Here is a 115,343-nt window from a genome sequence, read left to right on the forward strand (position 1 = left end):
GTTTGTTTTGTTCGTGTTGTGGGGGGGGGGGGGTTCCGTCCCATGTGGCGGGGGGTTTGTTTGGGGGTTGTCCACCCCCCCGGGGGGGGGGGGGCCCCCCCCCCCCCCGCGGGGGGGGGGGCCCCCGCCGCCGGCTGTCGCCCCCTTCCGCGCGCATGACACCGGAAGGCGGCGCCCGCCCGGATGCGACCCGGCCGAGGGAGCCGAACACCCGCCCGGCCGAGGCCCCGGGGCGCCCCTGCCCACTCCCCACGCCGCCCCTCCGCAGGCGCGGGTTGACTTCGGCGCCTAGTGCAGATTCACTAGAGCGACGCTGATGTCCATGCACTACGAGAAAGTGCTGTGGCAGTTGACAACAGGGGCTTCTCCACCGGGAGGGCCTCAGGAGCGCGCCGCACGGGTGCGCGCCGCACGTGAGGACGAAGAGGGCGGGACATCGTGACCTTTCACCCGTTCACGTCGCATGTCGTGGTTCATTCGGGCGTCGGGCGTGTGGCCCTCGTCGGCGAACTCGACCTGGATACCGCCCCCCAGGTCCGGGAGGCGGTGACGGCTTGCCTGGCGAAGCAGCCGACGAGCCTCTGCCTCGATCTGACCGACGTCACCTTCTGCGACTGCGCCGGCCTGAGCGCCTTGCTCAGGGCACGGTCGACCGTTCTCCGGGCAGGCGTCGGCCTGGTCGTGGAAGGGGTCGGACCGCAGTTGGCACGACTGCTCTCCCTGATCGGGGCCGAGGGCATCCTCACCGGGACGGGCACGCCCGCGGACACGGAACCGGCTCGCTGCGTTCCGGACGCGGTCACAGCTCACGGCGGCGCGGAAGCAGTGGCTACGGCAGGGCGGCCGTTTTGAGACCTTCTGGCATGATCGTAAGGTCCGCCACCTGCAAGGATGCACAGATGCCCTCTTCTCCCCCGCACAGCCGGCCGGTCAGGATCCTGCTGGTCGAGGACCACGACATGGTGGCCGAGGCGATCCGCCTCGCCCTGGAGCGCTCATCCGACCTGCAGGTGGTGGGGCGTGCGGCGTCGGTGGCTTCGGCATTGGCCGACGCGAAGCGGTGTGAGCCGGACGTCGTCCTGATGGACCGGCGGCTGCCGGACGGCGACGGGGTCACCGCCATCACCGATCTGCTGGCACTCGTGCCGGAAGCGCGCGTCCTCATCCTGGCGGGCGAGGGCGGCGGGTCGGTCGCCGCGCGCGTCGCGGAGGCCGGCGGAGGCGGCCTGATCCTGAAGGCCCGCGGTCTGGGCGAACTGGAGGACGCCGTGCGCAGAGTGGCGGCGGGTGAAATGGTGTTCAGCCAGGACCTCCTGGGCGACGTGCTGGGACGGCTGACCGGCAGGGCGCCCGGTCCCGGCGCGAACCTGACGCCGCGGGAGCGGGAAGCTCTCCACCTGCTGGGGGAAGGTCACACCACCGCGGAGATCAGCGATCAGCTGGGGGTCGCTCTCAACACGGGGCGCAACCATGTCCAGCGGGTGCTGGAGAAACTGGGCGCGCGTTCGCAGCTGGAAGCCGTGACGATCGCACGACGTGAAGGGCTCCTCAAATGACGCCGGAGCCACGGTCACAGCCGCAGAGGCTGGAGCGGAAGCAGGCGGCCCCGCTGTCGGAAACGGCCTTCACACTGCTGGTCCAGGGGGTGCTGGACTACGGCATCTTCATGCTCGACCCGCAGGGCTACATCATCAGCTGGAACGCGGGGGCGGAGCGGATCAAGGGATACAAGTCCACGGACATCCTGGGACAGCACTTCTCGGTCTTCTACCCGCCCGAGGATCAGACGGCGGGCAAGCCGCAGTGGGAACTGGAGACCGCCGTGGCCGAAGGCAGACTGGAGGACGAGGGCTGGCGGGTCCGCCAGGACGGCTCCCGGTTCTGGGCGAACGTGGTCATCACCGCACTGTGGGACGAAAAAGGCGTGCTGCAGGGATTCGGCAAGGTCACCCGCGACATGTCCGAACGACGGGCGGCGCAGCAGGCCCTCAGTGAGCGACGGCGGCTGTTCGATCACCTGGTCCAGGCGCAGGAGACGGAACGACGCCGCATCGCGTGGGACGTCCACGACGACTCCATCCAGGCCATGGTGGCGGTCGGGATGCGGCTGGAGCTGATGGCGGAGCGGGTGCCGGAGGCGCACGCCGCGGAACTGCGGCGCCTGGACACGACGGTGCGCGAGGCGATCGCACGGCTTCGGAGTCTGACCTTCCGGCTGCATCCGCCCGGGATCGACAGACACGGTCTGGTCGAAGGGCTTTCGAGTCACCTGGACGACGTCGTGCGCTCCTCGTGGGGGATGGCCTGCTCGTTCGAACACCAGCTGGAACGCGAACCCACGGCCGAGACGGCCATCACCATCTTCCGTGTCGTCCAGGAAGCGTTGCTGAACGTGAACAAGCACGCGCGGGCGAGCAGAGTCGACGTCCGCATCACGTCGGCCGACGGGGGCCTGCTGACGCGTGTCATCGACGACGGAACCGGCGAGCCCCGGTCGGAGGACGGCACCCGCGAACATTTCGGCGTCATCGAGATGCGGGAGAGAGCCGAGACGGCAGGAGGATGGTGGTCCATGTACAGCCGCCCCGGTACAGGGACGACGGTCGAGTTCTGGGTGCCGAACCCGCTTCCGGTGCCGGCACCGGCACCGACGGACGAGGCCTCGTGAACATGACCACGCCGGACGGCCCGCCCGGCTCACCGTTCAGCGTCATCCTGTGTGATGACAACGCGTTGCTCCTGGAGACGCTGAGCGAGGTCGTCCAGGCCCAGCACGATCTGGAGGTCGTGGGCACCGCGCGCAACGGTGAGCAGGCGCTTCGGCTCACGGAGCAGCATCGACCGGATCTCGTGATCCTGGACGTCCGCTTTCCCGGCGGCGGCCCCAACGTCGCCAGGGACATCGCGCGGTGTTCACCGGCGAGCCGGATCGTGGCGTTCTCCGCGTACGACGACAAGGGCTCCGTCGAACAGATGACGAGCGCCGGCGTCGCCGAGTACGTACTCAAAGGCGCGAGCAACCGGGAGCTCCTCATGGCTCTGCGCCGGGTGGCCGAAGCCCGGTGAAGGCAGCCGGACCAGGGCGTCCCGTCCCGGGGCAGCCGCCCCGGCTCACTCCAGTCTCATGTGGAGACGCAGCACCAGTCCCTGCGCCGCCGCCCTGATCTCGACCAGGTCGCACACCTGATGCATGATCCACACCCCCCGGCCTCCGGTCGTCGCCCGGGGGTCGGGCCGGCGGCGGCCCGTGAGGGGGTCGGCCAGCAGGCCCTCGTCGCGGATCTCGGCGACGAGCTCACCGTCGGCACGCCACATGCGCAGGGTCCCGCGGCCGCCTCCGTGCCGCACCGAATTGCTGGTCGCCTCACCGATGGCGAGGAGCCAGTCCGTGCGGGAGGCCGGTGGCAGGCCGGCGTCCGCCGCCCAGCGGTCGGCCCGGTCGCGTACGAGCGCCAGGCCCTGCGCGCCGAACGGGACGACCACGGCGTCCTGCGGTTCGGGCAGCGGGGTGTCGCAGTCACGACAGACCTCGTGGGGGTCGGTGTAGCGGGAGCTGGCCCGGTAGGCGCCCGGATCACCGACCACCGGGTGGGTGCGGTAGGCCTGTGCCAGCACGTCCTCGGGCAATGCCGTGTCGTAGGGACAGAGGATGCTGACCGGACGCCCGGTGAAAGCGAGGTTGATCAGTGCTTCGTGCCGTGTCGCCTCCCGTGCCTCCGCCGGCGTACGGCCGACCCAGATCGGCTCCCCCACGATCGACACCTGGGCGTGCTCCCCCGCGTGGTCGGCGAACTCCTGGAGCATCGACAGGATGCGCCCCGGGTTCCGTCCCGCCTGGTACATGTCCACCCACCGGACGTGCTCGCCGCCCCCGACGAAGTCCCGCAGCAGCGGGAGGTGCGGGCCGGGCACGGCCACCAGCACGGAATGCTCCTGGGAGACGGCGTCCCGGACGAACGTCCCGACTCCGTCGAGGTACTCGTCCTCGGTGCCGTAGAACAGTGCCGGGTGGTAGAAGGCGGCCTGCCGGCCGGGGCCGGCCGAGGTAGACCCGTAAGTTGTCATCGGTCCACGACCTCCACCACGGAGTCCAGCTCCGGGAACAGTTGCAGTAGTCGCCGCACGGGCGAAGGGGCCTGTCGGACCTTCAGTGGCGGGCCACCGCTCCGCCCGGCCGCGGCGTCGGCCAGCAGGGCCAGTGAAGCCGCGTCGATGTGGCGCAGGGCCGCCAGGTCCAGCTCCGTCCGCGGGTCCGCCGCGCCCGAGACGGCGGCAGCCGCGGCAGCGACCGCGTCCCGTGTGTCGTATCCGGCCGACCCGGACATCTGCAGCCCCGGCCGGCCCACCAGCGGAGCCACCCGCAGAGCGGGGCCGGGGTGCGGCTCCCCCCTGTGCGTCAGGTGGGCGCTCGCCAGGACACCCACGTACTCGTCACGCATCAGGCGCCGGTCGTAGAAGCACCACGCCGTCAGGGGCAGACGGGCGGAGACCTCCTCGTGCATGCGCAGCTCGTACTCGAGCAGCCTGTCGGCACCGGGGATGTCCCTCGCCCCCCAGGACATCTCGCCGATCGCCCGCAGTCCTCGGTACCCCGAGGCGGAGGCCGCCCGGACCGCGTCGAACCACAGTCCGATCATCTCGTCGGGATCGAAGCCGGAACCGGCGAGATACGTCTGCGCGGCGGCCGACACGGACAGCTGCCCGCGCGTCACGGCTCCCTCCGCGTCGATGCCCGCGTCGGTGAGCGCCCGCAGCACCCGCTCGGGCGCGGTGGTGTCCGCGAAGTACAGGACCTGCTCGCCCTTCTCCAGCCCCCTGCGGACGAAGGCGCCGAGGTGCTCCGCCCACTGCCGGTCGTCGGAGAAGACCACGCTGGTGTGACATCCCTCGGGCGACTCCTCCCCAGGGGGCGCCGCCGTTCTTCGCGCCGTCCGCATACCGCGCCCCTTATTCCCGCCCGATGCAGCTTTCCCGACCATGGAAACACACGAATGCACCGCACCCGGTGGCCACGGTGCACCCGTCCCGCCCGGGGCACGTCGGCGCGCGGGCGGGCAGCGGATCGAGCCACATGGCGGCGGAGCCGCGAGGGCGGTGATCCCGGTCACCGGGACGGCTCAGGACATGAGCTCCCCAGGTGACGGTCCCACCTTACGACGAGGCACCGACAGCGGAGCCCGAGGGCAGATCACCCGCCACGGCCCCCTTCGGAGCGGGCAGGAAGCCCGTGTCCTGGAAATAGGTCAGGTAGCGGGTCAGGATGTCGTCGGTCAGGAGCGGCAGAGGGACGCCCAGGGCCGCTGTCGCCTCGGCCGTCCGGCTGGAGTCGAAGCTCCGCCGGTCCGTCGCCTCGTGCCGGGGCCGCCCCTCGTCCCCGAGGAACAGCTGCGCCGCGTTGTCGTGCTGCGCCGCGACACGCTCCTGCCAGTGCGGCGCCGGGACGGTGCGCAGCTCGTGGCCCAGACGGGCGGCCGCCTCGAAGACGCGGTCCAGCCCCGGTGCGTCCGGGTTGGTGAGGTGATAGGTCTCGTCACCGGTCCGGCCGGACAGGGCGAGCGCCACCACCGCCGCGCTGACGTGGTCCACGGGCACCCAGTCGGTCGATCCGTACGGCAGGTCCGGTACCGCGCCGGCCTGGAGGCACCCCTTGATCAGCTGCCACAGCAGGTCCCGGTCCTGGCAGGCGCCGGTGGTGGTGTCGCCGCTGATACGGCCGGGCCGGTGGACGGTCACCGGCAGGCCGCGTTCACGGGCCAGGCCGACGAGCTGCTCGGCGACCCACTTGCTCTGCGCGTATCCGTCGGGCAGAGCGGACGCCGGGCCCGTCGGGGTCGACTCCGTGACGGTGAGGGGCCCGGAACCGGACACCGGGGCGTAGACGCTCGTGGTCGAGATGTAGTGCATCCCGGGTGAGGCGGATTCCGCGAGCAGCCGCAGGAGCTCCTCGGTACCGGCCACGTTGGGGGCGCGCAGGTCGCCGTACCCGGCGGCGAAGTTGACGCGTGCGCCGTTGTGGACGACGGGGCCGAGGCTGCGGACCAGGGCGGTCCGGTCCTCGGGTGACAGACCGAGGCCGGGGGCGGCGAGGTCCCCGGGGACGGGGCGGATCAGGTCCGCGTACCGGGGGCGCCACAGCCTGTAGCGCTCCAGGTTGGCGCGCAGCCGGTGCGCACCGCGCTGCTCGTCCCCGGCCCGTACGAGGCAGTCGACCGGCCCCTCGGTGGTCTCGATGAGGTCGCGCAGGAGGAAGGCGCCGAGGAAGCCGGAGGCGCCGGTGAGAAGGGGCCGGGCGGAAGGGCGCGACGGCCTGCGGGCGGGGGCGGGCACCTGGGCCGCGCCGGTCCTGCCCGCACCCGTGATGTCCGCCGCCAGGCGGACCTCGGCGGCGAGGTCCGGTGTGGCGGTGTCCTCCTGGTCCCCCTCCCCCGCCTCGCTCTCCAGGAGACGGGCGAGGCCCTCCACGGTGGGCGCCGCGAACAGGGCGCGCAGGGAGGGGCGCCGGCCGCAGCGTTCCCCGATGCGCTGGGCGAGGGTCACGGCGAGCAGGGAGTGGCCGCCCAGGGCGAAGAAGTCGTCCGTGACGCCGATCCCGGGTACGCCGAGCGTCTGCGCGAAGGCCTCGCACAGGGCGTGTTCGAGAGGGGTGCCCGGGGCCCGGCCTCCGGCCGGTGCGGCCCGGCCGGGTGCGGGAAGGGCGCGCCGGTCGGTCTTGCCGTTGGGGGTGACGGGCAGGGCGTCGAGCCGTACGTGGGCGGCGGGGACCATGTGGTCGGGCAGGACCGCGGCGAGGTGCGCGCGCACCTCGGCGTCGTCCGGGCCCGCCGCGCCGTCCGCGGGCACGGTGTAGGCGACCAGACGCCGGTCGCCGGGCCGGTCCTCGCGGACGACGACGCAGGCCGCGGCGACACCGGGCAGGGTGGTGAGCACGGCCTCGATCTCACCGGGTTCGATACGGAAACCGCGGAGTTTGACCTGGTCGTCGGCCCGGGAGACGTAGACGAGTTCTCCGTCGGCCGTCCAGCGCACCAGGTCACCGGTGCGGTACATCCGGCCCCCCGCCCGGTCGAACGGGTCGGCCACGAAACGGGACGCGGTCAGGGCGGCCCGGCCGTGGTAGCCCCGGGCCAGTCCCTCGCCGGAGACGTACAGTTCGCCGACGACACCGGGCGGCACGGGAGCCAGCCGGCCGTCCAGGACATGCACGCGGGTGCCGTTGACGGGGACGCCGATCGGCACGGTGCGGCCGGGGGCGAGCGGCCCGTCCGCGTGCTGGAAGGTGCTCATGGTCGCGCAGACGGTGGTCTCCGTCGGTCCGTAGGCGTTGACGAGGAACCGGTCTCGCGCCCAGGTGTGCACGAGGGCGGGCGGGCACGCCTCGCCGGCGAGGACCATCGTGGTCCCCGCGGGCAGTGAGCCGGGCCGCATCACCGCGAGGGCGGCGGGCGGCAGGGTGAGGTGGGTGATGCCCCGCTCACGGACCAGGGCGGCGAGGGCGGGGCCGGGCAGCAGCGCTTCGCGTTCGTCGATCTCCAGGCAGGCCCCGGAGAGCAGTCCCATGCACAGCTCCCAGAACGCGGCGTCGAAACTGACGGACGCCATGTGCAGCACCCGGCTGCCGGGGGCGACGCGCAGCCGCTCGCCCTGGGTCCTGGCCATGGCACCGGCGCCCCGGTGGGTGACCACGACGCCCTTGGGACGGCCCGTGGAGCCGGAGGTGTAGATGACGTACGCGGGGTGCGCCGGCAGCAGGGCCGCCGCCGGGCGGTCCGTGCGGGCGCCGCCGGACGCTGCCGGCGCGGCGCCCTCCCCGAGGTCGTCGGTGTACAGGTACGGCACCGGGGAGCCGGGGAGTCCGCGCCGGACGGCGGGTGTGGTGAGGAGCAGGCGCGGCCGGGCGTCGTCGAGCATGTAGGACAGGCGCCGGGCCGGGTAGTCCGGGTCGAGCGGCAGGTACGCCGCCCCGGCCTTGAGGATTCCGAGGAGGGCCACGACGAGGTCGTGGGTGCGGGGCAGTGCGACGGCCACCCGGTCCTCGGGGCCGATGCCCCGCGCCGTGAGGTGCCGGGCGAGGGCATCGGCGCGGGCGTCGAGCTCCGCGTAGGTGAGGGTGGTGCGGGCGTCGCGGACCGCGGGGGCGTCCGGGGTGAGGCGGACCCGCTGTTCGAAGAGGGCGGGGACGGTCGACTCCGGCACGTCCTCGACGGGCCCGGTCCCCCAGGCGGCGAGGCGGGCGTGTTCCGCGGCGGTGAGCACGTCGTACGTGCTCAGCGGGCGGTCGGGCTCCGCGGTCACGGTGTCGATCAGCAGGACGAGCCGTTCGGCGAGGTCGCGGACCGTGGACGCGTCGAAGAGCTCCGTCGCGTAGTCGACGGTGGCCCGCATACCGCCGGTCCTGCCGCCGCCGTCGTACGTCTCGGTGAAGGTGAACGACAGGTCGAACTTGCTCACTCCGGGATCGACCGGCACACCGCCGGTGGTGAGGCCCGGCAGGTCCACGGGCGCGGCGGGGGTGTGGTTCTGGAGGATGAGCATGGTCTGGAAGAGCGGGTGGTGGTTCTGCGAGCGCGCGGGGTTGAGCAGTTCCACCAGGCGCTCGAAGGGCACGTCCTGGTGCGCGTACGCGGAGAGGTCGAACTCCTTCACGCGGTCGAGGAGTTCGAGGAACGTGGGGTCGCCTGTCAGGTCCGTGCGCAGCACGAGCGTGTTGACGAAGAAGCCGACGAGGTCCGAGGCCGCCTCGTCGGTGCGGCCTGCGACGGCTGTGCCCAGCGGGATGTCGTCGCCCGCGCCGTGCCGGGAGAGGACGGCCGACAGGGCGGCCTGGAGCACCATGAAGACGCTGCATCCGGTGGTGCGGGCGAGCTCCACGACTCCTCGGGCGGTGGTGGGGCCGAGGGTGAAGTCATGGGTGGCGCCGGTGTGCCGGGGTACGGCGGGGCGCGGCCGGTCCCAGGGCAGTTCGATCATCTCCGGCAGCCCGGCCAACGCGTCCTTCCAGTGGGTCAGCTGTCGTGAGACGAGGCTTTCGGGGTCGTGTTCGTCGCCGAGCAGACGGCGCTGCCAGAGGGTGTGGTCGGCGTAGTCGACGGGGAGTGGTGTCCATGCCGGCGCCTCGGCACGCGTGCGGGCGCGGTAGGCGGCACCGAGGTCACGGGTGAGGGGCGCCAGGGACGAGCCGTCGGCGGCGATGTGGTGGATCACGAGGACCAGGACGTGCGAGTCGTCGGCCGGGCGCAGCAGGGTCGCCCTGAGCGGGAGACGGTGCTCGATGTCGATCGGTGCGGCCGCGGCGGCCGCGATCCGGCCGGCGAGGTCCTCCTCGTCGACGGTGTCGACGGAGAACGGGAGGCGGACGTCGTCCGGGGCGGTGATGTGCTGACGCGGCCGGCCGTCGTGCTCGGGGAAGACCGTCCGCAACGCGGCGTGCCGGATGATGACGTCGCGGAGGGCCTGGCGCAGGGCTTCCACGTCGAGCGGCCCGTCGATGCGCAGGGCGAAGGGGATGTTGTAGGTGGCCGAGGGGCCTTCGAGGCGGTGGAGGAACCACAGGCGCTGCTGGGCGTAGGACAGCGGGAGCACGGCGGGCCGCTCCTGCGGCACGAGAGCGGGACGGGCGGGACGGTCCGCCTCCTGCAGGGCCCTGGCGAGCGTGGCGACGGTGGGGTTCTCGAAGAGGGTGCGGATCTCGGTCTCCGTGCCCAGGGCGGTGCGGACGCGGCCGACCAGGCGGGTGGCGAGCAGGGAGTGACCGCCCAGGGCGAAGAAGCTGTCGTCGATGCCGACGCGGGCCACACCCAGCACGTCGGCGAACAGCCCGGCGAGGATCTCCTCGTGGGCGCTGCGCGGTGGCCCGCCCCCTTCGCCGCGCAGGGTGGCGGGCGCGGGCAGGGCCGCCCGGTCGAGCTTGCCGTGGGGAGTCAGCGGCAGCGCGTCGAGCGGCTGGACGGCGGCCGGCACCATGTAGGCGGGCAGTTGCCGGCCGACCAGGGTCGCGAGCAGGTCCGGGTCGGCGGTGCGTCCGGGGGCCGGGACGACGTAGGCGGTCAGGGTACGGTCCCCGGGCAGGTCCTCGCGGACGAGGACGCAGGCGGCCCGCACGGACGGGTCGGCGCAGAGGACCGCCTCGATCTCGGCGGGCTCGATGCGGTGGCCGCGGAGTTTGATCTGCTGGTCGGCCCGGGCGACGTAGTGCAGGATGCCGTCGGCGTCCCGGCGCACGAGGTCACCGGTGCGGTACATCCGCGTCCCGGTGCCGGTGAACGGATCGGCGACGAACCGGGTGGCGGTGAGGCCGGCGCGCCCCAGGTAGCCGCGCGCGACACCGGCGCCCGCGACGTACAGTTCGCCCTCGGCGCCGGGCGGCACGGGGCGCAGCGCCGCGTCGAGGACGTAGGCGCGCATCCCGTCGAGCGGCCGGCCGATCGGGGGCACGCCGCCGGGGGCGTCGCCGGGGCGGACGCGGTGGAGGGTGGCGAAGGTGGTCGTCTCGGTGGGCCCGTAGACGTTCAGGAAGGCGGTACCGGGATGGGCCGCGGCCAGGCCCTGGAGGACGCCGGGCGCCGCGGCCTCACCTCCGGAGGCGGCCAGGCGCAGCAGGCCGAGGGACTCGGGGTCGGTCTCGGCGATGACGTTGAACAGGGCCGTCGTCAGGAACGCCGCCGTCACGCCGTCCCGGGTGACGAGATCGCGCAGCACCGCGGGCTGGAGGGTGCCCTCGGGGGCCACGACGACACGGCCCCCGTTGAGGAGGGGCGCCCAGATCTCGAAGGTGGAGGCGTCGAAGACGTACGCCGAGTGCATCAGGACCGCGTCGGCCGCGCCGTTGCCCCAGGTCCGGTCGGATGCGAGGGCGGTGATGTCGGCGTGGGTGATCCCGACGCCCTTGGGCAGGCCGGTGGAACCGGAGGTGAACATGACGTACGCGAGCCGGGCTCCGCCCGTGACGGCGGGGAGGGGGCCCGGAACCGCTGGGCCGCCCTGCCGGACGCGGCCCGCGGCGTCGACGGTCACCACGTGTACGCCGGGTCCGAGCCGGCGCACCCAGGGGTGTGTGCGGGTGGTCTCGTCGACGACCAGGGCGCGCAGGGCCGACACCTCGGCGACGCGGGTGAGCCGTTCGGCGGGCCACCGCGGGTCGAGCGGCACGTAGGCCGCGCCGGCGCGCAGGGCCGCCAGGGACGCGGTGACCAGGGCCGTGGAGCGGCCCATGAGGACGCCGACCCCGTCCTCCGCGCCGATGCCGAGTCCTGCCAGGGCGCCTGCCGACTCCGCGGCCAGGGCGTCGAGCCGCCGGTAGGTCAGCTGCTCGCCCGCCCCGGACACGGCCACCGCGTCCGGGTGCCGGGCCGCACGCCGGGCGACGGCGGCGGGAATGCTCTCGTCCAGGGTGCTGCACAGGAGTTCGGCGCCGTTCCCCTGGGAGAGCAGCGACTCACGCTCCCCCTCGAGGAGGACGGGGACGGTGTCGACGCGGCGGTCGAGCCCTTCGGCCATCGTGGTCAGCAGACGGCGCGTGCGGGCGACCGTACGCGCCACCTCGTCGCGTGCGAGGACCGCGGCCCGGTAGCCGAAGGTGATTCTCAGGGCGTCGCCCGGAGCGATGGTGAGGGTGAGCGGGTAGTGGGCCGCGTCCGAGCCGCTGAAACCGGTCACGGCGAGGCCGGGCAGCCCCTGCTGTGCGGTGCGCAGGGCTTCGGCGTCCATGGGGTAGTTCTCGAACACGGCCAGGGTGTCGAACAGTTCGTCCAGCTCCGTGACGCCGCGTATCTCGGTCAGGCCCACGTACTGGTGGCCGAGGAGGCGGCCCTGCTCCTCCTGGAGCCTGGTCAGGAGCGCGGCCAGGGTTTCGCCGGGTGCCGGGCGGAGCCGTACCGGCACGGTGTTGATGAAGAGGCCGATCATCGACTCGACGCCCGGGATCTCCGGCGGACGGCCGGAGACGGTGGTGCCGAACACGACGTCGGGGCGCCCGGTGAGGTGTGCGAGCAGCAGTCCCCAGGCGCCCTGGACGAGGGTGTTGAGAGTGAGCCGGTGGGTGCGGGCCACCTCACGCAGCCGGTGGGTCGTGGCCGTGTCCAGATCGAGGACGAGGGTCTCGGGCAGGTCGCGCGCGCCCGGTACGGCCGCCCCGCCGCGCCCGGCGAGCAGGGTCGGCGCCTCGATGCCGGCCAGGGCGGTGCGCCAGGCCTCCAGGGTCGCTGAGCGGTCCTGCTGGGCCAGCCAGGCGAGGTAGGTGCGGTAGGGGACGACACGCGGCAGGCCACTGTCGTCACCCCGCCGTGCGTACAGCTCGAACAGTTCCCGCACGAGCAGGGGCATCGACCAGCCGTCGAGCAGGATGTGGTGGCTCGTCATGACGAGCCGGTGGGTCCGCGGCCCTGTGCGCACGAGGGTGAACCGCATCAGCGGCGGGGTGGTGAGGTCGAAGCGGCGGGTGCGGTCGGCGGTGAGGAACGCGGCGAGACGTTCCCGCGTCGCACTCGCGCCGTCCGCACCGGTCAGGTCCAGTTCCTCCAGTGGTACGGGCACCTCGGCGGCCACGGCCTGCACGGGCTCGTCCAGGTCCTCGTGGAGGAAGCCGACCCGCAGGTTGGCGTGCCGCCGCAGCAGGCCGCCGACGGCGTCGTGCAGAGCGGGGAAGCTGACAGGGCCTTCGAGGTCGAAGACGAACTGTGCGGTGTAGACGTCCACGTCGCGCGAGTCGTACAGCGCGTGGAAGAGCATGCCTGCCTGCAACGGCGTCAGCGGCAGTACGTCTTCCAGTCTGAACCCGGTCACTTGCGTCCACCCCACTTGTTCTGCAGTCGGTCGATCTGGGCCTGGCCGAGTGAGACCAGGGGAAGGTCGGACGGGGTCCAGCCGCCCGCGTCGGGTCGTTCGGCGTGTTCCGCGACAGCGCGCAGGGCACGGGTGAAGGCCTCGGCCAGGGTCTCCATGTCCTCCTCCTTGAGAAGGTCGCTGGGCCAGGTCCAGCGGGTCACCAGGCGCGGGCCGTCCGGCAGGTCCTCGACGTGCGCGTTGATGTCGAGGACGTGGTGGACGGGCATGTCGGGGTCCTGGCTGCGCGGCCCGCCGCCGTCGAGCAGTACCTCCCAGTCGGCCCCGGCGGCGCCTGCGTCCGCCGTCCCGGGAGAAGCGGCGTACCTGCCCAGGTAGTTGAAACCGATCTGGGGGTGGGGCGCCGTGGCCAGCAGAGGGCGGGTGGCCGGGTCGAGGTGGCGCAGCATTCCGTAGCCGACACCGTGGTCGGGAATGGTTCTCAGTTGCTCCTTGACCCGCTTGAGGGCCCGCTCGACGAGATCGGCGTCGAGGCGTCCGGGATCACGGGTGCCGGCCGGCCCGGGATCGAGCCGGACCGGGTAGAGGCTGGTGAACCAGCCGACCGTGCGGGACAGGTCGAGGTGGTCGGCGATCTGCTCGCGGCCATGGCCCTCCAGGTCCAGGAGGACGGCGGTGCCGCTCGGCCGGGACCCGCCGAGGGCGACGGCACGCTCCGCACGCCAGGAGCAGACGGCGAGAGCGAGGCCCGTGAGCAGGACGTCGTCCACCCCTGCGTGGAAGGCGGCCGGGACGGTGGTGAGCAGGGGCTTCGTCCAGGTGGCGGGCAGGTGGGTGACCAGGGTGCGCGTCCGGTCGGCGGTGTCCAGGAAGGGGTCGAGCGGCCGGTACCCCAGCTGCGGGTCGGGTGTCCGCAACACGTCCTGCCACAAAGGCAGTTCCGCTCGGCGCACGGGCTCCCGCGCCTGTGAGGAAAGGAGTTGCGCCCAGTACCGGTAGGGCGTGGTGACCGGGGGCAGTGCCGCGGGCCGTCCGCCGGCTGTCACGCCCTCGGTCACCGACTGCCAGGCGTCGGCCACGTCGGTGGCGAGGATGCGCCAGGAGACCGCGTCGACGGCCAGGTGGTGCACGACGAGCAGCAGTCGTCCGCGCCGGTGGGGGCCGGCGTCGCACCAGACCGCCTCGATCACCTCGCCGTGGGCGGGTCGCAGTCGTCTGCGCGCCCGTTCGCCCGCCTCGGCGAGTGCGGCACGGACGGCGTCGGCGTCGAGCCCGGCGACGTCGACCCGGGTGAAGTGCTGCCGGGCCGGGACGGCGCCGGCCGGCAGGGCCTCGAGGAGGGGCGAGCCGTCGGACGCCCGGGCGGTCCGCAGCCGGAGCATGTCGTGGTGGTCGATGAGGAGTTGGAGAGTGGCGACGAGGGTCTCCTCGTCGGCGTCCGCGGGCGTGCGCAGCACCCCCGACTGGTTGTAGCCGTCCGTGGTGCCGGGCCGTTCCAGGAACCAGGCGGCGATGGGGGTCGGCGGCATCTCTCCGGTGCCCTGCCCGGCCGGCGTGGCGGTGTCCTGGCCGAGCTCGGTGGCGACGGCCGCGATGGCCTCCGGCGTGCGGTGGACGAAGACATCGCGGGGGGTGACACCGAGGCCGGCCCCGCGGACGCGGCTGACGAGCTGGATGGAGAGGATGCTGTCACCGCCGAGCGCGAAGAAGTCGTCGTCGGTACGGACGGCGGGAGCGCCCAGGACGGAGGCGAACACCTCGCACAGGACGCGTTCCTGTGCGGTGCGCGGCTCTCCGCCCGGCGCGGTGGCGGCAGGACGCTCCGGGACGGGCAGGGCACGCCGGTCGGTCTTGCCGTTGGGCAGCAGCGGCAGCGCGTCGAGGGGCACCAGGACGGCGGGCACCATGTACGGCGGCAGGACCGACACCAGCCGGGCACGCAGCTCACCGTCGGTGAGGGGCGTCGCGCCGCCGCGCTCGTCGGTGACGGTGTAGGCGACCAGCCGCCGCTCTCCCGGGCGGTCCTCGCGGACGAGGGCGCAGGCGGCGGCGACCCCGTCGAGCGCGGTGAGAGCGGCCTCGATCTCGCCGAGTTCGATGCGGAAGCCGTGCAGCTTGACCTGGTCGTCGGCGCGGGACACATAGGTGAGCAGGCCGTCGGCGTCACGTCGGACGAGGTCACCCGTACGGTACATGCGGCTGCCGCCGGGGCCGTACGGATCGGCGACGAACCGCGCGGCGGTCAGGCCGGGGCGCCCCAGGTAGCCGCGGGCGAGGCCCCCGCCCGCGACGTAGAGCTCGCCGGTGACACCGGGGGGCACCGGCTGGAGGCCGGTGTCCAGAACGTAGGCCCGGGTGTTGTCGACGGGGCGGCCGAGCGGGACGGTCCCCTCCCCCGCGGCGGCGCCGGCCTCACCCCCCCGGTAGTGGTGGGCGGCGGCGTCGATGGTCGTCTCGGTGGGCCCGTAGAGGTTGTGCACCTCGGCCGACCAGGCCGATCGGACCTGATCCGCCAGGTTCCGCGGCAGGGGTTCACCGCCGCACAGGACGGCGCGCAGTGCCGGGGGCGCCTCGCCGGGAGCCGTCTCGGTGAGGACGACCGAGAGGTGCGAGGGCACGAACTGGGCGAGGGTCGTGCCCGCCTCGCGCATGCGGGCCAGCAGGCCCGCGGGGTCGTGGTTGACGGCGGGCGGCACGGGGCAGGTGGCACCGCCGTGCAGGAGGGGCAGCCAGGTCTCCCAGACCGAGGCGTCGAAGCTCGGCGAGGTACGGGCGAGGACCCGGTCGTCGCCGGTGAGGCCGAGGTGACCCGCCATCCACGCCATGTGGTTGGTCAGGGAGGCGTGGGTGACGACGACACCCTTGGGGCGGCCGGTGGAGCCGGAGGTGTAGATGACGTACGCCGCGTCGCGCGGATCCGGCGCGGCGGCCGGCGGAACCGCGCGTCCGGTGGACCAGGCGGCCCGGTCGTCGAGGGCGAGGCGGGGTACGGACGCTCCGTACCGCGCGGCACGGGCGGTGCCGTGGGTGAGGAGCAGCGCCGGGCGGGCGTCGTCGAGCATGTGGGTGATGCGCGCCTCGGGGTACTCCAGGTCGACCGGCAGGTACGCCGCCCCGGCCTTGGCCACCGCCAGCATCGCGACGACCTGGTCGGCCGTGCCTTCCAGGGCGAGGGCGACGAGGTCGCCACGGCCGATGTTCCGGCTGTACAGGTGGTATGCCAAGTCGTCGGAGAGCGCGTCGAGTTCGCTGAAGGTGAGGCGGTGCGCACCGGTCAGCACGGCGATCGCCGCGGGGGTCCGGGCGCACTGGGCGCGGAAGGCTTCGGGCGCGGTGCTCGCCGCTCCGGGCCGGTCCGGGCCGTGCGCGGCGCGTTCGAGGCCGCGCCGCTCGGCCTCGTCCAGGACCTCGACGGTGTGGACGCGGCGGCCGGGGTCGGCGGCGAGTGAGGCGAGCAGGCGGGTCAGCCGGCGGGCCAGGGCGCGGGCGGTGGCGTGGGTGAAGAGTTCGGTGGAGAACTCCAGGACGCCGTCGAGGCCGGCGGGCCGGCCCGCGCCGTCCCGTGTCTCGGTGAAGGTGAAGGTCATGTCGAACTTGCTGATGCCGGTGCGCACGGGCTGTTCCGTCACCGTGAGGCCGGGCAGGTCGACGACCGCGTCCGCCTGGTTCTGGAGGACGAGCATGGTCTGGAACAGCGGGTGGTGGTTCTGGGCCCGGACGGGGCTGAGGGAGTCCACCAGCCGCTCGAACGGCACGTCCTGGTGGGCGTACGCGGCCAGGTCGAACTCCCGGACCCGGTCGAGCACGTCGCAGAAGGTGGGATCGCCGCTCAGGTCGGTGCGCAGGACGAGGGTGCTGACGAAGAAGCCGACCAGGTCGTCCAGGGCTTCGTCGGTGCGTCCGGCGACGGCGGTGCCGAGCGGGATGTCCTGCCCGGCACCGTGCCGGGAGAGCAGCACCGACAGGGCCGCCTGGAGCACCATGAAGAGGCTGCACCCGCGGGCCCGGGCGAGTTCCGCCAGTGCCCCGTGGGTGTCCGCGTCGACGGGGAAGGTGAACGCGTCGCCGCGGTGGGCCGTGACGGCGGGCCGGGGCCGGTCGTACGGCAGGTCGAGCAGGTCGGGTGCGCCGGCGAGAGCGGTGTGCCAGAACTCCAGCTGACGGGCGGCCTGGCTGGACGGGTCGTCCTCGTCGCCGAGCAGCGCGCGCTGCCACAGGGTGTAGTCGGCGTACTGCACGCCGAGTTCCGTCCAGGGAGGCTCGACATCCTCGGTACGTGCCCGGTACGCCTCGCCCAGGTCGCGGGCGAGCGGGGCGAGGGACCAGCCGTCGCCGGCGATGTGGTGGACGACCAGCACGAGGACGTGGTGCTCGTCACCGAGCCGCAGCAGCCGGGCCCGGACCGGGGGTTCGGCACTCACGTCGAACGCGTGCGACACCTCTGCGTGCAGGACCTCGTCGAGACGGGCGGGGTCCGTGTCACGGGGAGTCAGGTCGAGGCCGGCGCCGCCGGCGTCGAGGACGAGCTGACGCGCCACACCGTCGGTGTCGGGAAAGACGGTGCGCAGGCTCTCGTGGCGTTCGACGACGTCCCCGAGGGCGCTCTCCAGGGCGTCCGCGTCGAGCGGGCCGTCCAGACGGAGCACGAGCGGAACGTTGTACGTGGCGCTGGGCCCCTCGAACCGGTTGAGGAACCACAGGCGCTGCTGCGCGAAGGACAGCGGCAGCGGATCGGGACGGTGCCGGGCGCGCTCCAGAGGGTGCCTGGCCTCTTCGGCGCTGTCCAGCGCTGCGGCGAGCGCGATCGGCGTGGGGTGCTCGAAGAGGGCCTTGACCTGGACCTCCACGCCCAGCGCGGTGCGGATGCGTGCGACGAGGCGGGTGGCGAGCAGGGAGTGGCCGCCCAGGGCGAAGAAGTCGTCGTCGGCTCCCGCGCCGGCCACGCCGAGCACGTCGGCGAAGAGGCCGCACAGGATCTCCTCGCGGACGGTGCGGGGGGCGCGCCCCCCGCCGGGACCCTGGTGCTCGGGGGCGGGCAGCGCGCGCCGGTCCACCTTGCCGTTGACGGTCAGCGGCAGCGCGTCGAGCAGGACGAACGCGGAGGGCACCATGTAGGCGGGCAGGGACCGGCCGACGGCCCGTGCGAGGTCGCCGTGTTCGGGGCGTACGCCGTCGGCGGGCACCACGTACGCGACCAGCCGCCGGTCGCCCGGGGTGTCCTCGCGGACCACGGCGAAGGAGTCGGCGACGCCCTCGCAGCGGGCGAGCACACCCTCGATCTCACCGAGTTCGATGCGGTGGCCGCGCAGTTTCACCTGTCCGTCGGCACGGTTGACGTAGGCGATCTGGCCGTCGCCGGTCCACCGGACGAGGTCGCCGGTGCGGTACATGCGCCCGCCCGCCGGGTCGAACGGGTCGGCCACGAAGCGCGCGGCGGTCAGGCCGGGGAGCCCGGTGTACCCGCGTGCCACGCCCCGTCCGGCGAGGTACAGCTCGCCCACGACGCCCGGCGGGACCAGGCCCAGCGAACCGTCGAGCACGTACAGGCGCATGCCGTCCAGGGCTCGCCCGATGGGCGGCGGTCCGGACGCCAGGCCGGCCGCGACCTCGTAGCGGGTGGCGAACGTCGTGGTCTCCGTGGGCCCGTACACGTGCAGGACACGCACGCCGGGCGCGGCGCCCGCGACCCGCTGCATCGCGTCCGGGGAGGCCAGCTCCCCGCCCGCGCAGACGAGCCGGAGGCCGGCGAACGCGCCCGGGCCGGTCTCCGCGATCACATTGAACAGGGCCGTCGTCAGGAAGACGGCGCTCACGTGGTGCTGGTGGACGGCGTCCCCGAGGACGCGGGCCTCCAGGACGCCCTCCGGCGCGACGACCACCCGGCCGCCGCGCAGGAGCGGCACCCAGATCTCGAACGTGGAGGCGTCGAAGACGTACGCCGAGTGCATCAGGACCGCGTCGGCGGCGCCGTCGTCCCAGGCGGAGTCGGCCGTGAGCGCGGCCACGTCGGCGTGCGTGACGCCGACGCCCTTGGGCAGGCCCGTGGAACCGGAGGTGAACATCACGTAGGCGAGCGCGCCGGCATCCGGCACGGCGGCCGGGCGGCCCGGGTGCCCGGGCGCACCCCGCAGGACCCGCCCGAGCCGGTCCACGACCACGACCGGTATCCGGCGGGCCGTAGCCGCCACCCAGGGGGAGGCGTGGGCGTCCTCGTCGACGACGAGGACCCGCACGGCCGCCACTTCGGCGACCTGTTCGAGCCGCTCCCCGGGCCACCGGGCGTCCAGCGGGACATAGGCGCCGGCTGCCCGGACCACGCCGAGCGAGACGGACACCACGGCCGGCGACCGGGTCAGCAGCACGCCCACCCCGGATTCGGGGCCGACGCCGAGGCCCGCGAGGACGCCGGCGAGGCCGGCGGAGATCCCGTCGAGTCCGGCGTACGTGAGGGTGAGGTCGTCACCGGTCACGGCAACCGCGTCCGGGGTGCGGTGCGCCTGGGCCGCGAAGAGGGCGGGCAGGGTGGCTTCGGCCGTGCCCGCGGGCAGGTCGCGGCCGGTGCCCCGGCGCGTGACACGGATGCGCTCGTCCGGCGTCATGAGGTCGTAGTCCGTCAGGGGCAGGCCGGGGTCGGCGGCCACCTGCTCCAGGAGACGGACCAGGCGGACCGTGAGGGTTTCGACGGTGGTCCGGTCGAAGAGGGCGGTGGCGTACTCGACCCCTGCGGTGAGGCCTCCCTCGCCCCGTTCCTCGGTGAAGGCGAAGGTGAGGTCGAACTTGCTCAGGCCGTTGTGGACGAGCCGGTCCTCGACGGCCAGGTCCTGCAGGTCGGGACGTGCGGTCTCCTGGTTCTGCAGGACCAGCATGGTCTGGAACAGCGGGTGGTGGTTGTGCGCCCGGGCGGGATTGAGGCTTTCGACGAGCCGCTCGAAGGGCACGTCCTGGTTCATATAGGCACCCAGGTCGAACTCCCTCACGCGCACCAGCAGTTCCTGGAAGGTCGGACGGCCGGACAGGTCCGTGCGCAGGACGAGCGTGTTGACGAAGAAACCGACCAGATCCTCCAGTGCCTCGTCCGTGCGGCCGGCGACGGGTGAACCGAACGGGATGTCGTCACCCGCGCCGTGGCGGTGCAGCAAGGTGGCCACCGCCGCCTGGAGCACCATGAACAGGCTGCTTCCCGACTCACGCGCCAGACGCAGGAGCTGCGCGTGGAGGGGAGCCGGCACGTCGAAGGTGTGGACCGCTCCCCGCGGATCGGTGACGGTCGGGCGCGGCCGGTCGAGCGGCAGGTCGATCAGACCGGGCAGGCCCGCGAGAGCGGTGTGCCAGTGGTCGAGCTGCTGCCGCAGCACGCTCCCCGGCGCGACGCCGTCGCCCAGAGCGGTGTGCTGCCAGAGGGTGTAGTCGGCGTACTGGAGCGGGGTCCCGGCCGTGGGCCCGGGTCTTTGGCCCGTGAGACGGGCACGGTAGGCGTCGCCGAGATGGCGGGCGAGCGGGGCGAGGGACCAGCCGTCACCCGCGATGTGGTGCAGGACGAGTACGAGCACGTGGTGACCGGGGGCGGAGCGCAGCAGCCGGGCGCGCAGCGGCAGGTCCGTCACGACGTCGAACGGCTCGCGCACGGCGGCCAGGACGGCCCCTTCCAGCTCGGCGGGGGCCAGTGCCTCGACAGGCAGCAGGGGTGCGGCCGTCTCCGCCGCGGAGACGGGAAGGATCAACTGGTGGGGTACTCCGTCCCGCTCCGGGAACAGGGTGCGTAGCGCCTCGTGGCGCTCCACGACGTCCCCCAGTGCGGCGCGCAGGGCGTCGGTGTCCAGGGCGCCGTGGAGTTCGAGGACGAGCGGGATGTTGTAGGCGGCGCTGGGGCCTTCGAGCCGGTTGAGGAACCACAGGCGCTGCTGCGCGTAGGACAGCGGCAGCGGGTCGGGCCGCTGCTGTGCGGGCACCACCGGCGGGCGGGCCCGGCCCCGCGTGTCGAGGACGCGGGCGAGATCTGCGACGGTCGGGTGCTCGAAGAGGGTGCGGACGTCGATCTCGGCGCCCAGGACGGCGCGGACACGGCTGATGACGCGCATGGCGAGGAGCGAGTGCCCTCCGAGCTCGAAGAAGCTGTCGTGCGGGCCCACGAGGGGCCGGTCCAGGACATCGGCGAAGATCCCGGCGAGCAGATCCTCCTGGAGGGTGCTGTGCCCCGGTCCGCCCGGGGCGTCCGTGCCCGGATCGGGCTCGGGCAGGGCCCGCCGGTCCACCTTGCCGTTGGGCAGCAGGGGCAGGTCGTCCAGTACGACGACGGCGCCGGGCACCATGTAGTGGGGAAGGGTCTCGGCGAGGGCGTCGCGCAGGCCGGCGGGACGCGGGGCCGGACCGGAGGTGACGGCGTAGGCCACGAGCCGGCGCCGGCCGGGTGTGTCCTCACGGATCACGGCGCAGGCGGCGACGACGCCGGGCCGCGCCAGGAGCGCGGCTTCGACCTCGCCCAGCTCGATGCGGAAACCGCGGAGCTTGACCTGGTCGTCGGTGCGGGCCACGTATTCGAGCAGGCCGTGCCGGTTCCACCGTACGAGGTCACCCGTCCGGTACATACGGGCGCCGGTGGCGTCGAACGGGTCCGCCACGAACCGTGCGGCGGTCAGGCCCTGCCGGCCCAGGTAGCCGCGGGCGAGGTTGGGTCCCGACAGGTACAGCTCGCCGGTGACGCCGGGCGGCACGGGCCGCAGCCGGGCGTCGAGGACGTAGGCGCGCATGGTGTCGACGGGGAGGCCGATCGGCACGGTCTCGGACGGCGTGCCGTCCTCCGCCCCGCCTCCGGGCCCCGGTGCGCCGACGCGGTGGGCGGTGGCGTCGATGGTGGCCTCGGTCGGCCCGTAGAGGTTGTGCACCTCGGCCCGCCACAGCTCGGCGATGTCACCGGCGAGGGTGCGCGGCAGCGGTTCGCCGCCGCACAGGACGGCACGCAGGGCGGGCAGCGGTGCGGCGTGCGCCGCCTCGGTGAGGACGAGGGCCAGGTGCGAGGGCACGAACTGGGCGACGGTGACGCCGAACCGGCTCATCCAGGAGACGAGGGCGCGGGGTTCCCGGTTGGCGTCGTGCGGCAGCACACAGACACCGGCGCCGTGCGTCAGCGGGAGCCACAGTTCCCATACGGAGGCGTCGAAGCTGGTGGAGGTGCGGGCGAGGACCCGGTCGCCCGGGGTGACGGCCAGGTACCGCGCCATCCAGTCCATGTGGTTGGCCAGCGCTTCGTGCGTCACGACCACGCCCTTGGGGCGGCCGGTGGAGCCCGAGGTGTGGATCACGTACGCGGGGTCCGCGGCCCGGGGTGCCTCCGCACCGGCCGCGACGGAGCCCCCGGGCCGGGCGGCCGGGCCGTCGAGGGCGAGCCACGGTACGCCGCAGTCGGGCAGGTCCGCATGGGCGTCCGTGGTGGTCAGCAGCAGGACAGGCCGGGCGTCGTCGAGCATGTGCCGGATGCGGGCGGGCGGATACTGCGGGTCGACGGGCAGGTAGGCGGCACCGGACCCCAGGACGGCCAGCATGGCGACGACGGTGTCCACGGACGGTGGCGCGGCGAGGGCCACCCTTTCCTCGGGGCCCGCACCCCGCTCGCGCAGGACCTGGGACAGGGCGTCGGCCCGGGCGACGAGTTCGGCGTAGGTGAGGCTGGTGTGCGCGTCACGCACGGCGACCGCGTGGGGGGTGCGCGCCGCCCACTCCCGGACCGCCCCGGGGACGGTGCGCGTGGGCAGCGGGCGCTCCGCGCCACGCCCCTGGGCGAGGAGCCGGTCCCGCTCGGCCGGCGTGACCGGGTCGAGGTCGCCGATGGCGCGATCGGGTTCGGCCACCGCGAGGATGAGGACACGGGCGAAGCGGGCGCACAGGGCGCGGGCGGTGGAGGCGTCGAAGAGGCCGGTGGCGTATTCCAGGTAGCCGCCGATGCCGCCTGCGCCGGAAGGGGCGTCCGCGGGCGTGCGCCCGGCCGGACCGGAGTGTCCGGTGAACCCGTCGGCCCTCGCGGTTCCGGCGCCCGTGGCATCGGTGCGCGCGGCGGGGTCGGTGACTTCGGTGACTTCGGTGACTTCGGTGACTTCGGTGAGCGAGAACGTCAGGTCGAACTTGCTGACTCCGGTGTGCCGGGTCCGGTCGTGGACCGTGATGCCGGGGAGGTCGAGCGCCGCCCGGTCCTGGCTCTGGAGGACCAGCATGGTCTGGAAGAGCGGGTGGTGGTCGCCGGACCGTTCAGGGTTGAGCGCCTCCACGACCCGCTCGAAGGGCATGTCGCCGTGGCTGAAGGCGGCGATGTCGAACTCCTTGACCCGCTGGAGCAGTTCGCGGAAGGTCGGGTCGCCGGACAGGTCCGCGCGCAGGACGACGGTGTTGACGAAGAACCCCACCAGGTCGTCGAGGGCCTCGTCCGTGCGTCCGGCCACCGCGGTGCCCAGCGGGATGTCGGTGCCGGCGCCGTGGGCGTGCAGCGTCACGGCCAGGGCGGCCTGGAGCACCATGAAGGGCGTGCAGCCGGCGGCGCGGGCGAGCCGGATGAGCGCGGCGTGCGCGGGGGCGGGCAGCTCGAAGGGAACCGCGTCGCCCCGGTGGCCGGCCACCGCCTGGCGGGGCCGGTCGACAGGCAGGTCGAGCAGGTCGGGGGCACCGCGCAGTGCCTCCTGCCAGAAGGCGAGCTGGCGGGCGGCCGGACTGTCCGGGTCTCCGTCGTCGCCGAGCAGCCGGCGCTGCCAGAGGGTGTAGTCGGCGTACTGCACACGCAGCGCCGGCCAGTCGGGGGTGCCCGTGCCCGAGGTCCTGGCACGGTAGGCGGCGCCCAGGTCACGGCTGAGCGGGGCGAGGGACCACCCGTCGGCGACGACGTGGTGCAGGACGAGGACCAGGACGTGGTGGGCGGGGCCCTGACGGAGCAGATGGGCACGGACGCCGACGTCGCCGGTGAGGTCGAAGGGTACGGCGGACAGGCGGCGCGCCGTCTCCTCGGCCCAGACGTCGGCACGCTCCCCCGCCGGGGGCAGCTCGACGGCGAGGGGGACGAGCGCGGCGGCGGCGGACGCGTCGAGGACCACCTGGCGGGCCACACCGTCGTGCTCGGCGAAGACGGTGCGCAGGCTCTCGTGCCGGGCGACCACGTCGGCGAGTGCGCCGCGCAGGGCCTCCGTGTCCAAGGGGCCTTCGAGTCCGAGCACGAGCGGGATGGTGTAGGTGTCGCTGGGCCCCTCGGCACGGTTGAGGAACCAGAGGCGCTGCTGCGCGAAGGACAGCGGCACCGCTTCAGGCCGTTGCTGCGGGGTGAGGGCCGGCCGGGCCGCTCCGGTGGTGTCGAGGGCGGCGGCGAGGGAGGCGACCGTGGGGTGGTCGAAGAGGGTGCGTATGCCGACTTCGGCGCCCAGGGCGGCCCGCACGCGGCCGGTGAGACGGGTGGCGAGCAGGGAGTGGCCGCCCAGGGAGAAGAAGTCGTCGTCGGTGCCGACGGCGTCGACCCCCAGCACGTCGGCGAACAGGCCGGCCAGGACCTCCTCGTAGGCCGTGCGCGGGGCGCGGCTCCCGGCGGCGGCGACGCGGGGGGCGGGGAGAGCGCGGCGGTCGATCTTGCCGTTGGGGTTGAGGGGCAGCGCGTCCAGGGGGACGAACACGGACGGCACCATGTACGCGGGCAGGGCGCGCCCCACGCGCCGGGCCAGGGCGGTGTCGTCCGGCCGGGCGCCGGGTGCTCCCACGACGTAGGCGACGAGCCTCCGGTCACCGGGTGTGTCCTCGCGGACCAGGACGCAGGCGGAGCGCACATCCGGGTCGGTGAGCAGGGTGTTCTCGATCTCGGCGGGCTCGATGCGGAACCCGCGGAGTTTGACCTGCCCGTCCGCGCGTCCGACGTACTCGATGTCGCCGCGCGCGGTCCAGCGCACGAGGTCGCCGGTCCGGTACATCCGGCCGCCACGGGCCTCGTACGGGTCGGCGACGAACCGGGTGGCGGTCAGCGCCGCGCGGCCCTGGTAACCGCGGGCGACACCGTGGCCCCCCACGTACAGCTCCCCCACGACGCCGGGCGGCACCATCGCGAGGGTTCCGTCGAGCACGTACAGGCGCATCCCGTCGAGGGCCCGGCCGATGGGCGGCACGTCCGGTGTGCCGGCGGCGACCCGGTGGCGGGTGGCGAAGGTGGTGGTCTCCGTGGGCCCGTACACGTGCAGCACCTGTGTGGCGGGCGCGGCCGCGGCCACCTTCTGCATCAGGTCCGGGGTGGCGGCCTCTCCGCCCGCGGCGACGAGGCGCAGCCCGGCGAACGCCGAGGGGTCGTTCTCGGCCACCACGTTGAACAGGGCCGTCGTCAGGAACAGTGCGCTCACTGCGTACCGGTCCACCAGGTCCTTGAGGACCGGCGCCTCCAGGACGCCTTCGGGTGCGACGACCACACGGCCGCCGTTGAGGAGCGGCACCCAGATCTCGAACGTGGAGGCGTCGAACACGTAGGCCGAGTGCAGCAGCACCGCGTCGCAGGCGCCGTTCGTCCAGGCGGTGTCGGCGGCCAGCGCGAGCACGTCGGCGTGGGTGACACCGACGCCCTTGGGCAGCCCGGTGGAGCCGGAGGTGAACATCACGTAGGCGAGCTGCTCGGCCCGGTCCACCCCGGGCAGGGGCCCGGTCCGCGGCGGAGCACCGCGCACGACCTCGCCGAGGCCGTCGACGACGATCACCGGCAGGGTGGCGGCCGTCTCCTCGACCCAGGACCGGGTGGCGGTGCTCTCGTCGACCACCAGGGCGCGGACGCGGGCCACGTCGGCGACGCGGCCGAGCCGCTCGGCCGGCCACGCCGCGTCCATCGGTACGTACGCGGCCCCCGCGCCGACCGTGCCGAGCGTGGCGGTCACCACGGCTGCCGACCGGCCCACGAGGACACCGACGCCGTCCTCGGCACCGATGCCCCAGCCGGCCAGGGCGCCGGAGAGGGCTTCCGCCGCGCGCGTCAGTTCCCGGTAGGAGAGTGTGACGGCGCCGTCCACCACTGCGGGGGCGTCGGGGGTCAGGCGGGCCTGCGTGCCGAACGCCTCCGGCAGGGCCGACGCCGTCGTCGCGGGCAGGCCGGTGCCGCGCCCCTGGGCGAGCAGCGCCTCGGCCGCGGTGTCGTCGAGGAACGGCAGGTCCCGCAGGGGTGTGTCGGCGTGTGCGCGGGCCAGGGCCGACAGGAAGGGGACGAGCGCCTGCTGGAGGAGCCGCACGTCCTCGGTGTGGTACAGCTCCGCGTCGGCGTCGAAGCCGATCAGCGGCCCCTTGCCCTCCGCCCGTTCGGACACGAAGAGGGAGACGTCGTCGACCGGGCCGAGGGACAGGAGGCGGGAGGGGGCGGGGCTGCCCGCGAAGTCGAGGTCGTAGTCGTAGCCCATGATGTTGACGACCACGTCGGTCAGACGCGCCGCACCGTCCCTCATGTTGAGTTCTCGGGCGAGCTGTTCGCGGGAGAAGCGACGGTGGCGCAGGGCGCCCCCCATTTCGGCCGCGACGGTGCGCACGAGGGCGCCGACCGTCATGTCGGCGGTGACGGCCAGACGGAGCGGCAGGATGTTGGAGGTCATGCCGACGATGTGCCGCAGCCCGCCGTGCCGGCCGTTGGAGGCGAGGCCCACGGTGATGTCCTGCGTTCCGGTGACCCGGGCGACATAGGCGGCGATCGCGCTCACGAGGACGACGGACCACCTGGTGCGGTGGCCGGCGGCGAGTGAGCGCAGGTCCTCGAGGACGGTGACGGGCAGGGTCTCGCCGGTGTGCATCCGGACGTCCGCTCCGGCGGGTCCTTCCGGCGCCGGGGCGCCGGTGCGCCGGCGGATGAGCGCCCTGCCCCCGCGCGCATGCGCGTCGGCCCCCTCACCGGCCGTTCCCGCGGCACCGCGGCCCGCCAGGTCGGCGAACTTCCCGGTCCAGTAGGCGCGGTCCGCCTCGAAGCGGGCCGAGTCGCGGTACGCCGCCTCGTCGGCCACGAGCTCGCGCAGGGGCGCGGGGGGCAGTTCGGCCGTGGCGAGGTCCTCGCCACGTGCGGCACGCCCGTAGAGGTCGGCCACGGTGCGGCCGAAGACGGCTCCGCCGAGGCCGTCGACGGCGATGTGGTGGAACCGGACGTACCAGTAGTGCAGCCGGGCACCGAGGCGCAGCAGTGCGAAGTGGTGGTGCGGTGCGTCGAGCCGGTCGACGGTGGACATGTCGTCGGCCATGTAGCGCTCGGCGGTGGCGGCGGGGTCTTCGGCGGCGGTCAGATCGACCAGGCGGAGCCGGCCCGGGTCGGTCGCGGGACGGGGGGCGACACGCTGACGCACCGTCTCGCCCTGGGTGACCAGCTCGAGGTTGAGGCTGTCGCACAGGGCGACGGCTCGGCCGAAGGCCGCGGCGAACAATTCCTCGTCGAGATCACCGTGGATCTCGAAGCATTCCCCCACGTTGTATTTCGGACTGTCCGGATCGACGAGTTGCCCGTACCAGACACCCTGCTGGGCCATGGTCAGTTCGAGGAGGTCCTCGGGGTCCGCGGTTATCGGAAGAGAGCGGTTTTCCTGCATGCCGGTCCACACCTTTGGGGAGAGATTTCGGGGACGGTGAAGAGGGGCCGGGTGAAACCGGCCACGCAGCGCACCGATCATCGACGCCGGAGCAGGCGTGAGCGAGGAGGAACGTCACCGCACCTTCGGCATCAGGCACGGCCGGGATCGCATACCGGGCGCGACAGCCCGACAGGAGAGGGCGTCGTCCTCCCACACCGAGGGCGGCCTCGATGTGACTCATCGATGTTTTATGAATGCCATGAACGCCGTAGAGAGACGACATGAGCATGTAGGTGCGAGAAGTGACGGCCATCCGTTCCAAGTTGATCAATTTTGATCAAAAAAGAATGAAATTGATCAGGTCGGAGTACGGAGATGCCGTTCACCCTGGGGACGCACCCTCGACGGCCCGGCCGTCGGCCTACTGCGCGTCGGCGCTCGTCGCCCGCACCAGACCGGCGGGCCGCATGTCGGTCCAGGCACCTTCGATCGCGTCCAGGCATTCCTGCCGCGACCCCTCCGGCCCACAGGCGCGCCAGCCGCCCGGAATCCCGACATGTGTGGGCCACAGCGAATACTGGCCCTCATCGTTCACCAGCGCCACGAACCGTCCCGATTCGTCATCGAAAGGATTGGTCACAGCCGTCCCCCACCCGTTCTCGCTCTTTCCACGACATGTTCGTCAGTTACGCGCGGGCATGCCGTTCCGGCCACTTCTCCGCAGCATGTCATCGAGCCCCCAACCCCGCGGCACGATCCCGGTCAGACGGTTTGCGGAGGTGCGCCGCACCTCCGTACACCACAAGGAAACCCGTGACCGAACCGGGGGTAACCCGAGTTCACCCGCACGCCAATCACATTAGAGGACCCGGGACAACGAACGACGCATATTCGCCTGATTACTCGCGAGTACTGAATCTTCGGATCCGAGAGGCACACGCCCTGGGTATATGCCAGCTGACTTCGGGGAGAAATATCCAGCCACTCGATGTCCTAATAGTGTAGGTAGAACTTGATTTGGGCCATGCCTTTTCGGATAGCCGCCCGCGTACGCCCGCGTACTCCTGTTACGCACGGAGATCACCCCAAGCTCCCATGCGCCGGGTATGCGCCCCCACCCGACCGGCCACCGGACGAGCCGGCCGGGCGCGGGCGGATCGGTGCGCCGGGAGTTGTCAGGGGCGCGGGAAGCGTGCGCGCATCGCGGTCCCGGACGGCGTACAGGTCCTCCAGGGACCACGAACTACTTGTCCGCGTAGGCGTCGTCCGCTCCGGTCATCGGGTGGTCCCCGTTGACCTCACGGAAGCGCTCGGCGAGGTCCCGTTCCAGCTCTCTCCCCGGCATGGGCCGTCCTCGCTGTTCCTCCGCGCAGGTGTCCCGCGCGGTGCGCTCGGGACGCTGTCCAGCCGGTCGTTCGGCTCCCGCCGAAGTGTCCGCGCGGACGGGGACAGCCGCACGCGTACGGACATGAACAGCGACGGCCCCTGCCGGGACGGTCAAGGGTGCCCTCCCGGCGGGGCGACGGCCCGCGCACCGCACCGGCGGCACGCGCGGGCCGTCGCCCCCGTCCGTCAGGCTCCCGCCAGCAGTGCCTCCAGTGCCACCGCCGTCTCCGGGTGGCGGCCGACGAGCATCGCGCCGGCCGGTCCCGGCGCCCCCGTCTCCCACACGCCCTCACAGCCCAGCAGTTCCGCCAGGCTGTCGCACGTCTCCGGGTGGGCGGCGAGCAGTGCCGCACGGCGAGCCGTGCCGCCGCCGGTCACCGCAGGGGCAGCCGGCTGTTCCGGGGCGGCCCGCCACGGCGGGACCCAGGTGTCCAGCGCCGCGAGGCGGCCGGGAAAGACGCGTCCGGCCTCGCGGATCAGCAGGGGTGCCAGGTCGGCTCCCTCGGACCGCAGGGTGGTGATCAGCTTCGGCAGCCAGGGCAGCAGTACCGGGTCGGGCAGCCGGGCGAACGCGTTCGAGACAGCCTCCACGACGAAGCCGGCCAACTGCGGCACCGGTTCCAGTGCGTGCAGGAACCCGCTGAGGTAGCGCGGGTAGGCGGGTACCACCAGCGGGTTGTCCAGCAGTTCGTCGCACCGCTCCCTCAGCTCGGTCCGGGAGAGCCGGCCGAGCTGCACCTGGGCCGCCCAGAGCAGCGCGACCCTGGACGGCTCCTGCGGGTGCGACTGCGCGAAGGCCAGATCCAGCTGGGCCCGGTCGCAGCCGAGCGACAGGGCCAGGCTCTCCATGCTGAACAGGAACCCCAGCATCGCGGCGACCTGTCGGACGGTCGCGTCCTCGTCGGTGAACGCCGTCGGAAGGAGCGTGCAGTAGTGCGCGTATCCCGTTTTGGCGAACGACTCGATCCACGTCGGCAGCACCGGCCGGCTGATCCGGTAGTAGGCCAGGAGCCGGCGCACCCTGCGCAGCACCTCCGGTGCTCCGTCGACGCTGCGCTCGGTGGCCAGCACCTCCAGGGCGCGGGTGCCCAGCTCGTCGGCGAGACGACCGCTGCGCAGATGCAGCACGGCGTCCTCGACGGCTCCGAGGACCTGCGCCGTGGTGGCGCCCGGGGCGTACGCGACGCGGCGCAGGCGCTGTTCCAGGACCTGTTCGATGCTGACGCCCTCGTAACCGAGCTCGACGAGCGCCCGCTGGTGGGTGCCCAGCGCCAGGTCCCAGGACTCCTGGACCGACTGCTTCCCGAGCTCCCGCTCGCCCATGATCGGCCGCGCCGCGCCGTGGGGCATCAGGTGGCGCAGCATCCACAGCACGTCGGAGCACTGCCGCAGTTCCGGCCGGGCGGTCATGTCCAGCAGGGCTCGCTGCACCCCGCGCTGCTGGAGCTTGAGGTTCAGCGGGGCGAGGCGGTCGTGCACGTCGCGGGCCAGCGGCGGCAGTGCGTCGTAGCCGACCTGGCCGATCCGGTCGCCGCCCATCAGGATCTCCACGAGCCGGCGGACGTCGCGCCTGCCCGGCACGGCTTCCTTCTCGATACAGGTGACGGCCGCGTCCTGGAAGTCGTACGGGGTGGGCCTGGCGCGGTCCCGCATCCCGGCCAGCAGGATCGACGTCTCGAACACCGCGATGGCGTCGGCGGTGGAGGCGAGGTAGCCGTTGCGGCGGGCGGAGCGCACGATCTCCACGGACCAGCCGAGGAGTTCGGCCTCGTCCAGCCGGTCCAGGGCGGGCGGGCTCTGCAGGAAGCCCGAGAGCTTGTCGGAGGGGACGTCCGGCGCCACGGGGCCGGCCGGCGCGGCGGCCCTCCTCGGTTTCGCCGTCTTCTTGACGCCCGCCTGTCCCGCGAGCCGGAACGGCTGCACCCGGGTACGCCTGAGGTTCTTCGCCCACTGGGTGGCGGCTATCGACACGGATCCGGCGGCGAGGCCGAACTGCGCCTCGATCGCCGCGTGGCTGGACGGGATCAGGCCGTACTGCCAGGTGCTCCCGCTCGGCGGAGTGATCTCGAAGGTGTCGCTGCCGTGGACGCCGAACTCCGCGACCCTGCTGGACGCGTGGAAGGCGCCACAGACGTAGAGGCAGTCCTCGGGGTCCGTACCGGTCGCGGCGAGGTGCTCGCGCATCCGGGTCCACATGTGACGCTCACGGTCCTCGTCCACCCGGACCCGGTCCGTGTCCCCGGGGGCCAGCCTGCGGAAGAGGCTGCCGATCAGGAGCATGACCTGGCGGTAGGTGTCGTGGTCGCTGTCGCCGAGCGGCAGTTCGACGTACTGGTGCCACCACTCCGACCAGTGCCGCACGCGACCGTGGTGCAGGAGGTGCTCCTCCAGTTCGGCGAAGCGGGGCCGCAGGTCTCCGATCTCCACCCCTACGGCATCGCCGTGCAGCGCCGCCTCCTCCTCGGCGGGCGGCACGTCGGGGCCCGAGGGCTCCGGTGCGCCGGCCTGCCACTGGAACACGTGGTCCGAGGAGCGGTCGACGAGGACCAGCTCGACGCCCGGGGTGTCCAGGGCGTAGGCGATGGCCTGGTACTCGGCCGACGCCTCGGTGATCGGAGCGACGACCGAGAGCGGTGCCCATTCCGCGGGGAAGCCCTCGACCTCGCTCGCGAACGCCTGGACGGCCACCGGCAGCCGGCAGTTGCGCAGCTCCGGCAGAAGGGGCGCCATGTCCTCGCACAGCTCCAGATAGACCACCTTGGGCTGCTTCTCCCGCAGACGCCGTGCCATCGCGACCGCCGACGCGGGCGAGTGGTGGCAGACGGGGAAGATCTCCAGGGGCTCACGCACAGCCCGGTCGACGTCGTCGACGATGCCGAGGAGTATGCCTTGCAGAGCGTCCGGCCCATCGGCGAACTCCGTTGCTGCTTCCTGGAGTTGTCCTCGCAACGCTTCGAAGGGCGTCCCTTCGCCCGGGGCGCTCACGACAGGGTGGCGATCGCGTCGCGGCCGCCCTCCAGGAACTCCGGCCAGGAGCCGCCCTCCTCCTTGCTGCGCGGCTCGACGACGCCGTGCAGGTACTTGTTGAGGATGGCCAGGTCCTCCGGCTCGCGCCGTGCGAGCGACCCGACGAGCGAGGAGGCGAGGGTGCGGGCGGTCAGCGCGCTCTCGCCGAAGAAGTTGCTGTGCAGGATCGCGTCCTCCAGTACGCCGATCTGCTCGGCGCTCGACAGCGCGGACTCCAGCTTCTCGTCGTCGCTGCCGGCCGCGGCGGCGGAGGCCCGCAGATCGGCGAAACTCTGCAGCAGCACGTCCAGCAGCGTCGGCGGCACGTCCAGCTCTATCTGATGGCGGCGCAGCAGTTCCTCGGTGCGGAAGCGGACGATCTCCGCCTCGCTCTTCTTGTTCGTCACCACCGGGATGCGCACGAAGTTGAAGCGGCGCTTGAGTGCGGAGGAGAGGTCGTTGACGCCGCGGTCGCGGCTGTTGGCGGTGGCGATGACGGAGAAGCCCGGCTTGGCGAAGACGATGTTGTCGCTGTCCATCTCCGGTACCGAGATGTACTTCTCCGACAGGATCGAGATCAGCGCGTCCTGGACATCGCTGGTGGAGCGTGTGAGCTCCTCGAAACGGCCGATCGCCCCCGTCTCCATCGCGGTCATGATCGGTGAGGGGATCATCGACTCCCGCGACTGTCCCTTGGAGATCACCATGGACACGTTCCAGGAGTACTTGATGTGGTCCTCGGTGGTGCCGGCCGTGCCCTGGACCACGAGGGTGGAGTTACGGGAGATGGCGGCGGACAGCAGCTCGGCCAGCCAGCTCTTGCCCGTACCCGGGTCGCCGATCAGCAGCAGCCCCCGGTCGGAGGCCAGCGTGACGATGGAGCGTTCGACGAAGCTGCGGTCGCCGTACCACTTCTGGGAGATCTCCCGGTCGAGGCCGTCGGAGCGCTCGGATCCCAGGATGAACAGGCGGACCATCTTCGGCGACAGGCGCCAGGAGAACGGCTTGGGGCCGTCGTCGACCGACTCCAGCCAGTCGAGCTCCTCGGCGTACTTGATCTCGGCAGGGGCACGCAACAGGTCGGACATGTCTGTAAGCCTTTCTGGTGTTTCGGGTTCGGCTGCACCGGGGCGTCGGGCCCCAGGCCGTGGGGTTCCAGGCCGTGGGGCCTCAGGCGCCGGGCCTCAGGTGAGGAAGGTCTTGAGCTCGTGGACGAGCTTGCGGATGTGGCCGGAGAGCACCGGGGTCCCCTGGTCCTTGAAGCGCTCCCGGAACCACGGGTTGACGCTGGCGCGGCCGGAGCTGGTCACGGAGCCGACCGGGATGAACTTCGCCCCGGAGCGGTGGATGGCGGCCATGCTCTCGAACAGTGGTTCGGTCTGCCATTCGTAGAAGTCCGAGATCCACACCACGACGGTGTTGCGGGGTTCCGCGATCTTCGGCTGGGCCAGTGCCATGGCGACCGTGCCGTCGGTGCCTCCCCCGAGGTTGGTCCGCAGCAGGGTCTCGAACGGGTCGTGCACCCACGGGGTGAGGTCGAGCGCCTGGGTGTCGTACGCGATGAGATGGACGTCCACCTTGGGCAGGCCCGCGAAGATCGAGGCCAGGATGGTGCAGTTGACCATCGAGTCGACCATCGAACCCGACTGGTCCACGACCACGATCAGCCGCTGGGGTGTCGTCCTGCGCGCGGTGTGGCGGTAGAAGAGCCGGTCGACGTAGAGCCGTTCCTCTTCGGGGCTCCAGTTGGTGAGGTTCTTCCAGATCGTGCGGTCGAGATCCAGGTTGCGGAAGACCCGCTTGGGCGGGACCGAACGGTCCAGGGCACCGACGGTCGACTTCTCCACCTGTGTGCGCAGCACCTCGGCGACCTCGTCGACGAAGCGGCGGATGAGGGCCTTGGCGTTGGCCAGGGCGACACCGGACAGGTTGTCCTTGTCGCGCAGCAGCTGTTCGATCAGCGACATGCTGGGCGTGAGCTGCCCGGCGAGCTGCGGGTCGGCGAGCACTTCGCGCAGTCGCATCCGCTTGACGAGTCCGGCCTCGATGGAGCCGAGCTCGGGGCCGATCTCCGGGATGAGCCGGCTCAGGTCCGGGGTCCTGCCGCCGCCGCCCGTACCGCCCGGGCTGACGCCCGCCCCTCCGGCTCGTCCGCCGCGCAGCTCCCCGGGTCCACAGCCGAGGGCGCGCTCGAGCCAGCCCGCGTCGGACTGCCACCGGGACAGCTGACCGGCGGTGACGGTACCGGGAGGCGAGTGGAAGACGTTCAGCAGCACCTTCGACACGAGTGCGGCGCGCCGCACCTCGGCGGCCCGGTCACGGATGTCGCCGGCTGTCCCTTCTTCCGCCTCACCGTCGTCGGTGTCCGCCGACGCCTCCGGCACCATCAGGCCGTCGAACTCGGCGGCCAGCCCGGGGTGCCGCTGCACCACGGAGTCGACCGACGCCTGCGGGTCCAGCAGGGCGGCCGGCAGCCCGATGTCCTCCACCACGGCGAGGCTCGCCGACTCCAGGGCCGCCTGCTCCTCGTGGTCGAAGAGCCGGGCCAGGAGGCGCCAGTACATGACCTGGCGGCGGTTGTCGTGCGAGGTGTCGCCGACCGTCCTGGAATTCTGCTGTCCGGTCATTTACGCAGCAGCCTTCCCGCGCGCTCGCTCAGCACCTTCGCGGCGTCGGTGGCGGCCTTCTCCGCCCTGACCCCGGCCTTGTCCGCCGTCCCCCCGGCCCACGCCCCCGCGTGCACCGCCGTCACCTTCTTCCGCACCGTGGTCTCCACCGCGAGCGGCTGCAGGCCGAACGCCCCGGCGTCCCAGCGGACCAGCGCGATGCACGCACCGGACCTGGCGACGGCCTCGGGGGTGAGCGGCCCGGCGGCCGGGATGCGGTCGGTGTCGACGACCAGGTCGAACCCCGCGACGGTGAAGGTCAGTACACCGTCGTCGTCCGTGCGAGCGGTGTAGCCCTCCAGGAAGACGGGTACGGCGATGCCCGCCGGATGCCGGTCCAGGGGCGCGGTCACCGCCGTGGTCGCGGCGGGCAGTGCCACGCGGGCCGTGGCGAACGCCCCGGCCGGCTCACCGGGGCGTGCGTGCTCGTCGTTCCAGACGAGGTCGCCCCCGGCGGTGACCGGCATACCGGTGAGGTTCATCGAGCGGCCCTCGCCCGCAGCCGCGAGGAGCGACATGTGCGGGCGCAGCAACTGCCAGATCCCGGCTCCGACGACCGTGTCGGGCTTCGGCACCGACACACCGGCACGCACGAGGCGGGGCCCGGAGCCGTCCGCGGGCTCGAACACCGCGTGCACCTGCGCCTGCGCGGCGGTCGCGTGCTCCTGTAGGTCGACGCCGAGGGGCAGCAGGCGTCCGTCGACGGTCCCGGCGACGGACGTGCCGGACGCGCCGGGCACCGTCAGCAGCATCCCCCGCGACCAGAGGTCGGCCCAGCGGCGTACCGGGAAGCGTTCGGCCGAGGCACCGGGGCAGGACGCGGCGAGCTCGGCGGCGAAGCCGTCGAGGAGGGTCGCGAGGCGGCGCAGCGACGGCTCGGGAAGCATCGCGGAGACGACCTCCGCCGCCCCGGAGACCACCTCGTGGTCGATGCCCTGCCATCCGCAGCGCGCCAGGTCGCAGAGCCAGGCACGGGCGGCCGTCAGCAGATTCGCCGCCGGCTGCCCGCCGGCCGGGGGTACGGCCGTCACACCGCGCGAACGGCCGGCCGCCTCCTCGACACGGGCCAGCAGCGCGTCGTGGACGGAGCCGAGCAGCGCGGTCCGCGCGGCGGCCAGGGCCACGAAGTGGTCCTCGTCCGCTGCTCCGGCCGCCGCTTTCGCGGCGGCCTCGGCGGCCCTGGCTGCCAGCGGGGTCCCCGTCACCGCGTCGGCGAGCCGTGCCGGGCCGGCGGCCCCGGTGGGCTGGGACCGGAGCAGCCCCGCGACGAGTGCCTGGTCGAAGGCGTCGACGGCCTCCAGTGCCTCGTCCAGTCCGTCGACGGGTCCCGCGAGGAGGTCGGCGCGCATCACGCCACCGCCCTGGTCGGCGGGAAGAACTGCATCTCGGGCAGCGGCGTGGTGACCGGGGGGTGTTCGAGGTAGGCGAGGTGACGCAGGAAGCGGCTGAAGACGGAGGCGGCGGCCTTCGTCCCGTCCGCCTGCGGACGGGTGCTCCTCATGGCCGAGGCGAGGCCGGCCCCGTCCGTCGTTCCTTCCGGGACCTCGGCCTTGAGGTACCGGGCGACGCGCTCGGCGCCGTACTGCAGGACCGACTCGTTGATCAGGGCGCCGATGTGGTTGCAGAACGATCCGCGCGCACCGCCGCAGGGCCGGTTGTTGTTGGTGCTGCAGGCGAACGCGTAGGTCCCCGCCGCGACGGACGACACGTAGACCCGCCCGATGTCCGAACCGCTGGACACCACGCCCTGCAGACGTCCGTCGGCCAGCTCGACGAACGGAACCTTGGCCAGTTTGCGCGGCCGCGCGGGTGGTGTCACCCGTGCCGTGCTCGACCTCTCCCAATCCGACAACGCGCCATCTCCAATGCACAGCTAAGGGGTCGTCCCCGCCGGACCGGCGGAACACGACTGAACTTACTGGCGCCCACTGACAATGCCGTGACCGGCCGTGAAGAGAGCCCGTGAGGCTCGAAGAGGGCAGGCGAAGGCGCCCTCCCGCCCGTGGGCCCGGGCGCTCCCGGAGTGGCCCGGACCGGCGTGGGCGGCGCGCCGGGAGGGGCGTGCACACACCGCGGCAATGACCCGTGCGGTACCCCGCACGCCCTGCCGACGGTCGTGTGCCGCAGCGAGGATGAGCGGACCACACGTGCTCCGGAGAACTCCGCGTTCCTGCCCGCCGGCAGGCGCCCGTACGGTGAAAGGAACCCACGTTGCTGCTCCTCGTCTCCCCGGACGGCGTCCAGGAAGCCCTCGACTGCGCGAAGGCGGCCGAACACCTCGACATCGTCGATGTCAAAAAGCCCGACGAGGGCTCGCTCGGCGCGAACTTCCCCTGGGTCATCAGGGACATCCGCGCTGCGGTCCCCGCGGACAAACCCGTCTCCGCCACCGTGGGGGACGTTCCGTACAAGCCCGGAACAGTGGCCCAGGCCGCCCTCGGCGCAGCTGTCTCCGGAGCCACGTACATCAAGGTCGGCCTCTACGGATGCACGACGCCGGAGCAGGCCGTCGAGGTCATGCGGGGGGTCGTCCGGGCGGTGAAGGACTACCGGCCGGACGCGTTCGTCGTCGCCTCGGGTTACGCCGACGCCCACCGGATCGGGTGCGTCAACCCGCTCGCGCTGCCCGACATCGCCCACCGCTCCGGCTCCGACGCGGCCATGCTCGACACGGCCGTCAAGGACGGGACACGGCTGTTCGACCACGTACCGCCCGACGTCTGCGCGCAGTTCGTCCGGCTGGCCCACGAGGCGGGGCTGCTCGCCGCCCTCGCGGGCAGTGTCAAGGCGGCGGACCTCGGCGTGCTGACCCGTATCGGCACGGACATCGTGGGAGTGCGCGGGGCGGTCTGCGAGGGGGGTGACCGCGATGCGGGAAGAATCCAGCCGCATCTGGTGGCCGCCTTCCGCGCGGAGATGGACCGGCACGCCGGGGAACACGCGGCGGCCGTGGCCGCCGCGAGCTGACCGCCAGGCATGCCGGCATCCCAGCTCAGCCGCGAGGCCGGGTCCCGCGGCGAGTTCGTCCCCGTGCTCGATCCGGCGACGGGTGAGGCCTTCGACGAGGCTCCCGGCCTGCGGCCGGACGACCTGGACGCCGTCGTCGACCGGGCCCACGAAGCCTGGCGCGGCTGGCGGGCCGATCCCGCCGCCCGCACCGGAGCTCTGCTCGCGGCAGCCGACGCCGTCGAGGCGGCCGGGGGTGATCTCGCTCCGCTGCTCACCCGTGAGCAGGGCAAACCCCTGTCCGAGTCGTACGCGGAGATCGCCCGCACGGCGGCCCGGCTGCGCTACTTCGCCGAACTGGCCCCGGAATCCCTGCCGATCACGGACGGCCGGCCGGTGCACAGCGAGATCCGCTGGCGCCCGCTCGGGCCCGTCGCCGCGATCGTCCCGTGGAACTTCCCCCTCCAACTCGCGTCGGCGAAGTTCGCGCCCGCTCTGGCCGCCGGCAACACGATGGTGCTCAAGCCTTCCCCGTTCACACCTCTCGCCACAAGGCTGCTGGGGGCCGTCATGTCCGCCGCCCTCCCGGACGGCGTACTGACGATCGTCACCGGTCGCGAACCGCTCGGTGCCCGCCTGGCATCCCATCCGGGGTTCCGCCACGTGACGTTCACCGGCTCGGTTCCCACCGGGCGGGCCGTCGCGAAGGGCGCGGCGGCCTCGCTCGCCCGGGTCACCCTGGAACTGGGCGGGAACGACGCCGCCATCCTGCTGGAGGACGTGGACGTGGAACGCATCGCCGACCGGCTTTTCTGGGCGGCGTTCCGCAACTGCGGGCAGGTCTGCATGGCGGTCAAGCGCGTCTACGCCCCGGCACGGCTCCACTCCCAGGTGGTCGAAGCCCTCGCCCACCGCGCGAGGACCGCGGTCGTCGGACCCGGGCTCGACCCGGGCTCCGAGCTGGGGCCGGTCAGCAACGCCCCCCAGCTGGCCCGGGTCGAGCGCTGCACGGCCCGGGCCATGGCGGCCGGCGCCCGGGCGGTGGCCGGCGGCCACCGGCTGGACCGGCCGGGCTACTTCTTCGCCCCCACGGTCCTGGTGGATGTCCCGCCCCACAGCCCGGTGGTGACGGAGGAGCAATTCGGCCCCGTCCTGCCGGTGCTGCCGTACGGGAACCTCGACGAAGCCGTCGCGGCGGCCAACGGCACCGCTTTCGGGCTGGGCGGTTCCGTGTGGGGGACCGACCTCGACCGGGCGGAGGCGGTCGCCGGCCGGCTGGAGTGCGGTACGGCCTGGATCAACCACCACGCCGAACTCTCCCTCGCCCAGCCCTTCGCGGGCGTCAAGGAAAGCGGTGTCGGCGTCGCGGGCGGCCCGTGGGGGTTCTACGGGAACCTCAGGCCTTTCGTGGTGCACCGTCCGAAGGAGGTGTGACGATGAGGTTCGGTGCGGCGGTGCTGCGCTCGTACGAGAACCGGTTCGCCGTCGAGGAGGTCGTCCTGGACGCGGGGCCCGCCGACGGGGAGATCCTCGTCAGGATCGCGGGCTGCGGGATGTGCCGGACCGATCTCGCGGTGCGGCGTTCGGCGGGCCGCACACCGCTCCCGGCGGTGCTCGGCCACGAGGGCGCCGGACTCGTCGTGGACACGGGCGGCCCGCACACCGGCCTGCGAGCCGGTGACCATGTCGTGCTGAGCTTCGACTCCTGCGGGCACTGCCGGAGCTGCATGAGCGCGGCCCCCGCCTACTGCGACTCCTTCGCCTCGCTCAACCTCTTCGGAGGTCGCGAGGAGAACGCGGCACGGTTCACCGACGCGGCCGGGGGCACCCTGGCCCCCCGCTGGTTCGGTCAGTCCTCGTTCGCCGAGTACGCGATGGTCCCGGCCCGTAACGCCGTCCGGGTCGATCCCTCATTGCCCGTCGAGTTGCTCGGGCCCCTCGGGTGCGGCTTCCTCACCGGTGCCGGAGCGGTCTTCAACTCCTTCCGCGCCGGTCCCGGCGACACCCTCGCCGTCTTCGGCGCGGGGGCGGTCGGCCTGGCCGCGGTGATGGCGGCCACCGCCGCCGGCGCGGTGACCGTGGCCGTCGACCGGCACCCCGAACGGCTCGCCCTCGCCGAGCGGTTCCGTGCGATCCCGCTGGACGCGGCATCGGGCGGCCTGCCCCACCGCATCCGGCAGCTGACCGACGGCGGCGCACAGTACGCGCTGGACACCACGGGCTCCGCCGAGCTGATCGACGACGCGCTCCGGTCCCTCCGTCCGACCGGCCACCTCGGCCTGGTCGCACGGCTCCGCACCACGCTCCCGCTTCAGCCGGGGGCGCTGGACCGGGGCCGGAGGATCTCTCACATCTGCGAGGGGGACGCGGTGCCGGGACTGCTGATCCCGCGGCTGACCGCACTGTGGCAGGCGGGGCGTTTCCCCTTCGACCAGCTGATCCGCAGATACCCGCTGGCCGACATCAACGAGGCCGAACGCGACTGCGAAGCGGGCGTCGTGGTCAAACCCGTCCTGATCCCGGGGGGATGAGGCCGGGCGGGGAGCCCGGCTCCGCTCCCGCCCGTCCGGCCGCGACGGCACATCGAGCACGCTCATGGTCCTTACTCGCACCGAGGAGTGCACATGGCCGACACAGCACATCGGAACACCGGCGTGGGAGGCCTGGAAGAAGGGGGTGTCGGTCTGACCGCTCTCCTGGTCGCCGCAGCACGGGCCATCGAGACCCACCGCCCCGACAGTCTGGCGCAGGACCCCTTCGCCGAGCACTTCGTGCTCGCCGCCCCGGCGTCCGCGGGCTGGCCGGTCCGCATACAACAGGTCCCGGACGGGAACGCGAACCCGCTGTGGGGGCGTTTCGCGCGCTACTTCGGTCTGCGGACCCGGGTCCTGGACGACTTCGTCCTCGAGTCGGTGCACACGGGCGGAGCCCGCCAGGTCGTCCTGTTCGGGGCGGGGCTGGATTCACGGGCGTACCGGCTCGACTGGCCTCCCGGCTGTGTGATCTTCGAGATCGACAGGGAAGGCGTGCTGGCCTTCAAGCACAGGGTGCTCGGCAGCCGGTCCGCCGGCCCGAAGGCGGCGCGTGTGGCGATCCCCGCCGATCTGCGCGCCGACTGGACCGGAGCGCTGACCGACGCCGGCTTCGACCCGGCCGCACCGAGTGTCTGGCTGGCCGAGGGACTGCTGTTCTATCTGCCTGCCGCCGCCGAGACCCGCCTCATCGGCACCGTGGACCGGCTGAGCGCGGGCGGGAGCGCGCTGGCGTTCGAGGTGAAGCTGGAGAAGGACCTGCTGGAATACCGGGACAGCCCGCTCTACACCTCGACGAAACAACAGCTCGGCATCGACCTGCTCGACCTGTTCGACGGGGAGCCACGCCCTGACTCCGCAGGCGACCTGGCGGACAAGGGCTGGTCCACCTCGGTCCACACCCCCTTCGACTTCACCCGTCGGCTCGGGCGCGGCCCGCTGCCCGAGCGGAACGACGCGCTCGCGGGCAACCGGTGGGTGTTCGCGAACAAGCCCCGGCGTCCCGGCCGGTGAGCGGCTCCGGCCCGGTCCGGCGGACCAGGGTGACCGCCGGGCCGGGCAGGGAGCGGAGCACCGGGGGCGGCGGGTGGGCGACGGCGCCCTGACGGGGCCGGTCGGCGCCCAGGTGCGGCGGGAGGCCGAGCCGCTGGTCCGCAGGGCCGTCTCCGGCGTCCGGCGCCATGGACAGCCGGACGCCGGCCCGAGCGGGCCCGTACGGCGACGGGCCGTGGAGGACGCGGCGGTCAGGCCGTCCGGTGCCGGGTCTCCAGGTCCAGGAGCTTCTGCTTGCGGTCGAGGCCGCCCGAGTAACCGGTCAGGGCGCCACCGGCGCCGATCACGCGGTGGCAGGGGCGTACGACCAGCAGCGGGTTGGCGCCGATCGCGGTGCCGACCGAGCGCACCGCCGCGCGCGGGGCGCCGATCCGCGCGGCGATCTCGCCGTAGGTGAGCGTGGTGCCGTAGGGGATGTCCTCCAGGGCCTGCCATACGCGCCGCTGGAAGTCGGTGCCCCGGCGGGGGGCGTACTCGATGCCGAAGCCCGTGCGGCTGCCCTCGAAGTACGCGCGCAGTTCGGCGGCGATCACGGAGAAGGCCTCTGCGTTCTCCGTCCAGCCCTCCTGGACCGCCGCGCCGCCCTTCTGGCCCGGTACGGAGAGCGAGGCGAGGGCGGTACCGCCCTGGGCGGTGGCCGACTCCTCGCCCACCAGCAGCAGTTCACCGAGCGGGCTGTCGATCGTGGTGCAGAGTGTCATGGTCGGGTCCTTCCGGGTTCATCGGTCGTACACGTTCATCGTGCGGGGTCCACGGCGACGCGACCGGCGGGATTCGGACGTCGTGCTGCCGTGACGCGCTGCCGGTCCACGGCCGTGTTCCAGAGGTGGTGCATGGCGTACGTGCGCCAGGGACGCCAGGTCCCGGAGTCCGCCGCCTCGGCTCCGGTCCGCCGCATGCCGGCCCGTACGGCCACGTCGTCCGTCAGCAGCACGTCGGGGTCGCCGAGCGCCCGCATACGGATGTAGCCGGCCGTCCAGGGACCGACACCGCGCAGGCTCAGGAGCTCCTTCTCGGCCCGGTCCCGGTCGGCGCCGGGGTCGAGAGCGATCCGGCCGTCGGCCAGGGCGGCGGCCACGGCCCGCAGCGTGGCGCGCCGTGAACCGGGCGTCCTGAGCTCCTCCAGCCCTGCTTCGGCCAGGTCCCCGGGGTCCGGGAAGGTGCGGGTGAGGGCGCCGTCGGGCACCTGGAGGGGTGCGCCGTAGGCCGACACCAGCGCGCTGCCGAGACGGCGCGCGGCGGCCACGGACACCTGTCGGCCGAGGACGGCACGGACGGCCAGTTCGTGGACGTCGGCGGTGCCGGGGGCCCGCAGGCCGGGTGTACGGGCGACGAGCGGGGCCAGTGCGGGGACGGCGCCGAGGCGCTCGGCGACCGCCAGGGGGTCGGCGTCCAGGTCGAAGAGACGGCGCATCCTCTGGGTGGCTGCCGTCAGGTCGCGCAGGTCACCGAGGTGCAGCCGGCATTCCAGCCAGCCGTCCCCGGTCCTCTCGCGGACCTCGGCGATTCCGGTGCCGTGCGGCAGGCGCAGGGTGCGCCGGTAGGTCCGGTCGCCCCGCTCCCCGGTCATCTCCTCGATGCCGGTGAGGGCACGGACCGCGAGGTGGTCGAAGATTTCGGCCGCGGCGTACGGTCCCCGGTGGGCGAGCCGCAGCGGCACTCCGCCGGCGGTTCCGGCGGTGCCGACGGAGCCGAAGCGGGAGGAGCGGCCCGGCCGGGCGGTGCGCAGCTCTCCGGGGGTGAGCGCGTAGACCTCCCGGACCGTGTCGTTGAACTGCCGCACACTGGCGAAACCGGAGGCGAACGCGATCTCGGCGGCCTGCAGGGTGGTGGTCTGCAGCAGGATCCGCGCGGTGTGGGCCCGCTGGGCGCGGGCCAGCGCGATGGGCCCCGCGCCGACCTCGGCGTTCAGCTGGCGCTGCACCTGGCGGGCGCTGTAGCCGAGGCGCGCGGCCAGACCGGCCACGCCCTCACGGTCCACGACCCCGTCGCTGATCAGCCGCATCGCCCGGCCCACCAGATCGGCACGCGCGTTCCAGTCCGCGGAGCCCGGCACAGCGTCCGGGCGACAGCGCCGGCAGGCGCGGAAGCCGCTGCCCTGGGCAGCGGCAGCGGTGGGGAAGAACGTGACGTTCCGGCGTTTGGGCGTGGTGGCCGGACAGCTCGGACGGCAGTAGATCCCGGTCGTGGACACGGCGAAGAAGAACTCACCGTCGAACCGGGCGTCGCGGCTGGTCACCGCCTCGTACCTGCTGTCGTCACCGGTCATGCCCCAAGGGTGCGGCATCGCACGCCCCGGCGCTGGCGGAAATCGGACGTCGCACTCCCTTCACCCCTCCGCGGGGTCCGCACCGGCCTGCGTCACCCGTCCGCACCCACGCGCACCTCAGCCGTCCGACCGGACCAGGACTAGTTTCATTCTTATATTGGAATCGTTCCAGAAAAGTGGTTGACTGCGTGCGTGTTCGAAACCGAGGCCAGGGCCCTCCCGCGCGGAGCGTCATCACGAGTGACCCGTCCCGGGGCCGCCGTGCTCCCGGCGGTCCACGAGGCCCCGCCCTCCGGTGTCGTTACCCTCTTCACCCTGGTACGCACACCTGTCGGCACGGTCTCGGCCCGAGCCCTCCAGGACGTCCTCAGGACGCTCGTCGACGCCGGCCCGGCGCGGCGGACCGCCCTGCCGGATTTCCGGTGCGGCACGAGGGGCGGTCCGGGGACGACCATCAGCACGTGGTCCGCCGCTCGTGCGGCACGGCCGTCGACGCCGAGGGCCCGCAGGACTCCCCGCGCCTCGAGGCGCCCCAGGATCACGGGTTCACCATCGACCACGCGGAGGTCGCGCACCGGGCCCTGTGCCCTGGATGCCGGACCGCGCGGTCAGCGGGATCCGAGTCGGTGAACTGAAGTTCTCACACGAGGAGCAGGAAAATTTCTGACAACACGAAGCCGCTGACCACTGCCGCCGGTGCACCGGTCGCGAACAACGAGAACGCCGTCACCGCCGGTCCGCGCGGCCCGATGCTGCTCCAGGACGTCTGGTTCCTGGAGAAACTGGCCCACTTCAGCCGTGAGGTCATCCCCGAGCGCCGCATGCACGCCAAGGGATCGGGCGCCTTCGGCACCTTCACGGTGACCCAGGACATCACCCGCTACTCCAGGGCCGCGCTCTTCTCCGAGGTCGGCAAGCAGACGGAGCTCTTCGCCCGGTTCTCGACGGTCGCCGGTGAGCGCGGCGCCGCCGACGCGGAGCGCGACATCCGTGGTTTCGCCGTCCGCTTCTACACGGAGGAGGGCAACTGGGACGTCGTCGGCAACAACACGCCGGTCTTCTTCCACCGCGACCCCCACCACTTCCCCGACCTCAACCGTGCGGTGAAGCGCGACCCGCGCACCAACCTGCGCTCGCCGGAGAACAACTGGGACTTCTGGACGAGCCTCCCCGAGGCCCTGCACCAGATCACCATCGTGATGTCGGACCGCGGCATCCCCGACGGCTACCGCCACATGCACGGCTTCGGCTCCCACACCTACTCGTTCATCAACGAGAGCAACGAGCGCTTCTGGGTGAAGTTCCACTTCCGCACGCAGCAGGGCATCAAGAACCTGACCGACGCGGAGGCCGCCGCCGTCGTGGCCGAGGACCGCGAGTCCTCGCAGGCCGACCTGTTCGACGCCATCGAGCGCGGCGACCACCCGAAGTGGACCTTCTACATCCAGGTCATGCCGGAGGCGGACGCCGCGACGTACCGCTACCACCCGTTCGACCTCACCAAGGTCTGGTCCAAGAAGGACTACCCGCTCATCGAGGTCGGCGAACTCGAGCTCAACCGCAACCCGGAGAACTACTTCGCCGACGTGGAGCAGGCCGCCTTCACCCCGGCCAACCTGGTTCCCGGCGTGGGCCCCTCGCCCGACCGCATGCTGCAGGGCCGGCTGTTCTCGTACGGTGACGCCGCCCGCTACCGCGTCGGCGTCAACCACCACCAGATCCCGGTGAACCAGCCCCGCGGCGCGAAGAACGTCAACACCTACCACCGCGACGGCCAGCTGCGCGTGGACGGCAACCAGGGCGCCGTGCCCGGCTACACGCCGAACAGCTACGGCCGCTGGGCGGAGCAGCCGCAGTTCGCCGAGCCGGGTCTGGCGCTCGACGGCGCCGCGGCCGACCGGTTCGACTACCGCGAGGACGACGACAACTACTTCGAACAGCCGGGGAACCTGTTCCGGCAGATGACCCCGGAGCAGCAGGACGCCCTGTTCGGCAACACCGCCCGGGCCATCGACGGCGCCTCGCAGGCCGTCATCGAGCGTCACATCCACCACTGCACGCAGGCCGACCCGGCCTACGGCGAGGGTGTGCGCAAGGCCGTCGAGGCACTGCAGGCCGCCAAGTAGAGCTGTACCGCCGCCGTGAGCGAGGGGCCCCGGGCAAGGTGGAACCGCCCGGGGCCCCTCGCTCACGGCATCTGCTGCCCCAGCAGAGCCGTCCTCCCGAACATCTCCGCCGCGGCCCGGGCGCTGGGGGTCCCCGCGTCGAGGTCGGCGCCGGCGGCGATCAGCGCTCCCACGATCGCGTCCTCACCCTTGAAGAGGGCGCCCGCGACCGGTGACTGGTCCCGGCCGTTGCGCAGGTCGACATCGGCTCCGCGCCCGATGAGCGCCCGCACCGTGTCCGTGTGCCCGTGGTAGGCGGCGAGCATGAGGGCCGTGTTGCCCTCGGCGTCCTGGACGTCGACGGGCAGCCCGTGGTCGAAGAACTCCAGGAGCTCTTCCGTGCGCCCCTGCCTCGCCAGGTCCGTCACGATGACGACGAGCCGGCCGGTCTGTTCCTCGGAAAGCGGTTCCATCCCCCTACTTTAGGCGCGCGCCCCGGGGACCGCCGGACACCCCGAGGCGGATCACAGCGCCCGGCGTGTCTGAACTTCACGAGAACTCCAGCGAAATGGCACGTGTGTGGATATCGTGCACCGAGCGAGGGCGCATCCGTCAGTCCATGAGATCGACGGATGCGCCCCGTTTGCGGGGATGCAACTGTGGCTGGGGGGTTCATGGGGCATGTCGAAATACCCGAATCGGATACGTCCGGGCCTGTCGGGCTCGTGGGGGCACTACGGCCGCGTACAGCGGCGCCCCGGGACCGCACGGTGGCTCCGGAGCGGTCATGGAGAGCTCCGGCGGCCGTCGAGCGCGACCGCGTGGAGAGACCGCGGGCGAGGGAGAGGTCCGGTCCGCGTGCGCCCTTCCTCGTCCTGACCGACCTGCTGGGCGTGGGGGCGCCCGTCTGGATCCTGCTCCGGGCGGACGAACAGCCGGGAGCTCCGGCCGCGGCGGCTTCGGCCGCACTGGTGTGGGCGGGAGTACGCCTCGCGCGCGGCCGGTACGCGCGACGACTGCCCGGGGAAGCCGGCGGGGGGTTCCACGGCCCCTTCGGCGACTGGCTGCTGCTCGTCGGCGCGCTGGCTGTCCTGCTGGCCGTGACGGGCGGGGGCCCCGACGACCCGGCCACCGCCGTCGCGGCGCTGGTGCCCGGCCTGGCCCTGGCCGTCCTCGCCGGGATCGTGGGCCGGTTGCGGGCGGCCGGGCGGCGGGGGGCGCGCCGGGTCCTGGTCGTCGGCGAGGCGGCGGGGCTGGAGCGGGCGGTGGATCTGCTCGGCTCCCGCAAGGATCACCCGTACACGCCGGTGGCGGTGATCCCGGTGGGGCCGGCGGTGCCGGACTGCGGGGCACCGGTGCCGGGGCGCCTGGCACCCGAACCGGCCGACGACGACGTGTCCACGGTGCTCGGCGGCTCCTTCGCCCATGACGCGGATCTGGTGCTCGTCGCGCCCGGTCCGCATCTCGACGACGACCGGCTGCGCCGGCTGGCCTGGGGTCTCCACGACGGGGGGCTGGACCTCTGCGTCCTTTCCGATCTGTCGGGGGTCGACGCGGCCCGGGTGCGGCCCGCTTCCGCCGCGGGGCTGACCCTGCTGCACGTCACGCCTCCACTGCGGCGCGGTCCCCAGACCGTGCTCAAGACCGTCGTGGACCGGACGGGTGCCGCACTGGGGCTGCTGGTGCTCGCGCCGCTGTTCTGCGGGGTGGCTCTGGCGGTGCGGTTCTCGTCGCCCGGGCCCGTGTTCCACCGCCAGACCCGTCAGGGCCGCCACAACCGGCCGTTCACCCTGTGGAAGTTCCGCACGATGGTGGCGGACGCGGAGGCCCGCAGGGAGCAGCTCTCGGCAGCGAACGAGAGCGAGGGCCCGATGTTCAAGATGCGCCGCGATCCGCGGGTGACCAGGATCGGCCATGCCCTGCGCCGGACGTCCATGGACGAACTCCCCCAGCTCCTCAACGTGTTACGGGGTGACATGTCCCTGGTAGGTCCGCGTCCGCCCCTGCCGGAGGAGGTGTCGCGCTACGACGAGCGGGAGCTGCGGCGGCTGGCGGTGCGGCCGGGCCTGACCGGCCTGTGGCAGGTCAGCGGGCGGTCGGACCTGTCCTGGCAGGAGACGGTGTCACTGGACCTGTGGTACGTCGACAACTGGTCGGTGACCACGGACATGGGGCTCCTCGCCCGTACGGTGCGCGCCGTCGCCGACGGCCGCGGAGCGTACTGAGACGTGATGGGGGGACACGGGAGGGGTCGCGTGCACGGGATCAGGGCGTACCGCGGCCGTCCGGCCGGGCGGTCAGCCCCGGGAGGGCTGCCGGCCGAGCCACCAGGCGTAGGTGCGGGCGATGCCGTCCCGCAGGGGGATCTGCGGCTCGAAGCCGAGGGAGGAGAGCCGGGACACGTCGAGGAGCTTGCGGGGGGTGCCGTCGGGCTTCGAGGTGTCCCATACGACCTTGCCTCGATAACCCGTCACCTCACACACCACGGAGGCGAGTTCACGAACGGTGAGGTCCTCACCGCAGCCGACGTTGACGGGTTCCGCCCCGTCGTACGCCTCGAGCAGCCGCACACAGGCGGCGGCGAGATCGTCGACGTGGAGGAACTCACGGCGGGGGCTGCCGGACCCCCACAGGGTGACTTCGTCCGCACCGTCCCGCTTCGCCTCGTGGAAGCGGCGGATCAGGGCGGGCAGCACGTGCGAGGTCTCCAGGTCGAAGTTGTCACCGGGGCCGTAGAGATTGGTGGGCATGGCGCTGATGTACGAGGCGCCGTACTGCCGGCGGTAGGACTGGACCTGCACGATCCCGGCGATCTTGGCCAGCGCGTAGGCCTCGTTGGTCGGTTCGAGCGGTCCCGTGAGCAGGGCCTCCTCGGGGATCGGCTGCGGGGCGTGCCTGGGGTAGATGCACGACGAACCGAGGAAGAGCAGCCGCTGGATCCCGGCGGCGTGCGCGCCCGCGACCACGGCGAGCTGGATCCGGAGGTTGTCCTCCAGGAACTGCACCGGGTGGGCGCTGTTGGCCATGATCCCGCCCACCTTGGCGGCGGCCAGCACGACCGCGTCCGGGCGGGTGTCACGCAGGAACGCCTCGGTCGGCACGGCCTCACGCAGATCGAGCTCGTCACGGCCGCGAGTGATCACCTCGTGGCCGTCGGCGGTGAGGCGGCGCACCAGCGCCGAGCCGACGAGGCCGCGATGGCCCGCGACGAATATGCGGGCGCCGGGGCGCAGCAGGGGGCGGACGGATTCCTGGGCGGGTCCGGGCAGGTCAGTCGTCATGGCCCGGATTCTGCCAGCAGCGCACCGCCCCGGTGACCTTTTGCCGCATTCCGCTCGGATCCAGATATTTCGGCGCAGCAGAACGCCCCGGGGCGGCCACAGCCCCACGGGGCGACCAAGGAGGGGGAATCATGACGAAGACCGCACTCATCACGGGTGTGACCGGGCAGGACGGTTCGTACCTGTCGGAGCTGTTGCTCGAGAAGGGGTACACGGTCCACGGCCTGATACGCCGTTCGTCGAGCTTCAACACGGAGCGGATCGATCACATCTACCAGGGGCCCGAGGAAGCGAACCGGTCCTTCGTGCTCCATCACGCCGACCTCTCCGACGGCGTCGCGCTGGTGAACCTGCTGCGGGACATACAGCCCGACGAGGTCTACAACCTCGGTGCCCAGTCCCATGTCCGGGTCTCCTTCGACGCGCCGCTGTACACCGGGGACGTCACGGGTCTCGGGACGGTGCGGCTGCTGGAGGCGGTCCGGGCCAGCGGCATCGACACCCGGGTCTACCAGGCCTCGTCGTCCGAGATGTTCGGTGCGAGCCCGCCCCCGCAGAACGAGAAGACCCCGTTCCACCCGCGCAGCCCGTACAGCGTGGCCAAGGTCTACTCGTACTGGGCTACGGTCAACTACCGTGAGGCGTACGGCATGTTCGCCACCAACGGCATCCTGTTCAATCACGAGTCCCCACGCCGTGGTGAGACCTTCGTGACGCGCAAGATCACCCGCGGGGTGGCCAGGATCAAGGCGGGCCTTCAGGACCGGCTGCATCTGGGGAACCTCGACGCCGTGCGCGACTGGGGTTACGCCCCCGAGTACGTGGAGGCGATGTGGCGGATGCTCCAGTGCGACACCCCCGACGACTACGTGGTGGCCACCGGGGAGGGGGTCAGCGTCCGGCAGTTCCTCGAGTACGCCTTCGAGCACGCGGGCCTGGACTGGGCGGAGCACGTCCGCTACGACCCGAAGTACGAGCGTCCCAGCGAGGTCGACGCACTGATCGGTGACGCGTCCAAGGCGGAACGGCTCCTCGGCTGGAAGCCGGAGGTGAAATCGCGTGAGCTGGCCATGATCATGGTGGACGCGGACATCCGGCAGCTGAGCGACCAGCTCGCAGGGGCCGCGGTCCGGGTGGACCGGTGACCGGTCCGGCGCGTCCCGGACACCCCGGAAGCGGGCGGGGCGGTGTGCCGCCCGCGATCGGCGCCGCCGTCCGCCGGCCGCGTACGGGCTTGCGTGCCTCGCCGGACGCGGCGGCGGGGCCGGCCGGTGACCACAGCCGCAGCAGCGCGCCGGTGACCGGTGCGTGGACCGGACCGGCGCTCACCGGCAGCACCCGGCCGGCGCTCCGCGCGTCCGCGCCGGGGACCGCCACCGGTGCGGCCCCGGCCCCGACCGGCCACTCGGCGGAGCCGAACGCCTCCGCACCGGACGGGGCCCTGGGCTCCGTCTCCTCACTCGCCCTGACCGGCAGAGGGACGGACAGTCCCCCGCGTCCGGCCGGGCGAGGCAACCGCGGCCTGCGGGCCGCAGCTCTTCCTCACCTTCGGAGTCGAATGATGAACGCAAGCACGGGGCGGGGACCCGGGGGAAGCGGCCGTGTACGGGCCGCGTCCGCCGCGCTCTGCCTGTTCGCCGGAGCCCTGACCGCGACAGCGGCCGGGGCCTCCCCGGCCGCGGCGCTGACACCTCCGGTGTCCATCACCGCGGACGACCTCACCACCTGGCAGACCAACGGCATCGTCTGGTCGATGGCCGCGTCGGACGGGATCGTCTACGCCGGCGGCACCTTCTCCACCGTCCGTCCGCCGGACGCGGTGCCGGGCACCTCGGAGCAGCCCGCGGTCAACTTCGCGGCCTTCGACGCGGCGACGGGCGCGCCGACCGGGTGCAGCCTGTCGTTCACCCAGTCGTCGGGGACCGCGACCGTACGGGCGCTGGCCCTCTCCCCGGACGGTGACACCCTTTACGCCGGAGGGCAGTTCGGTTCGGTGAACGGGGTGGGCGTCAGCAACATCGCGGCCGTGGACACCGCCACCTGCACGCCCCGGCAGGACTTCAAGATCGCCGTCTCGGCGACGGTGCGGGCCCTGGACGTCACCGCGGACACCGTCTACCTGGCCGGTGACTTCAACAGTGTGGGCGGCCGGACGAAGAACAAGTTCGCCGCGGTCACCACCTCGGGCGCCGACCTGCTGCCGTGGACGGCCAACGCCGACGAGGTGGCGCGGGCCGTCCAGGTGACACCCGACGGACAGCACGTGGCGCTCGGCGGGGACTTCTTCACCGTGAACGGCACCGCCTCGCACGCCCTGGCGGTGGTCGACGCCGCCACGGGTGCGCTCGCCAAGAGCTACCCGGGCTTCATCCCCGAGACGTCGACGGTGCAGGACCTCACCACGGACGCGACCGGGCTGTACACCGCCAACGAGGGCACCGGCGGCGGGGTGTTCGACGGCCGGATCGCCATCGACCTCGACGACTACCAGCAGCGCTGGCGGGACACCTGCCTGGGCGCCACCCAGGCCGTCCTGGTGCACTCGGGCGTGCTGTACAGCGGGAGCCACGCCCATGACTGCGCCAGCATGGGCGGCTTCGCCGACCAGCCGCGCAAGCACCTGCTGGCCCAGTCCGTCGACGACCCGACGCTGCTGCCCTGGTTCCCGGACACGAACGACGGGATCGGTGAACCCGTCGGGCCCCGGGTGATGGCGCAGACCGACAAGGGCGGCCGCCACCACCTCTGGGTCGGCGGGGAGTTCACCACCGTCAACGGCGCCGGACAGCAAGGACTGACCCGGTTCGCCGACGGGTCGGACACCGGGGCTCCCTGGGTCCCCAACGTCAGTCTCTCCACGGTCGCCCCGGGGCGGATCGACGTCGCCTGGCAGACCAGTTTCGACACGGACGACGGGGAGCTGACCTACCGGATCTACAAGGACGGTGCGAGCACCCCCGTGCACACGGTCACGGGGTACTCGCTCTTCTGGGACCGTCCGCAGCTGAAGTGGACCGACACCGATGTCGCGGTGGGCGAGACGCACTCGTACCGCATCACCGCGAGCGACGGCACCAACACCAGTGCCAAGTCACCGGAGCAGTCCGCGACCGTGGCCGCGTCGACCCAGGGCTACCCGGCACGGGTGCTGGCGGACGGCGCCTCGCTGTACTGGCGCTACGACGAGGGCGCCTCCACCTTCGCCGCGGACACCACGGGGAACCTGGACAACGGCTTCCTGCGCAACGGGCCCGCCTACCGGCAGACCCCGGCGGCGGTCGCGGGTGACTCGACCGCGATCGGCTTCGACGGGGCGGGCGAATACGCGTACAGCAACAAGCGCCACCCGCAGCCCACCCGCTTCTCCGTGGAGACCTGGATCAAGACCACCACCACACGGGGCGGCAAGATCATCGGCTTCGGCAACCTGAGCATGCAGAACAGCACCCGCTTCGACAAGCACGTGTACATGGCCAACGACGGGCGGCTGGTCTTCGGTGTCTACAGCGGCGGCCGCCGCACGGTGACCACGTCCGGGGCCTTCAACGACGGCAACTGGCACCATGTCGTCGCCACCCAGGGCACCGGCGGCATGAGGCTGTACGTCGACGGGCAGCTGCGCGCGTCGAACCTGCTCTTCACCGGCAACGAGAACTACCCGGGTTACTGGAGGGTCGGCGGGGACAACCTCACCAACTGGGCCAACCGCCCGACGAGCAGTTTCTTCGCCGGTCAGATCGACGAGACCGCCGTGTACCCGACCGCGCTGAGCGCTTCCCAGGTCAGCGCGCACTACGCCCTGAGGACGGGTGAATGAGGTATCCGTTCCTGGCCGGCGCCGCCGTCGCCCTCGCGACGGCGGTGCTGGCCGCCTGCGACTCGTCCGACGGCTCCGGCGCCGGAGGCGGCAAGCCCGCCGCGGCGGGCGGCACGGCCTCCGCCGCCGCCTCCCCCGCGCCCTCCGCAGCCGGCCCGGCGGCCTCCCCGCGAGCTGCGGGGCCCGGCGCTGTGCCGAAGGCACCGGCCGGGGAGATCACCCCGGCGACGGGGTCCTTCACGAAGAAGCAGAAGGAGTACCTGACCGGCCGTGTGCCCTCGGGGACGGACCCGGCCGCGGTGCTGCAGACGGGACAGGAGACCTGCGACAGGCTCCGCTACCTGGTCAAGACGGACCGGGACATCGCCGTGGGCGCGGTCGTCTCCGGTGAGGTCGCGGGCGCGGAGCCGGCCGCGGCCCACCTCTGCCCCCAGCACCAGGACATCGTCGAGGAGGCCGCGCACGGGTACGCCGACGGCACACACGGGGCCGCCGCGGTCCGGCCGGGGAAGTACCGGGCGCCCTCCCCCACCAGGGCCTGTGGCTGGCAGCTGACCGGAGCGAACGGCGAGGAGCTGGCATCGGGCTCCTCCGGCACCGGCGAGCAGGTGGAGATCACCGTCCCGGAATCCGCTCGCACCTTCACCTCCACAGGCTGCTACGCCTGGCTGCCACAAGGAGACAACCGTTGAACAAGCTGCCCATCGCCGTAGCGATCCCCACGAAGAACGAGGGCCTGAACATCGCCGAGGCGGTGAAATCGGTCCTGGGCCACTTCGAGGCGGTCGTCGTGGTGGACTCGCACAGCACCGACGACACGGTGAAGATCGCCGAGGAGTGCGGGGCCGAAGTGGTCGCCTACACCTGGGACGGCGGGCACCCCCGCAAGAAGCAGTGGTGCCTGGAGAACGTCCGCACGGACCTGGACTGGATCCTGCTGCTCGACGGTGACGAGCGGCTCAGCCCGGGCCTGCTGGCGGAGCTGCGGCGGATCTTCGCCGACCCGGACACCCCGAAGCCCGCGGCGTACGACATACCGCTGGGATACTGGTTCTCGGGGAAGCGGCTGCGGCACGGGTACACCATCCGCAAGCGGTCCCTGACCGACCGGACCCGGTGCCACTACCCGGAGGTCGGCGACCTCGCGGCGCCCGGTATCGGGGAGGTCGAGGGCCACTACCAGCCGGTCGCGCCGACGGCCGGGACGCTGGGCAGTCCCATCGAGCACCAGGACCTCGACCCGGTCACCGCCTGGTTCGAGCGGCACAACCGCTACTCGGACTGGGAGGCGTGGCTGGAGCACCATCCCGAGGTCAAGGAGCAGGTGCGGAAGGTGAAGTCCCGTCAGGGACAGCTCTTCCACAAGGCGCCGTTCAAACCGCTGGTGTCCTTCGCCTACATGTACGTCTACCGGCGGGGCTTCCTGGACGGGCGCGCGGGCCTGGACTTCGCGCTCGCGATGAGCTTCTACCGGTGGCAGATCTCTCTCAAGGCACGTGAGGGCAGGACGGGTTGACAGCTCACGCCCTCCGGCGCACCACGTCCTCGTAGGTCCGCCGGAGGGTCCGTGTGACGCTCTCGATGGTGAAGCGCTCGTTGACCAGGTTCCACGCGGCTTTCCCCGCACGGTCGTTGGCCTCGGGCTCCAGCAGTTCCAGGACGGCTTCGGCGACCTTGCGGGCGTTCCCGGAGTCCTCGCCGGCCCTGCTGTCGATCACCCGGCCCGCCCCCGCCGCCGCCACGTCCGGGCCGAGCCCGCAGGTGCGGGTGATGACGGCGGGCGTACCGACGGACATGGCCTCCAGGACCGAGACGCCGAGCGGCTCCTCGATCGACGGCAGGACGTACACGTCGGCCTGCCGCCCGGCGGCCAGCACCTCTTCGTGGCCGAGGGGCCCGACATGGTCCAGCGCGTCCATGACGCCGAGTCTGCGGGCGAGCGCGAGGGTGCCGGGGAGCGCGCCGGTGTCCGGTCCGGCGAGGACGAAGCGGGCGCCGGGGTGGCGGGCCAGAACGGCGGGCATCGCGGCGACGAAGTCCTCGGGACGCTTGCGCTCCTGGATGCGGGCCAGGAAGAGCACGGTCGGCGGCCGGCCCGGCTCGCGGGCGGGCTTGCGCTCCTGCGGCCGTACCCCGTTGACGAGCCTGACGGTGTTGGTGAGGGGGACCGGCGCGGCGACCGCGTTCACGTCGAGGCGCTCGGCCTCGGTGAGATGGAGTACGGCGTCCGCACGGCGCAGCACCGTGCGGACCCCCAGGAGGTCGGTGAGCTGGGCGACCCGATTCTCGGTCGGGTCGACCATGCCGTGCGTCTGGACGACGAGCGGGGTGCGGGTGGCCAGGGCGAGCAGCGCGGCGGGCAGGGTCACCAGGTCGCGCATCAGGTGGACGTGGACGAGGTCGGCACCACGCATCATGCGGCGCGCGGTGCGCAGCAGCGCCCCGGAGGTGATGCCGCTGACCTCGAACACCGGGAGCAGGTGGCGGGCCTGGAAGAGGTGTACGGGTACTCCTTCGACCTGGCCCGGCAGTTCGCCCCCGAAGCCGTCTCCCAGTGCCATGACGCGGGCGTCGTCCCCGTGCGCACGCTGCGCCTTGGACAGGTTGAGCGCGACCCGGGTCGGGCCGCCGAACGCGTGGTCCGGAGTGTGCAGCGTGACGATGTGCAGGACCTTCACCAGGGTTCCCCTCAACCTCGGCCGACTGTTCACAGACTAGCCATCACGCCCCCTCACGTGGGCGCGTTCGTTAGAGTGTTCGTGGGCCAGGAGGCCGGCGAGCGGGCCTTCGGGGCCGGTGATCGGGGGATCATGACGTCCGTGGACGAGTCGGTGGGGACCGTCGCCGTCCGGGAGAGCACTCCGCGCCTGCCGGCCGAGCCCCCGACGCGGCCTCTCACCTGGGCGATGCTCTCGCGCGCGCTCTCGGTGCCGCTGATCCTGGGCCTGGTCTGTTTCCTGCCCGCGGTGATCGCCGCCCAGCCCGGTCCGGGGGTCAGGGACACCGCCTACTGGCTGCAACTCGTCCTGACGTGCTACTCGGGTGCCCGGCTCGCCACGATGATCCTCTCCACCCGGCGGCGGCTGCTCCAGGGCGTCTTCTGGATGTTCGTGTACATCGCCATGGGTGTCGCGCCGTTCGCCCAGGTGGTGATCGGGCAGACCCCGACCCCGGTGGTGGGGCCGCGCTCGGACCTGGTGACGGCGATCGCGATGATCCTGGTGGGGTGCGCGGCTTTCGACCTGGGAGCGCTGCTGGCCTCGCGCAGGCCGCTGCGGCGGCGCGCCTCCTCACGCGGCACCGGTGGCCCGGCCGTGGCGCACCCGGTCCGGCTGCGGCTGCTGGTGCTGCTCGCGCTGCTGGCGAGCGGTTACTACGTGCTGAAGCTCGGCGGTCCGGCCGTCTTCTTCTCCAGCCGCCAGGAGATCAGCGACACGGTGGCGCAGAGCGGGGTGGCCTCGGCCGGGTCGAACGTGGGCTCCGCGTTCCTGAAGGGCTTCGGCACCGTCCCGGCCCTGCTGGCGTTCCTCTTCTTCACCCGGCGTCTGGTGACCTCGCGCCGGGCACGGCGTTCCCCTTCGGCCGTCCTGGTGTGGGTGGCGCTCGCGGCGGTCAACCTGGTCGTGAACAACCCTGTCTCCAACGCGCGTTACTGGTTCCTGACGGTGCTGGTGTCCCTGTTGTTCACCGCGTTCCCGAGCAGTGCGGCGATGTACCGCTCGGTGCTGACCATGGGTGTGGTGGGCGCGCTGGTGCTGTTCCCGTACGCCGACCGCTTCCGCTACGACGACGAGGGGTACCGGCCCGTGCAGTCGGCCTCCGTCTTCGAACCGCTGGCCACCAAGGACTACGACCAGACGGTGATGTTCGCCAACACCATCTCCTGGGTGGGGACCCGGGGCCACACCTACGGCCGTCAGCTCGCGGGCTCCGCCCTCTTCTTCGTCCCCAGGGCGGTGTGGAGCGGGAAGCCGGAGGACACCGGAGTCCGGGTCGGCGAGTGGATGGGGATGAACATGACCAACCTGTCGGCACCGCTGTGGACCGAGTTCTGGGTCGATTTCGGAGCGTCCGGCATGACCGGCGGCCTGGCACTGATCGGCTATGCGGCGGCGCGCACGGACCGCAGGTACGCGCTGGCCGTCACCCGGGCGGGGCCCGGCCCGGGCAGTGTGCTGGCGATCGCGGCGCCGCTGATCGCCGGGTACACCTTCATCCTGCTGCGCGGTCCGCTGCTCCAGGCGGCGGGGAAACTGGCCATCGGCGCCCTGTGCCTCGTGCTGATCACCACGTTCAGGGAGCAGAGGGCAGCGCGTCGGCGCTGAGGGCCTCCCCCGCCGGGCTGCCGCGGCGCAGCCGGGCGACCCGGGTCCAGGTGGCGGCTGCCTTGCAGAGCGATCCGAGGCAGAGCCCCCAGGCGGCCCCGGGGACGCCGCCGAGGGCGTAACCCCCGGCCATGAGGGCCACGGCGGTGAGCGAGAAGACCACCTGGATGCTCAGCGTCGTACGCGGGTCGAGCATGCGCAGGGCGAGCAGTCCGCAGGTCCCCACGGCCATCGCCGCGTACTGGCTGCCGGTCGCCGGGAGCAGGGCGGCGGCGGCGGGCCAGGTGTCACCGAGGAGCTGGCGTCCCGCGCGCTCGGGCAGCAGGGCCAGCGCGGTGGCCCACAGAGCCGCGGTGACGGCGAGGGCGGCGGCGAGTCCCGCGGTCACCCGGACCCGGCGCTTCTCGTCGCCGATGCGGCCGAGCAGCGGCGGACCGAAGGAGGTGGCCGAGGTGTACAGCACGTTGAGCGGCCCGAACAGTGTGGTCGCCCCGCGCAGAGCGCCGACCAGGAGCGGGCTGCCGACCGCCCCGAGCCCGAGGACGGAGAGCTGGCCGGTCGCGTTGCCGACGCCGAACTCGACGACGAAGCGCTGCCCGAGGTGGCCGCGCCGCAGCATCGGACGCAGCAGCAGAGGGACCCCGGCGGTCGTGCGGTGCAGCAGTACGGCGGCGAGCAGGAGGGCGGGCAGGGCGGACAGCCCCCAGACCGCGACCAGCCGGGCGGGGCCGGCCCCGTGCTCCTGGGCGGCCAGGGCGCCGAGTACGCAGGTCAGCCGCAACAGGTCGGCGGTCAGGGCGAGATGGGGCGTACGCAGGGCCGAGAAGGCATAGCGCAGGGCGTCCTGCCCCAGCACCACCGGCAGGACGAGGCCGAGCATCATCAGGGCGCGCGCGGTGTGCCCCGGGACGAACACGCAGACGGCGGCCAGCAGGGCGCCGGCCGCAGCCGAGGCCCCGACGGTGAACACGACGGCCGAACGGCAGGCGCTCCGGGTCTCCTCGTCCCCGCCGCGCCGGAGGACGAGCGGCTGGCCGGTGTACGCACCGGACACGCCCAGCAGCACCGTGAAGACCAGGTAGACCGCGGAGAAACGGGCGAAGTCCGCGGCGGTGGAGAGCCGGGCCGCGGTCACGAGCACCAGGATGTTGGTGAGCGCGGCCACGCCCTGGTCCGCGACCGAGCAGAGGATCGCGGTGCGGGCTCTCACCGGCGCGCCCCCGGGAGGGTGACGGAACGCAGCCCCATGGTCTCGTCGGGGTTTCCGGTGATCTCCGGCGCGTCCGCCGCGGCAGCCGGGCCGCCGGGTCCGCCGCCGGTGCGGCGCCGGCCCGGCCCGGCCCGGCGTTCCGTGCGGTGCAGCCGGCCCCGGCCGGGGTGGAGGAGCGCGCCGAGCACCGTGCCGCCGGAGGCGCCGATGATCTCGCGGATGCGTTCCAGGTCGCTGCGGTGCACCTCGCGCGGGTCGCAGACGATCATGACGCCCTCGACCCGGTCGACGAGGGCGACCGCGTCGGCGTAGGAGAGCACCGGGGGGGCGAGGACGATGACCACGGTGCCGGGGCGGTCGGCCTCGGCGACGATCCGCCCGACGGAGGCGGAGGTCAGGGCGCGCGGCACGTTGTCGGCGGTGGTGCCGGCCACCAGGGCGAACGCACCGGAGCCCGGCACGTCCACGTTGGAGCGGCCGCCCGCCGGCCAGCTGCGGTCCCCCTCCTCCTCGGCGGCCCAGCGCGGCGGCCGGACCTCGTTGGCGGCCGGACCCAGATCGCGGGCCAGGGACGGGGTACGCAGATCGGCTTCCACGAGCAGGACGTCGCGGCCCATCTCGGCGAAGGCCGCGGCCAGGTTGACCGCGGCGGCGGCCGCCGCCGCGTTGTCCCCGCGCGGGGCGGTGACCAGCAGACGGCGCCGCTCCGCGAACGACGGGTCGTAGGCGAGCCGGAAGGCGACGGCACGGTACTCCTCGGCGAGCCGCGAACCACTGCGCCCGATGGCGAGCAGGGTACCCGCGGTCGCGCGTTCCCTGGGCAGTGTGCCGAGCAGCGGGGCCCCGAGGGAGCGGACGAGCTCGCGGGGGGAGCGTACGGCGGGGTCGAAGACCAGACGCACCCAGGACATCAGCAGTCCGAGGGCCAGACCGACGACCGCGCCGAGCCCCAGGAGCAGCGGCAGGCCGGCGCCGGCGGGCTCGGTGGGGGCGACGGGCTTCTTGTTGAGGTAGCCGGGCGTGGTGTCGAGGGCCTTGAGCTCGGAGATCTTCCGGCTCAGTTCGGAGATGGAGACGATGATGTTGGCGCGGGCGCTGCTGACGTCGTCCGCGGGGCCGACCCCGGTCCGTTCCTCCAGCAGGTCGCGCTTCTCCTCCAGCGGTTCGAGCTGGGCGCGGTAGCCGTTCGCCATGTTGTCGATGCTTTCCTCGGTGCGTGCCCTGCGGTGCGCGAGGTAGCCGTTGGCCAGGGCTTCGGCGCGGGACCGGGCCTGCTCGGGGGTGGCCCCGGTGTAGGAGAAGCGGAGGGTCAGGGTGTTGGGCGGGTTGGTGACCTGGAGACCGGCGAGCAGTTTCCGGGCGGTGACGTCGTCACCCTTCTTGAGCAGGGTTGCGGCGGCGAGGTCGCCCACGGTGTCGCTGACCGCGGTCTGCCGCTCCGAGCCGATGTTGATGCCCTTGTCGGCGGAGGCGCCGGTGGCGAAGGGGTCGGCGGTGGCCGAGCGCACCTGTACCTCACCGGTGGCCGTGTACGTGTCGTCGCCGCCCAGGGCGAGCACCCCCCCGCCGAGCAGGCCCACGACGACGCCCGCGGCGAGCAGCCCGCGGTAGCGCAGGAGCTGGCGGAACTGATCCCGCAGCAGTGCCGGTTCGTCCTGGTCGTCCAGGGGACGGATCTGATGTGTCATCGGCGGGCTCCCCCTTGTGTGTCCCCGGTTCCCCCGGTACGCGTGCCCCCGGCCGCCACGTGTCCGAGTGCCTCGGTGAGCAGGGCGTCGAAGCGGGCGAGGCCCGCCTGTCTGCTCAGGTGCTGTGCGACGTACTGCGGCCCGTGGGCTCCCAGGGCGTCCGCCGCCACCGGATCGGCGGCCAGGCGGCGTACGGCCGCGAGGAGCGCGGCCGGGTCCTCGGGCGCCACGAGGATCCCCGCCCCCGAGCGGCGCACCTCGTCGGCCGTGCCGCCCTCCCCGGCCACCGAGGCGACGACCGGGCGTCCGGAGACGAAGTACGAGGTGAGTTTGGACGGCACGCTCATGTCGAGCACGGAGGCCCGCTGGGTCACCGCGAGCACATCGGCGGCGGCGAGCACGTCGGTGAAGTCGTCCGCGTCCGCCGGCGGGAGGAAGTCGAGGTTGGGCAGCCCGGCGGCCCTCTCGCGCAGGCCGTCGCGCTGGTTGCCGTCGCCCATCAGGACGACCCGGATGTCCGGGGCCAGCCGCGCCAGGCCGGTCAGGACGTCGAGCCCCTGTTTGAGGCCCATGTTGCCGGAGTGCAGCAGTACGGGAGTGCCCTCGGCCCAGCCGAGCCGGGCACGGGTGGCCGCACGGCAGGCCGAGGGGCTTCGCACGTGCGTCCAGTTGGGGACCACGCGGATGCGCGCCGGGTCCACGCCGAGGGCGGTGACGCCCTCCACGAAGCTCTCGTGGATGACGCCGACGAAGGCCGCGTCGCGCAGTGCGTACCGTTCGGCCTTCGCGGCGAAGGCCGCCGCTCCGCCTCCCCCGCGGATGCCGCTCTGCGCGGCGGCGGCGCCCATCAGGTCCTGGACGACGGGTATGTGGGGGACGCGGTGGCGACGGGCCAGCCGGGCGCCGATCAGACCGCCCGCGAGGCTCGGCATCTGGGAGATCACCGCGTCGGGGCGGCCCGGCGGAGGCGCGAGCATCCCGTGGACGAGCACGGACGCCTCGAACACGCCGCGTCTCAGTGCGGTCTGACGGGCCGGCACGTAGTGGCGCCGCCGGTGGACGCGCACCCCCGCGCGGCTCTCCTCACTCCGCCACACCCCTCGGTACCGCTCGTCCACGCGCCAGGCGGGGTAGTGCGGCATGCCGGCCAGGACGTCGGTCCTGGCTCCGGACGCCGCCCAGTGCTCGGCGAGCTGCGCGGCGTACGGCCCGATGCCCGTCAGCTCGGGGGCGTAGTTGGTGGAGACCACGAGGAGTCTGCGGTTTTCGAACGGTCTCTGATGCTCAGCAGCGGACAACGGATGATCGCCTTCCCCCCGGAACAGCCTCTTCTTCGAGCTTATCCGTTCACGGGATGCCCAAGTGTTCTTCACAGTAAGGTCGTTGAACCAGTTCCACCGTGGGGGGAGAGAACGGATGGTGCAGCACAGGGTCGGTTACGCACCGGGGGTGTACGACCTGTTCCACGTCGGCCACCTGAACATCCTGCGTCACGCCCGCAGTCAGTGCGACTACCTGGTGGCCGGCGTCGTGTCCGACGAGATGGCCGCCCTGGCGAAGGGCCACACACCGGTGATCCCGCTGCCCGAGCGGCTGGAGATCGTGCGCAGCGTGCGTCATGTGGACGCGGCATTCGTGGAGACCGTTCCGGACAAGGTCGAGACCTGGCAGCAGGTCCGCTTCGACGTCATCTTCAAGGGCGACGACTGGCGGGGCACGGAGAAGGGTGAACGCCTGGAGCGGGACTTCGCCGCGGTCGGGGTGGAGGTCGTCTACTTCCCGTACACGGTGCACACGTCCAGCACCCAGCTGCGCCGGGCACTGGACGTGCTCGTCAGCCGGCCCGGAGCGTTTTCAGCTCCCTGAACCACTTGGCCAGGAACGCCACGAGGAACACGGCGTGCACCGCCGCGAGCGCGGCGTACCCGGCGCGGAAGGCCCCGGGTGCGCCGAGCAGCAGGAAGACCAGGCAGAAGACCCCGTAGTCCGCGGGCAGCAACGCCACGGCCCGCACCCGGGAGGCCGGAGCCGCGGCGCCTGCGGGAACCGGCGCGGCCCGGGCCGCCGCCCTGCCGAGCTGCTCCCGCAGGAGCCCCGCGCAGAAGGTCAGCACCGCGACGAACAGGAAGCCGAGCGGAAGCAGGAGCCAGCCCTCACCGGGCAGGCCGTCGAAGCGGTGGAACGAGATCAGTACGGCACTGTGGACGAGGATCATCTTCGCGCAGTCCACGACGTGATCGAGCCACTCGCCGTCCGGTCCTCCCCGCCCGGTCAGCCGGGCGAGCTGCCCGTCGGCCGAGTCGAAGGCGAAGCCGACGGCAAGGCCCGCGTGGACAGCCACCCCGAGCCACCAGGACGGTTCCAGCAGCGCCACGGCCGCGATCGCCGCGAAGGTGAAGGCCGCGCTGGTCGCCGTCACCTGGTTGGGCGTCAGGCCGAGGCGGTACGCGCCCGCAGCGAGCAGACGCCCGGCCGGCCTGTTCACGTACCGCGAGTAGAGCGAGACGCCCTTGGACGGCTTCTGTGCGCCGCGCAGTTCGCGCAGCACCGTACCCGTGCTTCCCATACGCCCCCCAGCGCCCGGTTGTTCCCCGCCGCATCATCGCAGAACCACAGCGCCCGGCGTGGGGATACGGGGGCTCCGGGCCACCCGGCGGCCGGCGGTGCTCAGCTCCGCCCGGAATCCGATCCCGTGTCCGGCTCCCCGCCGGGGTCCCGTTCCGGCTCGGTGAGCTGTGCGTCGAGATCGTCGAAGAGCAGTTCACCGTGCTCGATCTGCCCCGTCCGGTACGCCGAGCGCGCCACCAGATGGGCTGCCACCGGGCCCGTCATCAGCTGGAAGAACCCGATGAGGGCCAGCGTCGCCAGATCCATGCCGCCGCGCAGCCTGAAGCCGACCCCCGCCAGCACCAGCAGCAGCCCGAGGGTCTGCGGTTTGGTCGCCGCGTGACTGCGCGACAGGACGTCGGGCAGCTTCACCATGCCGACCACGCCGAGAAGGCAGATGGCGGCGCCGAGGAACACGAGCACCGCCCCGGCGGTGTCGGTGATCTGCAGCCAGACGTTCATCCTCGTCCCTCCTTCCCGGCAGGCTTCCCGCGTGCCAGGGGCTTGTCGCGTACGGCGATGAAGCGGGCGATGCCCACCGACCCGGTGAAGCCGAGGAACGCGAGCACCAGCATGATCGGGAAGTAGAACGAGTCGCGGGCGAAAGCAGACTTGGCGCCCAGGCCCGCGATGATCACGGCGGCCAGGACATCGAGCGCGATGGCCCGGTCCAGCATGGAGGGCCCGCGGCTGATCCGGAGGAGCAGCAGGGCGCCCGCGACGACGACGAACACGACCGCGGCACTGATCAGCACACGGTCGACGGCCTCGGGACCGCTCATGATGCTTCCTCTCCGGTGTCGGAGCCGGGGACCGGTGGCGGCGGTTCCGACACCCGGCCGATCTCGTCAGGCGTACCGAAAGCCCGGACCGTCAGCTCCTCCAGTTTCCAGACGGAGCGCCGGGCCGCCTCCAGCTCCTCCGGCCGGTCCGCGTCCAGGACGTGCAGGAACAACGTCGCCGTGGCCCTGCGCACCTCGATGACGGAGCCGCCCGGCAGATTCGAGACGCTGACGGCGGTCGCGGCGAGCATCAGGTCGCTGCGGCAGCGCAGAGGCACACCGATGACGGCGGGCCGGTGCGGGCGGTCGGCGAAGATCTGCCGGGTGACCTTCACGCCCGAGGTGTACATGTCGTAGAGCAGATAGGCGGCGAGCCGGATGATGCCCCAGGGGTGCAGTCGCAGTCCCAGATCGACCTGCGGCAACGGGAACGCCAGGCAGACGATCACCGCGACGACGACGCCCGTGACCACGTTGGCCCAGGTCAGGGTGGACCACAGCAGGACCCAGATCAGGGTGAGCCAGGCGATCAGTGGGAGGTCGAGCACGCGGCGTCTGCGACCGGCGAACTCGACGCTGAGGGGGGGCAGGTCGGGGTTGCGGTACGACAGCGTGATCAGGCGTCTCACCGGCCGAGCACCTCCTCCACATAGGGCCGCCGCTCGATGAGTTCGGCTGCCGCGCGGTCGGTGAAGGCCGTCAGCGGACCGGCCAGGACGGTGAAGGCGAGGCCGAGCGCGACGGCGCCCGCGGTGGCGGCGGTCATGGCCGTGGGCGGGCGGACGGTGGTCGTGACGGCCCGCCCCTGAAGGGTGGACGCCACGGCCTGCCCGGCCGGGGCCCGGGGCGGCCCCACCCCCTCGTCGCCCGTGCCGGGGATGCGGTCGGGCCCGGTGTCGGCATCGCCGTCGTCGCTGTCGTCGGCGGTCTCCAGGACCGTGCCGTACGCGGCCTGCCCCGGGGGCTCGGTACGCCAGAAGGCCAGATTCCAGATCTTGGCCATCACGTACAGGGTGAGCAGGCTCGTCACGGTGGCCCCCGCGACCAGGATCCAGGCCCACACACTGCCGTCGGCGACGCCCGCCCGCATGAGTGCGAGCTTCCCGATGAAACCGGAGAGCGGGGGGATGCCGGCGAAGTTCATCGCCGGGACGAAGAAGAGGACCGCGAGCAGCGGGGCCGCTCTGGCCATTCCGCCGAGCCGGGTGAGTTCGTTGGTGCCGCCCCGGCGTTCGATGAGTCCCGCGACGAGGAAGAGGGTGGTCTGGACGGTGATGTGGTGGGCCACGTAGAAGATCGCGCCGCCGTACGCCTCGCGGGTGGCGAGGCCGATTCCGAAGACCATGTAGCCGATGTGGCTGATGAGGGTGAAGGAGAAGAGCCGCTTCAGGTCGGTCTGGGCGACCGCCCCGAGAATGCCCACGATCATCGAGGCGAGGGCGACGGCCATCAGCAGGTCGCCGAGCCGGTTGCCGGGGAAGAACAGGGTCTCGACCCTCAGCATGCAGTAGATGCCGACCTTCGTCAGCAGACCCGCGAAGACGGCGGTGACGGGCGCGGGCGCCGTCGGGTAGGAGTCGGGGAGCCAGGCGGCGAGGGGGAAGACGGCCGCCTTGATGGCGAAGACGGTGAGCAGCATGGCCTGGACGAGGGTCTGCACGCCGAGGGGGAGGTCGGGCAGCCGGACGGCCAGCTGGGCGAAGTTGACCGTGCCGGTGGCGGCGTAGGCCATGGCGATCGCTGTCAGGAACAGCATCGAGGAGAACAGCGAGATGATGACGTAGGTGGAGCCCGCCCGTATCCGTGGCCCGGTCCCGCCGAGTGTCAGCAGGACGAAGCTGGCGACCAGCATGATCTCGAAGCCGACGTAGAGGTTGACGAGGTCGCCCGCGATGAAGGTGAGCGAGACACCGGCGACCAGGATGAGATAGGCGGGGTGGAAGACGGCGACGGGCGTCTCCTTGTCCCGGTCCGCCATGCCCTGGCCGAGCGAGTAGACCAGGACGGAGAGGGTGACCGCCGAGGAGACGGTCAGCATCAGCCCGGACAGCCGGTCGGCGACCAGAGTGACGCCGAGTGGCGGTGCGAAGTCACCGAGGTGGACGGAGAGGGGTCCCTGCCGGTCGGCGGCGATCATCAGGGCCACCGAGAGGCAGAGGACGGCGCTGAGCACGGCGACGCTGATGAAGCGCTGGAAGCGCGCGAGCCGGGTGCCGAAGGCGAGGCTCAGCCCGGTGGCGCAGAGCGGCAGCAGGACCGGCAGCGGAACGAGCGCGTTCATCGGGCGGCTCCTCGGTCGTCGTCCTTGTCGTTCACGTAGTCCTCCGGGTCGGCTCCCAGCACGTCGTGCCACAGGTCACCACTGGCGTCACGGCCCCTGGCCTGCAGCGCACGGTCGGCGCGGAGCCGGGCGCGCAGCCGGCGGTGCTCCCGGCGGTAGCGGGCGCGTTCCTCCCCGGTGCGGCCGGACTCCGCCCGGTACTCCTCGCGGAGTTCGGCCCGCTGCCCCATCACTTCGGCCCGCAGGTAGATCCGCCGGTCCTCCAGGTCGTCGTGGACCTCGTCCGTGCCGGTGAGCTGGTAGCTGCGGTAGGCCATGGCGAGCAGGAAGGCGGTGGTGGCGAGTGTGATGACGATGGCGGTGAGGGCGATGGCCTGGGGCAGCGGGTCGGTGATCCGCCGCAGCGGCACCCCGTAGAGCAGGGGCGCGGCCCCCGCCGAACCGGTCGACGAGAGGACCAGCAGGTTGATGCCGTTGCTCGCGATCACCGCACCGAGCAGGATGCGGCTGAGCGGACGGGTGAGCATGAGGATGCCGCCGACCGCGCAGAGGACGGTGGCCGTGGCGAGGAGCGAGACGCTCATGGTCATCGGGTCGGCTCCCCCTCTCCGGCGTCCGGCGCGGGGCCCAGTTGGCCCGCCGCCCGTTCGATCTGCCGGTCGATCTTGGCGCCCAGCGCCCGCACGATGTCCAGGACCACGCCGAGAACCAGCAGATAGACACCGAAGTCGAAGAGGACCGATGTGCTCAGGTGGTAGTCACCGAACACGGGCAGATGCCCGTGGTACGTCCAGGCGTGCAGCACCGTCCCCTCCATGAGGCCGCCCAGGGCGACCGCGGTGGACACGAACAGTCCGAGTCCTGTGAAGAGTCCGGGCTGCAGGGGCGCGGCCTCCGCGAGCTCGAACCTGCCGCCCGCCAGATAACGGGTGATGAGACCCAGCCCTGCCACGAGACCGGCGACGAAGCCGCCGCCCGGCATGTTCTCCGCGCAGAACAGCAGGTACAGCGAGAGCACCAGAATGGGGTGGAAGAGCAGCCGGGCGATCACCTCGAAGACGACGGAGCGGTGTTCGGGCGCGAGTGTGGAACCCGCGGCCAGCCAGCTGCGTTCCGGCGCGGTGTCGTCGCCCTGCGGCAGACCGGTCAGCCGCCGGCCCGACATGGCCCATGCGGTCTCTCCTTGCAGCTCCTCCCTGTTCCCGGACGTCTCACCGCGGCGGTGCAGGTAGATGAGGCTGGTCACCCCGATCGCGGCGGCGGCGAGGACCGCGGACTCCCCCATCGTGTCCCAGGCCCGCAGGTCGACCAGGATGGTGGCCACCACGTCCTTGAGGCCGTGGTGGGCGACCTCCTCGACCATCGCCGCACCGGCGGGCTCGGCGACGCGGGCGGCGCCCGCCACCCACACGGTCACACCGACCGTCGCCGCGGCGGCGAGTGCCACGGGGATGCGCAGCGCCCGCCGCCAGGTTCCGATGGACTCCTCGAAGCGCACCGGCAGTCTGCGCAGGACCAGCACGAACACGATCATCGACACGGTTTCGACGCAGAACTGGGTGAGCGCCAGGTCGGGGGCGCCCTGCACGACGAAGAGCAGTGCCGTGCCGTACCCGGTCAGCCCCGCGAGGACGACTGCCTTCATCCTGCGGCTGACGGTCAGGCAGGAGAGGGCGGCCGCGCAGGTCAGCACCGCCATGGCTCCCTGGAGCGGGACGTCCCAGATCCGGGGGGCGACCGCTCCGTCCCAAGGGCGGTCCGTGGCCAGGACCGCCAGCTGGCCGGTGAGCACCACCGCCAGGGTGATCGCCAGGTAGCCGGAGAGGGAACCACGCTGGACGAAGCCGGTGATCTGCAGTGCGACACGTTCCAGACCGAGCAGGAGGTGCCCGAAGACACCGTCCGCGGTCGGCCAGGCGACACGCCGGGAGAGGCGGGTGACCGCGGCCCGCCCCGCGAACAGCAGGGCGCCGCCCGCCCAGGCCAGGGCGGACAGCAGCAGGACCACCCCGAAGCCGTGCCACAGCGCCAGGTGGTAGGGGTGGGCGGGGGCGGGAAACGTGTCGGCGTAGGCGGCGAACAGGCGGTCCGTCCATCCGACGCCGGGGCCGAGCACCAGGCCGGCGACGGCGAGCACGGCGGGCGGCGCCAGGAAGGCGGCGCCGGTCCGGTGCGCGGGGGTGTCGGCGACACCTGGCTTGCGGGCGAACGCTCCCCAGACGAAGCGGAGGGTGTACGCGACGGTCAGCACCGAGCCGGCGACGACGACGGCCAGTGCCCAGCGGTCGGCGGCGCCGCCGTGCAGCAACGCGTCGAAAGCGGCCTCCTTGGCGGCGAAGCCGATGAACGGCGGCACGGCTGCCATGGAGGCGGCGGCGAGCACCGCGACCGTACACACGTACGGCATGGTGCGGCCGAGGCCGGAGAGTGCGCGCAGATCACGGGTGCCGGCCGCGTGGTCCACGATGCCGGTGACGAGGAACAGCGCCGCCTTGAACAGGGCGTGGCCCAGGATCATCGCGGCGGCCGCGAGCGCGGCGTTCCGGTTGCCCGCCCCGGCCAGCACGAGGAGGAAGCCGAGCTGGCTGACGGTGCCGTACGCGAGAACGAGCTTCAGGTCGTTGAGGCGCAGGGCGCGCCATCCTCCGAGGAGCATGGTCGCTCCCCCGAGCACCAGGACGACCGGCCGCCAGACGGGGACGTCGGCGAAGGCGGGGGCGAGCCGCGCCACCAGGTAGACACCGGCCTTGACCATGGCCGCGGCGTGCAGGTAGGCGCTGACGGGGGTGGGCGCGGCCATCGCGTTCGGCAGCCAGAGGCTGAACGGCCAGATCGCCGATTTCGCCAGGGCCCCGCACAGCACGAGGACGACGGCCACCGACACGGCGAGGGTCGTCTCCGGCGGATCGGCGACGATCGCGGAGATCCGGTAGGTTCCGGCCGCCTCACCCAGGATCAGGAAGCCGACCAGCATGGCGAGGCCGCCCAGTGTGGTGACCGTCAGGGCCTGGAGGGCGGAGCGGCGGCTCTGTTTGCGTTCGCTGGAGTGCCCGATGAGCAGATAGGAGAAGACGGTGGTCAGTTCCCAGAACACGTAGAGCGAGATCAGGTCGTCCGCGAGGACGAGCGCGAGCATCGCGCCCGCGAAGGCCAGCAGGTTCCCGGCGAAGGAGGCCAGTCGCGGCGAGTCGTCGGTGAAGTAGGACGCGCAGTACAGCAGGACGAGCATCCCCACCCCGGCCGCGAGCAGCACCATCAGCTCGGCGAGCGCGTCCAGGCGCAGGGCGGCCGACACGTCGTACGTGCCGATCCACTCCCAGGACCAGGTGACCGCCCGGCCGGCCTCCGCGCCGCTCCACCTGGTGACCGCCCACGCCGTGGTGGCGGCAGGGGGCAGTGCGAGCACGACGAAGGCGTACCTGCCGAACCGCCGTACCAGCGGTGCCGCGCAGGCGGCGAGTACGAAGTGGCAGAGGATGAGGACGATCACGACGGATGATTCAGAACAAAGGGCACCGAATACAGATATATCCCCTGGCCCGGTTCACCCGTCCGGCGCGCCGCGCGGTGGCCGGTCCGCTGCTTCCGGTCCGCGGCGATGGTGGACGGCTGCCGTCCCGCTGTGGTCACAGAACGGCGTCTGCCCTGTTCACCCGGGGCCACACGGCATGGCGTGGGGTTCTTCCGGTCCGGCAGCCTCCGGTGGCGTGCGCCCGTACACGGTCGCCCGTGGCCGCACCGCCCCTTTCGCGCACCGGCTCGGCCGAGCACCGCGATGCCGTCGATCTCGGCCATGGCCTGCTCGTCCCAGAGCCTGACCGTCCCTGTGACGGCCGTGGCCGGGTGCTCACGCCCCGCCAGATGGCACCCAGTTCGGAGGCGTGGGCACGGCAGCCGGCCACCTCGGTGGCGTAGACGGTGACCCGGGCCAGGGCGCTCGGGGCCCCGCCCGCCGCACGCGGGGCGGTGAGCAGATCGCCCGGGGCCGTCTCGAACTCGACCAGTGCGCGTTGCTGACGGCGGCGAAGACCGGCCGAAAGAACTTGCAGGAGCGCAGCGTTCGGCCGGCCGTGCGGCGTCGCAGGCGGCCAGGCCGGCGGCCCGTCAGACCTCTTCACGCGTCTCGGCGATGACGGTGGAGGCGTCGGCCGAGGCCGACGACACGGGGCAGGAGGCAGGCGGCACCCATGTCACCGCCGGACAGTCCCACGGCGGTGAAGAGGAAGGGGAAACACGCGCACGGACGGCGATCCGGAAGCCGGCGGTCAGGGCGAGGACCGCCCGGGCGCCCGCGGCCGCTCCGTGGACGGCCGCGACGACGGGGAAGGGGCGCTCCCGGAGCGCCCGGATGACCTGTCCGGTCATCCGGTTGAAGTCCAGGAGCCGCGCGGTGCCCCTCGCGAGGGTGGCGCCGATGATCTCGTCGACCTCACCGCGGAGCAGGATCCGCACCTTTCACCGGCGAGCACGAGGGTGTGCACGGAGCGTTCGAGGGAGAGTTCCGCGAGGTGGTCACACAGGTCGGCGTACGCACCGAAGGTGAGTGCGTTGAGCTTCCCGGGCCGGCGAGCGTGACGGCCGCCACACCGTCGTCCGCCGTCAGGCGCAGGTGCTTCCAGCGCTCCGTGCGCGGACGGAGCCGGTGAACGGCTCATGGGAGGGTTCCCTCCAGCCGTCGGGCTGCTGAGGCGCTTCGAAGCCGTCGCTCGTCTGTGACTTCCGTCACGAGTACGCGGCAAAGCGACAGTGCCACTGTGGCGAAGGTCCCTTTTGCGCCGGTCGGCTGCCTCTATGTCTGCGGCGTCGCGCTTCGTATGGTTGAGCACAGGAAGTCCTGATACAGAACCGCACCCGCCGATGACGGAGGGTGTGCCCCGGACGCAGCCACCCCCGGAACGACGGTCCCCTGCCGGATGCCCCGCTCCCGAACGGATACCCCCGCCTTGCCGCCCGACGTGCCCGCGCCACCGCCCCCCTCCTGGCGTATCGCCCTGCCGCACTCCACGGCCGCGGTACCGATCGCCCGTGCCCTCATCCGTACGGCGCTGGCGGACCTCGAGGCGCCCGCGGACAGCGACACGGCCGAGCTGCTGACCGCCGAGCTGGTCGCCAACGCCGTGGAGCACACCGACGGCTCGGGGCCCATCGAGCTGGTGGTCGAGCTTCTGGCGTCCGGCTGCCAGGTGGAGGTCCACGACCACGATCCGGTGCCGCCCGGGGACCTCTCCCGCCCGCTGCCCGGCAGTACGCCGGACCCCTGGCAGGAGCACGGCCGGGGGCTGCTCCTGATCCGTGCCCTGAGCTCGGCCTGCGGTCACCGCCCCACCGAGCACGGCAAGGCGGTCTGGTTCACCCTCCGGTCGGGCCCGGTGCCGCTCGGTCCCGCCGCGCCCTGGGGCTGACGAGCCGGGAGCGGCTGCGGCCGTACACCGCGTACACCAGGGCGCCCGCCGCCAGGAACACCACGAACTGCGCCCAGGTCGTCCAGCCCGTCCCGTACATCAGGTACAGGCAGAAGCCGACGCCCAGGATCGGGCTGACGGGGTAGAACGGCACCCGGAAGGAACGCTTCAGCTCCGGGTCCCGGCGACGCAGCGCGATGACGGCGACATTGACCACCGCCATGACGGCGAGCGTGCCGATGGTCGTCAGGTTCACGACGACGTCGAGGGAGGAGAACGCCGCCGGGACGGCGAAGACGACGGCCACGATCCACGTGTTGGCGACCGGCGTGCGGGTCTTCGGCGACACCCGCTCGAAGACCCGGGGGATCAGCCCGTCCCGGGACATCGACATCAGGATCCGGGTCTGGCCGTACATCACCGCGAGGACGACGGACGCGATGGCGACCACCGCGCCGAAGGCGATGATCCCGCCGCCGGCACCCGACTCGGTGACCTCGTCGACGACCAGGGAGAGCGCGGCCGGCTTGTCGCCCACGGCGTCCGCGCCGAGCGCTCCGATGGCACCGAGGGCGACCGCGCAGTAGAGCAGCGTGACCAGGCCGATGCAGATCATGATCGCCACCGGGATGTTCCGGCGGGGGTTCTTGACCTCTTCACCCGCGGTGGTGATGGCGTCGAAGCCGATGTACGAGAAGAACGCCACGGACGCACCGGCGGTGACACCGGCCGTGCCGTGCGGGGCGAACGGCGAGAGGTGCCCGTCCTTGAACGCGGTGAAGGCGATCGCGCAGAAGGCGACGAGGATGCCGATCTTCAGCACCGCCATCGCCGCGGTGGCCCCCGCGCTCTCCCTGACGCCGCGCACCAGCAGGGCGGCCGCCATCATGACCACGACCACCGCCGGCAGATTGATCACACCGCCGTCGCCGGGGCCGGAGGAGAGCGCCGTCGGCAGGTCCCGGCCGATGAGGCTGTCCAGCAACTCGTTGACGTACTGGCTCCAGCCGACCGCGACCGCGGAGACCGAGACGCCGTACTCCAGGAGCAGGCACCAGCCGACGAGGAACGCGACCCGCTCCCCGAGCGTGGCGTAGGCGAAGGAGTAGGAGCTGCCGGAGACCGGAAGGGCGCCGCCGAGCTCGGCGAAGGAGAAGGCGGTGAAGATGCAGGTGATGGCGGCGAGGACGAACGAGATCACCACGGCGGGGCCCGCCTCGGCGACGCTGTCGGACAGCCCGACGAAGATCCCGGTGCCGACGATCGCCCCGACGCCGAAGCACACGAGCTGGAACAGCCCCATGGTGCGCCGCAGGCCGTGGCCTTCGAGGTCGCCCCCGGCCTCGGCGAGCAGCAGATCGGGACTCTTGATGCGCGCCACGGCCCTGCGCGAGGGGCTTGGCGGGGTGGAGGAAGCGGGACTCATGGGGGGACGAGATCTCTTCTCTGGTGGTGCGGGGGGATGAGCCGGTGGGGGGCTCTCACCTGGGCACGCGCTCCGGGCCGGGCACATGAAAAGGGGTTCGGACGTGCGAGCCCGAACCCCACCAAGTGGCACTATCGTAGCCACTTACGTGCATGTTCACCCAATCGGGTGCATGTTCATGCGCCCTGCGCGCCTCCCGCCAGGGTGGCGACGAGGACCGCCTTGATCGTGTGCATCCGATTCTCGGCCTCGTCGAAGACCACCGAGTGAGAGGACTCGAAGACCTCGTCGGTGACCTCCAGCTCCGACAGGCCGTGCCGTGCGTGGATGTCCCTGGCCACCTTCGTGCCGAGGTCGTGGAAGGCCGGGAGGCAGTGCAGGAACTTCACGTCGTCGTTGCCCGTCGCCCGCAGGACGTCCATGGTCACGGCGTAGGGCGCGAGTGCGGCGATGCGCTCGTCCCACACCTCCTTGGGCTCTCCCATGGAGACCCACACGTCGGTGACGACGAAGTCGGCGCCGCGGACGCCTTCGGAGACGTCCTCGGTGAGGGTGATGCGCGCGCCGCTGGTCTTCGCGAGTTCGTGGGCCCGGTCCACGACCTCCCGCACCGGCCGGTAGGCGGCGGGCGCGACGATCCGGACGTCCATGCCGAGCAGGGCACCGGTGATCAGATAGGAGTTGCCCATGTTGAACCGGGCGTCCCCCAGGTAGGCGAAGGTGATCTCCTCCAGGGGCTTCGCACTGTGCTCGGTCATCGTGAGGACGTCGGCGAGCATCTGGGTGGGGTGCCAGTCATCGGTGAGACCGTTGTAGACGGGCACACCGGCGTGTGCCGCCAGCTCCTCGACGGCCTGCTGGCTGTCGCCCCGGTACTCGATGCCGTCGAACATCCGGCCGAGCACCCTGGCGGTGTCCTTCATCGACTCCTTGTGCCCGATCTGGGAGCCGGAGGGGTCGAGGTACGTCGTGGACGCACCCTGGTCGGCGGCGGCCACCTCGAAGGCGCAGCGGGTGCGCGTCGAGGTCTTCTCGAAAATCAGGGCGATGTTCCTGCCGCGCAGCCGCCGCACCTCCTCGCCCGCCTTCTTGGCCGCCTTGAGCCCGGCGGACAGGGCGATCAGGCCGCGGAACTCCTCGGCCGTGAAGTCCAGCTCCTTGAGGAAATGGCGGCCTGCGAGGTCTATGGCCATGGTGACTGCTCCTGGGTCGAACGGGGGCGGGAGACTTTCCCTGGAAGTCTATACGAGACACCGTATTGCTATACAGAGATGCTCTTACTTCCGTCTCCCGGCCCCACGTCCTTGGATCCCGCGTCTCCCGCCCGTCCGCCGGGCGCCTCCGCAACGGGCCGTCACACGGGATCGCGCACCACCGGGCAGCTCATACAGCGCGGACCGCCCCGGCCCCGTCCGAGCTCACTGCCCCGGATCTCGATGACCTCGATCCCCTGCATGCGCAGATGGGTGTTGGTGGTGGCGTTGCGCTCGTAGGCGACGACGACCCCGGGCTCCACGGCCAGCACGTTGCAGCCGTCGTCCCATTGCTCCCGCTCCGCCGCGTGCACGTCCTGGGTGGGGGTGAGCACCCGGATCGCGTCCAGGCCGAGCGCCGCGGCGATGGCCCGGTGCATGTGCTCGGGCGGGTGGTCGGTGACCTTCAGTTCGCGTGGTCCGACGCCGGGCTCGATCGTGTAGGAGCGGAGCATGCCGAGTCCGGCGTACTTGGTGAAGGTGTCCCCGTCGACCATCGTCATCACCGTGTCGAGGTGCATGAACGCCCGGCGCTTGGGCATGTCGAGCGCCACGATCGTCCGGGCCGATCCTGCGTCGAAGAGCCCTCTGGCCAGCATCTCCACGGCCTGCGGGGTGGTGCGTTCACTCATCCCGATCAGGACGGCGCCCTGGCCGAGGACGAGGACGTCGCCGCCCTCGATGGTGGACGGATAGTCCTCCTGGCCCTCCGACCAGTGGTGGAAGACACCCGCTTCGGGGCCGGTGAAGAGAGGGTGGTGCCGGTAGATCGCCTCGAAGTGCACGGTCTCGCGCTGTCTGGCCGGCCAGCGCATCGCGTTGATGGACACACCGTCGTAGATCCAGGCGGAGGTGTCGCGGGTGAAGATGTGGTTGGGCAGGGGACTGAGCAGGAAGTCGTCCAGATCCATGACGTGGAAGCGGACGGAGGTCGGTTCGGCGTGCCGTTCGAGGAACTCCCGCTTCGTCATCCCGCCGACCAGTGCCTCGGCCAGCTCCGCGGCGGACAGCTCCTCGAAGGCGGCGCGGAGGTGCTCGGTGGCGAGCGGGCCGTACTCCTTCTCCGCGAAGACCCGGTCCAGGACGAGCCGCCTCGCCACCGGGATGTCCAGGGACTCCCGGAGCAGCTCCCCGAAGAGGTGCACCTCCACGCCCCGGTCACGCAGCACGTCGGCGAAACCGTCGTGCTCCTCCCTGGCGCGGCGCACCCAGAGCACGTCGTCGAACAGGAGCGCGTCCTTGTTGCTGGGGGTGAGCCGCTTCAGCTCCAGATCGGGGCGGTGCAGGATGACGCGGCGCAGCCGGCCGGCCTCGGAATCGACGTGGAATCCCATGTCCTCATCCTCACCGCGCGGAGCGCCGTTCACCCTGCGAACCGCCACCCGATTCCGGTGGGCCGTCCTACAGCCGGGGGTCGACCGGCTCCGACTCCAGGGCCAGCACCGCGAAGACCGCCTCGTGGATCCGCCACAGCGGCTCCCCGTCGGCCAGCCGGTCGAGCGCCTCGAGACCGAGGGCGTACTCCCGCAGGGCCAGCGACCGCTTGTGGCCGAGGGACCTGGAACGCAGCCGTTCCAGATTCTCCGGCCGCGTGTACTCGGGACCGTAGACGATCCGCAGGTACTCCCGGCCGCGCACCTTGATGCCCGGCTGGACGAGCCTGCCCCTGGCATCCCGGACGAGGGCGCCGAGCGGCTTGACGACCATGCCCTCGCCCCCGCGGCCGGTCATCTCCAGCCACCAGTCGATGCCGGAACGCACGGAGGCCTCGTCGCCCGTCTCGACGACGAGACGCCGGGTGACCTGGAGCAGTCCGGTCGGGTCGTGCTCGACGAGACGGTCCAGCCACGCCAGCTGCTCGTCGTGCGGTACGGAGGCCAGCGAGCGGCCCTGCACCGCGAGGATCTGGAACGGCGCGATCCGGACACCGTCGAGCCCTTCGGTGCTCCAGCAGTAGCGGCGGTACGCCTCCGTGAAGGCGGCGGCGTCCGCGGCACGCCCCTGCTGACGGCCGGCGAGGGCGGCGACGTCGATGCCGCGGGCGGCCGCCGCGGCCAGGGCCTCGTCCGCCACGGGCAGGACCGCGCCGGCGGCGGCCCCCACCGCCGCGTACTGCGAGCGCAGCAGCCCGGCCGCCTTGAGGGACCAGGGCATCAGTTCGGCGTCGAGCACCACCCAGTCGGTGTCCCACTCCTCCCAGAGGCCGGCGGCGGTGACGGCCGCACGCAGCCGGCCGAGGACGACCTCGGTGAGTGCCGTGTCGTCCAGGAACGGCCGCCCGGTGCGGGTGTACAGGGCGCCGGTGGGTCCTCCCCCACGGCCGGAGACGGGGGAGGCGCCCCCGTCACCGAAGCGCTCGCGGGCGGTGGCCGCGTCGCGGCAGACCAGTGCCACGGCGCGCGAGCCCATGTGTTTCTCCTCGCAGACGACCTTCTCCACGCCGTCCGCGCGGTACTGGGCGAAGGCCTCCGCGGGATGCTCCAGGAAGCCCTCCTCACGGGAGGTGGCGGTCGGCGCCATGGTCGGCGGGAGGTAGGTCAGCAGCCTGGGGTCGACGGCGAACCGGCTCATGACCTCCAGTGCCGCCGCCGCGTTCTCCTCACGCACCGCGACACGGCCCATGTGCCGGGTCTCCACGATGCGGCGGCCCTGCACGTCGGCGAGGTCGAGCGGCCGCCCCTCCCGGCCTCCGGGTGCCTCGGTGGTCAGCGGCTTCACCGGCTCGTACCAGACGCGCTCGGCCGGCACGTCGACGATCTCGCGCTCCGGCCAGCGCAGTGCGGTCATCTTCCCGCCGAAGACCGCCCCGGTGTCCAGGCAGAGGGTGTTGTTCACCCAGGAGGCGGTGGGCACCGGCGTGTGGCCGTAGACCACCGCGGCACTCCCCCGGTAGTCCTCGGCCCACGGGTAGCGCACGGGCAGGCCGAACTCGTCGGTCTCGCCGGTGGTCTCCCCGTACAGCGCGTGCGAACGGACCCGTCCGGAGGTACGCCCGTGGTACTTCTCGGGCAGTCCCGCGTGACAGACGACCAGCTTGCCCTCGTCCAGGACGTAGTGGCTGACCAGCCCTTCGATGAACTCCGCGACCTGCCTGCGGAACTCGGGGTGCTCGGCGTCCTCCCGCTCCAGCTGCTCGACGGTCTCGGCGAGACCGTGACTGTGCCGGACCTTGCGCCCCTTGAGGTATCGGCCGAGCTTGTTCTCGTGGTTGCCGGGGACGCACAGCGCGTCGCCCGCCGCCACCATGGACATGACGCGGCGCAGGACACCGGGACTGTCGGGGCCGCGGTCGACGAGGTCTCCCACGAACACGGCGGTACGGCCCTCGGGGTGCGTGCCCTCCTTGTAACCCAGCTTGCCGAGGAGGGTCTCCAGCTCGGAGCTGCAGCCATGGATGTCGCCGATGATGTCGAAGGGGCCGGTGAGGTGCCGGAGGTCGTTGTAGCGGCGCTCCAGGACGACTTCGGCGGTGTCGGCCTCCTCCTCGGTGCGCAGGATGTGCACCTTGCGGAACCCTTCGCGCTCCAGGCCTCGCAGCGAACGGCGCAGCTCACGGCGGTGGCGCTGCACGACGTGGCGGGGCATGCCCGCGCGGTCGGGGCGGTCGGCGTTACGCGCCTGGCAGAGCTCCTCCGGAAGGTCCAGGACGATGGCGATGGGCAGCACGTCGTACTGCCGGGCCAGCTGCACGAGCTGCTTGCGGCTCTCCGGCTGCACGTTGGTGGCGTCGACGACGGTGAGCCTGCCTGCGGCGAGACGCTTGCCGGCGATGTAGTGCAGCACGTCGAAGGCGTCACGGCTGGCGCTCTGGTCGTTCTCGTCGTCGGCCACGAGCCCGCGGCAGAAGTCCGAGGAGACGATCTCGGTCGGCTTGAAGTTCCTGCGTGCGAAGGTGGACTTGCCCGATCCGCTGGCGCCGATGAGGACGACGAGGGACAGGTCGGTCACCGGCAGCGTGCGTGGGGTAGCGGTCATGCGGCCTTCGCCTCCTTCGTCGTGTCCTGGGCCGTGGTCATCGTGAACACGGCCATCTGTGTGGGCGGCCCCACCTCGGGATCCTCCGGCCCCACGGGTACGAACTCCACCGCGTAGCCGTGGCGCCCGGCCACCCGGTCCGCCCAGTCCCGGAATTCCTCCCTGGTCCACTCGAAGCGGTGGTCTCCGTGGCGGACGTGCCCGGCGGGAAGCGTCTCCCAGCGGACGTTGTACTCGACGTTGGGCGTCGTCACCAGCACGGTCCGCGGTCGCGCGGACCCGAAGACCGCGTACTCCAGGGCGGGGAGCCGCGGCAGGTCGAGGTGTTCGATCACCTCGCTCAGCACGGCGGCGTCGTACCCCTTCAGCTGCTTGTCGGTGTAGGTGAGCGCGCCCTGGCGGAGGGTGACCCGCCCGGCCTGCCGCTCGCCCATCCGGTCCAGCTTCAGCCGGCGTGCGGCGACGGTCAGGGCGCGCATCGACACGTCGACGCCGACGATTTCCGTGAAGCGCACGTCCTTGAGCAGCGACTGCACCAACTGGCCCTGCCCGCAGCCCAGGTCGAGGACCCGGCCCGCCCCGGCGGCGCGCAGCGCCTCCAGGATCGCCGTGCGGCGCTGCTCGGCGAGCGGCACCGGCTTCTCCTCCGTGTCGGTGGTCTCGTCCACCGCGTTGTCGACGCTCTCCACCTCGAGGTCGTCCGACTCCGCGAGCCGGACCAGCTCGAGCCGCTCCATCGCCTGCCGGGTGAGCCCCCAGCGGCGGGAGAGGTAACGGCTGGTGATCAGTTTCTGTTCGGGGTGGCCCGCCAGCCAGCCCTCGCCGGCCCGGATCAGCTTGTCCACCTCGTCGGGTGCGACCCAGTAGTGCTTGGCGTCGTCGAGCACCGGCAGCAGCACGTACAGCTGGCGCAAGGCGTCCGCGAGCCGCAGCTCCCCCTCCAGCACCAGCTGTACGTAGCGCGAGTCGCCCCACTCCGGGAACTGCTCGTCCAGCGGTACGGCCACGGCGTCCACCCGTGTCCAGCCGAGCGGTGCGAAGAGCTTGTGCACCAGCTCGGCACCACCGCGTGCGGGCAGCGCGGGCACCTCGATCCGCAGCGGCAGCGCTTCCTGGACCCGCTCGGGCATCGCCCGGCACACCCCGTTCAGCGCGGACTTGAACACCGTCGTCATCGCGACCGACAGCAGCGACGACGCCGCGTACGGACGGTCGTTGACGTACTGCGCGAGCGCCGCGTCGGGGGCCCCGCCCCTGCCCTTCCCCTTGCCGCGCCGTACCAGCGCCACCGGATCCACCTCCAGCAGCAGCGCGGCGGTACAGCACTGCACCGATGCCTCGGGGTAGAAGACATGTGCGGTGCCGTGGGAGGTCGGATACGCCTGCGCCTTGTCGGGATGCTTGTGCAGCAGGTAGCCGAGATCGGTGGCGGGACGCTCAGGGGTGCCGTTCGTGCTGATAGTCAGGAACACGCGTCCGAGTATGGTCCGATGACCTGTCCCCCACCAGGCATTTTCATGTCCCTGATGGCTCCAGTCGCTCGGCCAGTGCCGCGATGTGGGAGGGGCCGACCCGGCAGCAGCCGCCGACCAGTCGCGCGCCCGCCCGCTGCCAGTCCCGCACCCTGCCCGGTGTGAACGTGCCCCTCCCGGTCCAGCTCCGGCCCTCGGCGTCCCATTCCTCCCCGCTGTTCGGGTACACGACGACGGGCTTGCCGGTGGCAGCGGACGCCACCTCCACCGCACGGTCCGCGTCCGCGGGATCGCAGCAGTTGACCCCTACGGCCACCACCTGGTCGATACCGGCGACGAGCCCGAAGGCCTGTGCCAGGGGCTGCCCGGCTCTGGTCCGGTCCCCCGCCACGCTGTACGAGAGCCAGACGGGCACTTCGAGGTCCTGTACCACCCGCAGCAGGGCCTCGGCCTCGTCGATGTCCGGGACCGTCTCCAGGGCCAGCACATCGGGGCCCGCCGCGGCCAGCGTCTCCGCCCGGGGGCGGTGGAAGCGCGCCAGCTCCCGGACGGTCAGCCCGTACCGCCCCCGGTACTCGCTGCCGTCCGCGAGCATCGCGCCGTACGGTCCGATCGAGGCGGCGACCCATAGCTCCCGCCCCGTCACCGTGCCCGCCCGGCGAGCCGACTCCACGCTGCCGCCCATCAGCTCCGCTGCCCGGGCCCGTCCGATTCCGCGCCGCGCGAATCCTTCGAAGGTCGCCTGGTAGCTGGCGGTGATGAGCACCTGCGCACCCGCCCGGGCATAGGCGGTGTGGGCGGCCTCGATCTGCTGGGGGGCATCGCTCAGCAGCCGGGCCGACCACAAGGTGTCGGACAGATCGCAGCCCTGGGCCTCCAACTGGTTGGAGAGGCCTCCGTCCAGCAGCACGGTCCCTTCGGCGAGCGCGTCGCCGAGCGTACGGCCGGGCGGGACATCCGGTGTCGGGGCGGAGTGCACAACTGCTCCTTGCTGTCGGCTGATCCATGTCGGTCCTGCGGTCGCGGTCCCTGTCGCGGTCCTGGCCATGGCCGGTCGCCGCACGGTCCCCGGGGCCCCCGGGCCTGTCGCTGTCGGCCGGGGGCCCGCGGGACCCGTCCTGCCGGCCGGGTGCTCCCGTCAGTCCAGCTGCGACTGGACCTGTGACGAGATCAGCTCCAGGTGCTCCAGGTCGTGCAGGTCCAGGACCTGGAGGTAGATCCGGGACGAGCCGGTGGCGGCATAACGGCCGATCTTGTCGACCACTTCGGCGGGCGATCCCGCCAGCCCGTTCGCCTTGATCTCCTCGACCTCCCGTCCGATGGCGGACGCGCGCCGTGCCACCTCCGCGTCGCTCCTCCCGACGCACACCACCAGGGCGTTGGAATACACCAGGTCGTCAGGGGCCCGGCCGGCCGCCACGGCCGCGTCCCTGACCCGGCCGAACTGCTTCTCGCTGTCCTCGATCGAAGCGAACGGGATATTGAACTCGTCCGCGTACCGCGCGGCCAGTCGCGGTGTACGGACCGCGCCGTGACCGCCGATCAGGACCGGCACCTTCGCCTGGGCGGGCTTGGGAAGCGCCGGCGAGTCGATGAGCTGGTAGTACGTCCCGTCGTAGCTGAAGGTCTTGCCGGTCTCCGTCTCCCACAGGCCCGTGACGATCGCCAGCTGCTCCTCCAGCCGGCCGAACTTCTCTTTCGGGAACGGGATGCCGTACGCCTTGTGCTCCTCCTCGAACCAGCCGGCACCCAGGCCCAGTTCGACGCGGCCACCGGACATCTGGTCGACCTGGGCGACCTGGATGGCCAGCACACCGGGGAGACGGAAGGTGCCCGCCGTCATCAGGGTGCCCAGGCGGATCCGCTTGGTCTCGCGGGCCAGTCCCGCCAGCGTGATCCACGCGTCGGTCGGACCGGGCAGGCCGTCCCCGGAGCCCATGCGCAGATAGTGGTCGGACCGGTAGAAGGCATCGAAGCCGAGGTCTTCGGTGGCCTTGGCGACGGTGAGCAGGGTCTCATAGCTCGCCCCTTGCTGGGGCTCGGTGAAAATTCGAAGATCCATGCCTCCATCCTGCACCTTCGAGACCACCGCGCCCCGTCTCCCCTGCCCTCTTGTCCCTGTGGTGGGCGGCCCGGTACCGCCCGGCCCACGGCTCACGGCTGGCCGGCGACGAAACCCGCCGGTCCGCGGATCCCCTCGAACGGACCGTCGTGCTCCTGGACCGGCTCCTGTTCGCCGGCCTGTTCACCGTCCTGTTCGGCAAGCCGCCTCAACATGCCGTGGACCCGGTCCACCGACTCGTCGACGGCGTCTATCGCTTCGATGCACTGCCAGTAGAGCCCTTCCTCCTCCGTGCCGCAGGCGACTCCCACCAGTGCGATACCCGCCTCGCCGAGCAGCAGCGCGAGAGCGGCCAGCGCTCTGGGCGCATGTGCCACTTCGGTGACCTGCGATGCCCGCACCCCTCCGGCCGGAACCATCGGGTGGTCGAGCATCGCACTGCCCAGGGCGCAGGTCTCGCTGAGCGCGCGTGCCTCCGTCCGTAACTCCGCGGGACCGCACCTCGCCAGATGTCCTCCGACCGCGCGGGCGAGTGCCTGGGCCTGCCATGCCTCCGCCATGACGGCCGGCACTCCCCGGCTCCCCGCCAGTGCGCTCCTGCCCGCCGTGATCAGTCGTTCCGCTTCCATGCGATTCCCCCGTCACCGAGACCACCCGTGAAAGAACCCGCTCATCTCTTCATTACCCACAGTGAAGTGTGTGGCACATGAAAGCCAGAGGAAATCGGAAATCTGTGGACAGGAAATCGTTTGTGGACAAGTCGATCACTCCGAAGAGTGACGACCCGTCTGCTCGCCGCCGTCCGGTGCCGGAAAACGCTGCTCATTCCGGTCGATCTTGGCCGCCAGCGCCGCCAGCACATCGATGCCCAGGACCTCGCAGAACTGCAGCAGATATGCCAGGACGTCCGCGACCTCGTCCGTGACGCGGAACGCGGTGCCGGGATCCTCCATCACCCTCGCCGACTGCTCCGGAGTCAGCCACTGGAAGATCTCCAGGAGCTCGGAGGCCTCCACACTCAGTGCGGCGCAGAGGTTCTTGGGGGTGTGGTAGGGCTCCCAGGCCCGGGACGCCGCGAAGTCGGCCAGTCGTCGCTGCAGTTGCGCTACATCCAGTTCCGTCACGGTCCCAGGTCTACCACCGTCGCGCCGGCCGTCCCGCGGGCCGCTGCCGCGGCCGCCCCACCGACCGTCCCCAGCAGGCGCACGTGCCCTTCCGCACAGACCGAGGCCGCCAGTGCGAGCAGTTCCCCGGTCTGCCGCGCATCCAGGCCGCGGTCGAGTCCGTCGGCGAGGACGGTGAGGGCCTGCAGGGCGGACGGCACCTCTGCGGCCGGATCCACCACCAGGACATGAGGGCCGGCCAGCAACACGAGGGAGTAGGCGAGATACCGGAGTTCTCCGTCGCCCAGACGGCCGACGGGGGTGCCGCGCCCCGCGCCCCGGCCGGCCAGCGCCTGCACGGTCCCGTCCGCCAGGCGCTCGACGGTCAGCCCCGTCACCCGGTCCGCGCACCCGGTGTCCGCGCTGGCGACCAGCCTGGCATGCCGTCGGGCGCACTGGCTCCGGGTGCGGTGCAGGACCTCGGCGAGGTTGTCGCAGCACGAGGTCAGCCGCCCTTCCCCCACAGGCACCGACGCACGCATCCGTCGCGGCTGAGGATCACAGACGAAGGCCGGCCGCAGGGCCACCACCACCTGTTCGGCTGCGGCCAGCACCCTCAGCTGTCCCTCCGTCGTCCCCGCGACCCGTAACGGCAGCAGTGCCGTGCCGAGCCGGTCGTCGGGGAAGGGCGCGCGGGTCACCGGCACCGCCCCGGCGGTGTGCCAGGCAGCCTGGACGCGGGAGCGCCGGGGATCGCGCAGCGCCGTGCTCAGCAGGGTCTCGCCGCAGCCCGTCAGCCGCTCGCCGACGATGCGGAGCGTGGGCTCGGCCTGCACGGCGAGATCCAGTCCCACCGGGCCGGCCGGGCCCTCCACCGTGCAGCCGAGCCGGAACCCCCGCCGCCCCTGCGCGTCGGCACGGGCGCGTTCGGGCACCCAGGACACCGGGTCGGGGAAGACCTCCTCCAGGGGGTCACCGGCGGCCAGCCGTGCGAGCGCCTCGTATCCGCGCAGGGCAGTCGACTTCCCGCTGCCGCTGCCTCCGGCGAGCAGCGTGAGCGGACCGAGCGGAATGACGGTGCGGCGGTGCGAGGCGAAGGCGTCGAGCCGGAGTTCACCGACGAAAGGCCGGGCGGGGCGGGGCGCGCCGGACGGCGACGGGGCCGTGGGACCCGAGGAGATCACAGTCATGAGCGGACCGTACGCACGCCGGTGACCGGCGAACCGTTCCGCCCGCACGACCTCCTACGATTGGGGTACGCCCTCCGCGGTGACCCCCTCGACCTCCATGCCGACCGGTGCGAGCAGGAAGACGTTGCGGTCGACCCGGTGCATCCCGCTGCCGAGCCCGAAGACCACACCGCTGCTGAAGTCCAGGATCCGCTTCGCCACGTCGCTCTCGGCGCCGGTGAGATCCAGCAGGACCGGAATCTGCGCCACCAGATACTCGGCGACCTCGCGCGCGTCCGCGAACACCTGGACCCTCAGGACGACCAGGCGCCGCTGTTCGGCCGACTCCTCCTGGTCCGGAGCCGTCCTGTGGTCGACCCGGGAAGGCCATTCGTTGCGGCCCCTCAGGGGTACGACCTGGGCGAGTCCTTCCCACTGTTCGTCGGTGGCGTCGTATCTGTCGTACCTGTCGTACCTGCTCACAGAACCACCCCGTCCATGTGCCGGTTGGCTGTGCGCCGGCTGCGCTCGCTGTTCATCGGGCAATTCTCTCGTCCCTCACCCGTTCGGCGTACCACCGACACGGGCCGGAACGTGATCGGCAGCCTCCGGTGTGCCCTCGCCCTCCGGTCCGGGGAGGGCGTTGAGCGGCGTGAACCGGACCGGGAGGTGGGCCGGGGCGCGGTGGAAGGGGCCCGGCCGCCAGAGCAGAGCGCCGGGCTCGACCGCCAGCCGGAGATCGCAGAGCTGGCTGGTGAGCTGTTCGATCGCGGTCATCGCCATCAGCAGGGCGGGCTGTCTGGCCGGGCAGCGGTGCGGCCCGGCCGACCACGCCAGGTGAGCACCGCCGCCGGAACGCACCGCGGGGTCCAGGAAGGACGGCGGCGCCTGGGTGTTGGCGGCCGCGAAGGAGACCAGCACCAACTGCCCGGCGCGCAGCGGCACCCCGTGGAACTCGGTGTCGTGGCGCGGGAAATGCGCTCCCATGTTGGCCAGCGGCGGATCACGCCAGAGCACGTCGTCGATCGCCTCGCGGGCGGTCGTCGCGCCTCCGCGCAGGGAACCCCCGTAACCGGCGTCGCTGAGCATCCGCAGCAGCGCGTTGCCGATCAGGTTGGCCGTGGGCTCGTGGCCCGTGCTCATGATGAGCGTGATCTGACGCACGGCCTCGTCGTCGTCGAGGCCTGCGGGGTGCTCGAGCAGGCAGGTGGTGAGGTCGCGGCCCGGCTCACGGCGCCGTGCGGAGACGAGAGCGGTGACGACGCCGACGAGCTCGTCGTGGGCCGCTGTCGCGTCCTGCGCGGAGTCCATCATCCCGGCGGTCCCGCGGACCACCCGCTCGCTGTCCTCGGGGGCCACGCCGAAGGAGGCGGTGAAGACGTGCAGGGGGAGCCCGCGGGCGTACTGGGCGATGAGGTCGCCGGTGCCGGTGGCCGAGAAGGCGGCGATGAGCCGCTGTGCGACCCGGGTGACCTCCGCACGCAGCAGATGGGGTTCGATCAGGGCGAGCGTGTCGTTGATGACCTCGCGGTAGCGGGCGTGGACGGCGCCGTCGGTGAAGAGCGCGGTGGGGCGGTGGCCGAGCACGGGCAGGACCGGTGAACCGGCCGGCACGCCCGCCTGCCAGACACGCGGGTCCTTGGTGAAGGTCTCGGTGTCCCGCAGCAGGTCGACGGCGGCCTGGTAGTCGGTGACCAGCAGCGCGTCGATGTCCGGGGCGATGCGCACCCTGGCCAGCGGCCCCTGGGCCCGCAGCCTGCCGTAGTGGCCGTGCGGATCGGCGGCGAAGTCCGCGCCGTACAGGGCGAGCGGTTCGAGGGCCGAGGGGCCGGTGGGGGGCGGGGTCCCGGCCGTGTGAGAGTTCATGACGATTCCCCGGGCGCGGGCAGAGCGGTCAGCGCGTGCTCGGCGAGGGCGATCAGGGCGTCGATGCTGCCCCTGCGTTCGCGTGCGTCGCACTGCACCAGCGGGGTGCGGGGATCGAGGTCCAGATGCTTGCGCAAGACCTCGTCCGTATGGGCGGGGGTGCCGGGGAAGCGGTTCACGGCGACGGCGTACGGAAGTCCGTGCTCCTCCACCATGTCCATGACGGCGAAGGAGTCCTCGAGCCGGCGGGTGTCGACCATGACGAGGGCGCCGAGCGCACCACGGGCGATGTCCTCCCAGAGGGGGAAGAAGCGTTCCTGGCCCGGGGTGCCGAACATGTAGAGCACCAGGTCGTCCCGGACGGTCAGCCGGCCGAAGTCGACGGCGACCGTGGTCGTGGTCTTCTCCGGAAGCCCCGCGGTGTCGTCGAGCCCGGTACTGGACTGCGTCATCGCCTCTTCCGTGTGCAGGGTCGGGATCTCCGACAGCGTACGGATCAGGGTCGTCTTGCCCACGCCGAAAGGACCCGTGACGACGAGTTTCACCAGGGTCTCGGCGGCGCTCGGCAGATAACCGATGCCGCCCCGGTCAGTGGAGGGAACGGAGTCCAACGAGCAGCCTCTCGACGAGCGACCGGTCGATCTCGCCGGCGCTGGGGATCGGTGGTCGAGCGTGCAGATGTCCTGCGGCCACGAGATCTGTGGCCAGGAAGACCGTGGCGCTGACCGGCAGGTCCAGATGGGCGGCGCACTCGACGACGGTGAGGGCTCCCGGTTCCAGGAGCTCACACAGCCTGCGCTGCTCCGCACCGGTGCCCGGCGGCACGGCCGAGTCCGTGCGGATGAGCACGGTGAGCCGGTCGAGCGCGGGGCCGGCGGGCGCGGAGCGGCCACCGGTGACCAGATAGGCGGGAATCAGGCGGCGGCCTGGGCCGGGGGTCATGGCCGGGTGGCGGCGTCCGGTTGGCGGGCGGGGGCGTGCATGGCCCGGGTCAGCGCGGCGACCTGCACCTGCATCTGGTACGCGATGTTCCCCAGGTGCGCGTCCGGAGCCGCGAACAGGGCCAGGGTGGTGTTCCTGCCTGCCGGTACGACGACGGCGAATCCCAGGTCGGACTCCACGACGGTCTGGGCCAGGCGCGGCGATTCGGCTTCGGTGAAGGCGGTGGTGAAGGCACGGGCCGCCGCGTGCAGGGTCGCCGTCATCGCGGCCACGCGCTCGGCGGACGCACGGTCCAGGCCGGGTGACGCGCCCTCGACGAGTCCGTCGCCGGTGGCCACCAGGGCGTGCTGCACTCCGGGCAGTTCCAGCAGGGGGGTCAGTACCCAGGCGAGATCACCGGCGGTGGGGGTGGTGCTCACGTCTCGTCGTCTCCTCGGTCGTCCGATGGGAATGCTGGGGGCGCCGGCGGCGCGAGCGCCTTCCTGCCGCCGAGGGCGCCCTCCTGGAGGGCGGCCCAGGCCGCTCCGGCCTGCTCGGGGGTGCGCAGCGCGGGCTCGTCCTCCGCCTGTTGCCGAGTCGCGGACGTCTCGGGGGAGGCGGCCCGGGGGGCTCTGCGCCGCCGGGTGGGCAGCCCTGCCGGACGCCCTGCCCCCTCGGCGCGGGGGGCGGTTCCGGCGGGCACGGGCGGGGTGGAGGCGGGCGCCGGTGCGGCAGGCGTGGCCGGCTCCGCGGATACGGGTGCCGCAGCGGCGGGTTTCGCGTGGGCAGGAGCGGCGGCCGGCTCGGGGCTGCCGGCAGTGGCCCCGGCCGCCCGCGCGTGCACCGGCTTCGGCGCGAGCACGGACAGGGTCCGGTCGTCGTCCATCACGGTCAGCAGGTGGGCCGGGATGCGCAGCATCGTCCGCATCCCCCCGTACGGCGACGACTCGATGTGGCAGCTGAAGCCGTAACGCGCGATGAGCCGTCCCACCACGGCGAAGCCGGTCTGCGGTGGGTCCCCCAGCTCGGTGAGCAGCACCTCGGAGGGGCCCGCCAGCAGTGCGCGGGCCCGCTTCAGCGCGTCGTCGTCCATGCCGATCCCGGCGTCGTCGACCAGGATCAGAGCCCCGCGGCCGGCGGCCTGCTGGACGGTCACCGGTACCTCGGTGTCCGGGTGCGAGTACGCCGTCGCGTTGGCCAGCAGCTCGGCGAGGGCGATCGCGAGGGGTTCGGCGGCCCGGGCGACCAGGGCGAGCCGTTCCTGGCGCAGATGGTTGGCGACCTTGATCCGCTCGTACCCCGCGACCCGGGACTGGGCGCCGAGCACGACCTCGACGAGCGAGGAGTTCTGCCGGGCCAGCCCCGGCCAGGCGTCACAGAGCACGGCGGTGGCCTGGGTACGGCGCAGCGCCAGTTCGTTACGGAAGTCGAGCTGCAGGATCCGCGGGTCGTCGTACTCGTGCTGGAGCTCCTGCAGCAGGTGCTGTGACTGGTTGAGCAGTGACTGGATCTTGGCGGAGGTGCCGCGCATGGCCGACCGTGCCGCCGCGTCGACCCGTCCGCGTTCCTCCAGAACCGCCGTGCGCGCCGCCTGGACGGCTTCGGTCAGCAGCCGTGCGGCCTCCCCCTCGATCCCCGCGGCCTCCCGCAGGCCGGGAACAGGTACGGCCCGGTGGGAGAGTGCGGTGGCCGCGGCGGGTATCCGCTTCCGGGCGAGCCGGCGGATCTCCTCGGTGAGGGCGAGGGTGCGTGCCTCGGCCGCCCGGGCCTGCCGCTCGGCCAGCTCCGCGCGGGCCGAGGCGCCGTACGCCTCCCGCCTGGCCCGGTACATGCGTGCGGTCGACCATGTCGCCCCCACGGCGGCGATCAGGGCCAGGATCCATGCAGCCACGGCGTCACCGCTTCCCTGTCGTCGGGGACGGTCCTGAGCCCGCCCGGCCGGACGCCGGGCCGCCCCACCGGCCGGCCGTCACGCTCGCCCGCCCGTACACGCCGCGTCGGCCCCATGGGAGGCCGCGGCCACGTCGGCCGTCATCCGGAGGCTCCCGGGGAGTTCGGAGCCGTCCAGGTACCGGTGCTCGCTTCCGATGGCCACCACGAGCCGCTCCGGCAGGCCGGGAGCCGGGTGGCGGCCCTCGTCGATCACCCGGCGGGCCGCCTCGGCCGCGGGGGACCCTGCCGTGTGGAGGACGTGGGCGCTTTCGCGTACGTACGCGAGGCAGCCCGTGTGCTCCCGCACCCCGGCCGGGCCGGGCACCGGCCCGTGGCCGGGCACGATCACCTCGGCTCCGGTGGCAGGGACGCGTGCGCGAGGACCGGCCACCTTGCTCAGGGGACCGGCCCGGCGCACCGGGTGGCCCCCGGGCTGCCGGCGGGTGGAGGAGGAGACGGCGTCGCCGCTGAACACCGTGCGCTGCGCGGGCAGATGCACGATCAGCCCCCCGCCGTGTGCGCGGGCGGCAGGGACGGCACCTGGACCGTGTACTCCCCCAGGGTCAGTTCGAGCTCTCCGGTGAGACAGGCCGTCGGCCGCACCACTTCGGTGGGGGACCGGTCGAAGGCTCCGAAGTGCCGGCCGGGATACGCGCCGAGGAATGTGGAGGAACCACTTCCGGCCACCGGGGCGTGCTGCCGCTGAGGGGTGGGACCGCGGTGGACGGGTCCCCGGGCCTCCCGGGCCGGGATGATCTCGGCGTCCGGCAGCATCCCGGTACCCCACCGGTGGTCCCCGCCGGCCTGGGTGACGATCACGCGGCCGATGTCCGCCCCGTCGGGCAGCAGCTCCTGACTCTCCACGAGGAACTGACCGGCCGGGAAAGGGTCATAGGGGGTGCCGATCCACAGCGCACCGCGCGGCGACACGAGAAGACCGCAGTTGGCCGGGCCCCGCTTAGGCGACAGCCGGGCGCGGAGGTCCCTGCCGAGGTCCGCGAGGGTCCCACCCGTGATCGGCATGGGGTGATTATGCCGATCGCGATCCGGTCGCGCGTTCGAACTCGACCGATACGCAGGCCCGGTGACGCAAAATCACCCGTCGCGTGCACCGTCCCCCGCGGTCCGGTGACCGTCCGGGGTCACCACAGATCATCCTCACAGGGGGTTTTCCGCCCGATGTACGAGATGCGAGCCGTCGAGCCCACACCGCGCGGCGGATACCCGCACGGAGCGAGGAGACCGGATTGCGCCGACTACCCACCGAGCATGGCCGAAAACAGCTGCTGCACGGATCACTGAAGCGCGAACACTTTGCTTGTTTCTGCTCGATTGACCCATGTAACATGCAGAATCAAACAATCGGGCGTCGATTCCATCCATCCCGCCCCACCAGGTGCGAGCAGCAGCGGAGTGCGGACATGTCGCATGTCGAGACCGAGACAGCCGGCCAGCCGGAGTGCTGGCGTCGCGCCGCAGAGGTGGCCGCCGACCGGAAGGCGGACCTGCCCGCCACCGGTGAGCGCGTCGCCGTCGTCGGCTGCGGGACGTCGTTCTACATGGCCCAGGCCTACGCCTCGCTCCGCGAGGCATCCGGGCAGGGCGAGTCGGACGCGTACGCCGCCTCGGAGTTCCCCTTCGGACGCGCCTACGACCGGGTCGTCACGCTGACGCGTTCGGGTACGACGACCGAGGTGCTCGCCCTGCTGTCCCGGCTGCGGGGCGCCACCCGGACCGTGGCCGTGACCGCCGACCCGCGGACTCCCGTGATGGATGCCGCCGACGAGGTGGTCGTCCTCGACTTCGCAGACGAACGGTCCGTGGTCCAGACGAGGTTCGCGACCACGGCCCTGACCCTGTTCCGCGCCCATCTGGGACTGCACACCGAGGACGTCGTCAGGGACGCGGAGACCGCCCTGGCGGAACCGCTGCCCGGAGGACTCCTGGAGTGCGACCAGTTCAGCTTCCTGGGGCGCGGGTGGACGGTCGGCCTCGCCAACGAGGCGGCGCTCAAGATGAAGGAGGCGTCCCTCTCCTGGACGGAGTCCTACCCGGCGATGGAGTACCGCCACGGCCCCATCAGCATCGCCACGGCCGGGACCGCGACCTGGATGTTCGGCGAAGCCCCGGAAGGGCTTCGGGACCAGGTGCGGGCGACCGGGGCCCGTTGGGTGGAGAGTGGCCTGGACCCACTGGCCGACCTGGTCCGGGTCCAGCGGCTGGCGATCGCCCGTGCGGCGGCCCGTGGTCTCGATCCCGACCGGCCGCGCCATCTGACCCGGTCGGTGGTGCTCGGCACGGCCGCCGGGTCCTGAACCCTCACGGCATGCCTCGTACCGGGCCGGCGGGCAGCCCGGTACACAGCCGTGACCTCGGAGGTCAGGCCTCTTCGAAGTAGGCGTCCAGCGCCTCGTCGAGTTCCGCCGTCCACTTCTTGAGGTCGCTCCGGGACCCGGCCTCGACTTCGGCGTTGAACCACCGGCGGCTCGACAGGTGGACGGTCACGGTGAACCGGCGTCCGAAGCGGCCGGTCCTGACCTCGACCGCACCGATCTCGGTCCAGTCGAACTCCGCCTCCTGGTCGTCGAGCCTGAAGCGGACACCCTCGGCGTCCACCTTGATGGATCCGCGCCGGTCGCTGACCTCGAAGACGGGTCCGTCCTCGTCGCCGGCGCCCTTGCGCACGGCCCCGCCGGCGGCCGTGGAATCGTCCACGGCATCCTCTGCGGCCTCCTCGGCGAGCACGTCCTCGGTTCCGGTCTTCCGGGTCTCCTCGGCGCCCTCCGCCTCCGCTTCCGCCTCCGTCCGCGCGGGGGCCGGGGCCGTCAGGCCGGGGATGTACGCCGGGTCTGTCCCCGCGGCGAACTCGGTCTTGGTGTTTGAATCTATACGCTGCTCCACGGCGGGCAGTATGGACGACGAACCTGTGCGAGACCAGTCACCCGGGTTCCGCCGGGCCTGTCGCCGGGACACCGGCCGTCGTGGCGCCGCGCCGGGGCGGCCTCCGGGGACGAAGGAGGCCGGACACGGACGACGGGTGGTACGGGTTCGGCGGAACCCGTACCACCCGTCAGTCCTGTTCCTCCGTCGCACATCCGCGCGCCGGCGGTCCCGCCTCCGCGAGGACTCAGTAGGCGCCGAACACGTTGTCGATCGAGCCGTACCTGTCCGCGGCGTAGTTGCACGCGGCCGTGATGTTGGCGACCGGGTCGTAGCTGTCCGTCGACGTGCCGGGCACGTGGTAGGCCTCGAAGGTCGGGTCGATGACCTGCAGCAGCCCCTTGGAGGGGATGCCCGCAGCGGCGTTCGAGTCCCAGTTGTTGATGGCCTGGGGATTGCCCCCGGATTCGCGGATGATGTTGCGGTGGATGCCCTCGTAGCTGCCGGGGATGCCGTGCTCGGCCATGACGGCCAGCGACTCCTTGATCCAGCCGTCGAGGTCGTCCGTGTACGCGGCCGGCTCGGCGGCGGGAACGGCTTCGGCTGCGGGGACGGCTTCGACGGCGGGCGCGCCCTCAGCGGCGACGGAGGTGCTCGTGCGCTCCGAGCGGTCGGCGCGGTCAGCGCCTTCCTCGGCGCGGCCGGACGCGGCAGAGGCCTTGGGTTCGGCCTTTTCGGCCTTGTCCGCCGACTTGTCATCGGCGCCGGTTCCGATAACCAGCTTCAGGCCGGGGTGAATCAGGTCGGGGTTTCCGCCGATAACCTTCTGATTGCCCTCGTACAGAGCCTTCCAGCCACCGGCCACCGAATACTCACGCGCGATCTTGGCGAGAGTGTCGCCCAAGATCACGGAATGCGTGGCGGACTCGGACTTCTGCGCGGCGATTCCCTTGCCGGACACGGCAGTCGACGTCGTCGCCTTTTCGACGACGGCCGGCTGGGCCGGGGCCGCAAAGGCGCTCGTCGCACCGAGCACGGGGAGGGCCAGGGCGGCTCCACCCGCGCTCACGGCGATGATGCCGCGGGTGAGCGAACTGGTCCTGGAACGACGGCGCTTACCGTTTTCGAGCATGCTGAATTCCTCTCCGTCGCCTGCGAAGTGAGCTGTCGGGTTCGGGCTGGAGATGCCCGGCCGCACAGGAATGCGACTTCACCCCGAGCCGCCCCGGAAACCGGATCGGCGCTTACCTGGGTCCCCCGCTCCTGCCGTACGAGAAGTAGTCGGGTCACCGGGCGGCGGCAGGATTCGGCGTTCCGTCCGGAGTGATGGTGACCGTAGGCGAGGAATAGGGAAAGGAACAAGCCCGGCGCGGTGATCACAATTCATTCGCAAGATCGATTCACGGGAATTCATGTAATCCACCCCACACCGCACTCCCCACTTCTCTTGGCACAGAAGGGAACCGACTGCCGCTCCCCCGCGTCGGGGAGCCCGAAGGTGACCCTGGTCACTGAGTCCGATTAGGGCGTTTTGCTCCCGCGTGAAGGGGGCCAGGTCGCACGAAATGACCTTTTGTGAATGAGGGGACTTCCTAAATAAAATCCCTCAAAACGGGCATATGGACCATGAATCCCAGATGCGGGCATATCGTGAGTGTTTGCGTGGAACCGATCCGCTTATGACTGAAAGTCCGTACCCCTCGGCCCCCCGGATCACCGTCCTGCCCGTGCAGCCCGGGGATCCGCCCTTCCGCATCGTGGAGATCGACGGAGAGGTGATCGGAAGCGCGACCGCCATGACGGACGTGCTGATCGCCGCCGCGGCGGCCGGTGTCCCGGTCCATGACCTCGACGACCCTGCCGCCGTCCGATGGGTGGGGGGCGGCAAGCTCCACTGGAAGCCGCACTGAACGGAGCGGGAGGCGGCCGGGAACGGCGGTGAGGGCTCCGCAGGACGCCGGGGGCGAGGCGCGGGCCGTCGGCGCGCGAGAGGCGCGCGGGCCGGGCACGAGGAATCGCGGAGACCGGACGTGAGGGGTCACCACCGGCCGGACCACGGCACCGGGCGCGGGAAGCCGCGCGGGTCGTGGCCTCCGTGCCGGAGCGGTCCCGTCCGTCAGGCCCCGCCAGGGGGCGTCGCGGCGGCCGGATCCCGCGGCAGGTGGAGCGCCGCCTCCAGGTGGGTGGTCCGGCCACCGGACATCAGGACGGTCACCCCGCCCCGCACCGCGGCGACCTGGGCGGCTGCCGTGCGGCCGGCGTCCGGCAGAGCCCCGGCCTCGCCACTGTCCGCACGAGGCGGACACCTGCACGCAGGGTCTCCTGCCACCGGCCGATCAGCCGGCCGGTGAGCGCCTGCGCGGCGGGGGTGGTGCCACCCGGCTCGGTGACCAGCACGACCGGCGGACAGCCGGCACCCTGTCGCCCGTGACGCCGGGCGAACCCGTCGCACCAGGTCTCCCGCTCCTGCCGGGGGCCCGGCTCGCCGAGGCGCGGACCCCGGTCACCCGGCACGCGTCCGGTCTCGCCGGCACCCACCGCGAGCAGTTCCTCCCGCCGGGGAAGCAGGGGGGAGATCCGGCTCCTGACGGCCGGGGACGCACCCTCGCCTCGTCCGGTGTGAGGCCCGCCGCGCCCCGGCCCGGGTCTCCACGATGCGGCGACGGGCCGGTCCCCCTCGACGGGGAGCCGCGGGGTCCGTTTCCGCTCGGCACACCGGAACGCCTCGGACTCCTGGACTTCCGGGCCCGCCGTGCGGGCGGAACCTGACGCCGCCGGGCCCGCGTCAGTCCTGGATCCGGATGGCGAGTGCCGGGCAGACGGCCGCGGCCTGCTGGACGTCTTCGGCCCGGGCCGAGGGCGGTGCGGGGTCGAGCAGTACGGCGATGCCGTCGTCGTCCTGGTCGAACACGTCGCCGGCGGCGACCACACACTGTCCGGACGCCACGCACTTGTCCTGGTCGAGGGTCACTTTCATGAGCACTCCTTCGTCGTCGGTGTCTCTGTGACGCGGGTGGCGACGCAGGCGCGGGGGCGCGGCGTCACCAGGCCACGGGCAGTTCGTGGACGCCGTAGACGGACCCGTCGTGCTTGAACGACAGTTCCTCCAGGCCGGCGTCCAGGCGCAGGGTGGGGATGCGCCGGTAGAGGGTGCCGTAGACGACCTGCAGCTCCATACGGGCCAGCGGCTGGCCGAGGCACTGGTGCACGCCGAAGCCGAAGGCCACATGGCGCCGTGCGTCACGCCGGAGATCGAGCCGGTCGGGGTCGGTGAAGACCTCGGGATCACGGTTGCCGATGTCGTTGGGCACGATGATCCCCTCCCCCGCCCGGATGACCTCGCCGGCGACCTCGATGTCCTCCAGGGCCACGCGGCGGCGTCCCGTGTGGGTGATGTTGAGGTAGCGCAGCAGCTCCTCCACGGCACGGACCACCACCTCGGGGTCCTCGGCGTCCCGCAGCAGGGCGAGCTGATCCGGGTGCTCGAGCAGGGCGAGGGTGCCCAGAGCGATCATGTTCGCCGTGGTCTCGTGCCCGGCGAGCAGCAGCAGCACGCCCATTTCGGCGGCTTCGCGGCGGGACAGCTCTCCTGCCCCGATCCGGGTGCCGAGGCCCGACAGGAGGTCCTCCGCGGGGCGGGCGATCTTCTCTCCCATCAGCTCGTCCAGATATCCGAGCAGGTTGCCGTGAGCCGCGGCCCGCTCCTCCGGAGCAGCGCCGCGGCTGATGAGGGTCCTGCTGTTCTCCTGGAAGAAGTCGTGGTCGCTGTAGGGGACTCCGAGCAGTTCGCAGATCACGAGGGAGGGGACGGGGAGGGCGAATGCCTGGACGAGGTCGGTCCGCGGGGGGCCGGACAGCATGTCGTCGATCAACCCGTCCACGATCTTCTGGACGGCGGGCCGCATCGTCTCGACGCGTCTGATCGTGAAGGGGGCCGTCACCATCCGCCGCTGGCGGGCGTGTTCGGGGTCGTCCATCAGGATGAAGCTGAAGCCGGTCCCCCGCACCGGTGCCGAACTGGGGTAGCCGGGCCGGGTGATGTCGGCACTGACCCTGGGATCGGCGAGGAGGGTGCGCTGGTCGGTGTAACGGGTCACCAGCCAGGGCGTGGTCCCGTCCCACAGGCGGACCTTCCTGAGCGGCCCCTGCTCCTGTTCGGTCTTCAGTGCGGGCGGCGGGTCGAACGGGCAGCCCGCCGCCCTGGGCATCGGGAATTCCGGGGCCGAGGGTGCCTGCACCTCTTGAGGACGTACCGTGCTGGTCATCGTTTCCTCGATTCGTCGTGCGGTGGCTGACGTGCCGTCGTCCGCCGTCATGGCGCGGAGGGTTCGGGGGACGGGGCCGGGCCGCCGATCTCCTGCCGGAGCAGTCGCGCCTGTCTGGGCATGCTCCAGCCGAGGACTCCGGTGACTCTCCCGTCGCGCTCGTAGCGGGCTGTGAAGCGCCCGTCCGCAGGGTCACCGTCCACGACGGTCACCGCGGCGTCCGGGCCGAGCCTGCCGTGGGCCTGGATCCGGGCGTCGAACTGATCGGTCCAGAAGTAGGGCACGGGGGTGTACGGCCGGTCGGCGCCCAGGATGTTGTCCGCGACGGCGATGGCCTGCTCGGTGGCGTTCGTGCGGTTCTCCAGGCGCATGGGGGCGTCGAACAGTTCGTGGTGCCAGGACGCCACGTCCCCCACGGCGTAGATCCCCTCCGCCGCCCGGCAACGGGAGTCGCAGACGAGGCCGTTGTCGATGCGCAGCCCGCTGTCGTTCAGCCATCCGGTGACGGGTTCCGCCCCGATGGCGACGACGACCACGTCGGCGGGCAGGACCTCCTCCGTGTCCAGGCGCACTCCGCTCACCCGGCCCCCGGCCGAGGTCAGCCCGGTCACCGAGTGGCCCAGCCTCAGACGGACGCCGTATCCGGTGTGCAGTGCGGCGAGCAGACCTGACACCACGGGCCCGAACTGGGCCGGCATGGGCGCCGGTCCGGGACCTGTCAGGGTGACGTCCAGACCCATGGAGCGTGCGGTGGCGGCGATCTCGGAGCCGAGTACGCCTTCCCCGACCACGACGAGCCGCCGTGCCGCGAGGAGACCGGCCCGCAGCGCGAGGGCGTCGTCGAGCGTCCGCAGCACGTGAACGCCTTCGAGGTCCGGCTGCCCGGGCAGCGTTCTGGGGCGCAGTCCGGTGGCGACGACCACGGCGTCGGCGCTCACTTCGCGGCCCGAGGCGGTGCGTACCGTACGGGCGTGTGGATCGAGGCCGGCCGCCGGGTCGCCGAGGAGGAGTTCGGCGCGCAGACCCGCCAGCGCTTCGGGGGTCCGCAGCTGCGTCGTGTCAGGGGCCTTGCTGCCCGTCAGCACCTGTTTGGACAGGGGAGGGCGGTCGTACGGCTGGTGCCTCTCGGCGCCCAGCAGCGTCAACGTGCCCTGGTAGCCCTTGCGGCGCAGCGCCTCCGCGGTGGCCAGCCCGGCGGCGGACGCGCCGACCACGAGAACGCGGGAGGGAGTCATGGGACCTCTGTTCCTCGCTCCGGCGGCCCGGAGGCGGGCGCCGGAGCGCTGGTGGGCGGGAGAAGCGGATGACGCGTCGGCGGGTCCGTCAGCGGCAGCGCGTGACGGGCGCCGTCCAGAGCCCGACGACGGCGTCGATGAGACCGGTGGCGGTGTCGTGCCAGTCGGTACGGGGGGTGGGGGCGCCGGCGGCGAGAGCGCGTTCACGCTCCGCGCAGGTGTGGAGGATCAGGGTGCGTGCCATGGCGGCCCGCTCGGCATGGACGTCGGCCGGCAGGTCGGGCAGGCACCGGTTCAGCCCTTCGAGTGTCCGCAGCGTCGGAGGACAGGCGAGCGACTCCTCGGCCATGATGTCCTGCAGCACCGGGTCGGTCATGACCTGGGCGCAGAACCGGGCGAACCAGGTGGGGGCGGCCGCACGCGCGAGATGCTCGGTGGTGGGCCGCACCAGACAGGCCACCCACGCCCCGATGTCCGTCGGGTCCTCGATGTCTGCCAGCAGACGGGCACGGGTCCCCTCGATCTGCCCGACGTGCTTACGGACGATGGCCCGCACCAGATCGGCCTTCGTCCCGAAGTGATAGCCGACCGCGGCGTTGTTCCCCTGCCGCGCGGCTTCGCTGACCCGGCGGTTGGACACCGCGTAGACGCCGTGCTCGGCGAACAGCCGCTCCGCGGCGCACAGGATGCGCTCCCTGGTCTCGCCGGCCTGCTCGGCCCGCGCCGTCCGCTCCATGCACCGTCTCCTGGGTCGAGGGTGTCCCGGCGCAACAGGCAATCGGTCACCGCCACGTCGGTCAAGCAGTTGACTTAGATGTGGCCGAGACGGTCGCACGTCCACCGCAGGGCGGTCTCCTGGTGCCGGCGAGGCCCGTACCGCCCGCACCAGGAGGCCCACGGGTGCTCCTGGCCCCGCATCCGGCACCGCTCACCCGGTACGGCCCGCGGGCCTCCGGGCCCGGAGCATGCGGCTCCGGTGAGTGCCGGGAATTGGCGCGAAACCGCCGGGCGCACACGGACAGTCCCGGAATGCCGTGGCTCAGCGGCTCGGAGCTGCCTTTGCCGGCACGCCATGACACAACGCATCTGCAAGGCGAGAGCCGCATGATCGTTGTAAATGCGGGTGTGATCCACATATCGTGTCGCACATGCAGTCCTACACGATCGGTCAGGCGGCCCGTCTTCTCGGCGTGAGCCCGGACACCGCCCGCCGCTGGGCGGACGCCGGCCGGGTCGCGACCCATCGCGACGAGAGCGGGCGGCGCCTCATCGACGGCCGCGACCTGGCCGCCTTCTCCATCGAGGTCGCCCGGTCAGGGCCCGGCGAGGACGAAGTCCCCTACACCTCCGCGCGCAACGCCTTCCCGGGCATCGTCACGGCGGTGAAGCTCGGTGACGTCGCGGCCCAGGTCGAGATCCAGGCCGGCCCGCACCGCCTCGTCTCGCTGCTGACCAGGGAAGCCGTGGAGGAGCTGGGACTCGAGGTCGGCATGCAGGCGACGGCCCGCGTGAAGTCGACCAGCGTGCACATCGACCGCGCCTGACGCGACACCGCCACCTGCGGGCGGCGGCTCTCACCGAGGAGTTCCCCTGATGCCCTTCCCCCTCACCGGCCGCAGGGCCGGCGTCACGGCCCTGATGGCGGCTCTGCTCGCCACCCTGTCCGCGTGCGGCAGCGACGGCGAGGGCTCCGCCGCGCCGAAGACCGGGCTGACCGTGCTGGCCGCCTCCTCACTGACCGACGTCTTCACGACCGCCGGTGCCGCGTACGAGAAGGAGCACCCCGGCACGGAGGTGACGTTCTCCTTCGCCGGGTCGCAGGAGCTCGCCGCCCAGGTCGGTCAGGGCGCGCCCGCGGACGTGCTGGTCACCGCCGACACGAGGACGATGGACGGGCTGACGGCGGACACCGGCGAACCGGTGGTCATCGCGAGGAACCGCCTGGTCATCGTGACCGGAGAAGGCAACCCCGAGAAGGTCGGAAGTCTCGCCGACCTCGCCGATCCCGCGCTCCATGTGGTCCTGGCCGCGCCCGAGGTGCCGGTCGGCCGTTACGGCAAGCAGATCCTGGACGCCCAGGGGATCGACGTGAAGCCGGTCTCCCAGGAACCCAACGTCCGCGCGGTCCTCAGCAAGGTCGCGCTCGGGGAGGCCGATGCCGGGCTCGTGTACAGGACGGATGCCGTCACCGGCGAGGTCGACGCGATCGACATCCCCGACGCGCAGAACGCCATCGCGTCCTACCCGGCCGCGGCACTGAAGTCGTCCGGGAACAGCAAGGCCGCGGCCTCGTTCGTCTCCTGGCTGTCCACTCCCGGGGCCCAGGAGATCCTCCGGGCCGCAGGCTTCCAGAAGCCGTGACGGACCGGCCCGCAGGGAACGCGATGAAGCAGCTCCGCAGCCGCCCGCCGGGCCCCCGCGCCCCGCTCGCCCTGGCGGTTCCCGCCCTGCTCGCCGTCGTGTTCCTGATGCTGCCGCTGGCCGGCATCCTGGCGCGCACGTCCTGGGGCGAGCTCGGTACGCATCTGACGGACCCCGGCACCACGCGGGCCCTGAAGCTGTCACTGCTCGTCTCCGCCTGGGCGCTCGGGCTCTCGCTCGTGCTGGGAGTGCCCCTGGCCTGGCTGCTGGCCCGCGTCGACTTCCCCGGCAAGGCGCTCGTCCGCTCGCTCGTCCTGCTGCCGATGGTGCTGCCGCCGACCGTCGGCGGCGTGGCGCTCCTGCTCGCGTTCGGGCGGCGGGGGCTCCTCGGGCCCTGGCTGGAGGACACGTTCGGCATCATCCTGCCGTTCCACACCCCGGGAGCGGTCCTCGCCGCGGCCTTCGTCGCGATGCCGTTCCTCGTCATCAGCCTCGAGGGGGCCCTGGGCGGCCTGCATCCGCGGTACGAGGAGACGGCCGCCTCCCTGGGCGGCTCCCCGGTGCGCGTCTTCTTCACCGTGACCCTGCCCATGGTCGCGCCCGGCCTGGCCGCGGGAGCGGCGCTGACCTGGGCACGGGCGCTGGGTGAATTCGGCGCGACCATCACCTTCGCCGGCAATCTGCCGGGCACCACGCAGACCCTGCCCCTTCAGGTGTATCTGCTGCTCCAGGACTCCCCCGAGGCGGCCACCTCCGTCTCGCTGCTCCTGCTCGCCGTCGCCATGGCGGTACTCGTCGCCCTGCGCGGACACTGGACCGGCGCGCCCCGCTCCGCCGCTGCTCCGCGCCGCACCGCCGGGGAGCCCGCCCCGGAGCCGTCCGCGGAGGGCCCGCCCGCCCCCGCCTCGTTCCCCGCGCCCCGCGGGAGCTGGCCGCTGCACGCCGAGGTCACCGGCTTCGACCAGCTCATCCTCGACGCGGAACCGGGCACGACGATCGCCGTCGTCGGTCCGAACGGCGCGGGCAAGACGACCCTGCTGCGCGCCCTCCTCGGCCTGACACCGCGTGCGCACGCCGTACTGCGCCTCGGGGACACCGACGCCGGTGGTCTGCCCCCGCACCGGAGGGGCGTCGCGTGGGTCCCGCAGGACGGCGCCCTCTTCCCGCACCTCTCCGCACTGGCCAACACCGCCTACGGGCTCCGCGCCCGCGGGGTACCGCGCGCCGAGGCCCGGCGCGGCGCCCGGCAGTGGCTCGACAGCCTCGGGGTCGGGCACCTCGCCGCCCGGAGACCCGCCCAGCTGTCCGGCGGCCAGGCCCAGCGCGTCGCGCTCGCCCGCGCGCTGGCGGCGCGCCCCCGGCTGCTGCTCCTGGACGAGCCGCTCGCCGCCCTCGACCACACCACCCGCGCGCGTGTACGCCACACCCTGCGCACCCACCTCGACGGCTTCGGGGGTGTCTGCCTGATCGTCACGCACGATCCCGTCGAAGCGGTCTCGCTGGCGGACCGCGTCCTGGTACTCGACGAGGGGAGGGTCCTGCAGGACGCGCCGCCCGGCGAGGTCACCCGGCATCCGCGCTCCGTCTGGGTGGCCCGGATGCTCGGCCGCAACGCCTGGCCCGGCACGGCCACCGCCGCGGGCCTCCGGCTCTCCGGCGGGGGTCACCTCGTCGTGGCGGAGCCGCTGCCCGCCGGCGTCCCCGCCCTCGCGGTCATCGGCCCCGAGGCCGTGTCCGTGCACCGCGACAGGCCGGGCGGCAGCCCGCGTAACGTCTGGCCGGGCACGGTCCGCGAGATCACGACGAGTGGCAGCCGGCTGCGTGTCCTGGTCTCCTCCGCGCAGGCACCCGACCTGGTCGCCGAGATCACTCCGCAGTCCGCGGCCGAACTCGGCCTGGCCGAAGGGGTCGCTGTCTGGACCGGCGTGAAGGCGACCGAGGCGACCCTCGTCCCGAGGTAGGGCAGGTCAGTCCGTCAGTCCGTCAGTCCGGCGGCCACCGCCGCTCCCAGTTCCCAGCACGCCTCGGTGTCGGCCCTGCCGGGCTCTCCGGTGACGGTCACGGCGTCGGCCGCACGGCGCCAGCCGAGGCCCGTCGTGATCGTCTCGATGCCCCGTACGGCGCCGGTGACGTCGTTGCCGCCGTGCACGTAGTACCCGAAGGGCCGGCCCTTCGTCCCGTCGAGGCACGGGTAGTAGACCTGGTCGAAGAAGTGCTTCAGGGCTCCGGACATGTATCCGAGGTTCGCCGGGGTGCCGAGCAGGTAACCGTCGGCGGCGAGTACGTCGGACGCCGTGGCGGAGAGCGCGGCCCGCCGCACGACCCGTACGCCCTCGATGCCGTCCGTCGTCGCGCCGGAGACCACCGCTTCGAACAGTGCCTGGCAGTTCGGCGAGGGCGTGTGATGCACGATCAGCAGAGTGGCCACACCACCGAACCTACCCGCTCGCCGGAGCCCGCGCCCCGCCGGGGGACGGGGCGTCCGGGTGCGGGCGCCGGATCAGCCGGCGGCGCGGAAACCGCGCAGGCGAAGGCTGTTGCCGACGACGAAGACGGAGGAGAAGGCCATGGCCGCTCCGGCGATCATGGGGTTGAGCAGGCCGGCCGCAGCGAGCGGGAGGGCCGCCACGTTGTAGGCGAAGGCCCAGAACAGATTCGTGCGGATCGTGCCCAGCGTCCTGCGGGAGAGCCGGATCGCGTCGGCGGCCACTCGCAGGTCCCCGCGTACGAGGGTCAGGTCGCCGGCCTCGATCGCGGCGTCCGTGCCCGTCCCCATGGCCAGGCCCAGGTCCGCCTGGGCGAGCGCGGCGGCGTCGTTGACCCCGTCACCGACCATGGCGACGCTGCGGCCTTCCGCCTGGAGCTTCCTGACGACCTCGGCCTTGTCCTGCGGCATGACCTCGGCGATGACCTCGTCGATACCGACCTGGGCCGCGACGGACCGGGCGACCGCCTCGTTGTCGCCGGTCAGCAGGACGGGCGTCAGGCCGAGGGAGCGCAGCCGCCGGACCGCTTCGGCGCTGGTCCCCTTGACCGCGTCGGCGACCTCCAGGACCGCGCGCGCCTCACCGTCCCAGGCCACCACGATCACGGTCCTGCCGTCCTTCTCGGCCGCGTCCTTGGCGCTCGCGAGCTCTCCGGGCAGCCCGATGGCCCATTCGGCCAGCAGCTTCTCGCGGCCGACGAGGACGGCGTGCCCCTCCACGACGCCCCGGACGCCGAGACCGGGGACATTGGCGAAGTCCTCGGGGGAGGGCAGCGGTCCCACCGTCCCGGCGGCACCTTCGGCGACGGCCCGGGCGACCGGGTGCTCGGAGGAGTGCTCCAGTGCGCCCGCGAGGCGGAGCACTTCGGCCTCGTCCGTGGAGGCGGTGGTGTGGACCTTCAGCAGCGTCATGCGGCCCGTGGTGACGGTACCCGTCTTGTCGAGGAGGATCGTGTCGGCCCGGCGGGTGGTCTCCAGGACCTCCGGTCCCTTGATCAGGATGCCGAGCTGCGCCCCTCGGCCGGTGCCGACCAGCAGGGCGGTGGGCGTGGCCAGGCCCAGCGCGCAGGGGCAGGCGATGATCAGTACGGCGACGGCCGCGGTGAAGGCCGCGGTCAGTCCGGCTCCCGAGCCGAGCCAGAAGCCGAGCGTCGCGAGCGCCAGCCCGATGACGACCGGCACGAACACCGCGGAGATCCTGTCGGCCAGCCGCTGGGCGGCGGCCTTTCCGCTCTGGGCCTGCTCCACGAGCGCGGCCGTCCGGGCGAGCTGGGTGTCGGAGCCGACCCTGGTGGCCTCGACGACCAGGCGGCCGCCCGCGTTGAGCGTCGCGCCGGTGACGGAGTCACCGGCCGAGACCTCGACGGGGACCGACTCACCGGTGAGCATCGAGACGTCGACGGCGGAGGATCCCTCCACCACCGTCCCGTCGGTGGCGATCTTCTCGCCGGGGCGGACCAGGAAGCGGTCCCCGACCCGCAGGCCGGCCGTGGGGAGGGTGGTCTCACGTCCCCCGCGCAGCACGGTGACTTCCTTGGCGCCCAGCTCCATGAGCGCCCTGAGCGCGGCGCCGGCCTTGCGCTTCGAGCGGGCCTCGAAGTACCGGCCGGCCAGGACGAAGGCCGTGACACCGGCGGCGGCCTCCAGGTAGATGTTCCCCGCTCCGTCACTGCGGGTGATCGTGAACTCGAATGGGTGCGTCATGCCCGGCATCCCCGCCGTCCCGAAGAACAGGGCCCACAGGGACCACAGGAACGCGGCCGACGTGCCGACCGATATCAGTGTGTCCATGGTGGCCGCTCCGTGTCCGGCGTTGGTCCAGGCGGCGCGGTGGAAGGGCCAGGCGGCGTAGGTGACGACCGGGGCGGCGAGCGTGAGGGAGAGCCACTGCCAGTACTCGAACTGGAGGGCCGGGACCATCGCCATCGCGATGACCGGCGCGGCGAGCAGGGCCGCGGTGAGGAGCCGCTGACGCAGGGACCGCAGTTCACCGTCGGCGTGCTCGTCCTCGCCCCGGTCCCCGGCAGGCGCACCGGCGATGCCGGACTCCGAGCGGGGCGGGGCGGGGCGCCGGGCGGTGTAGCCGGTGGCCTCGACGGTGGCGATCAGATCGTCGACCGAGACGTCCTCGGCATGGACGACCCCGGCCTTCTCCGTGGCGTAGTTGACGGTGGCCTCGACCCCCTCCATGCGGTTGAGCTTCTTCTCGATCCGCGCCGCACACGAGGCACAGGTCATGCCGCCGATGACGAGTTCGACCCGGGCGGCCCCGGGTGTCGTGGGAGTCACGTCCTGCTCCTTGTCCGAATGGGTCCAGCATACCCCTGGCGGGTATCTTTTCCGCTCCTCAGATATACCCCCCGGCCGTATCCGGGGCAAGTCGGACCGGCGGTGTGCGCATACCCCCGGCCGGTATACGCTCGAGGTATCGGAACCTCGCGTGCCCTCCGCGCCGAACGCACAGGAGCAGTCATGAATCCCGCCGCGAAGATCACCGCTTTCACCACCGCACTCGCGGCGTCCTTCGGCGCCGCCTACGGCATCGGCCTCACTGCCGGCCCCGAGGCCGGCACCACCGCACCCGCCGAGCGCTCCGGCCACGCGGAGACCACTGCTCCGCACGCCGCCGGCGGCCGTACCGGCCCTCCCGCCGGAGGGCTCCAGATCTCGGAGGGTGGTTACACGCTGGACCTCGAGACCCCGCGCGTCCAGGCGGACCGGCGGAGCGAGCTGCGGTTCGCCATCCGTGACCGGGCCGGCCGGCAGGTCACCGAATTCCAGCGCGAGCACGGCAAGGAACTCCATCTGATCCTCGCCTCACGCGACCTGGGCACCTACCGCCACCTGCACCCCGCCCTGGCGGCCGACGGCACGTGGAGCATCCCCGTCGAGCTGCCCGCGGCGGGCGACTACCGGGTCTTCGCCGACTTCACACCGGCCGGCAGGAACACCACCGGCCTGACCCTGGGCGCGGACCTGGCGGTGTCCGGGCCGTACAAGGCGGCGGAACTCCCGAAGCCCGCGCCGACGGCCGAGGTGGACGGGTACACGGTCTCCCTGAACGGCGCCCTGCGCCCCGGCGTGCCCGAGCACCTCACCTTCACCGTGCGCAGGAACGGCCGGCCCGTCACCGATCTGCAGCCCTACCTGGGCGCGTACGGGCATCTCGTCGCCCTGCGCGCCGGCGACCTCGCCTATCTCCACGTACACCCCGAAGGAGGGCCCGGTGACGGCTCCACGAAGCCCGGACCGGGCATCTCCTTCACCGCGACGGCACCCGGCGCGGCCACCTACCGCCTGTTCCTGGACTTCAAGCACGACGGCACCGTCCGGACCGCGGCGTTCACCCTCCCGTCCGGTGCCGCTGCCCAGGCTCCTCGCCCGGCCGGACCCACGGACGGCCATGAGGACGGCCCCTCGGGCCGGCACGAGGACGGTCCGCACGGGGGCAGCACCTCGGGCGCCCGGGAGGGCGGGGGCGAGGGGCACTGAAGCACCCCGGAGGGCCGGGCAGCCAGGGGCCGGGTCCGCCTTCGCCCCCTCAGGCCTCGATGTGCCCCAGCCACGCGTCCTGCGCGTCGGCCAGCGGCCGCCGCAGGGGAAGAGCCTCGAAGCGGCAGGCGAACGTGAGGCCGGCGTCGGCGCTCCCGGGGGCGCCGGTCCCGTCCCGGCGAGCGCACGCAGCGCCTCACGGTCCGTGGACCGCCCTACTCCGAGAGGGGCCGCCAGGGCCGTCTCGCCGGGAGCTTCGATCCCACGGGCCAGGCGCCGGCGGTGACCTGTGCGCGCGGATGCCCGGTGGCCTGTCCGACGAGAGGCGAGGGCCTCAGGGGCCCCAGCGACATGTGTGTTCACTTACCGGCGGACACCTCAGGTTGTCCGAGGAGTCGGTCGCGGTTACCGTACCCGGCATGCCGCCGCGTGAGCTCCTTCTTCCCGTCCGACGCTGCGGGGCCTGACACCCGTCCGACCGGCCCCGCGGCGGGTGCCGGGCGGACGGGATCGCCCGCTGGGGATCCGGCTGGGGAACCTCGGCCCTGACCGCCTCCGTCCACGCGGTCATGGCCGCCGTCAACCGCACGGGAGCACAGAGACGATGACGACGCACAACCCCCCTGTCCTGCGTGTGCGCGACGTGGACCTCGTGCGCGACGGGAACCCGATCCTGAGCGAGGTGTCGCTGACCGTACGGGCCGGCGAGCACTGGGCCCTGCTCGGCGCGAACGGCGCCGGCAAGAGCACTCTGCTCAGCCTGCTCGGAGCACTGACGCACCCCACCCGTGGCACGGTCGAGGTCCTGGGACATGAGCTGGGAAGGGTCGACCTGCGTCAGCTGCGTACGTACGTCGGCCATGTCGATCCGCGTCACGCACCGCGCTCGCCGCTGAAGGTCAGGGACGTCGTCCTGACGGGCCTGACCAACAGCGTGGAGCCCGTGCCCCGCCGGCGGCCGACGGCGGAGCAGACGGCGCTGGCCGACGGCCTCACCGGCCTGCTCGGCCTCGCCGGAAGGCGGGATGCGCGGTGGCCGACCCTGTCGCAGGGCGAACGGGGGCGCGTCCTGATCGCGCGTGCGCTCATGCCGCGGCCGCGGCTGCTGCTCCTGGACGAACCGGCGACGGGTCTGGACGTCGCGGGCCGCGAGCAGTTGATCGAACGGATCGACACCCTCCAGCAGAGCTCGGCGGAACTCGCGTCGGTCCTGGTCACGCACCACCTGGAGGAGCTGCCTCCCGGTACGACGCACGTGATGCTGTTGCGTGACGGGCGGTGCATGGCCTCGGGCCCGGCGGACGAGGTGCTGACGCGCGATCAGGTCAGCAAGTGTTTCGACCACCCGGTCCGCCTCACCCGTCTCGAGGGCCGGTGGAGCGTGCGGACGCGGCGCCGGTCCGGCTGACCGGGACCGGCGCCGCGAACGTCCGCGAAGGCCCGGGGACCTCCAGGAACGGCTTCCCGGGATCGGCGCCGGTGGGCCGGCCCGCCGGGCAGCGCCTGCCGTACCTGGCCGGGACGGGACCTACCGCACCAGGCAGGGCCGTTTGGCGTCGAACGTCCAGCCGGGCACGAGGTACCGCATGGCGTCGGCGTCGTTCCTCGCCCCCAACGCCTCCTTCCGGTACAGCTCGTGGGCGGCGAGGAGGCGGTCCATGTCGAGCTCGACACCCAGCCCGGGGGCGTCGGGGACGGCGATCTCGCCGTCGGTGATGCGCGGCGGGCTGACGGTGAGCCGCTCCAGGCCCTCCTGCCAGATCCAGTGCGTGTCCAGGGCGTTGTACTCCCCCGGGGCGGCGGCACCACAGTGCGTGATCATGGCGAGCGAGATGTCGAAGTGGTTGTTGGAGTGGCAGCCCCAGGTCAGACCCATCGCGTCACACAGCTGGGCCACGCGCACCGACCCCTGCATGGTCCAGAAGTGCGGGTCGGCCAGCGGGATGGACACCGACTGCAGGGCCAGGGCGTGCGTCAGCTGCCGCCAGTCGGTAGCGATCATGTTGGTCGCGGTCGGAAGGCCCGTCGCACGACGGAACTCGGCGAGGACCTCGCGTCCCGAATAGCCGTCCTCCGCCCCGCAGGGGTCCTCGGCGTAGGCGAGCGTCCCCACCAGCGGGGAGCACAGCTCGACCGCCTCGCGCAGGGACCAGGCCCCGTTCGGGTCGAGGGTGACCCGCGCCTGCGGGAAGCGGTCCTTGACCGCGCGGACGGCCTCGACCTCCTCCGCACCGGCGAGCACCCCGCCCTTGAGCTTGAAGTCCCGGAAGCCGTAGAGGTCGTGGGCGGCCTCGGCCTGGCGGACGATCGCCTCGGGCGTGAGTGCCTCCTCGTGCCGGATGCGGTACCAGTCGGTGTCCGAGCCGGGTTCGCGGACGTACTCCAGGTCGGTGCGGTCGGGGTCGCCGACGTAGAAGAGGTAGCCCAGCACCCGTACGGAGTCCCGCTGCCGGCCGTCGCCCAGCAGCGCTGCGACCGGTACGCCTAGGTGCTGGCCCAGCAGGTCGAGCAGCGCCGACTCGACCGCGGTGACGGCGTGCACGGTGGTCCTCAGGTCGAAGGTCTGGGCGCCTCGCCCGCCCGGGTCACGGTCCGCGAAGCGGTCGCCGATCTCACGCAGGACACGCTTGTAGTCACCCACCCTCGCGCCGACGACCAGCGATTCGGAGTCCCGCAGGGTCCGGGTGATCCTCTCGCCCCCGGGCACCTCTCCCAGTCCCGTCCGGCCGTCGGAGTCCTCGAGGACGACGATGTTGCGGGTGAAGAAGGGGCCGTGGGCACCGGAGAGGTTCAGCTCCATGCTGTCGCGGCCGGCGACGGGATACACGGCGAAGTGGGTGATGGTCGGCTGGTTCATGCTGCTCGGGTTCCTCGTGCACGAGAGGGGCGGGGAGCGGGGGTCGGAGGCCGAGGACCGCGAGCACCGTCGTGTTCCACCGCGCCGGGCGCGGTGGCCACCTGGACGGTCAGATACGCCGTGTACGACTCCAGGTCGAGGCCGCCGTCGCCCCGGAAGCCGGTGAGGGGGAAGGACGGCACGGCGCACGCCGTGCCGTCCCGTAATCGCTGGGTGATGCCTTCGGTGTCCGCGTCGAACCGCTCCACAAATCTTATCCTCATATGCAGATGACGTACATGTATGAGAACGGAGATTAGGCGGGTGAACCGACGCGGTCAATGGGTGTGACAGCGCGGATTTGCGAGGGGGAGATGCAGGAGAACAGCGGGGTCCGTGGCGTCAAGTCGGCGTCCCGCACCGTCGCGCTGCTCGAACTCCTCGCCACGCGGGGGGACCGGCCGGCCCGCCTGGACGAACTCGGCGTACCGCGCAGCAGCATGTACCAGCTGCTGCGGACCCTCACCGACTGCGACTGGGTGCGCACCGACACGGCCGGGTCCCTCTACGGCATCGGCATCCGCGCCCTGCACACGGGCACGAGCTACCTCGACAGCGACCCGCACGTGCGCGCGGTCCGCCCCTGCCTCGACGAGGCCTCGGACGCGCCCGGCGAGACGGTCCGTCTCGCCCGGCTCGACGGCCCCGACGTCGTCTGTCTGGCGACGCGTGAGTCCCACGAATACCTGCGCACCATCAGCCGGGTCGGCCGCCGGATACCGGCCCATGCCGGAGCGCTCGGCAAGGCTCTGCCCGCCGAGCACCCGGATGACCGACTGCCGCTCCCCCGGGGACCGTTGAGGCCCCGTACGGAGAACACCCACACCGAGTGCACCACTCTGCTCGCCGACCTCGCCGGTGTGCGCGAGCGCGGCTACTCCATCGACCGCGAGGAGACCGTGGAGGGCATCGTGGGTTTCGGGTTCGCCCTGCGGTACGACTCACCGGCCGTCGACGCCATCAACTGCTCGGTTCCGGTGGCGCGGCTGAGCGCGGAGCACGAGGCCCGGGTGGTGGCGGTCATGCGGGAGACCAGGACGAAGATCGGGAGCGCCCTGCCTCCCGCGTCCGGCGCCCCGGACTGGCGCTGATCCTGCCGCGGTGCGCGGGTGGGGCCGTGCTCTCGGGACGGCGTGCCGGGCGCGGTGCCTCCACGGGGCTGCGGGAAGTCACGCACCGTCGGAACGGGCAGCGCTCGACGCGTGCCCGAGCGGCGGCCCACCGCACCTCGGGAAAGGCGTCCGGGCCGCCTCGCCCCCCGGACCGGCCGCCTGCCCCCGGTGCCTCGCCACAGTTCCGGACTCCCGCCCCTGACCCCGGGAAACAGAGGACCGGGGCTCCGGGCCGGCACACGAGAACGGGGGCCGTCGCATCCGACGGCCCCCGTTCCGGGCGAGTGACGCCGCGGTCCCGGCGTCACTGCCTCATGCGGTCCCGCCCCCCGGGAGCCCCGGGGTTCCTCCGGGCCCGGCCGGGCACCGGGACCTGACCGTCATCCGGCGTACGTCTCGAATTCGGCCACCTTCGCCGTACCGGTCGAACCGGTGATCTCGAAGGTGATCTTCTTCAGCGAGGTCCGGGGGACCGCGATGACGCCCGCACCGCTGCCGGAGGCCAGGACGGCGCCGTTGTCGGCGTTGACGACCCTCCAGGTCTTGATGTTGCCGGCGGCTCCTGACGCCTCACGGATGTCGACCTTGGAGACGGACGTGGCGGACCCCCACTTGACCGAGACCGAACCGGTGGAGCCGGCCGGCGACCAGTGGGTGCCCATGTCACCGTCCCGCACATTGCCGTAGCTCGTCCCGTCGGCCTTGCTGGAGCCGTCGGCACCTGCTCCGATGCTGAGGTTGGTGCCACTGGGCTCGGTGGGGTCGGGCGTGGGGTCCGTCGGGTCCGGGGTCGGGTCCGTCGGGTCGGGAGCCGGGTCCGTCGGATCCGGTGTCTGCGGCGAGCAGTTGCCGTCCGACACCTTCAGGCCCTTGTTGGCGCCCGCCGTCTCGTTCACGATGCCCGGCACGCAGCTCGCGCCGTCGAGCTTGTAGGAGTAGGGGATGCTGACGGTGGTGTTGGACTTCGGGTCGGGCCCGGCGGGCTTGTTCTCGCTGCCGGGGGCGGACCAGGTCACGTTGTCGAAGGTGTTGCCGCTGACCTGCCAGTATCCGGCCGCGTCGGTGTAGAACGTGCCGAGGACGTCCTTCGAGTCCTTGAAGTAGTTGTTGTCCACCTTGGCGCGCGCACCGGCACGGGAATTGATACCGGACTCGTTGAGCTTCACGTAGTAGTTGTTGTAGATGTGCGCGATGCCGCCACGCAGCAGAGGCGCACGCGAGTCGAGGTTCTCGTACAGGTTGTGGTGGAAGGTGACGTAGCCGTTCGAGACGTCGGACTCGCTGGACCCGATGAGGCCACCACGGCCGGAGTTGCGCAGGGTGCTGTAGGACAGCGTGACGTACTGGGTGTTGTTCTTCATGTCGAAGAGGCCGTCGAACCCCTCCGACTCACCGCCCGACGCCTCGAGGGTGGTGTGGTCGACCCAGACGTTGCGGACGTCGCTCTCCATGCTGATGGCGTCACCGCCGTTGGAGGTGGGCGAGCCGGACTTCTTCACGTTCTTGACGGTCACGTTCTGGATGATGATGTTGCTGGACTGCCGGATGTGGATGCCCAGCTGGTCGAAGACCGCCCCGCTGCCGACACCGACGATCGTGACGTTGCTGATCTGCTTGAGCTCGATCACGCCGGCGGCGGTGTTGCAGCTGTCGCCCGACACCTTCGCGGTGTTGCCGTGGTTGATCGTGCCCTGGACCTCGATGGTGATCGGGGTACTGCTGCTGGCCCGGGTGCACAGGGCCTGGTGGATCGCGGTCCCCGTGGTGGCCCGTACCGTCGCCCCGCCGGCACCGCCGGTCGTCCCGCCGTTCTGGGTCGCGTAGCCGGTGGCGCTGCCGGTGACCGCGGCCGACGCCTCGGGCATCGTCAGCACCACACCCGTCGCGGCCGCCACGGCCAACGTGGCCAGCGCGGCGTTGAGTCGCAGTGCGCCTGGTCGTCTCATCTTCGTGTCCCCATTCATCTTCACAAGCCGTGTTGCTGCTCCATGCCGCGGTCGCAACGGCGAAGCCACCGAGGCCGCCGGTCTGTGACCGGTGACTCCCGCAGGCCAGTTGTGCGTGTACTTCTCGATGCGGCCGGGCCGGCGGTACCCGCCCGGCCCGGAGGTGCGGAGCCGAAGGCCGCAACAGCGGCTGACGGCCCGGATGAAGCCCTGGGCGAGACCGGTGGCGGCTCGTGCGCGTCCGGCACGACGGCTGTCGCGAGGGACGCTTCCACCGGACCGGACCCAGAAGGGGAAAGCGCTTTCTGTCCGAGACCATAGAGCGCCCGCCCCTGAACTGACAAGGTTCATGACACTTGTCGATTCCGGATCCGCCCCCGGGGCGCCGGGCCGACGGGGCGCGGCAGGAAAGCCGCGAGCCGCACTCATTGACATGCACAGGATAAATTACGATGCTGTGGGAGCGCTCTTTTCATCGATGTACATGTAGGCCGGAAACGGGTTCCGAGGCTGCTGCGCCGCCCCCGCGACCGGTCTCCGCCATGATCCTGAACAGCCCCTGCCTCCGCCCGGCCGCCTCCTCTCAGCGGCCCGGAGGCCGACCATGGAGCAGGATGATGAAGTTCTCCCGCCGCCTTTCCGGTAGCGTCGCCTTCGCTCTCTCCGCCTTGCTCGCCGCGGCGGTGTCCCTCTCTTCGGCCGAGCCCGCGCGGGCGGACCGGACCGGTCTCCGGGCCGCTGATCCCAGCGTGCTCCGCGTAGGCGGCACGTACGTCTCGGTGCAGTCGGCCGGTGGCGGCATCGCCGTACGACAGGCCGCGTCGACGGCTGCCCTGGCTTCGGCGCCCGCTCGCCAGGTCTGGTCCGACACCCGGGGCCGCGGCGAGGTCTGGGCCCCGGAGATCGTGAGGGACGGCGGCCGTTACTACATCTACTTCGCGGCCGGGCGGGGTGCGGCGCACCGGATGTACGTCATCAGCTCGGCCGCACCCGACAGCGGGTACACCGCCGAGACGAAGCTCGCGCTCGCCGACGACAAGTGGGCCATCGACGGCACCATGTTCACCTTCGAAGGGCAGCGCTGGTTCGTCTGGTCCGGCTGGGCCGGCGACACCGACGTCGAGCAGAACCTCTACATCACCAGGATGAGCAGCCCGACCACACCGACCGGCGCGCGGTACGTCATCTCCCAGCCCCGGGAGGGCTGGGAGCGGGTGGTCGGCAACCCGTTCATCAACGAGGCACCCGAGGCGATCAAGGACCCGAACGGACAGCTGCACATCGTGTACTCCGCCAACGGCAGCTGGAGCGACCAGTACTGCCTGGCGGACCTGAGGCTCCGGTCCGGCGGCGACCCGACGTACGTCTGGGACTGGTACAAGTCGAACGGCTGCCTGTTCGGCTCCAACCGCGCGACGATGATGTCCGGCTGGGATCCCACGCTGTACGTCGACGGACCCGGCCACCACAGCTTCGTCCTGCTCGACGGCGACATCGGTACGAGCCCGCCGGCCGGCCCGCGGTTCCCGCTGATGTTCCACGCGGTCGCGAAGGGGACGCCGTACTCGTGGGCCAACCGGCACTGGTACACGGGCACGTTCAGCTGGTGGGGCGACATCACCTACAGCCGTGCGAACGTCCCGGGCGCCGGAACCAGCACCGGCTGGAGCCTCAAGTTCTTCGAGTGACACGGACGAGGCCGTTGCCGGGCAGGCACCCGCAGCACCCGGGACGGCGGCCTGGGCACCCGGTCCCCGGCCGCCCTGTACTCGCCGGAAAAGGTGTGGCCGGGGCGGCCGGAACGCCACGGACCTCCCCAGGCCCGGCGGAAGGCGTCCGGCTCCCGCCGGGCCGCACGGCGGCGGCTCTGTCCGGCCGCCGCCGTGCGGCCCTCTTCGTCCGACGAGTCCGGTCCCGGGGACGGCCCGGGCAGGCCGCCCGCGTGGACGCGGGCGGCGGCCACCGGCTGAGGGCGGGCCGGCCCCGCGGTTCTCTCAGCCGTTCCTGTCGAGGAGGCGGCCGCTGGGCGCGGTGAAAGCACCGCGGTCGAAGATGCGCTCGCCGCGCAGCCAGCTGGAGGTGACGACCCCGTGCAGGGTCCTGCCGGCGTAGGCGGTGACCCGGTTACGGTGCTCCAGCTCGGCGGGGTCGACGGTGAAGGCCGCCTCGGGGTCCAGGACCGCGAAGTCGGCGTCCCGGCCTGTCTCGATCGCGCCCTTCCGCTCCAGGCCCGCAAGGCGCGCGGGCCCGGCGGACATCCAGCGGACGACGTCCTCCAGGCTGTGGCCACGGCGGCGCGCCTCGGTCCAGATGGCGGGCAGGCCGAGCTGCAGTGAGGAGATGCCGCCCCAGGCGGAGGCGAAGTCGGGGGTCTTGAGGTCGGCGGTGGAGGGCGAGTGGTCGGAGACGACGCAGTCGATCGTCCCGTCGGCGAGCCCCTCCCACAGGGCGTCCTGGTTGGCGGCCTCGCGGATCGGCGGGCAGCACTTGAACTCGGTGGCACCGTCCGGGACTTCTTCGGCGGTGAGGGTGAGGAAGTGCGGGCACGACTCGACCGTGATCCGGATGCCCTCCGCCTTGGCGGCGGCGATCAGCGGCAGTGCGCCCGAGGAGGACAGATGCAGCACGTGGACGCGGGCGTTCAGCCGGCGGGCCTGGGCGATCAGGTTCCCGATCGCCGTGTTCTCGGCGTCGCGGGGCCGGGACGCGAGGAAGTCCGCGTACTTCCCGCCGCTCCGCTGCGGGGCCGCGGCCAGGTGGTGCGGGTCCTCCGCGTGCACGATCATCAGGCCGCCGAAACCGGTGATCTCCGCGAGGGAGTTCGCCAGCTGCTCCTGGTCGAGTTCGGGGAACTCGTCCACGCCGGAGGGTGAGAGGAAGCACTTGAAGCCGTGGACACCGGCGTCGTGCAGCGGACGCAGGTCCTTGACGTTGCCGGGCAGCGCGCCGCCCCAGAAACCGACGTCGATGTGCGCCTTGGCGCGGGCGACCTCCTGTTTGATCCGCAGGTGCTCGACCGTGGTGGTCGGCGGCAGCGAGTTCAGCGGCATGTCGAGGAGGGTGGTGATGCCACCGGCGGCCGCCGCACGGGTGGCGGTCCAGAAGCCCTCCCACTCGGTGCGGCCGGGGTCGTTCACATGGACGTGGGTGTCGACGAGTCCGGGCAGGACGACGTGGTCACCGACGTCCTCCAGCCGGGCACCGCCCGGCACCCCGGCGTCGTACGGCAGCACCGCGGCGATGGTTCCGCCGGAGACGGCGATCGACGCGGGACGCGTCCCCTCGGGGGTGATGACACGCGTCGAACGCAACACCAGCTGTACGTCGGGCACGGATGCCCCTCCTCTTTCTGAGCCTGTTCTTCGTGCGGGACCGGGGTCCGGCCCACGCCTCCTGCGCGAGGTACGTCAGTCCGCCTGCCGGGGCGGCCAGTTGACGAACCGCTTGGGACGCGGCGGCGCATAGGTGCGCACCTTGGAGGTGGTCAGCCCGAGCCGGACGAGGGACTCGGCGATCGTCACCGCGGCGCTGACGCCGTCGACGACGGGGACCCCGGTGCGTTCGACGACACGTTCGGTGAGGCCGGACATGCCGCCGCAGCCCAGGCAGATGACCTCCGCCCGGTCGGCCTCCACGGCCTGCGCCGCCTGTTCGACGATCGCGTCGACAGCCGCCTTCTCGTCGCGTTCCAGATCCAGCACGGCGAGTCCGCTGGCCCGTACGGAGGCGCAGCGCGCGCTCAGGCCGGCGGCGTGGAGGCGCTCCTCGATGAGCGGGACCGTACGGTCGAGGCTGGTGACGACGGAGTAGCTGCGGCCGAGGAACTGGGCGGTGCTCGCGGCCGCCTCGGTGATGTCGACGACCGGTACGTCGAGGAGTTCCTGCAGCCCTTCGCGGCCGTGCTCGCCGTAACCGGCCTGGATCACGGCGTCGAACGGCTCCGGGTAGGCGCGCACCGTCTCCATCACGGCGATGGCGGCGAGGTAGCTCTCGTAGTTGCCCTCGACGGACTCCGCCCCGAAGACGGGCGTCAGCGGGACGATCTCGGTACCGGGCGACGCGGCACCGGCCGCCTGCTCGCCGATCGTGTCGGTGATGGACTGTGTGGTGTTGACGTTGACGACGAGGATGCGCAAGGTACGGCCTTCGGTTCGGCGGTTCATTCGGCGGCGACGGCGATGGCCTCGCCGTCCACGTCCCGGATCTGCGCGGCGCGGTCCGCGGTGATCGCGTACAGCACGGCGGCGAGGAAGGCGCCCACGAACCAGGAGAAGCCGGCCGCGGCGTGGAAGAAGGGCACGAGGGCGACGACGACGGCGACCGCGGCGCTGGGGACGAAGGCGGCGACGGCACGGGGGTTGAAGCCCCGGCTGTAGTGGTACTCGCCCCGCGGGTCCTCGCTGTAGAGGTCGGGGACGTTGATCCTGGACTTCCGCAGCAGCCAGTAGTCCGCCATGATCACACCGAAGAGCGGCCCGAGGAGGGCACCGAGCCCGCCGAGGAAGTAGTTCACGACGACCGGGCTGTTGTAGAGGTTCCACGGCAGGATCGCCAGCCCGGCGACAGCGCTCACCACGCCCGCCCGGCGGAAGTCCAGCCGGCGCGGGAAGAGGTCGATGAGCGCGTAGATCGGCGCGACGAAGTTGGCCAGCAGGTTCACCGCGACGGTCAGGGCGATGAGCGCGAGCGAGGCCGTCGCCAGGAGGAACATGTTCGGGATGGTCCGGACGATGTCCGTGGGGCTGGTGACGACGTGCCCGTCCAGCTTGAACTGCGCCCCGCTGAGGGCCACCACGATGACGGCGAAGAAGAGCATGTTCAGCGGGATG

Annotated in this window: 84 protein-coding genes, 3 pseudogenes and 1 riboswitch (1 of these 88 running past the window's edge); of the genes and pseudogenes, 26 read left to right on the top strand and 61 right to left on the bottom strand. The window is 72.3% G+C overall.

Translation table 11 applies throughout. The annotated features are described in order from the left end of the window. The first annotated feature begins 468 nt into the window (after positions 1-468). From ACF1FZ_RS28675 to ACF1FZ_RS28690, 4 genes are read left to right on the top strand one after another with little or no spacing between them, the layout of a single operon-like run. Positions 469-852, top strand: a complete 384-nt coding sequence (locus ACF1FZ_RS28675; protein ID WP_391776292.1) for an STAS domain-containing protein — start codon at positions 469-471, stop codon at positions 850-852. A 47-nt stretch (positions 853-899) separates the two neighbouring features. Beyond that, complete coding sequence (locus ACF1FZ_RS28680) at positions 900-1,556, top strand: response regulator (RefSeq protein ID WP_391776293.1); 657 nt, start codon at positions 900-902, stop codon at positions 1,554-1,556. After that, on the top strand, positions 1,553-2,668 hold the full coding sequence (locus ACF1FZ_RS28685; RefSeq protein WP_391776294.1) for a PAS domain S-box protein: 1,116 nt from the start codon (positions 1,553-1,555) through the stop codon (positions 2,666-2,668). The genes ACF1FZ_RS28680 and ACF1FZ_RS28685 overlap by 4 nt, the downstream gene beginning before the upstream one ends. A 2-nt stretch (positions 2,669-2,670) precedes the next feature. Beyond that, positions 2,671-3,066 (top strand): response regulator transcription factor, encoded by a 396-nt coding sequence (locus ACF1FZ_RS28690; protein ID WP_391776295.1) that lies wholly within the window; start codon positions 2,671-2,673, stop codon positions 3,064-3,066. A 45-nt stretch (positions 3,067-3,111) separates the two neighbouring features. On the opposite strand, the gene ACF1FZ_RS28695 is transcribed toward ACF1FZ_RS28690, so the two are convergent. The 10 genes from ACF1FZ_RS28695 to ACF1FZ_RS28740 form a co-directional block, all read right to left on the bottom strand. Further along, positions 3,112-4,065 carry an anti-sigma factor RsbA family regulatory protein gene (locus ACF1FZ_RS28695; protein WP_391776296.1) on the bottom strand — a complete coding sequence of 318 codons (954 nt, stop codon included), beginning with the start codon at positions 4,063-4,065 and terminating at the stop codon, positions 3,112-3,114. Beyond that, entirely contained in the window at positions 4,062-4,871 is an 810-nt protein-coding gene (locus tag ACF1FZ_RS28700) for an MEDS domain-containing protein (protein WP_391776297.1), read from the bottom strand. Before ACF1FZ_RS28700 ends, ACF1FZ_RS28695 begins: the two co-directional genes overlap by 4 nt. A gap of 280 nt (positions 4,872-5,151) precedes the next feature. Beyond that, the gene (locus ACF1FZ_RS28705) at positions 5,152-12,777 is read right to left on the bottom strand and encodes an amino acid adenylation domain-containing protein (protein ID WP_391776298.1); all 7,626 of its coding nucleotides are present in this window, start codon (positions 12,775-12,777) and stop codon (positions 5,152-5,154) included. Further along, positions 12,774-27,326, bottom strand: coding sequence for an amino acid adenylation domain-containing protein (locus tag ACF1FZ_RS28710; RefSeq protein ID WP_391776299.1), 14,553 nt, complete (start codon positions 27,324-27,326; stop codon positions 12,774-12,776). The genes ACF1FZ_RS28705 and ACF1FZ_RS28710 overlap by 4 nt, the downstream gene beginning before the upstream one ends. A 403-nt stretch (positions 27,327-27,729) precedes the next feature. Beyond that, entirely contained in the window at positions 27,730-27,948 is a 219-nt protein-coding gene (locus ACF1FZ_RS28715; protein WP_391776300.1) for an MbtH family protein, read from the bottom strand. Between the two features lie 932 nt (positions 27,949-28,880). Then, the gene (locus tag ACF1FZ_RS28720; RefSeq protein ID WP_391776301.1) at positions 28,881-31,679 is read right to left on the bottom strand and encodes a hypothetical protein; all 2,799 of its coding nucleotides are present in this window, start codon (positions 31,677-31,679) and stop codon (positions 28,881-28,883) included. After that, a complete protein-coding gene (locus ACF1FZ_RS28725; RefSeq protein WP_325745069.1) occupies positions 31,676-32,788 on the bottom strand; it encodes an AAA family ATPase in 1,113 nt (370 codons plus the stop codon). The genes ACF1FZ_RS28720 and ACF1FZ_RS28725 overlap by 4 nt, the downstream gene beginning before the upstream one ends. 96 nt (positions 32,789-32,884) lie before the next feature. Then, the gene (locus tag ACF1FZ_RS28730) at positions 32,885-34,327 is read right to left on the bottom strand and encodes a VWA domain-containing protein (protein WP_391776302.1); all 1,443 of its coding nucleotides are present in this window, start codon (positions 34,325-34,327) and stop codon (positions 32,885-32,887) included. Continuing rightward, complete coding sequence (locus tag ACF1FZ_RS28735) at positions 34,324-35,715, bottom strand: hypothetical protein (protein WP_391776303.1); 1,392 nt, start codon at positions 35,713-35,715, stop codon at positions 34,324-34,326. The genes ACF1FZ_RS28730 and ACF1FZ_RS28735 overlap by 4 nt, the downstream gene beginning before the upstream one ends. Beyond that, the gene (locus ACF1FZ_RS28740) at positions 35,715-36,218 is read right to left on the bottom strand and encodes a hypothetical protein (protein WP_391776304.1); all 504 of its coding nucleotides are present in this window, start codon (positions 36,216-36,218) and stop codon (positions 35,715-35,717) included. The genes ACF1FZ_RS28735 and ACF1FZ_RS28740 overlap by 1 nt, the downstream gene beginning before the upstream one ends. A gap of 359 nt (positions 36,219-36,577) precedes the next feature. Here ACF1FZ_RS28740 and ACF1FZ_RS28745 point away from each other — a divergent pair, with 359 nt between their 5' ends. The 4 genes from ACF1FZ_RS28745 to ACF1FZ_RS28760 all read left to right on the top strand — a co-directional run bounded on the left by ACF1FZ_RS28745 (position 36,578) and on the right by ACF1FZ_RS28760 (position 40,857). Continuing rightward, complete coding sequence (locus ACF1FZ_RS28745) at positions 36,578-37,333, top strand: (5-formylfuran-3-yl)methyl phosphate synthase (RefSeq protein ID WP_391776305.1); 756 nt, start codon at positions 36,578-36,580, stop codon at positions 37,331-37,333. A gap of 9 nt (positions 37,334-37,342) precedes the next feature. Continuing rightward, on the top strand, positions 37,343-38,746 hold the full coding sequence (locus ACF1FZ_RS28750; protein WP_391776306.1) for an aldehyde dehydrogenase family protein: 1,404 nt from the start codon (positions 37,343-37,345) through the stop codon (positions 38,744-38,746). 2 nt (positions 38,747-38,748) lie between these two features. Then, entirely contained in the window at positions 38,749-39,843 is a 1,095-nt protein-coding gene (locus tag ACF1FZ_RS28755; RefSeq protein ID WP_391776307.1) for an NAD(P)-dependent alcohol dehydrogenase, read from the top strand. Positions 39,844-39,936: 93 nt separating this feature from the next. Continuing rightward, positions 39,937-40,857, top strand: coding sequence for a class I SAM-dependent methyltransferase (locus ACF1FZ_RS28760; RefSeq protein ID WP_391776308.1), 921 nt, complete (start codon positions 39,937-39,939; stop codon positions 40,855-40,857). A gap of 230 nt (positions 40,858-41,087) precedes the next feature. Here ACF1FZ_RS28760 and ACF1FZ_RS28765 read toward each other — a convergent pair whose 3' ends face one another. Both ACF1FZ_RS28765 and ACF1FZ_RS28770 read right to left on the bottom strand, forming a co-directional pair. Beyond that, positions 41,088-41,597 carry a methylated-DNA--[protein]-cysteine S-methyltransferase gene (locus ACF1FZ_RS28765; RefSeq protein ID WP_391776309.1) on the bottom strand — a complete coding sequence of 170 codons (510 nt, stop codon included), beginning with the start codon at positions 41,595-41,597 and terminating at the stop codon, positions 41,088-41,090. Positions 41,598-41,632: 35 nt separating this feature from the next. Next, positions 41,633-43,165: an AlkA N-terminal domain-containing protein gene (locus tag ACF1FZ_RS28770; RefSeq protein ID WP_391776310.1), complete on the bottom strand. Its 1,533-nt coding sequence runs from the start codon at positions 43,163-43,165 to the stop codon at positions 41,633-41,635. A 659-nt stretch (positions 43,166-43,824) separates the two neighbouring features. On the opposite strand from ACF1FZ_RS28770, the gene ACF1FZ_RS28775 reads away from it, so the two are divergent. Further along, a complete protein-coding gene (locus ACF1FZ_RS28775) occupies positions 43,825-45,291 on the top strand; it encodes a catalase (protein WP_391776377.1) in 1,467 nt (488 codons plus the stop codon). Between the two features lie 62 nt (positions 45,292-45,353). Here ACF1FZ_RS28775 and ACF1FZ_RS28780 read toward each other — a convergent pair whose 3' ends face one another. After that, on the bottom strand, positions 45,354-45,743 hold the full coding sequence (locus tag ACF1FZ_RS28780) for an ankyrin repeat domain-containing protein (protein ID WP_391776311.1): 390 nt from the start codon (positions 45,741-45,743) through the stop codon (positions 45,354-45,356). A gap of 201 nt (positions 45,744-45,944) precedes the next feature. Here ACF1FZ_RS28780 and ACF1FZ_RS28785 point away from each other — a divergent pair, with 201 nt between their 5' ends. Beyond that, positions 45,945-47,495, top strand: coding sequence for a sugar transferase (locus ACF1FZ_RS28785; RefSeq protein WP_391776312.1), 1,551 nt, complete (start codon positions 45,945-45,947; stop codon positions 47,493-47,495). Positions 47,496-47,567: 72 nt separating this feature from the next. Here the strand turns inward: ACF1FZ_RS28785 and ACF1FZ_RS28790 are convergent, their stop codons facing one another. Further along, the gene (locus ACF1FZ_RS28790; RefSeq protein ID WP_391776313.1) at positions 47,568-48,551 is read right to left on the bottom strand and encodes a GDP-L-fucose synthase family protein; all 984 of its coding nucleotides are present in this window, start codon (positions 48,549-48,551) and stop codon (positions 47,568-47,570) included. Positions 48,552-48,682: 131 nt separating this feature from the next. On the opposite strand from ACF1FZ_RS28790, the gene gmd reads away from it, so the two are divergent. The 4 genes from gmd to ACF1FZ_RS28810 all read left to right on the top strand — a co-directional run bounded on the left by gmd (position 48,683) and on the right by ACF1FZ_RS28810 (position 53,884). Further along, positions 48,683-49,696: a GDP-mannose 4,6-dehydratase gene (gene gmd, locus ACF1FZ_RS28795; protein ID WP_391776314.1), complete on the top strand. Its 1,014-nt coding sequence runs from the start codon at positions 48,683-48,685 to the stop codon at positions 49,694-49,696. A 413-nt stretch (positions 49,697-50,109) separates the two neighbouring features. Beyond that, entirely contained in the window at positions 50,110-52,368 is a 2,259-nt protein-coding gene (locus ACF1FZ_RS28800) for a LamG-like jellyroll fold domain-containing protein (protein WP_391776315.1), read from the top strand. Further along, positions 52,365-53,060, top strand: a complete 696-nt coding sequence (locus ACF1FZ_RS28805; RefSeq protein ID WP_391776316.1) for a hypothetical protein — start codon at positions 52,365-52,367, stop codon at positions 53,058-53,060. Before ACF1FZ_RS28800 ends, ACF1FZ_RS28805 begins: the two co-directional genes overlap by 4 nt. Beyond that, complete coding sequence (locus ACF1FZ_RS28810) at positions 53,057-53,884, top strand: glycosyltransferase family 2 protein (RefSeq protein ID WP_391776317.1); 828 nt, start codon at positions 53,057-53,059, stop codon at positions 53,882-53,884. The genes ACF1FZ_RS28805 and ACF1FZ_RS28810 overlap by 4 nt, the downstream gene beginning before the upstream one ends. Positions 53,885-53,888: 4 nt before the next feature. Here ACF1FZ_RS28810 and ACF1FZ_RS28815 read toward each other — a convergent pair whose 3' ends face one another. Continuing rightward, positions 53,889-55,046, bottom strand: a complete 1,158-nt coding sequence (locus ACF1FZ_RS28815; RefSeq protein ID WP_391776318.1) for a glycosyltransferase — start codon at positions 55,044-55,046, stop codon at positions 53,889-53,891. A 132-nt stretch (positions 55,047-55,178) separates the two neighbouring features. Here ACF1FZ_RS28815 and ACF1FZ_RS28820 point away from each other — a divergent pair, with 132 nt between their 5' ends. Beyond that, entirely contained in the window at positions 55,179-56,693 is a 1,515-nt protein-coding gene (locus tag ACF1FZ_RS28820; RefSeq protein WP_391776378.1) for a hypothetical protein, read from the top strand. On the opposite strand, the gene ACF1FZ_RS28825 is transcribed toward ACF1FZ_RS28820, so the two are convergent. The 3 genes from ACF1FZ_RS28825 to ACF1FZ_RS28835 are packed head-to-tail and all read right to left on the bottom strand — an operon-like array spanning position 56,662 to position 60,889. Then, positions 56,662-57,903, bottom strand: coding sequence for a hypothetical protein (locus ACF1FZ_RS28825; protein WP_391776319.1), 1,242 nt, complete (start codon positions 57,901-57,903; stop codon positions 56,662-56,664). The genes ACF1FZ_RS28820 and ACF1FZ_RS28825 overlap by 32 nt on opposite strands. Continuing rightward, positions 57,900-59,591 (bottom strand): lipopolysaccharide biosynthesis protein, encoded by a 1,692-nt coding sequence (locus tag ACF1FZ_RS28830; protein ID WP_391776320.1) that lies wholly within the window; start codon positions 59,589-59,591, stop codon positions 57,900-57,902. The genes ACF1FZ_RS28825 and ACF1FZ_RS28830 overlap by 4 nt, the downstream gene beginning before the upstream one ends. After that, entirely contained in the window at positions 59,588-60,889 is a 1,302-nt protein-coding gene (locus ACF1FZ_RS28835; protein WP_391776321.1) for a glycosyltransferase, read from the bottom strand. The genes ACF1FZ_RS28830 and ACF1FZ_RS28835 overlap by 4 nt, the downstream gene beginning before the upstream one ends. Positions 60,890-61,007: 118 nt before the next feature. Here ACF1FZ_RS28835 and ACF1FZ_RS28840 point away from each other — a divergent pair, with 118 nt between their 5' ends. Then, entirely contained in the window at positions 61,008-61,457 is a 450-nt protein-coding gene (locus ACF1FZ_RS28840; protein WP_391776322.1) for an adenylyltransferase/cytidyltransferase family protein, read from the top strand. Here ACF1FZ_RS28840 and ACF1FZ_RS28845 read toward each other — a convergent pair. The 9 genes and pseudogenes from ACF1FZ_RS28845 to ACF1FZ_RS28885 form a co-directional block, all read right to left on the bottom strand. After that, on the bottom strand, positions 61,426-62,157 hold the full coding sequence (locus ACF1FZ_RS28845; RefSeq protein ID WP_391776323.1) for a CDP-alcohol phosphatidyltransferase family protein: 732 nt from the start codon (positions 62,155-62,157) through the stop codon (positions 61,426-61,428). The genes ACF1FZ_RS28840 and ACF1FZ_RS28845 overlap by 32 nt on opposite strands. Before the next feature lie 101 nt (positions 62,158-62,258). Beyond that, a complete protein-coding gene (gene mnhG / locus ACF1FZ_RS28850) occupies positions 62,259-62,660 on the bottom strand; it encodes a monovalent cation/H(+) antiporter subunit G (protein ID WP_391776324.1) in 402 nt (133 codons plus the stop codon). Then, positions 62,657-62,980 carry a monovalent cation/H+ antiporter complex subunit F gene (locus tag ACF1FZ_RS28855; RefSeq protein WP_391776325.1) on the bottom strand — a complete coding sequence of 108 codons (324 nt, stop codon included), beginning with the start codon at positions 62,978-62,980 and terminating at the stop codon, positions 62,657-62,659. Before ACF1FZ_RS28855 ends, mnhG begins: the two co-directional genes overlap by 4 nt. Continuing rightward, positions 62,977-63,609, bottom strand: a complete 633-nt coding sequence (locus ACF1FZ_RS28860) for a Na+/H+ antiporter subunit E (RefSeq protein ID WP_391776326.1) — start codon at positions 63,607-63,609, stop codon at positions 62,977-62,979. Before ACF1FZ_RS28860 ends, ACF1FZ_RS28855 begins: the two co-directional genes overlap by 4 nt. Further along, on the bottom strand, positions 63,606-65,261 hold the full coding sequence (locus ACF1FZ_RS28865; protein WP_391776327.1) for a Na+/H+ antiporter subunit D: 1,656 nt from the start codon (positions 65,259-65,261) through the stop codon (positions 63,606-63,608). Before ACF1FZ_RS28865 ends, ACF1FZ_RS28860 begins: the two co-directional genes overlap by 4 nt. Then, complete coding sequence (locus tag ACF1FZ_RS28870) at positions 65,258-65,851, bottom strand: Na(+)/H(+) antiporter subunit C (protein ID WP_391776328.1); 594 nt, start codon at positions 65,849-65,851, stop codon at positions 65,258-65,260. Before ACF1FZ_RS28870 ends, ACF1FZ_RS28865 begins: the two co-directional genes overlap by 4 nt. Further along, positions 65,848-68,751 carry a Na+/H+ antiporter subunit A gene (locus tag ACF1FZ_RS28875; protein ID WP_391776329.1) on the bottom strand — a complete coding sequence of 968 codons (2,904 nt, stop codon included), beginning with the start codon at positions 68,749-68,751 and terminating at the stop codon, positions 65,848-65,850. The genes ACF1FZ_RS28870 and ACF1FZ_RS28875 overlap by 4 nt, the downstream gene beginning before the upstream one ends. A gap of 275 nt (positions 68,752-69,026) precedes the next feature. Beyond that, positions 69,027-69,259, bottom strand: a pseudogene (locus ACF1FZ_RS28880) (RidA family protein); the annotation flags it as partial. A 149-nt stretch (positions 69,260-69,408) separates the two neighbouring features. After that, positions 69,409-69,911, bottom strand: a pseudogene (locus tag ACF1FZ_RS28885) (enoyl-CoA hydratase-related protein); the annotation flags it as partial. A 293-nt stretch (positions 69,912-70,204) separates the two neighbouring features. Here ACF1FZ_RS28885 and ACF1FZ_RS28890 point away from each other — a divergent pair. After that, positions 70,205-70,663, top strand: a complete 459-nt coding sequence (locus tag ACF1FZ_RS28890) for an ATP-binding protein (protein WP_391776330.1) — start codon at positions 70,205-70,207, stop codon at positions 70,661-70,663. On the opposite strand, the gene ACF1FZ_RS28895 is transcribed toward ACF1FZ_RS28890, so the two are convergent. From ACF1FZ_RS28895 to ACF1FZ_RS28980, 18 genes are all read right to left on the bottom strand, one after another. Beyond that, entirely contained in the window at positions 70,611-72,089 is a 1,479-nt protein-coding gene (locus ACF1FZ_RS28895; protein WP_391776331.1) for an amino acid permease, read from the bottom strand. The two genes, ACF1FZ_RS28890 and ACF1FZ_RS28895, sit on opposite strands and share 53 nt — an antisense overlap. Before the next feature lie 176 nt (positions 72,090-72,265). Next, complete coding sequence (argF, locus tag ACF1FZ_RS28900) at positions 72,266-73,282, bottom strand: ornithine carbamoyltransferase (protein ID WP_391776332.1); 1,017 nt, start codon at positions 73,280-73,282, stop codon at positions 72,266-72,268. Positions 73,283-73,443: 161 nt separating this feature from the next. Then, positions 73,444-74,676, bottom strand: coding sequence for an arginine deiminase (locus ACF1FZ_RS28905; protein ID WP_391776333.1), 1,233 nt, complete (start codon positions 74,674-74,676; stop codon positions 73,444-73,446). 67 nt (positions 74,677-74,743) lie between these two features. Beyond that, positions 74,744-77,317 (bottom strand): polynucleotide kinase-phosphatase, encoded by a 2,574-nt coding sequence (locus ACF1FZ_RS28910; RefSeq protein ID WP_391776334.1) that lies wholly within the window; start codon positions 77,315-77,317, stop codon positions 74,744-74,746. Continuing rightward, positions 77,314-78,789, bottom strand: a complete 1,476-nt coding sequence (locus tag ACF1FZ_RS28915; protein ID WP_391776335.1) for a 3' terminal RNA ribose 2'-O-methyltransferase Hen1 — start codon at positions 78,787-78,789, stop codon at positions 77,314-77,316. The genes ACF1FZ_RS28910 and ACF1FZ_RS28915 overlap by 4 nt, the downstream gene beginning before the upstream one ends. 43 nt (positions 78,790-78,832) lie before the next feature. After that, a complete protein-coding gene (mmuM, locus tag ACF1FZ_RS28920) occupies positions 78,833-79,768 on the bottom strand; it encodes a homocysteine S-methyltransferase (RefSeq protein WP_391776336.1) in 936 nt (311 codons plus the stop codon). A gap of 159 nt (positions 79,769-79,927) precedes the next feature. Beyond that, positions 79,928-80,851, bottom strand: a complete 924-nt coding sequence (locus ACF1FZ_RS28925; RefSeq protein WP_391776337.1) for an LLM class F420-dependent oxidoreductase — start codon at positions 80,849-80,851, stop codon at positions 79,928-79,930. A gap of 92 nt (positions 80,852-80,943) precedes the next feature. Continuing rightward, the gene (locus ACF1FZ_RS28930; protein WP_391776338.1) at positions 80,944-81,480 is read right to left on the bottom strand and encodes a DUF6099 family protein; all 537 of its coding nucleotides are present in this window, start codon (positions 81,478-81,480) and stop codon (positions 80,944-80,946) included. Between the two features lie 135 nt (positions 81,481-81,615). Further along, a complete protein-coding gene (locus tag ACF1FZ_RS28935; RefSeq protein WP_391776339.1) occupies positions 81,616-81,975 on the bottom strand; it encodes a nucleotide pyrophosphohydrolase in 360 nt (119 codons plus the stop codon). After that, the gene (locus tag ACF1FZ_RS28940; RefSeq protein ID WP_391776340.1) at positions 81,972-83,192 is read right to left on the bottom strand and encodes an ATP-binding protein; all 1,221 of its coding nucleotides are present in this window, start codon (positions 83,190-83,192) and stop codon (positions 81,972-81,974) included. The genes ACF1FZ_RS28935 and ACF1FZ_RS28940 overlap by 4 nt, the downstream gene beginning before the upstream one ends. Positions 83,193-83,198: 6 nt before the next feature. Then, on the bottom strand, positions 83,199-83,606 hold the full coding sequence (locus ACF1FZ_RS28945) for a cell division protein SepF (RefSeq protein ID WP_391776341.1): 408 nt from the start codon (positions 83,604-83,606) through the stop codon (positions 83,199-83,201). A gap of 75 nt (positions 83,607-83,681) precedes the next feature. Further along, positions 83,682-84,989, bottom strand: a complete 1,308-nt coding sequence (locus ACF1FZ_RS28950) for a cytochrome P450 (protein WP_391776342.1) — start codon at positions 84,987-84,989, stop codon at positions 83,682-83,684. After that, a complete protein-coding gene (locus tag ACF1FZ_RS28955; RefSeq protein WP_391776343.1) occupies positions 84,986-85,600 on the bottom strand; it encodes an ATP/GTP-binding protein in 615 nt (204 codons plus the stop codon). Before ACF1FZ_RS28955 ends, ACF1FZ_RS28950 begins: the two co-directional genes overlap by 4 nt. After that, positions 85,578-85,931, bottom strand: a complete 354-nt coding sequence (locus ACF1FZ_RS28960; RefSeq protein WP_391776344.1) for a DUF742 domain-containing protein — start codon at positions 85,929-85,931, stop codon at positions 85,578-85,580. Before ACF1FZ_RS28960 ends, ACF1FZ_RS28955 begins: the two co-directional genes overlap by 23 nt. Continuing rightward, positions 85,928-86,350: a roadblock/LC7 domain-containing protein gene (locus ACF1FZ_RS28965; RefSeq protein WP_391776345.1), complete on the bottom strand. Its 423-nt coding sequence runs from the start codon at positions 86,348-86,350 to the stop codon at positions 85,928-85,930. The genes ACF1FZ_RS28960 and ACF1FZ_RS28965 overlap by 4 nt, the downstream gene beginning before the upstream one ends. After that, positions 86,347-87,801 carry an ATP-binding protein gene (locus ACF1FZ_RS28970; protein WP_391776346.1) on the bottom strand — a complete coding sequence of 485 codons (1,455 nt, stop codon included), beginning with the start codon at positions 87,799-87,801 and terminating at the stop codon, positions 86,347-86,349. The genes ACF1FZ_RS28965 and ACF1FZ_RS28970 overlap by 4 nt, the downstream gene beginning before the upstream one ends. A gap of 78 nt (positions 87,802-87,879) precedes the next feature. Further along, complete coding sequence (locus ACF1FZ_RS28975) at positions 87,880-88,341, bottom strand: hypothetical protein (RefSeq protein ID WP_391776347.1); 462 nt, start codon at positions 88,339-88,341, stop codon at positions 87,880-87,882. A 2-nt stretch (positions 88,342-88,343) separates the two neighbouring features. Beyond that, entirely contained in the window at positions 88,344-88,865 is a 522-nt protein-coding gene (locus ACF1FZ_RS28980) for a hypothetical protein (protein ID WP_391776348.1), read from the bottom strand. A 398-nt stretch (positions 88,866-89,263) separates the two neighbouring features. Between ACF1FZ_RS28980 and ACF1FZ_RS28985 the strand changes: the two genes are divergently transcribed. Continuing rightward, positions 89,264-90,157: an SIS domain-containing protein gene (locus ACF1FZ_RS28985; RefSeq protein ID WP_391776349.1), complete on the top strand. Its 894-nt coding sequence runs from the start codon at positions 89,264-89,266 to the stop codon at positions 90,155-90,157. Between the two features lie 64 nt (positions 90,158-90,221). On the opposite strand, the gene ACF1FZ_RS28990 is transcribed toward ACF1FZ_RS28985, so the two are convergent. Then, positions 90,222-90,743 carry a hypothetical protein gene (locus tag ACF1FZ_RS28990; protein ID WP_391776350.1) on the bottom strand — a complete coding sequence of 174 codons (522 nt, stop codon included), beginning with the start codon at positions 90,741-90,743 and terminating at the stop codon, positions 90,222-90,224. Between the two features lie 226 nt (positions 90,744-90,969). After that, on the bottom strand, positions 90,970-91,854 hold the full coding sequence (locus ACF1FZ_RS28995; RefSeq protein ID WP_391776351.1) for a transglycosylase SLT domain-containing protein: 885 nt from the start codon (positions 91,852-91,854) through the stop codon (positions 90,970-90,972). Positions 91,855-91,858: 4 nt separating this feature from the next. Then, positions 91,859-92,044: riboswitch (cyclic di-AMP (ydaO/yuaA leader) on the bottom strand. A gap of 357 nt (positions 92,045-92,401) precedes the next feature. Here ACF1FZ_RS28995 and ACF1FZ_RS29000 point away from each other — a divergent pair. Then, a complete protein-coding gene (locus tag ACF1FZ_RS29000; protein WP_391776352.1) occupies positions 92,402-92,632 on the top strand; it encodes a hypothetical protein in 231 nt (76 codons plus the stop codon). Between the two features lie 206 nt (positions 92,633-92,838). Here ACF1FZ_RS29000 and ACF1FZ_RS29005 read toward each other — a convergent pair whose 3' ends face one another. The 5 genes from ACF1FZ_RS29005 to ACF1FZ_RS29025 form a co-directional block, all read right to left on the bottom strand. Next, positions 92,839-93,051, bottom strand: a complete 213-nt coding sequence (locus tag ACF1FZ_RS29005; protein ID WP_391776353.1) for a hypothetical protein — start codon at positions 93,049-93,051, stop codon at positions 92,839-92,841. A 456-nt stretch (positions 93,052-93,507) separates the two neighbouring features. Next, positions 93,508-93,699, bottom strand: coding sequence for a ferredoxin (locus ACF1FZ_RS29010; RefSeq protein ID WP_391776354.1), 192 nt, complete (start codon positions 93,697-93,699; stop codon positions 93,508-93,510). Positions 93,700-93,763: 64 nt separating this feature from the next. Continuing rightward, positions 93,764-94,987, bottom strand: a complete 1,224-nt coding sequence (locus ACF1FZ_RS29015) for a cytochrome P450 (RefSeq protein WP_391776355.1) — start codon at positions 94,985-94,987, stop codon at positions 93,764-93,766. Positions 94,988-95,034: 47 nt separating this feature from the next. After that, on the bottom strand, positions 95,035-96,222 hold the full coding sequence (locus ACF1FZ_RS29020; protein ID WP_391776356.1) for an NAD(P)/FAD-dependent oxidoreductase: 1,188 nt from the start codon (positions 96,220-96,222) through the stop codon (positions 95,035-95,037). A gap of 88 nt (positions 96,223-96,310) precedes the next feature. After that, the gene (locus ACF1FZ_RS29025; RefSeq protein WP_391776357.1) at positions 96,311-96,958 is read right to left on the bottom strand and encodes a TetR/AcrR family transcriptional regulator; all 648 of its coding nucleotides are present in this window, start codon (positions 96,956-96,958) and stop codon (positions 96,311-96,313) included. A gap of 412 nt (positions 96,959-97,370) precedes the next feature. On the opposite strand from ACF1FZ_RS29025, the gene ACF1FZ_RS29030 reads away from it, so the two are divergent. Genes ACF1FZ_RS29030 through ACF1FZ_RS29040 form a run of 3 tightly spaced genes read left to right on the top strand, consistent with a single transcriptional unit; the run spans position 97,371 to position 100,544 of the window. Continuing rightward, entirely contained in the window at positions 97,371-97,766 is a 396-nt protein-coding gene (locus ACF1FZ_RS29030; RefSeq protein ID WP_391776358.1) for a molybdopterin-binding protein, read from the top strand. 49 nt (positions 97,767-97,815) lie between these two features. After that, positions 97,816-98,583, top strand: coding sequence for a molybdate ABC transporter substrate-binding protein (gene modA / locus ACF1FZ_RS29035; RefSeq protein WP_391776359.1), 768 nt, complete (start codon positions 97,816-97,818; stop codon positions 98,581-98,583). Between the two features lie 23 nt (positions 98,584-98,606). Further along, entirely contained in the window at positions 98,607-100,544 is a 1,938-nt protein-coding gene (locus tag ACF1FZ_RS29040) for an ABC transporter permease (protein ID WP_391776360.1), read from the top strand. 14 nt (positions 100,545-100,558) lie between these two features. Here ACF1FZ_RS29040 and ACF1FZ_RS29045 read toward each other — a convergent pair whose 3' ends face one another. Together ACF1FZ_RS29045 and ACF1FZ_RS29050 are read right to left on the bottom strand one after the other, a co-directional pair. Next, positions 100,559-101,011, bottom strand: a complete 453-nt coding sequence (locus ACF1FZ_RS29045) for a flavodoxin family protein (protein WP_391776361.1) — start codon at positions 101,009-101,011, stop codon at positions 100,559-100,561. A 72-nt stretch (positions 101,012-101,083) separates the two neighbouring features. Further along, entirely contained in the window at positions 101,084-103,357 is a 2,274-nt protein-coding gene (locus ACF1FZ_RS29050) for a heavy metal translocating P-type ATPase (RefSeq protein WP_391776362.1), read from the bottom strand. 183 nt (positions 103,358-103,540) lie between these two features. Between ACF1FZ_RS29050 and ACF1FZ_RS29055 the strand changes: the two genes are divergently transcribed. Then, a complete protein-coding gene (locus ACF1FZ_RS29055; RefSeq protein ID WP_391776363.1) occupies positions 103,541-104,560 on the top strand; it encodes a hypothetical protein in 1,020 nt (339 codons plus the stop codon). Between the two features lie 164 nt (positions 104,561-104,724). Here ACF1FZ_RS29055 and ACF1FZ_RS29060 read toward each other — a convergent pair. Then, positions 104,725-104,913 (bottom strand): annotated as a pseudogene (locus ACF1FZ_RS29060) (GntR family transcriptional regulator); the annotation flags it as partial. Positions 104,914-105,164: 251 nt separating this feature from the next. On the opposite strand from ACF1FZ_RS29060, the gene ACF1FZ_RS29065 reads away from it, so the two are divergent. Then, on the top strand, positions 105,165-105,968 hold the full coding sequence (locus tag ACF1FZ_RS29065) for an ABC transporter ATP-binding protein (protein WP_391776364.1): 804 nt from the start codon (positions 105,165-105,167) through the stop codon (positions 105,966-105,968). 120 nt (positions 105,969-106,088) lie between these two features. Here the strand turns inward: ACF1FZ_RS29065 and ACF1FZ_RS29070 are convergent, their stop codons facing one another. Together ACF1FZ_RS29070 and ACF1FZ_RS29075 are read right to left on the bottom strand one after the other, a co-directional pair. Then, a complete protein-coding gene (locus ACF1FZ_RS29070; RefSeq protein WP_391776365.1) occupies positions 106,089-107,417 on the bottom strand; it encodes an enolase C-terminal domain-like protein in 1,329 nt (442 codons plus the stop codon). Then, complete coding sequence (locus tag ACF1FZ_RS29075; RefSeq protein WP_391776366.1) at positions 107,414-107,665, bottom strand: hypothetical protein; 252 nt, start codon at positions 107,663-107,665, stop codon at positions 107,414-107,416. The genes ACF1FZ_RS29070 and ACF1FZ_RS29075 overlap by 4 nt, the downstream gene beginning before the upstream one ends. A 105-nt stretch (positions 107,666-107,770) precedes the next feature. On the opposite strand from ACF1FZ_RS29075, the gene ACF1FZ_RS29080 reads away from it, so the two are divergent. Further along, positions 107,771-108,547, top strand: a complete 777-nt coding sequence (locus ACF1FZ_RS29080; protein ID WP_391776367.1) for an IclR family transcriptional regulator — start codon at positions 107,771-107,773, stop codon at positions 108,545-108,547. 401 nt (positions 108,548-108,948) lie between these two features. Here the strand turns inward: ACF1FZ_RS29080 and ACF1FZ_RS29085 are convergent, their stop codons facing one another. After that, positions 108,949-110,514, bottom strand: coding sequence for a polysaccharide lyase family 1 protein (locus tag ACF1FZ_RS29085; protein ID WP_391776368.1), 1,566 nt, complete (start codon positions 110,512-110,514; stop codon positions 108,949-108,951). A gap of 617 nt (positions 110,515-111,131) precedes the next feature. Between ACF1FZ_RS29085 and ACF1FZ_RS29090 the strand changes: the two genes are divergently transcribed. Beyond that, positions 111,132-112,202 (top strand): glycoside hydrolase family 43 protein, encoded by a 1,071-nt coding sequence (locus tag ACF1FZ_RS29090; RefSeq protein ID WP_391776379.1) that lies wholly within the window; start codon positions 111,132-111,134, stop codon positions 112,200-112,202. A 306-nt stretch (positions 112,203-112,508) separates the two neighbouring features. Here ACF1FZ_RS29090 and allB read toward each other — a convergent pair whose 3' ends face one another. The 3 genes from allB to ACF1FZ_RS29105 all read right to left on the bottom strand — a co-directional run. After that, complete coding sequence (gene allB / locus ACF1FZ_RS29095) at positions 112,509-113,846, bottom strand: allantoinase AllB (protein ID WP_391776369.1); 1,338 nt, start codon at positions 113,844-113,846, stop codon at positions 112,509-112,511. A 75-nt stretch (positions 113,847-113,921) separates the two neighbouring features. Beyond that, positions 113,922-114,650 (bottom strand): aspartate/glutamate racemase family protein, encoded by a 729-nt coding sequence (locus ACF1FZ_RS29100; protein ID WP_391776380.1) that lies wholly within the window; start codon positions 114,648-114,650, stop codon positions 113,922-113,924. Positions 114,651-114,673: 23 nt separating this feature from the next. Beyond that, positions 114,674-115,343 carry the end of an NCS1 family nucleobase:cation symporter-1 gene (locus tag ACF1FZ_RS29105; protein WP_391776370.1) on the bottom strand. 830 nt of this gene lie beyond the right edge of the window, so 670 of the gene's 1,500 nt are visible here — the last part of the coding sequence; the start codon falls outside the window, past its right edge — the gene reads right to left on this strand; it ends in the stop codon at positions 114,674-114,676.

The sequence above is a fragment of the Streptomyces sp. NPDC014623 genome (genome assembly GCF_043088245.1).
GTDB lineage: Bacteria > Actinomycetota > Actinomycetes > Streptomycetales > Streptomycetaceae > Streptomyces.

Bases quoted from the DNA above. Each gene is read 5' to 3' on its own strand.
- ACF1FZ_RS28930 (WP_391776338.1), bottom strand. From the start codon at position 81,480: ATGGAAGCGGAACGACTGATCACGGCGGGCAGGAGCGCACTGGCGGGG.
- ACF1FZ_RS28765 (WP_391776309.1), bottom strand. From the start codon at position 41,597: ATGACACTCTGCACCACGATCGACAGCCCGCTCGGTGAACTGCTGCTG.
- ACF1FZ_RS28695 (WP_391776296.1), bottom strand. From the start codon at position 4,065: ATGACAACTTACGGGTCTACCTCGGCCGGCCCCGGCCGGCAGGCCGCC.
- ACF1FZ_RS28735 (WP_391776303.1), bottom strand. From the start codon at position 35,715: ATGCGCGCCGACCTCCTCGCGGGACCCGTCGACGGACTGGACGAGGCA.
- ACF1FZ_RS28865 (WP_391776327.1), bottom strand. From the start codon at position 65,261: ATGAACGCGCTCGTTCCGCTGCCGGTCCTGCTGCCGCTCTGCGCCACC.
- ACF1FZ_RS28760 (WP_391776308.1), top strand. From the start codon at position 39,937: ATGGCCGACACAGCACATCGGAACACCGGCGTGGGAGGCCTGGAAGAA.
- argF (WP_391776332.1), bottom strand. From the start codon at position 73,282: ATGGCCATAGACCTCGCAGGCCGCCATTTCCTCAAGGAGCTGGACTTC.
- ACF1FZ_RS29090 (WP_391776379.1), top strand. From the start codon at position 111,132: ATGAAGTTCTCCCGCCGCCTTTCCGGTAGCGTCGCCTTCGCTCTCTCC.
- ACF1FZ_RS28785 (WP_391776312.1), top strand. From the start codon at position 45,945: ATGGGGCATGTCGAAATACCCGAATCGGATACGTCCGGGCCTGTCGGG.
- ACF1FZ_RS28805 (WP_391776316.1), top strand. From the start codon at position 52,365: ATGAGGTATCCGTTCCTGGCCGGCGCCGCCGTCGCCCTCGCGACGGCG.
- gmd (WP_391776314.1), top strand. From the start codon at position 48,683: ATGACGAAGACCGCACTCATCACGGGTGTGACCGGGCAGGACGGTTCG.
- ACF1FZ_RS28950 (WP_391776342.1), bottom strand. From the start codon at position 84,989: ATGAACTCTCACACGGCCGGGACCCCGCCCCCCACCGGCCCCTCGGCC.
- ACF1FZ_RS29085 (WP_391776368.1), bottom strand. From the start codon at position 110,514: ATGAGACGACCAGGCGCACTGCGACTCAACGCCGCGCTGGCCACGTTG.
- ACF1FZ_RS29070 (WP_391776365.1), bottom strand. From the start codon at position 107,417: ATGAACCAGCCGACCATCACCCACTTCGCCGTGTATCCCGTCGCCGGC.
- ACF1FZ_RS28960 (WP_391776344.1), bottom strand. From the start codon at position 85,931: ATGACCCCCGGCCCAGGCCGCCGCCTGATTCCCGCCTATCTGGTCACC.
- ACF1FZ_RS28780 (WP_391776311.1), bottom strand. From the start codon at position 45,743: ATGGAACCGCTTTCCGAGGAACAGACCGGCCGGCTCGTCGTCATCGTG.
- ACF1FZ_RS29015 (WP_391776355.1), bottom strand. From the start codon at position 94,987: ATGACCAGCACGGTACGTCCTCAAGAGGTGCAGGCACCCTCGGCCCCG.
- ACF1FZ_RS29025 (WP_391776357.1), bottom strand. From the start codon at position 96,958: ATGGAGCGGACGGCGCGGGCCGAGCAGGCCGGCGAGACCAGGGAGCGC.
- ACF1FZ_RS29030 (WP_391776358.1), top strand. From the start codon at position 97,371: ATGCAGTCCTACACGATCGGTCAGGCGGCCCGTCTTCTCGGCGTGAGC.
- ACF1FZ_RS28895 (WP_391776331.1), bottom strand. From the start codon at position 72,089: ATGAGTCCCGCTTCCTCCACCCCGCCAAGCCCCTCGCGCAGGGCCGTG.
- ACF1FZ_RS28905 (WP_391776333.1), bottom strand. From the start codon at position 74,676: ATGGGATTCCACGTCGATTCCGAGGCCGGCCGGCTGCGCCGCGTCATC.
- ACF1FZ_RS29080 (WP_391776367.1), top strand. From the start codon at position 107,771: ATGCAGGAGAACAGCGGGGTCCGTGGCGTCAAGTCGGCGTCCCGCACC.
- ACF1FZ_RS28980 (WP_391776348.1), bottom strand. From the start codon at position 88,865: ATGCCGATCACGGGTGGGACCCTCGCGGACCTCGGCAGGGACCTCCGC.
- ACF1FZ_RS29040 (WP_391776360.1), top strand. From the start codon at position 98,607: ATGAAGCAGCTCCGCAGCCGCCCGCCGGGCCCCCGCGCCCCGCTCGCC.
- ACF1FZ_RS28710 (WP_391776299.1), bottom strand. From the start codon at position 27,326: ATGCAGGAAAACCGCTCTCTTCCGATAACCGCGGACCCCGAGGACCTC.
- ACF1FZ_RS29055 (WP_391776363.1), top strand. From the start codon at position 103,541: ATGAATCCCGCCGCGAAGATCACCGCTTTCACCACCGCACTCGCGGCG.
- ACF1FZ_RS28870 (WP_391776328.1), bottom strand. From the start codon at position 65,851: ATGACCATGAGCGTCTCGCTCCTCGCCACGGCCACCGTCCTCTGCGCG.
- ACF1FZ_RS28840 (WP_391776322.1), top strand. From the start codon at position 61,008: ATGGTGCAGCACAGGGTCGGTTACGCACCGGGGGTGTACGACCTGTTC.
- ACF1FZ_RS28790 (WP_391776313.1), bottom strand. From the start codon at position 48,551: ATGACGACTGACCTGCCCGGACCCGCCCAGGAATCCGTCCGCCCCCTG.
- ACF1FZ_RS28995 (WP_391776351.1), bottom strand. From the start codon at position 91,854: ATGCTCGAAAACGGTAAGCGCCGTCGTTCCAGGACCAGTTCGCTCACC.
- ACF1FZ_RS28690 (WP_391776295.1), top strand. From the start codon at position 2,671: ATGACCACGCCGGACGGCCCGCCCGGCTCACCGTTCAGCGTCATCCTG.
- ACF1FZ_RS28800 (WP_391776315.1), top strand. From the start codon at position 50,110: ATGATGAACGCAAGCACGGGGCGGGGACCCGGGGGAAGCGGCCGTGTA.
- ACF1FZ_RS29065 (WP_391776364.1), top strand. From the start codon at position 105,165: ATGACGACGCACAACCCCCCTGTCCTGCGTGTGCGCGACGTGGACCTC.
- ACF1FZ_RS28750 (WP_391776306.1), top strand. From the start codon at position 37,343: ATGCCGGCATCCCAGCTCAGCCGCGAGGCCGGGTCCCGCGGCGAGTTC.
- ACF1FZ_RS28855 (WP_391776325.1), bottom strand. From the start codon at position 62,980: ATGAGCGGTCCCGAGGCCGTCGACCGTGTGCTGATCAGTGCCGCGGTC.
- ACF1FZ_RS28680 (WP_391776293.1), top strand. From the start codon at position 900: ATGCCCTCTTCTCCCCCGCACAGCCGGCCGGTCAGGATCCTGCTGGTC.
- ACF1FZ_RS28845 (WP_391776323.1), bottom strand. From the start codon at position 62,157: ATGGGAAGCACGGGTACGGTGCTGCGCGAACTGCGCGGCGCACAGAAG.
- ACF1FZ_RS28770 (WP_391776310.1), bottom strand. From the start codon at position 43,165: ATGACCGGTGACGACAGCAGGTACGAGGCGGTGACCAGCCGCGACGCC.
- ACF1FZ_RS28985 (WP_391776349.1), top strand. From the start codon at position 89,264: ATGTCGCATGTCGAGACCGAGACAGCCGGCCAGCCGGAGTGCTGGCGT.
- ACF1FZ_RS29000 (WP_391776352.1), top strand. From the start codon at position 92,402: ATGACTGAAAGTCCGTACCCCTCGGCCCCCCGGATCACCGTCCTGCCC.
- ACF1FZ_RS28725 (WP_325745069.1), bottom strand. From the start codon at position 32,788: ATGTCCGACCTGTTGCGTGCCCCTGCCGAGATCAAGTACGCCGAGGAG.
- ACF1FZ_RS29010 (WP_391776354.1), bottom strand. From the start codon at position 93,699: ATGAAAGTGACCCTCGACCAGGACAAGTGCGTGGCGTCCGGACAGTGT.
- ACF1FZ_RS28910 (WP_391776334.1), bottom strand. From the start codon at position 77,317: ATGACCGCTACCCCACGCACGCTGCCGGTGACCGACCTGTCCCTCGTC.
- modA (WP_391776359.1), top strand. From the start codon at position 97,816: ATGCCCTTCCCCCTCACCGGCCGCAGGGCCGGCGTCACGGCCCTGATG.
- ACF1FZ_RS28755 (WP_391776307.1), top strand. From the start codon at position 38,749: ATGAGGTTCGGTGCGGCGGTGCTGCGCTCGTACGAGAACCGGTTCGCC.
- ACF1FZ_RS29020 (WP_391776356.1), bottom strand. From the start codon at position 96,222: ATGACTCCCTCCCGCGTTCTCGTGGTCGGCGCGTCCGCCGCCGGGCTG.
- ACF1FZ_RS28925 (WP_391776337.1), bottom strand. From the start codon at position 80,851: ATGGATCTTCGAATTTTCACCGAGCCCCAGCAAGGGGCGAGCTATGAG.
- mnhG (WP_391776324.1), bottom strand. From the start codon at position 62,660: ATGAACGTCTGGCTGCAGATCACCGACACCGCCGGGGCGGTGCTCGTG.
- ACF1FZ_RS28730 (WP_391776302.1), bottom strand. From the start codon at position 34,327: ATGACCGGACAGCAGAATTCCAGGACGGTCGGCGACACCTCGCACGAC.
- ACF1FZ_RS28685 (WP_391776294.1), top strand. From the start codon at position 1,553: ATGACGCCGGAGCCACGGTCACAGCCGCAGAGGCTGGAGCGGAAGCAG.
- ACF1FZ_RS28830 (WP_391776320.1), bottom strand. From the start codon at position 59,591: ATGACACATCAGATCCGTCCCCTGGACGACCAGGACGAACCGGCACTG.
- ACF1FZ_RS28820 (WP_391776378.1), top strand. From the start codon at position 55,179: ATGACGTCCGTGGACGAGTCGGTGGGGACCGTCGCCGTCCGGGAGAGC.